100 protein-coding genes and 2 tRNA genes (2 of these 102 cut by a window edge) are annotated in these 111,945 nt (G+C 73.9%); 50 read left to right on the top strand and 52 right to left on the bottom strand.

What is annotated here, in order from left to right:
• The 5 genes from GNZ18_RS27490 to GNZ18_RS27470 form a co-directional block, all read right to left on the bottom strand.
• Positions 1-112, bottom strand: partial view of an ABC transporter ATP-binding protein gene (locus GNZ18_RS27490; protein ID WP_156219420.1) — the beginning only. Its footprint begins 650 nt before the window's first position; only the first 112 of its 762 coding nucleotides appear in the window; the start codon lies at positions 110-112; its stop codon lies beyond the left edge, outside the window.
• Entirely contained in the window at positions 112-990 is an 879-nt protein-coding gene (locus GNZ18_RS27485) for an ABC transporter permease (protein WP_156219419.1), read from the bottom strand. The genes GNZ18_RS27490 and GNZ18_RS27485 overlap by 1 nt, the downstream gene beginning before the upstream one ends.
• A complete protein-coding gene (locus GNZ18_RS27480; RefSeq protein ID WP_156219418.1) occupies positions 987-2,408 on the bottom strand; it encodes an ABC transporter substrate-binding protein in 1,422 nt (473 codons plus the stop codon). Before GNZ18_RS27480 ends, GNZ18_RS27485 begins: the two co-directional genes overlap by 4 nt.
• Before the next feature lie 12 nt (positions 2,409-2,420).
• The gene (locus GNZ18_RS27475; protein ID WP_156219417.1) at positions 2,421-2,648 is read right to left on the bottom strand and encodes a 4Fe-4S dicluster domain-containing protein; all 228 of its coding nucleotides are present in this window, start codon (positions 2,646-2,648) and stop codon (positions 2,421-2,423) included.
• Positions 2,649-2,736: 88 nt separating this feature from the next.
• Complete coding sequence (locus tag GNZ18_RS27470; protein ID WP_308166030.1) at positions 2,737-3,513, bottom strand: GntR family transcriptional regulator; 777 nt, start codon at positions 3,511-3,513, stop codon at positions 2,737-2,739.
• A gap of 288 nt (positions 3,514-3,801) precedes the next feature.
• Here GNZ18_RS27470 and GNZ18_RS27465 point away from each other — a divergent pair, with 288 nt between their 5' ends.
• From GNZ18_RS27465 to lipB, 6 genes are all read left to right on the top strand, one after another.
• Entirely contained in the window at positions 3,802-5,310 is a 1,509-nt protein-coding gene (locus GNZ18_RS27465) for a leucyl aminopeptidase (protein ID WP_312874777.1), read from the top strand.
• 132 nt (positions 5,311-5,442) lie between these two features.
• Positions 5,443-6,837 carry a dihydrolipoyl dehydrogenase gene (gene lpdA, locus GNZ18_RS27460; protein WP_214617711.1) on the top strand — a complete coding sequence of 465 codons (1,395 nt, stop codon included), beginning with the start codon at positions 5,443-5,445 and terminating at the stop codon, positions 6,835-6,837.
• Positions 6,838-6,874: 37 nt separating this feature from the next.
• Positions 6,875-8,392 carry a 2-oxoglutarate dehydrogenase, E2 component, dihydrolipoamide succinyltransferase gene (gene sucB, locus GNZ18_RS27455; RefSeq protein ID WP_156219416.1) on the top strand — a complete coding sequence of 506 codons (1,518 nt, stop codon included), beginning with the start codon at positions 6,875-6,877 and terminating at the stop codon, positions 8,390-8,392.
• A 157-nt stretch (positions 8,393-8,549) separates the two neighbouring features.
• On the top strand, positions 8,550-9,437 hold the full coding sequence (locus GNZ18_RS27450; protein WP_156219415.1) for a TIGR01777 family oxidoreductase: 888 nt from the start codon (positions 8,550-8,552) through the stop codon (positions 9,435-9,437).
• Positions 9,438-9,677: 240 nt separating this feature from the next.
• Positions 9,678-10,415: a Type 1 glutamine amidotransferase-like domain-containing protein gene (locus GNZ18_RS27445; RefSeq protein ID WP_156219414.1), complete on the top strand. Its 738-nt coding sequence runs from the start codon at positions 9,678-9,680 to the stop codon at positions 10,413-10,415.
• Between the two features lie 93 nt (positions 10,416-10,508).
• Entirely contained in the window at positions 10,509-11,183 is a 675-nt protein-coding gene (lipB, locus tag GNZ18_RS27440; protein WP_156219492.1) for a lipoyl(octanoyl) transferase LipB, read from the top strand.
• A 214-nt stretch (positions 11,184-11,397) separates the two neighbouring features.
• On the opposite strand, the gene GNZ18_RS27435 is transcribed toward lipB, so the two are convergent.
• Positions 11,398-11,895: a YfbM family protein gene (locus tag GNZ18_RS27435; RefSeq protein WP_156219413.1), complete on the bottom strand. Its 498-nt coding sequence runs from the start codon at positions 11,893-11,895 to the stop codon at positions 11,398-11,400.
• Between the two features lie 208 nt (positions 11,896-12,103).
• On the opposite strand from GNZ18_RS27435, the gene lipA reads away from it, so the two are divergent.
• Both lipA and GNZ18_RS27425 read left to right on the top strand, forming a co-directional pair.
• Complete coding sequence (lipA, locus tag GNZ18_RS27430) at positions 12,104-13,033, top strand: lipoyl synthase (protein WP_242889978.1); 930 nt, start codon at positions 12,104-12,106, stop codon at positions 13,031-13,033.
• A gap of 63 nt (positions 13,034-13,096) precedes the next feature.
• A complete protein-coding gene (locus GNZ18_RS27425) occupies positions 13,097-13,792 on the top strand; it encodes a DUF4191 domain-containing protein (protein WP_156219412.1) in 696 nt (231 codons plus the stop codon).
• Positions 13,793-13,884: 92 nt separating this feature from the next.
• Here GNZ18_RS27425 and GNZ18_RS27420 read toward each other — a convergent pair whose 3' ends face one another.
• Positions 13,885-14,379 carry an RDD family protein gene (locus GNZ18_RS27420; RefSeq protein ID WP_156219411.1) on the bottom strand — a complete coding sequence of 165 codons (495 nt, stop codon included), beginning with the start codon at positions 14,377-14,379 and terminating at the stop codon, positions 13,885-13,887.
• Positions 14,380-14,545: 166 nt separating this feature from the next.
• Here GNZ18_RS27420 and glnA point away from each other — a divergent pair, with 166 nt between their 5' ends.
• From glnA to GNZ18_RS27405, 3 genes are all read left to right on the top strand, one after another.
• Positions 14,546-15,970, top strand: a complete 1,425-nt coding sequence (glnA, locus tag GNZ18_RS27415) for a type I glutamate--ammonia ligase (protein WP_156219410.1) — start codon at positions 14,546-14,548, stop codon at positions 15,968-15,970.
• Between the two features lie 112 nt (positions 15,971-16,082).
• Entirely contained in the window at positions 16,083-16,229 is a 147-nt protein-coding gene (locus GNZ18_RS27410) for a hypothetical protein (RefSeq protein WP_156219409.1), read from the top strand.
• A 56-nt stretch (positions 16,230-16,285) separates the two neighbouring features.
• Positions 16,286-16,573 carry a hypothetical protein gene (locus GNZ18_RS27405; protein WP_156219408.1) on the top strand — a complete coding sequence of 96 codons (288 nt, stop codon included), beginning with the start codon at positions 16,286-16,288 and terminating at the stop codon, positions 16,571-16,573.
• Positions 16,574-16,808: 235 nt separating this feature from the next.
• Here GNZ18_RS27405 and GNZ18_RS27400 read toward each other — a convergent pair whose 3' ends face one another.
• Complete coding sequence (locus GNZ18_RS27400) at positions 16,809-17,231, bottom strand: hypothetical protein (protein ID WP_156219407.1); 423 nt, start codon at positions 17,229-17,231, stop codon at positions 16,809-16,811.
• 177 nt (positions 17,232-17,408) lie between these two features.
• On the opposite strand from GNZ18_RS27400, the gene GNZ18_RS27395 reads away from it, so the two are divergent.
• Positions 17,409-18,845 carry a hypothetical protein gene (locus GNZ18_RS27395; RefSeq protein WP_156219406.1) on the top strand — a complete coding sequence of 479 codons (1,437 nt, stop codon included), beginning with the start codon at positions 17,409-17,411 and terminating at the stop codon, positions 18,843-18,845.
• Between the two features lie 51 nt (positions 18,846-18,896).
• Here the strand turns inward: GNZ18_RS27395 and GNZ18_RS27390 are convergent, their stop codons facing one another.
• Entirely contained in the window at positions 18,897-20,495 is a 1,599-nt protein-coding gene (locus tag GNZ18_RS27390) for a TROVE domain-containing protein (RefSeq protein WP_156219405.1), read from the bottom strand.
• A 396-nt stretch (positions 20,496-20,891) separates the two neighbouring features.
• Positions 20,892-20,962, bottom strand: a tRNA-Ser gene (locus GNZ18_RS27385).
• Between the two features lie 218 nt (positions 20,963-21,180).
• Between GNZ18_RS27385 and GNZ18_RS27380 the strand changes: the two genes are divergently transcribed.
• Positions 21,181-23,346 (top strand): DEAD/DEAH box helicase, encoded by a 2,166-nt coding sequence (locus GNZ18_RS27380; RefSeq protein WP_156219404.1) that lies wholly within the window; start codon positions 21,181-21,183, stop codon positions 23,344-23,346.
• A 77-nt stretch (positions 23,347-23,423) separates the two neighbouring features.
• Positions 23,424-23,819: an OsmC family protein gene (locus tag GNZ18_RS27375; RefSeq protein WP_156219403.1), complete on the top strand. Its 396-nt coding sequence runs from the start codon at positions 23,424-23,426 to the stop codon at positions 23,817-23,819.
• Here the strand turns inward: GNZ18_RS27375 and GNZ18_RS27370 are convergent.
• Positions 23,782-25,410, bottom strand: coding sequence for an alpha/beta hydrolase (locus GNZ18_RS27370; RefSeq protein WP_312874776.1), 1,629 nt, complete (start codon positions 25,408-25,410; stop codon positions 23,782-23,784). The genes GNZ18_RS27375 and GNZ18_RS27370 overlap by 38 nt on opposite strands.
• A gap of 379 nt (positions 25,411-25,789) precedes the next feature.
• On the opposite strand from GNZ18_RS27370, the gene GNZ18_RS27365 reads away from it, so the two are divergent.
• The gene (locus GNZ18_RS27365) at positions 25,790-26,791 is read left to right on the top strand and encodes a phosphatase PAP2 family protein (protein ID WP_312874775.1); all 1,002 of its coding nucleotides are present in this window, start codon (positions 25,790-25,792) and stop codon (positions 26,789-26,791) included.
• A 64-nt stretch (positions 26,792-26,855) separates the two neighbouring features.
• Positions 26,856-27,671 carry a phosphatase PAP2 family protein gene (locus GNZ18_RS27360; RefSeq protein ID WP_214618081.1) on the top strand — a complete coding sequence of 272 codons (816 nt, stop codon included), beginning with the start codon at positions 26,856-26,858 and terminating at the stop codon, positions 27,669-27,671.
• Positions 27,672-27,721: 50 nt separating this feature from the next.
• Here the strand turns inward: GNZ18_RS27360 and GNZ18_RS27355 are convergent, their stop codons facing one another.
• The 5 genes from GNZ18_RS27355 to GNZ18_RS27335 all read right to left on the bottom strand — a co-directional run bounded on the left by GNZ18_RS27355 (position 27,722) and on the right by GNZ18_RS27335 (position 34,755).
• Complete coding sequence (locus GNZ18_RS27355) at positions 27,722-30,745, bottom strand: bifunctional [glutamine synthetase] adenylyltransferase/[glutamine synthetase]-adenylyl-L-tyrosine phosphorylase (protein ID WP_312874774.1); 3,024 nt, start codon at positions 30,743-30,745, stop codon at positions 27,722-27,724.
• A 15-nt stretch (positions 30,746-30,760) separates the two neighbouring features.
• The gene (glnA2, locus tag GNZ18_RS27350; protein ID WP_156219401.1) at positions 30,761-32,122 is read right to left on the bottom strand and encodes a gamma-glutamylpolyamine synthetase GlnA2; all 1,362 of its coding nucleotides are present in this window, start codon (positions 32,120-32,122) and stop codon (positions 30,761-30,763) included.
• 169 nt (positions 32,123-32,291) lie between these two features.
• Complete coding sequence (locus GNZ18_RS27345; protein ID WP_156219400.1) at positions 32,292-33,089, bottom strand: amino acid ABC transporter ATP-binding protein; 798 nt, start codon at positions 33,087-33,089, stop codon at positions 32,292-32,294.
• Complete coding sequence (locus GNZ18_RS27340) at positions 33,086-33,940, bottom strand: amino acid ABC transporter permease (RefSeq protein ID WP_312874773.1); 855 nt, start codon at positions 33,938-33,940, stop codon at positions 33,086-33,088. The genes GNZ18_RS27345 and GNZ18_RS27340 overlap by 4 nt, the downstream gene beginning before the upstream one ends.
• Positions 33,937-34,755, bottom strand: a complete 819-nt coding sequence (locus GNZ18_RS27335; protein ID WP_312874772.1) for an ABC transporter substrate-binding protein — start codon at positions 34,753-34,755, stop codon at positions 33,937-33,939. Before GNZ18_RS27335 ends, GNZ18_RS27340 begins: the two co-directional genes overlap by 4 nt.
• 186 nt (positions 34,756-34,941) lie before the next feature.
• On the opposite strand from GNZ18_RS27335, the gene GNZ18_RS27330 reads away from it, so the two are divergent.
• A complete protein-coding gene (locus tag GNZ18_RS27330; protein ID WP_312874771.1) occupies positions 34,942-35,988 on the top strand; it encodes a terpene synthase family protein in 1,047 nt (348 codons plus the stop codon).
• Here GNZ18_RS27330 and GNZ18_RS27325 read toward each other — a convergent pair.
• Positions 35,928-36,965 carry an ArsR/SmtB family transcription factor gene (locus tag GNZ18_RS27325; RefSeq protein ID WP_156219398.1) on the bottom strand — a complete coding sequence of 346 codons (1,038 nt, stop codon included), beginning with the start codon at positions 36,963-36,965 and terminating at the stop codon, positions 35,928-35,930. The two genes, GNZ18_RS27330 and GNZ18_RS27325, sit on opposite strands and share 61 nt — an antisense overlap.
• Before the next feature lie 55 nt (positions 36,966-37,020).
• On the opposite strand from GNZ18_RS27325, the gene GNZ18_RS27320 reads away from it, so the two are divergent.
• From GNZ18_RS27320 to GNZ18_RS27310, 3 genes are read left to right on the top strand one after another with little or no spacing between them, the layout of a single operon-like run.
• Positions 37,021-38,274 carry an MDR family MFS transporter gene (locus GNZ18_RS27320; protein ID WP_312874770.1) on the top strand — a complete coding sequence of 418 codons (1,254 nt, stop codon included), beginning with the start codon at positions 37,021-37,023 and terminating at the stop codon, positions 38,272-38,274.
• A 46-nt stretch (positions 38,275-38,320) separates the two neighbouring features.
• Complete coding sequence (locus GNZ18_RS27315) at positions 38,321-40,129, top strand: NAD+ synthase (protein ID WP_312874769.1); 1,809 nt, start codon at positions 38,321-38,323, stop codon at positions 40,127-40,129.
• A 10-nt stretch (positions 40,130-40,139) separates the two neighbouring features.
• Positions 40,140-41,063 (top strand): MinD/ParA family ATP-binding protein, encoded by a 924-nt coding sequence (locus tag GNZ18_RS27310; RefSeq protein WP_156219397.1) that lies wholly within the window; start codon positions 40,140-40,142, stop codon positions 41,061-41,063.
• Between the two features lie 40 nt (positions 41,064-41,103).
• Here the strand turns inward: GNZ18_RS27310 and GNZ18_RS27305 are convergent, their stop codons facing one another.
• The 3 genes from GNZ18_RS27305 to GNZ18_RS27295 form a co-directional block, all read right to left on the bottom strand.
• On the bottom strand, positions 41,104-43,203 hold the full coding sequence (locus GNZ18_RS27305; RefSeq protein ID WP_156219396.1) for a SpoIIE family protein phosphatase: 2,100 nt from the start codon (positions 43,201-43,203) through the stop codon (positions 41,104-41,106).
• A gap of 123 nt (positions 43,204-43,326) precedes the next feature.
• A complete protein-coding gene (locus GNZ18_RS27300; protein ID WP_156219395.1) occupies positions 43,327-43,920 on the bottom strand; it encodes a TetR/AcrR family transcriptional regulator in 594 nt (197 codons plus the stop codon).
• A gap of 14 nt (positions 43,921-43,934) precedes the next feature.
• Positions 43,935-45,494, bottom strand: a complete 1,560-nt coding sequence (locus GNZ18_RS27295; protein ID WP_156219394.1) for an MFS transporter — start codon at positions 45,492-45,494, stop codon at positions 43,935-43,937.
• A 192-nt stretch (positions 45,495-45,686) separates the two neighbouring features.
• On the opposite strand from GNZ18_RS27295, the gene panB reads away from it, so the two are divergent.
• Positions 45,687-46,529, top strand: a complete 843-nt coding sequence (gene panB / locus GNZ18_RS27290) for a 3-methyl-2-oxobutanoate hydroxymethyltransferase (protein WP_376766287.1) — start codon at positions 45,687-45,689, stop codon at positions 46,527-46,529.
• 61 nt (positions 46,530-46,590) lie between these two features.
• Here the strand turns inward: panB and GNZ18_RS27285 are convergent, their stop codons facing one another.
• From GNZ18_RS27285 to npdG, 3 genes are all read right to left on the bottom strand, one after another.
• The gene (locus tag GNZ18_RS27285; RefSeq protein WP_246250467.1) at positions 46,591-47,325 is read right to left on the bottom strand and encodes a hypothetical protein; all 735 of its coding nucleotides are present in this window, start codon (positions 47,323-47,325) and stop codon (positions 46,591-46,593) included.
• 65 nt (positions 47,326-47,390) lie between these two features.
• On the bottom strand, positions 47,391-47,747 hold the full coding sequence (locus GNZ18_RS27280) for a hypothetical protein (RefSeq protein WP_156219392.1): 357 nt from the start codon (positions 47,745-47,747) through the stop codon (positions 47,391-47,393).
• Positions 47,748-47,964: 217 nt separating this feature from the next.
• Positions 47,965-48,657 (bottom strand): NADPH-dependent F420 reductase, encoded by a 693-nt coding sequence (gene npdG / locus GNZ18_RS27275; protein ID WP_156219391.1) that lies wholly within the window; start codon positions 48,655-48,657, stop codon positions 47,965-47,967.
• A gap of 123 nt (positions 48,658-48,780) precedes the next feature.
• On the opposite strand from npdG, the gene GNZ18_RS27270 reads away from it, so the two are divergent.
• Entirely contained in the window at positions 48,781-49,386 is a 606-nt protein-coding gene (locus GNZ18_RS27270; RefSeq protein ID WP_214617691.1) for a hypothetical protein, read from the top strand.
• 9 nt (positions 49,387-49,395) lie between these two features.
• Here the strand turns inward: GNZ18_RS27270 and GNZ18_RS40910 are convergent, their stop codons facing one another.
• On the bottom strand, positions 49,396-49,572 hold the full coding sequence (locus GNZ18_RS40910; RefSeq protein WP_173390895.1) for a hypothetical protein: 177 nt from the start codon (positions 49,570-49,572) through the stop codon (positions 49,396-49,398).
• Positions 49,573-49,641: 69 nt separating this feature from the next.
• Here GNZ18_RS40910 and map point away from each other — a divergent pair, with 69 nt between their 5' ends.
• The 3 genes from map to GNZ18_RS27255 are packed head-to-tail and all read left to right on the top strand — an operon-like array spanning position 49,642 to position 52,311.
• Complete coding sequence (gene map / locus GNZ18_RS27265) at positions 49,642-50,493, top strand: type I methionyl aminopeptidase (protein WP_156219390.1); 852 nt, start codon at positions 49,642-49,644, stop codon at positions 50,491-50,493.
• Between the two features lie 57 nt (positions 50,494-50,550).
• The gene (locus GNZ18_RS27260) at positions 50,551-51,240 is read left to right on the top strand and encodes a ComEA family DNA-binding protein (protein ID WP_156219389.1); all 690 of its coding nucleotides are present in this window, start codon (positions 50,551-50,553) and stop codon (positions 51,238-51,240) included.
• Positions 51,241-51,273: 33 nt separating this feature from the next.
• Positions 51,274-52,311, top strand: coding sequence for a DNA polymerase ligase N-terminal domain-containing protein (locus GNZ18_RS27255; RefSeq protein ID WP_312874768.1), 1,038 nt, complete (start codon positions 51,274-51,276; stop codon positions 52,309-52,311).
• Positions 52,312-52,328: 17 nt separating this feature from the next.
• Here the strand turns inward: GNZ18_RS27255 and GNZ18_RS27250 are convergent, their stop codons facing one another.
• A complete protein-coding gene (locus tag GNZ18_RS27250; RefSeq protein ID WP_156219388.1) occupies positions 52,329-52,952 on the bottom strand; it encodes an NAD(P)-dependent oxidoreductase in 624 nt (207 codons plus the stop codon).
• Positions 52,953-53,058: 106 nt separating this feature from the next.
• Here GNZ18_RS27250 and GNZ18_RS27245 point away from each other — a divergent pair, with 106 nt between their 5' ends.
• A complete protein-coding gene (locus GNZ18_RS27245; RefSeq protein ID WP_156219387.1) occupies positions 53,059-53,460 on the top strand; it encodes a winged helix-turn-helix transcriptional regulator in 402 nt (133 codons plus the stop codon).
• Positions 53,461-53,638: 178 nt separating this feature from the next.
• Positions 53,639-54,355 (top strand): metal-dependent hydrolase, encoded by a 717-nt coding sequence (locus GNZ18_RS27240; protein ID WP_173390894.1) that lies wholly within the window; start codon positions 53,639-53,641, stop codon positions 54,353-54,355.
• A 27-nt stretch (positions 54,356-54,382) separates the two neighbouring features.
• Here the strand turns inward: GNZ18_RS27240 and GNZ18_RS27235 are convergent, their stop codons facing one another.
• Genes GNZ18_RS27235 through GNZ18_RS27225 form a run of 3 tightly spaced genes read right to left on the bottom strand, consistent with a single transcriptional unit; the run spans position 54,383 to position 57,125 of the window.
• Positions 54,383-54,904: a hypothetical protein gene (locus tag GNZ18_RS27235; protein WP_156219386.1), complete on the bottom strand. Its 522-nt coding sequence runs from the start codon at positions 54,902-54,904 to the stop codon at positions 54,383-54,385.
• Complete coding sequence (locus tag GNZ18_RS27230) at positions 54,901-56,436, bottom strand: ATP-binding protein (protein ID WP_156219385.1); 1,536 nt, start codon at positions 56,434-56,436, stop codon at positions 54,901-54,903. Before GNZ18_RS27230 ends, GNZ18_RS27235 begins: the two co-directional genes overlap by 4 nt.
• Positions 56,433-57,125 (bottom strand): winged helix-turn-helix domain-containing protein, encoded by a 693-nt coding sequence (locus GNZ18_RS27225; protein ID WP_156219384.1) that lies wholly within the window; start codon positions 57,123-57,125, stop codon positions 56,433-56,435. The genes GNZ18_RS27230 and GNZ18_RS27225 overlap by 4 nt, the downstream gene beginning before the upstream one ends.
• A 101-nt stretch (positions 57,126-57,226) precedes the next feature.
• Here GNZ18_RS27225 and GNZ18_RS27220 point away from each other — a divergent pair, with 101 nt between their 5' ends.
• Positions 57,227-59,032 (top strand): hypothetical protein, encoded by a 1,806-nt coding sequence (locus GNZ18_RS27220; protein ID WP_156219383.1) that lies wholly within the window; start codon positions 57,227-57,229, stop codon positions 59,030-59,032.
• A 39-nt stretch (positions 59,033-59,071) separates the two neighbouring features.
• Here GNZ18_RS27220 and GNZ18_RS27215 read toward each other — a convergent pair whose 3' ends face one another.
• Positions 59,072-60,175 (bottom strand): baeRF3 domain-containing protein, encoded by a 1,104-nt coding sequence (locus tag GNZ18_RS27215; RefSeq protein WP_156219382.1) that lies wholly within the window; start codon positions 60,173-60,175, stop codon positions 59,072-59,074.
• A gap of 119 nt (positions 60,176-60,294) precedes the next feature.
• Positions 60,295-60,816 carry a TetR/AcrR family transcriptional regulator gene (locus GNZ18_RS27210; protein WP_312874767.1) on the bottom strand — a complete coding sequence of 174 codons (522 nt, stop codon included), beginning with the start codon at positions 60,814-60,816 and terminating at the stop codon, positions 60,295-60,297.
• A gap of 97 nt (positions 60,817-60,913) precedes the next feature.
• Here GNZ18_RS27210 and GNZ18_RS27205 point away from each other — a divergent pair, with 97 nt between their 5' ends.
• Complete coding sequence (locus tag GNZ18_RS27205) at positions 60,914-61,840, top strand: TIGR03564 family F420-dependent LLM class oxidoreductase (protein ID WP_156219381.1); 927 nt, start codon at positions 60,914-60,916, stop codon at positions 61,838-61,840.
• Here GNZ18_RS27205 and GNZ18_RS27200 read toward each other — a convergent pair.
• From GNZ18_RS27200 to GNZ18_RS27170, 7 genes are all read right to left on the bottom strand, one after another.
• On the bottom strand, positions 61,827-62,483 hold the full coding sequence (locus tag GNZ18_RS27200) for a response regulator (protein WP_156219380.1): 657 nt from the start codon (positions 62,481-62,483) through the stop codon (positions 61,827-61,829). The genes GNZ18_RS27205 and GNZ18_RS27200 overlap by 14 nt on opposite strands.
• Positions 62,480-63,712, bottom strand: coding sequence for a sensor histidine kinase (locus tag GNZ18_RS43805; protein ID WP_312874766.1), 1,233 nt, complete (start codon positions 63,710-63,712; stop codon positions 62,480-62,482). Before GNZ18_RS43805 ends, GNZ18_RS27200 begins: the two co-directional genes overlap by 4 nt.
• A 64-nt stretch (positions 63,713-63,776) precedes the next feature.
• Complete coding sequence (locus GNZ18_RS27190; RefSeq protein ID WP_312874765.1) at positions 63,777-66,002, bottom strand: bifunctional copper resistance protein CopD/cytochrome c oxidase assembly protein; 2,226 nt, start codon at positions 66,000-66,002, stop codon at positions 63,777-63,779.
• An 8-nt stretch (positions 66,003-66,010) separates the two neighbouring features.
• Entirely contained in the window at positions 66,011-66,682 is a 672-nt protein-coding gene (locus tag GNZ18_RS27185; RefSeq protein ID WP_156219379.1) for a copper resistance protein CopC, read from the bottom strand.
• A 168-nt stretch (positions 66,683-66,850) separates the two neighbouring features.
• The gene (locus GNZ18_RS27180) at positions 66,851-68,104 is read right to left on the bottom strand and encodes a DUF5685 family protein (protein ID WP_156219378.1); all 1,254 of its coding nucleotides are present in this window, start codon (positions 68,102-68,104) and stop codon (positions 66,851-66,853) included.
• A gap of 102 nt (positions 68,105-68,206) precedes the next feature.
• On the bottom strand, positions 68,207-69,505 hold the full coding sequence (locus GNZ18_RS27175; protein ID WP_156219377.1) for a helix-turn-helix domain-containing protein: 1,299 nt from the start codon (positions 69,503-69,505) through the stop codon (positions 68,207-68,209).
• 14 nt (positions 69,506-69,519) lie between these two features.
• Positions 69,520-69,717, bottom strand: a complete 198-nt coding sequence (locus GNZ18_RS27170; protein WP_156219376.1) for a helix-turn-helix domain-containing protein — start codon at positions 69,715-69,717, stop codon at positions 69,520-69,522.
• A gap of 154 nt (positions 69,718-69,871) precedes the next feature.
• On the opposite strand from GNZ18_RS27170, the gene GNZ18_RS27165 reads away from it, so the two are divergent.
• The 5 genes from GNZ18_RS27165 (at position 69,872) to GNZ18_RS27145 (ending at position 75,005) form a co-directional block, all read left to right on the top strand.
• Entirely contained in the window at positions 69,872-71,305 is a 1,434-nt protein-coding gene (locus GNZ18_RS27165; protein WP_156219375.1) for an NCS2 family permease, read from the top strand.
• 117 nt (positions 71,306-71,422) lie between these two features.
• A complete protein-coding gene (locus tag GNZ18_RS27160) occupies positions 71,423-72,643 on the top strand; it encodes a glycerate kinase (RefSeq protein WP_156219374.1) in 1,221 nt (406 codons plus the stop codon).
• Between the two features lie 192 nt (positions 72,644-72,835).
• The gene (ald, locus tag GNZ18_RS27155; protein WP_214617677.1) at positions 72,836-73,951 is read left to right on the top strand and encodes an alanine dehydrogenase; all 1,116 of its coding nucleotides are present in this window, start codon (positions 72,836-72,838) and stop codon (positions 73,949-73,951) included.
• A gap of 35 nt (positions 73,952-73,986) precedes the next feature.
• Positions 73,987-74,577 carry a histidine phosphatase family protein gene (locus GNZ18_RS27150; protein ID WP_156219372.1) on the top strand — a complete coding sequence of 197 codons (591 nt, stop codon included), beginning with the start codon at positions 73,987-73,989 and terminating at the stop codon, positions 74,575-74,577.
• Positions 74,578-74,705: 128 nt separating this feature from the next.
• On the top strand, positions 74,706-75,005 hold the full coding sequence (locus GNZ18_RS27145; RefSeq protein ID WP_156219371.1) for a metal-sensitive transcriptional regulator: 300 nt from the start codon (positions 74,706-74,708) through the stop codon (positions 75,003-75,005).
• 170 nt (positions 75,006-75,175) lie between these two features.
• Here GNZ18_RS27145 and GNZ18_RS27140 read toward each other — a convergent pair whose 3' ends face one another.
• The gene (locus tag GNZ18_RS27140; protein ID WP_156219370.1) at positions 75,176-75,775 is read right to left on the bottom strand and encodes a MarR family winged helix-turn-helix transcriptional regulator; all 600 of its coding nucleotides are present in this window, start codon (positions 75,773-75,775) and stop codon (positions 75,176-75,178) included.
• A 93-nt stretch (positions 75,776-75,868) separates the two neighbouring features.
• On the opposite strand from GNZ18_RS27140, the gene GNZ18_RS27135 reads away from it, so the two are divergent.
• Positions 75,869-77,416, top strand: a complete 1,548-nt coding sequence (locus GNZ18_RS27135) for a DHA2 family efflux MFS transporter permease subunit (protein WP_156219369.1) — start codon at positions 75,869-75,871, stop codon at positions 77,414-77,416.
• A 158-nt stretch (positions 77,417-77,574) separates the two neighbouring features.
• On the opposite strand, the gene cutA is transcribed toward GNZ18_RS27135, so the two are convergent.
• Both cutA and ggt read right to left on the bottom strand, forming a co-directional pair.
• The gene (gene cutA, locus GNZ18_RS27130; RefSeq protein WP_156219368.1) at positions 77,575-77,943 is read right to left on the bottom strand and encodes a divalent-cation tolerance protein CutA; all 369 of its coding nucleotides are present in this window, start codon (positions 77,941-77,943) and stop codon (positions 77,575-77,577) included.
• 51 nt (positions 77,944-77,994) lie between these two features.
• The gene (gene ggt, locus GNZ18_RS27125) at positions 77,995-79,857 is read right to left on the bottom strand and encodes a gamma-glutamyltransferase (RefSeq protein WP_312874764.1); all 1,863 of its coding nucleotides are present in this window, start codon (positions 79,855-79,857) and stop codon (positions 77,995-77,997) included.
• A 402-nt stretch (positions 79,858-80,259) separates the two neighbouring features.
• Between ggt and GNZ18_RS27120 the strand changes: the two genes are divergently transcribed.
• From GNZ18_RS27120 to GNZ18_RS27090, 7 genes are all read left to right on the top strand, one after another.
• A complete protein-coding gene (locus GNZ18_RS27120; RefSeq protein ID WP_246250465.1) occupies positions 80,260-82,422 on the top strand; it encodes an APC family permease in 2,163 nt (720 codons plus the stop codon).
• A gap of 177 nt (positions 82,423-82,599) precedes the next feature.
• Entirely contained in the window at positions 82,600-83,433 is an 834-nt protein-coding gene (locus GNZ18_RS27115; RefSeq protein WP_156219366.1) for an NUDIX hydrolase, read from the top strand.
• A complete protein-coding gene (locus GNZ18_RS27110) occupies positions 83,430-84,461 on the top strand; it encodes a molecular chaperone DnaJ (protein WP_156219365.1) in 1,032 nt (343 codons plus the stop codon). The genes GNZ18_RS27115 and GNZ18_RS27110 overlap by 4 nt, the downstream gene beginning before the upstream one ends.
• Positions 84,462-84,472: 11 nt before the next feature.
• On the top strand, positions 84,473-85,444 hold the full coding sequence (locus GNZ18_RS27105; RefSeq protein ID WP_156219364.1) for a hypothetical protein: 972 nt from the start codon (positions 84,473-84,475) through the stop codon (positions 85,442-85,444).
• Between the two features lie 11 nt (positions 85,445-85,455).
• Positions 85,456-86,733 carry an adenylosuccinate synthetase gene (locus GNZ18_RS27100; protein ID WP_156219363.1) on the top strand — a complete coding sequence of 426 codons (1,278 nt, stop codon included), beginning with the start codon at positions 85,456-85,458 and terminating at the stop codon, positions 86,731-86,733.
• A 60-nt stretch (positions 86,734-86,793) separates the two neighbouring features.
• A complete protein-coding gene (locus GNZ18_RS27095) occupies positions 86,794-88,755 on the top strand; it encodes a hypothetical protein (RefSeq protein WP_156219362.1) in 1,962 nt (653 codons plus the stop codon).
• A gap of 24 nt (positions 88,756-88,779) precedes the next feature.
• Positions 88,780-89,499, top strand: coding sequence for a 3-keto-5-aminohexanoate cleavage protein (locus tag GNZ18_RS27090; protein WP_156219361.1), 720 nt, complete (start codon positions 88,780-88,782; stop codon positions 89,497-89,499).
• A 35-nt stretch (positions 89,500-89,534) separates the two neighbouring features.
• Here GNZ18_RS27090 and GNZ18_RS27085 read toward each other — a convergent pair whose 3' ends face one another.
• Together GNZ18_RS27085 and GNZ18_RS27080 are read right to left on the bottom strand one after the other, a co-directional pair.
• Positions 89,535-89,831, bottom strand: a complete 297-nt coding sequence (locus tag GNZ18_RS27085; protein WP_214617670.1) for an MTH1187 family thiamine-binding protein — start codon at positions 89,829-89,831, stop codon at positions 89,535-89,537.
• 21 nt (positions 89,832-89,852) lie between these two features.
• Positions 89,853-90,233, bottom strand: coding sequence for a DUF7715 family protein (locus GNZ18_RS27080; RefSeq protein WP_156219360.1), 381 nt, complete (start codon positions 90,231-90,233; stop codon positions 89,853-89,855).
• A 148-nt stretch (positions 90,234-90,381) separates the two neighbouring features.
• Between GNZ18_RS27080 and GNZ18_RS27075 the strand changes: the two genes are divergently transcribed.
• The gene (locus GNZ18_RS27075; protein ID WP_156219359.1) at positions 90,382-91,167 is read left to right on the top strand and encodes an enoyl-CoA hydratase-related protein; all 786 of its coding nucleotides are present in this window, start codon (positions 90,382-90,384) and stop codon (positions 91,165-91,167) included.
• Positions 91,168-91,225: 58 nt separating this feature from the next.
• Here GNZ18_RS27075 and GNZ18_RS27070 read toward each other — a convergent pair whose 3' ends face one another.
• From GNZ18_RS27070 to GNZ18_RS27055, 4 genes are all read right to left on the bottom strand, one after another.
• Positions 91,226-92,077, bottom strand: coding sequence for a S1 family peptidase (locus GNZ18_RS27070; RefSeq protein ID WP_156219358.1), 852 nt, complete (start codon positions 92,075-92,077; stop codon positions 91,226-91,228).
• Positions 92,078-92,253: 176 nt separating this feature from the next.
• The gene (locus GNZ18_RS27065; protein ID WP_156219357.1) at positions 92,254-93,072 is read right to left on the bottom strand and encodes a class I SAM-dependent methyltransferase; all 819 of its coding nucleotides are present in this window, start codon (positions 93,070-93,072) and stop codon (positions 92,254-92,256) included.
• A 9-nt stretch (positions 93,073-93,081) separates the two neighbouring features.
• Positions 93,082-94,800 (bottom strand): helix-turn-helix domain-containing protein, encoded by a 1,719-nt coding sequence (locus tag GNZ18_RS43800; RefSeq protein WP_156219356.1) that lies wholly within the window; start codon positions 94,798-94,800, stop codon positions 93,082-93,084.
• Positions 94,801-95,154: 354 nt separating this feature from the next.
• Positions 95,155-95,228 (bottom strand) — tRNA-Ile (locus tag GNZ18_RS27055).
• A gap of 191 nt (positions 95,229-95,419) precedes the next feature.
• Between GNZ18_RS27055 and GNZ18_RS27050 the strand changes: the two genes are divergently transcribed.
• From GNZ18_RS27050 to GNZ18_RS27040, 3 genes are all read left to right on the top strand, one after another.
• A complete protein-coding gene (locus GNZ18_RS27050) occupies positions 95,420-96,103 on the top strand; it encodes an LppX_LprAFG lipoprotein (protein ID WP_156219355.1) in 684 nt (227 codons plus the stop codon).
• Between the two features lie 7 nt (positions 96,104-96,110).
• Positions 96,111-97,637, top strand: coding sequence for an MFS transporter (locus GNZ18_RS27045; RefSeq protein WP_312874763.1), 1,527 nt, complete (start codon positions 96,111-96,113; stop codon positions 97,635-97,637).
• A 287-nt stretch (positions 97,638-97,924) separates the two neighbouring features.
• Positions 97,925-98,539 carry an Rv1733c family protein gene (locus GNZ18_RS27040; protein WP_156219354.1) on the top strand — a complete coding sequence of 205 codons (615 nt, stop codon included), beginning with the start codon at positions 97,925-97,927 and terminating at the stop codon, positions 98,537-98,539.
• 14 nt (positions 98,540-98,553) lie between these two features.
• On the opposite strand, the gene GNZ18_RS27035 is transcribed toward GNZ18_RS27040, so the two are convergent.
• The 5 genes from GNZ18_RS27035 to GNZ18_RS27015 are packed head-to-tail and all read right to left on the bottom strand — an operon-like array spanning position 98,554 to position 103,469.
• Complete coding sequence (locus GNZ18_RS27035; protein WP_156219353.1) at positions 98,554-99,018, bottom strand: MarR family winged helix-turn-helix transcriptional regulator; 465 nt, start codon at positions 99,016-99,018, stop codon at positions 98,554-98,556.
• Positions 99,015-100,481 (bottom strand): MFS transporter, encoded by a 1,467-nt coding sequence (locus tag GNZ18_RS27030; protein WP_312874762.1) that lies wholly within the window; start codon positions 100,479-100,481, stop codon positions 99,015-99,017. Before GNZ18_RS27030 ends, GNZ18_RS27035 begins: the two co-directional genes overlap by 4 nt.
• 47 nt (positions 100,482-100,528) lie before the next feature.
• Positions 100,529-101,359, bottom strand: coding sequence for an ABC transporter ATP-binding protein (locus tag GNZ18_RS27025; protein ID WP_156219352.1), 831 nt, complete (start codon positions 101,357-101,359; stop codon positions 100,529-100,531).
• A complete protein-coding gene (locus GNZ18_RS27020) occupies positions 101,359-102,408 on the bottom strand; it encodes a FecCD family ABC transporter permease (protein ID WP_156219351.1) in 1,050 nt (349 codons plus the stop codon). The genes GNZ18_RS27025 and GNZ18_RS27020 overlap by 1 nt, the downstream gene beginning before the upstream one ends.
• Positions 102,405-103,469: a FecCD family ABC transporter permease gene (locus GNZ18_RS27015; protein ID WP_156219350.1), complete on the bottom strand. Its 1,065-nt coding sequence runs from the start codon at positions 103,467-103,469 to the stop codon at positions 102,405-102,407. The genes GNZ18_RS27020 and GNZ18_RS27015 overlap by 4 nt, the downstream gene beginning before the upstream one ends.
• A 186-nt stretch (positions 103,470-103,655) precedes the next feature.
• Between GNZ18_RS27015 and GNZ18_RS27010 the strand changes: the two genes are divergently transcribed.
• Together GNZ18_RS27010 and GNZ18_RS27005 are read left to right on the top strand one after the other, a co-directional pair.
• Positions 103,656-104,684, top strand: coding sequence for an ABC transporter substrate-binding protein (locus tag GNZ18_RS27010; protein ID WP_156219349.1), 1,029 nt, complete (start codon positions 103,656-103,658; stop codon positions 104,682-104,684).
• Between the two features lie 11 nt (positions 104,685-104,695).
• Positions 104,696-105,547: a siderophore-interacting protein gene (locus tag GNZ18_RS27005; RefSeq protein ID WP_156219348.1), complete on the top strand. Its 852-nt coding sequence runs from the start codon at positions 104,696-104,698 to the stop codon at positions 105,545-105,547.
• A gap of 9 nt (positions 105,548-105,556) precedes the next feature.
• On the opposite strand, the gene GNZ18_RS27000 is transcribed toward GNZ18_RS27005, so the two are convergent.
• Entirely contained in the window at positions 105,557-107,767 is a 2,211-nt protein-coding gene (locus GNZ18_RS27000; RefSeq protein ID WP_156219347.1) for an MMPL family transporter, read from the bottom strand.
• Positions 107,768-108,082: 315 nt separating this feature from the next.
• On the opposite strand from GNZ18_RS27000, the gene GNZ18_RS26995 reads away from it, so the two are divergent.
• Positions 108,083-111,034: a glycosyl hydrolase family 18 protein gene (locus tag GNZ18_RS26995; protein ID WP_156219346.1), complete on the top strand. Its 2,952-nt coding sequence runs from the start codon at positions 108,083-108,085 to the stop codon at positions 111,032-111,034.
• A gap of 397 nt (positions 111,035-111,431) precedes the next feature.
• On the top strand, positions 111,432-111,945 hold the 5' portion of the coding sequence (locus GNZ18_RS26990; protein WP_156219345.1) for a hypothetical protein. 26 nt of this gene lie beyond the right edge of the window; the window shows 514 of its 540 coding nt (coding positions 1-514); it begins with the start codon at positions 111,432-111,434; its stop codon lies off the right edge, out of view.

Raw genomic sequence — 111,945 nt, 5'->3', positions numbered from 1 at the left:
CGAGGATCTCCCCCGCCGCGACCGCCAGGTTCAGCCCCGACACGACGGGCCGCCCGGCGTAGCCGAGCGTCACCCCCTCGGCCCGCAGGGACAGCGCCCCGTTCCCGCCCATCAGCGTTCCTCCCTCGGCAGCCAGCGGGTCAGCCTGCGGCCGGCCACCTCCACGGCGGCGGAGGTGAGCCAGCCGAGCAGCCCGATGGTGGCCATCCCGACGAGCACGCCGGGGTAGTCGACGATCGTGTACGCCTGCCAGGTGCGGTAGCCGACGCCGAAGTCGCCGGAGATCATCTCGGCGGAGATCACGCAGATCCACGCCACGCCCATCCCGATCGACAGGCCCCCGAACACCCCCGGCAGCACCCCGGGCAGGACGACGCGGAGCAGCACCCGCCGCCGGCCCGCGCCGAGCGTCCGCACCGCGTCCTCCCAGACGACCGGGAGCGCCTTCACCGCGTGCCGGGTGCTGACCAGGACGGGGAAGAACGCGGCGGCGAACGTGATGAAGACGATCCCCTGCTCGTTCGCCGGGAACAGCAGGATCGCCACGGGCACCAGCGCGATCGCGGGGATCGGCCGCGCCACCTCGAACAGCGGCTGGAGCAGGTCGCCCGCCCAGCGCGACCGGGCGGTCGCGACGCCGAGGACGACGCCGAGCACGGCCGCCAGCGCGAACCCGGTGAGGATCCGGACGAGGCTCTGCGCGATGTCCTGCCAGAACTGGGCCTCCTCGACCTGGCGCCCGAACTCGCGCAGCACGTCCATCGGGCCGGGGAAGCGGTCGAAGCGCACCCAGAACCGGACGTTCGCGGCGGTGAGGATCTGCCAGGCCAGCAGCGCGGTCGCGAGCGACGCCGCCCGCACCGGCCACCGCAGGAGCCCGCTCACCCGCGCCCCGCCCGCGCGCCCCGCGCCGGTGCGCGTCACGTCCGTGCGCGTCGCGTCGGCGCGTGTCGCGTCGGCGCGCGGTCCCCTCGCCCGTGTCGCGGTCATGCGCGCTTCACCGCCTCGTCGTAGGCCACGACCCTGGCGCCGCCGTGCGCGGACACGTACTTCTGCGCGCCCTCCTGGGTGGCGAACGGCTTGAACCGCTTGGCGGCCCCGGCCGACGGGTCCTCGACCCAGACGTCCTTGTCGGCGAACCAGCGCGTCCCGGAGGCGGTGTCGGGGATGTAGGCGGCGCGGATCTGCTTGCCCTGGCCTTGCAGCGCCTTCACGTTCCGCAGCAGGCAGACGGGGTCGGCGACGGGACGCGTCCGCGGCTCGCCCTTCACCCACACCTCGCCCGCCGTGGCGGCGTCGCCCACCTTCGTCTTGCAGACCTCGTCCGTGCCGGTGATCGCGGCGGGGTTGGCGGTGGAGGCGGCCTGCCCGTCGTAGGACGGGCCGACGACCTTCCTGATGTAGGAGTCGTTGACGAAGGGGTCCACCTGGAGCGGCGTCTGGATGACCCCGATCGACTTCAGGAACGGGACGTCCTGGACGAACGCGTCCCGCAGCGGCTTCTTCACGGTCGGGTCGAACGTCGCCACCCCGCCCGCGCCGTTGTAGAGGTAGACGGTCTCCACCGGCAGCCCCGTGGCCGACGCCACCGACTCCGCCGCCTCCAGGGGGTGGGCGTGCAGGTAGTTGGTCGCGTCGATCTGCGCTTGCAGGAACGCCCGCAGGATCTTCTCGTTGTCCTTGGCGTACTGCTTGCGGACGACCACGCCGTGGAACGTCGGCACGCCCAGCTGGCCGCCGTCGTAGAGCAGCCTGGCCTCGCCCCGGTTCACCAGCAGCCCGGGCCAGGCCACGAACTGCGCGAACGCCGCCGCGTGCCCCGACTGGAGCGCCGACGCGCCGACCGTGGGCTGCTGGTTCTCGACCTTGACGTCCTTGGACGGGTCGAGCCCGTACCGGCGCGCCGCCTGGACGAACGTCCCGTGCCCGGCGGACCCGACGCTCGCCGACACCGTCTTGCCCTTCAGGTCGCGCAGCGTCTTCGCCTTGGAGTCGTTCGCGACGACCACGCCGTTCAGCGACCCGCGCAGGTTGTAGCCGGTCACCGACACCCACTCGGTGGCGGCGTCGCCGCCCTGCGCCTGCGAGCGCGAGCCGTTGATCAGCAGCGGGTAGTCGCCCATCGAGCCGATGTCGATCTTCCCGGCGAGCATCTGCGCGGTGATCGGCGCGCCCGTGTCGTAGTCGCGCCACACGACGGAGTGCTTGTCCCCGCCGAGCTCCTTGAGGCGCTTCTCGAAGTAGCCCTGCGAGCGCAGCAGCGTGCCCGCGGTGACCGTGTTGATGGTCTTGGACTGGTAACCCACGACGATCTCGCCCGAGCCGCCCCCGCCCGAGGCGTTCCCCGCCACGGTGCAGCCGGCCAGCAGTGGAACCAGGGCGGCACCGGCCGCCAGCACTCTCTTCATCGGATATGTCCCTCAGCGCAGCAGATATGGCATGTTCACGGTCACGGCCCCGGTCGGACATCTGTCGGCGCACGGGCCGCAGTACCAGCACTCGTCCACGTGCATGTACGCCTTGCCGGTCTCGGGGTGGACGGCCAGCGCGTCCAGGGGGCAGACGTCGATGCACAGCGTGCAGCCGTCGATGCAGAGCGCCTCGTCCACGGTCACGGGGACGTCGGCACGGTTCGCCACGAGGGACATGGGCTTCTCCAGGGGTCTGCGGGCATGCGGAGGACACCGCGCGGCGCCGCGCGGCAGCGGTGCGGGAAGGGTGCGGGAAGGGGTGGGGTCAGGAGCGGTGCATGGAGCCGCTCATCGTGATGCGGTCGCCGCGGAACCGGATGAACTCCAGGTCGACCGGGCGGCCGTCCGCGAGGTGGGTGAGGCGCTCGACCATGAGCAGGGCGGTGCCGCGCGGGGCGTCGAGGGTCGCGGCGGAGTGCGGATCGGCGTTGACCGCCTCCAGCGTGACCTCGGCCCGGCCGAGCGGCTGCCCGGCGATCCGTTCGAGCAGGACGAAGATGTCGTTGTGCGCCAGGTCCTCGCCGAGCAGCGGCTCGCCGAGGTCGCGGGCGAGGTAGGTCAGGTCGAGCGAGAGCGGCAGCCCGTTCAGCCGCCGGATCCGCTCGACGTAGACGACGGGCTCGCCCTCGGGCAGCCGCAGCCGCGACGAGATCTCCCGGGACGGCGCGATCAGCCCGGTCGTGCGGACCTCGTTGGTCACCTCCCCGTGCTCGCGCAGCGTCTCGGCCAGCCCGAGCAGCCGCTCCAGCCCGTGCGGGTACTTCTCGGCGACCGCGAGCGTGCCGACCCCCGGACAGCGCTCGACCAGGCCCTCGGCGCGCAGCAGGTCCAGCGCGTCCCGGACGGCGTTGCGGGACGTGCCGAACTCCCGGACGAGATCGGCCTCGGCGGGCAGCGCGCCGCTGCGGAACTCCCCGTACAGCACCTGGCGGCGCAGCACGTCGGCCACCTGCCGCGCCCGGTCGGCGCGCAGCCGCCGCGCGTCCGACAACGTCAGCGCCCCGGCCGCCTCGGCCCTGATCACGGCGTCTCTCCTGGTCACGCAGCTAAACCTACTAAAACAATCGGAATAGGTGAATAGAGGTTCCGCTACGCCACCCCGACACGCCGGGGAACCCCTTCTGACCTGCGGTTCGTCCCGTGACCAGCGGCGTTCCGCCACCCCGCCGCCGCCCCCGCGCACCCCCCGCACGCCCCCGGCCGCCGCGCGGCGCGCCCGCCGGGCGCCGGCGGGGGCCGGGTGGAGCGGTCCGGCGCGGCACGTTCCAGGAGGGTAAGGCTTGATCCAAAAGGGCGAAACCGGTCACCGGGAGGACTACCATCGGGCTACGTGACGAGCATCAGCCTTGACAGCGCGACCCCGGCCGATCTAGACGTCGACGCGATCGTGATCGGCGTCTCCCCAGCCGAGGCGGGAGCCGCCCCGGCCGCCGGTTCCGCGCCCTTCCTCCAGGACCTCGACCAGGCCCTCGGCGGACGGCTCGCGGACGCGCTGCGCGCACTCGGCGCCACCGGCAAGGCCGGAGAGGTCGTCAAACTCCCGACCCTCGGCGCCGTCCCCGCCCCGGTCATCCTGGCCGCGGGCCTGGGCGAGAGCCCCACCGTCGAAGACCTCCGCCGCGCGGCGGGCGCCGCCCTGCGCGCGCTCGCCGGCACCGCCCGGGTCGCCGTCGCCCTGCCCGCCGCCTCGGCCGGCGAGGTCGAGGGCGTCGCGCTCGGCGCGCTGCTCGGCGCCTACGCCTTCGACGCCTTCCGCACCGGCGACGGGCACAAGAGCCCGGTCGAGGACGTCCGCGTGGCCGGCCCCGCCGCCGGGCCGGGCGGCGAGGGCGCCGACGCGGCGCTGGAGCGCGCCCGCGTGCTCGCCTCCTCGATCAACCTCGTCCGCGACCTGGTCAACACGCCGCCCTCCCACCTGCCGCCCGAGGAGCTGGCCCACGAGGCCGAGCGGGTCGCCGCCGAGACCGGCCTCGCCATCGAGGTGCTCGACGAGAAGGCCCTGGTGGACGGCGGGTACGGCGGCATCGCGGGCGTCGGGCAGGGCTCGGTGAACCCGCCGCGCCTGGTCCGGCTCGCCTACTCCCACCCCGAGGCGTCCAAGACGCTCGCGCTGGTCGGCAAGGGCATCACGTTCGACTCGGGCGGCCTGTCGCTCAAGCCGTCGGAGTCCATGGACTGGATGAAGTCCGACATGGGCGGCGCGGGCGCGGTGCTCGGCGCGCTGGCCGCGATCGCCAAGCTCGGCCCGAAGGTGAACGTCGTCGGCTACCTCGCGATCGCCGAGAACATGCCGAGCGGCACCGCCCAGCGCCCCTCCGACGTGCTGCGCATCTACGGCGGCAAGACCGTCGAGGTCCTCAACACCGACGCCGAGGGCCGCCTCGTCCTCGCCGACGCGCTCGTGCGCTCCGGTGAGGACCGCCCCGACCTGATCGTGGACGTGGCGACGCTGACCGGCGCCCAACTGGTCGCGCTCGGCACCCGCACCGCCGGGGTCATGGCCAACGACGACGACGTCCGTGAGAAGGTTGTCGCGGCGGCCGGACGCGCCGGGGAGGCGGCCTGGGGCATGCCGCTGCCCGCCGACCTGCGCAAGGGCCTGGACTCCGCCGTCGCCGACATCGCCAACATCAGCGGCGAGCGCTGGGGCGGCATGCTGGTGGCCGGGGTCTTCCTCAAGGAGTTCGTGCCGGACGGCGTCAGGTGGGCCCACCTCGACATCGCCGGCCCGTCCTTCCACAAGGGCGAGCCCTACGGGTACACCCCGAAGGGCGGCACCGGCGCGGCGACCCGGACCCTCGTCCAGATCGCCGAGGACCTCGCCGACGGCACTCTGTAGGGGCCGCCCGAACCACCGGCGTGACAAGCTAATAGGTTTTTCTCGTGGCGGTGGGGGCCCGGACGCCCGAGCCCCCGCCCCGCCAGAGGCGCCGCGGCCCACGCGGCGTCAGATCGGGAAAGGGAGCGTCCAGTGGCCAACAGCGGCCCCTTCGACATCGTCGTCCTGGGTGCCGGCAGCGGCGGATACGCGTGCGCGCTGCGCGCCGCCGAGCTCGGCAAGTCCGTCGCCCTCGTCGAGCGGGACGACTCGCTCGGCGGCACCTGCCTCAACCGCGGCTGCATCCCCACCAAGGCGCTGCTGCACGCGGCCGAGATCGCCGACCAGTCCCGCGAGGCGGCGAAGTTCGGCGTGAAGGCGACGTTCGAGGGCATCGACGTCGCCGGAGTGAACGCCTACAAGGACAAGGTCGTCTCGACGACCGTCAAGGGCCTCACCGGGCTCATCAAGTCCAAGGGCATCGAGGTCGTGCACGGCACCGGCCGGCTGACCGGCGCGACCAGCGTCGAGGTCACGACGAACGACGGGCAGGTCAGGACGCTGGAGGGCGGCCACATCGTCCTCGGCACGGGGTCGGCCCCGAAGTCGCTGCCCGGCCTGGAGATCGACGGCGAGCGCGTCATCTCCAGCGACCACGCGCTGCGGCTCCAGCACGTCCCGGGCTCCGTCGTCATCCTCGGCGGCGGCGTGATCGGCGTCGAGTTCGCCAGCGTGTGGCGCTCGTTCGGCGCCGAGGTCACGATCGTCGAGGCGCTGCCGCACCTGCTGCCGCTGGAGGAGGAGTCCAGCTCCAAGCGGCTGGAGCGGGCCTTCCGCAAGCGCGGCATCAAGTACGAGCTCGGCACCCGCTTCGAGACCGCCAAGACCACCCAGGGCGGCGTGTCGGTCACCCTGGAGGGCGGCAAGACCATCGACGCCGAGATCCTGCTCGTCGCCGTCGGGCGCGGTCCCGTCTCCGACGGCATCGGGCTGGCCGAGGCGGGCGTGGAGACCGAGCGCGGGTTCGTCAAGGTCGACGAGCTGTGCCGGACGAGCGTCCCCACGATCTCGGCGGTCGGCGACCTGATCCCGACGCCGCAGCTGGCCCACGTCGGCTTCGCCGAGGGGATCCTCGTCGCCGAGCGGCTCGCCGGGCTCACCCCGCCGCCGATCGACTACGACGGCGTGCCGCGCATCACCTACTCCGATCCCGAGGTCGCGTCGGTGGGCATCACCACCGCCACCGCCCGGGAGCGCGGGTACGAGGTCAAGGAGGTCACCTACGACCTCGCCGGCAACCCCAAGAGCAAGATCCTGGGGACGCAGGGCGAGGTGAAGGTGATCGCCGCCGTGGACGGCCCCGTCCTCGGCCTGCACATGGTCGGCGCACGCGTCGGCGAGCTGATCGCGGAGGGTCAGCTCATCTACAACTGGGAGGCCCTGCCAGGCGAGGTCGCCCAGCTGATCCACCCCCACCCGACCCAGTCCGAGGCGGTCGGCGAGGCGCATCTGGCGCTCGCCGGCAAGCCATTGCACGTGCACGGCTGAACGCCGCGCGTATTTCTCGAAGGAGTCGCTGAGAGCCATGCCGGTCTCCGTCACTATGCCCCAGCTCGGCGAGAGCGTCACCGAGGGCACCGTCACCCGCTGGTTGAAGAAGGAGGGTGAGCGCGTCGAGACCGACGAGCCGCTTCTCGAAGTGTCGACCGACAAGGTCGACACCGAGATCCCTTCGCCCGCATCCGGCGTCCTGACCAGCATCACCGTCGCCGAGGACGAGACGGTGGAGGTCGGCGCCGAGCTCGCGATCATCGGGGACGAGGGCGCCGCGCCGGCCGGCGGCGACGCCCCCGCCGAGCAGGAGGCGCCCGCCCAGGAGGCTCCGGCGCAGGAGGCCCCCGCCCAGGAGGCCCCCGCCGCGGAGTCCGCGCCCGCGCCGCAGGCGCCGCCGCCCGCCGCGTGGCCGCCGCCCGCGCAGCAGCAGCCCACGGCCCCGCCCGCCCCGGCTCCGGCGGCCCAGGCCCCGTCGGCTCCCGCCCCGGCTCCGGCGTCCCAGCCCGCTCCGGCGGCGCCCGCGCCCTCGGCTCCCGCCCCGGCGGCGCCGTCGGGCGACGGCCCGTACGTGACGCCGCTCGTCCGCAAGCTCGCGGCCGAGCACGACGTCGACCTGTCCGCGCTGAAGGGCACCGGCGTCGGCGGGCGCATCCGCAAGCAGGACGTCCTGGAGGCCGCCCGCGCCGCCCAGGCCGCCCGGCAGGCCGCGCCCGCCCCGGCCCCGGCGGCTCCGGCCGCCGCCCCGGCCGCCCCCGCCGCGCCGGCCCCGGCCGGACGGCACGCCGCCCCGGCGCCCGCGGGCGCCCCCGCCGAGCAGCTCGCGCTGCGCGGCCGCACCGAGAAGATGACCCGGATCCGGCAGACGATCGCCCGCCGCATGGTGGAGTCGCTCCAGGTCTCGGCGCAGCTCACCACCGTGGTCGAGGTCGACATCACCAAGATCGCGCGGCTGCGGGAGCGGGCCAGGGCCGACTTCCAGGCCCGCGAGGGCGTGAAGCTGTCGTTCCTGCCGTTCTTCGCGCTGGCGGCCGTCGAGGCGCTCAAGGCGCACCCGAAGGTCAACGCCGTCATCGACAGCGAGACCAACGAGGTCACCTACCACGACGTCGAGAACCTCGGCATGGCCGTGGACGTGCCCGAGCGGGGCCTGATGGTCCCGGTCGTCCACAACGCGGGCCAGCTGAACCTCGGCGGCCTCGCGCAGCGCATCGCCGACCTCGCCGAGCGCACCCGCACCAACAAGGTGAGCCCGGACGAGCTGTCGGGCGGCACGTTCACGCTGACCAACACCGGCAGCCGGGGCGCGCTGTTCGACACCCCGATCCTCAACCAGCCGCAGGTCGGCATGCTCGGCACCGGCGCCGTCGTCAAGCGCCCCGCCGTCATCGACGACCCCGACCTGGGCGAGGTCATCGCGGTCCGCTCGATCGTCTACCTGGCCCTCACCTACGACCACCGCCTGATCGACGGCGCCGACGCCGCCCGCTTCCTCGGCACGATCAAGCACCGCCTGGAGGAGGGCAACTTCGAGGCCGACCTCGGCCTCTGACCCCTCTCCGGCACCGCTCGTCCCGGGACCCCCGCCGCTCCCCGCGGAGCCGCGGGGGTCCCGTGCGTCCGGCCCGCGGCCGGGCGGGGTCCGGGGAAACCCGGGACCGGGGGCGAGTCCCGGCGACGGACGGCGCCGCCCGCCTAGGCTGGGATCCATGAAGGTCACCGTGACGGGGTCGTCGGGACTGATCGGCGGCGCGCTCGTCCGGTCGCTGCGCGCGGACGGGCACGACGTCCTGCGGCTCGTGCGCCGCGAGCCCGCCGCCGACGACGAGGCGCGCTGGTCCCCCGCCGACGGCTGCGTCGACCGCGCGGCGGTCGAGGGCGCCGACGCCATCGTGCACCTCGCGGGCGCGGGCCTCGGCGACCGCCCCTGGACAAGCGCCTACAAACGGCGCATCCGCGACAGCCGGCTGGACGGCACCCGCTCCCTCGCCCAGGCGATCGCGGCGGCGGGGCGGCGGCCTCCCGTCCTGGTCAGCGGGTCGGCGATCGGCTACTACGGCGACACCGGCGGCCAGGAGGCCGACGAGAAGGCGGGCATGGGACGCGGGTTCCTCGCCGGGCTCGTCCGCGACTGGGAGGCCGCGGCGGAGCCCGCGCGGGAGGTCGGCGTCCGGGTCGTCCACCCCCGCACCGGGGTCGTGCTGGCCCGGTCGGGCGGGCTGCTCGGCCGGACGCTGCCGCTGTTCCGGCTCGGCCTCGGCGGCCGGCTCGGCGACGGCCGCCAGTGGACGAGCTGGATCTCGCTGGACGACCAGGTCGCGGCGCTGCGGTTCCTCATCGACCACGAGCTGTCGGGGCCCGTCAACCTCACCGCGCCGAACCCGGTGACCAACGCCGAGTACACGCGGGCGCTCGGCGCGGTGCTGCGGCGGCCGGCGCGGCTCGCCGTCCCCCGCTTCGCGCTGCGGGCGGTGCTCGGCGGGTTCGCCGACGAGGGGCCGCTGATCAGCCAGCGCGTCCTGCCCCGCCGCCTGGAGGAGGCCGGGTTCCGGTTCGCGCACACCGAGGTCGGCGCGGCCCTGGAGGCCGTCCTCTGAGGCGTCCGCCGGCCCAGGGGCGGCGGCCCGAGCGCACGCTCCAAGCCACGGTCGCGGGTCCGGACCGCCAGGCTAGGGGTGTGGCCGGGGTATAGGCAGAACTCCGAGCAGGGCGTTAGACAGGTCGGTGAACACTGCCTAGAGGCCGTCCCGTAGGGCTCAAGAAACGTCAAAGTCGGGTCCGGTTCCGATCAGCGGTCCTACGGTAGCGATCAAGTACCCCGGCCCCGAGGAGGGCGCATGAGCACCGACGGACAGCCGCACATTCTCGCGATCGGCGGCGGCAGCTTCGTCCCCGACGGCCGCGACGGGCTCGCCCCGAGCCCGCTGCTGCGGTACGCGCTGGACCTGACCGGCCAGGACCGCCCGCGCGTCTGCTTCCTGCGGACGGCGGTCGGCGACGGCGCCGAGCACATCGCCCAGTCCTACGCCGCGTTCTCCACGATGGACGTCGAGGTCAGCCACCTGGCGCTGTTCCCGATGCCGAACGTCCCCGACATGCGGGGGCACCTGCTCACGCAGGACCTCGTCTACGTGTCCGGCGGCAGCGTCGCGAACCTGCTGGCCCTGTGGCGCCTGCACGGCCTCGACGACATGATGCGCGAGGCGTGGACGGAGGGCGTCGTCCTGGCCGGGCAGAGCGCGGGCGCGCTGTGCTGGCACGTCGGCGGCAACACCGACTCCTACGGCCCGCAGCTGCGCCCGCTGACCGACGGGCTCGGGTTCCTGCCGTACTCGTGCGGCGTGCACTACGACAGCGACCCCCAGCGCCGCCCGCTGCTCCAGCAGCTCGTCGGGGAGGGCACCCTCCCGGGCGGGTACGCGGCGGACGAGGGCGTGGGCCTGCACTACGTCGGCACGGAGTTCGTCCAGGCGGTCTCCTACCGCCCGGACGCGGGCGCCTACCGGCTCGAACCGGACGCCCCCGGCACCGCCAAGGAGACCCGCCTGGAGCCCCGCCTGCTGGCCGCCCTCTGACGCCGATCGCGGGTAAGTAAGCTGGCCCGCGTGAGCGATGTAGACGTACGCGAGGCACCCCGTCCCCTCCAGGCGACTCCGGGCACGGGAGAGCTGGTGGTCGTCCACGCGGGCTTCGGGACCGCCGCCGTCCCCTACCTGGACGGCTGGGCCCTTCAGAAGCGCACCCACGCCCTGCGCGTGGACGACCGGATCCCCGACACCGTCCTGCTGATGGAGCACGAGCCCGTGTTCACGGCGGGCAAGCGCACCGCGGCGGTCGACCGCCCGCTCGGCGACCCCGGCGCCCCCGTCGTGGACGTCGACCGCGGCGGCAAGATCACCTGGCACGGCCCCGGGCAGCTCACCGGCTACCCGATCGTGAAGCTCCCGGACCCCGTGGACGTGGTCGCCTACGTGCGGCTGCTGGAGCACATGATGATGGACGTCTGCACGGAACTCGGCCTGGAGACCGCCACCGTCGAGGGACGCAGCGGCCTGTGGGTGCGCGGCGTGCCCGACCGCAAGATCGGCTCCATCGGCATCCGGGTGTCCCAGGGCGTCGCGATGCACGGCTTCCAGCTCAACTGCGACAACGACATGGGCTGGTTCGACGCGATCATCGCGTGCGGCATCCGGGACGCGGGCTCCACCAGCCTCAGCCGCGAACTCGGCCGCGAGGTCACGGTCGCCGAGATCACGCCGCTGGTCGAACGGCACCTGGCGGCCCGGCTCGGCGCCGCCGAGACCCTCCACCGGACCACCGCCCAACTGGGGGTCGTCGACTAGGTCGGGGCCCACCGCCCTCGCCCAGCGGCTCGGGCGGCGACCGCGCCTCGGCGGGCGCGGCACCGCTTCGCGATCTTCGCGGTGGGGCTCGCCTCCGGCTCCGCCCCACCGCTCGGTCACGCGCCCGCGTGACGGCTGAGGCCGCGCGTGCGGCCGGGCGCGAACCGCCGCGCCCGGCCGCACGCTCCCCGGCGGCGCCATACCGGGACGGCCGTCACCTCGTGGGTGTCATCACCTTGTAGACGGCCTGCCCCTCGGTCGCGGCCGCGCCGAAGAACGCCGTCAGGCCCTCGTAGGCGGGGCGCAGGAAGCGGTCCCGGGCACTGCCGTCCAGGCCGCGGGCGTCCTGGACCCCGGCCTTCGCCATCGCCGCCGGGTCGAAGCGCCCGGCGATCTCGGCGAACGGGGTCGCGGCCAGGTGGTCGGCGGCGGGCTTGACCCGCTCGGGCGCGAGGTAGATCACGTCCATGCCCAGCTCGTCGGCGCCGTCCTCGGTGAGGAGCCGCCCGCCGCACACGGCGTCCGCCTCGGGCTGGCGTCCCTCCCACGGGTCGCCGGTGACGAGGTAGTGCATCGCCTGCCAGGCGCCGCCGAGATCGAACCCCTGCGGAGCGGCGCGCCTGCGCCAGTCGGGCGTCCCGAAGATGTGGCGGGCGATCCGGCCGGGATCCTGCTCTCCCTCCAGCACCGGCGGCACCCTGAGGTACGACATTGCCAGACCCACTGCGGCCCTCCAGCCAACGCTGTTGCGTAACGACAGGGAGTCACCTTAGAGAGATCCACTGGCGGCGACGGTGAAAACACGCGAATCGGCAAGCTGAGAGAGGTTCTTGTCATGCGTTCGAGATCACACCGATACGGGACGGCGGCGAGACGGCCTGGATGTGCCGGTTCCGGTGGTCGGGACGTACGCTGAGGGGGTGACGACGGTGACACCTGAGGGGCGCAAGCTCCTGCGCGTTGAGGCCCGCAACAGCCAGACCCCGATCGAGCGCAAGCCCGAATGGATCAAAACCCGGCTGAAGATGGGCCCGCAGTACAGGGAACTCACCAACCTGGTGAAGTCCGAGGGCCTGCACACCGTGTGCCAGGAGGCCGGCTGCCCCAACATCTTCGAATGCTGGGAGGACCGCGAGGCCACCTTCCTCATCGGCGGCGACCAGTGCACCCGGCGCTGCGACTTCTGCCAGATCGACACCGGCAAGCCCGCCGCCCTCGACCGCGACGAGCCGCGCCGCGTCGCCGAGTCCGTCGCCTCGATGGGCCTGCGCTACGCCACCGTCACCGGCGTCGCCCGCGACGACCTTGAGGACGGCGGCGCCTGGCTGTACGCCGAGACCGTCCGGCAGATCCACGCGGCCGTCCCCGGCTGCGGCGTCGAGCTGCTGATCCCCGACTTCAACGCCGACGAGGGCCAGCTCGCCGAGGTGTTCTCCGCCCGTCCCGAGGTGCTGGCGCACAACGTGGAGACGGTCCCGCGGATCTTCAAGCGGATCCGTCCCGGGTTCCGCTACGAGCGCTCGCTGGAGGTCATCACCCGGGCGCGGCAGGACGGCCTGGTCACCAAGTCCAACCTCATCCTCGGCATGGGCGAGACCCGCGAGGAGGTCTCCGAGGCCCTGCGCGACCTGCACGAGGCCGGCTGCGAGCTGATCACGATCACCCAGTACCTGCGGCCGAGCCCCCGCCACCACCCGGTCGAGCGGTGGGTGAAGCCCGAGGAGTTCGTCGAGCTGTCCGCCGAGGCGGAGGAGATCGGCTTCGCGGGCGTCATGTCCGGCCCGCTGGTGCGCTCCAGCTACCGCGCCGGGCGCCTCTACAAGCAGGCGGTCGAGGCCCGCGAGGCGTAGCCCCGCGGAGATTCGGACAGACGGGGTCCGAACGGGGTTTGCGGCACGACTATCCTTGGTCATATGACGAACAAGCCCACGGACGGGGCCCAGGAGCGTCCGGGCCGCTTCAAGCAGATCCGCATGGTCGCGCAGGTGCTCCGGCAGGCCGATCCGAAGGCCCTCCCGATCGTCTTCGCCTCGGCGCTCGGCACGCTGGTCGTGGTCGTGCTGGTCGGGCTGTTCATCAACCAGCTCTGGTTCTTCATCCCGCTGGCGGTCCTCGCCGCGTTCGCGGTCGGCATGATCGTCTTCGGGCAGCTCGCGCAGCGCGCCCAGTACAAGGTGATCGCCGGGCAGCCGGGCGCCGCCGCCGCGATCCTGAAGAACATGCGCGGCGGCTGGAGCGTCACCGAGGCGGTCAGCGGCAACCGCAACCTCGACATGGTGCACCGCGCGGTGGGCCGTCCGGGCGTCGTCCTGGTGTCGGAGGGCCCGCGCAACCGGGTCGGGCCGCTGCTCGGCGCCGAGAAGAAGCGCATCTCCCGCGCGGCACAGCAGGTCCCGATCTACGACGTGCAGGTCGGCGACGACGAGGGCCAGATCCCGGTCGACAAGCTCCAGCGGCACCTGATGAAGCTCCCCCGCAACCTCACCAAGGCGCAGGTGTCGGAGCTGAACGACCGCCTCCAGGCGCTGCCCCGCTCGATGCAGATGCCCAAGGGCCCGATCCCCCGGGGCGCGAAGATGCCCAAGGGCCCCAAGCCCAAGATGCGCTGATCCTGAAATGTGCTGAGCCTGAAATGTGCTGAGCCCGAAATATGCTGAGCCCAGCGAGCACAGGGCCAGCAGGCACAGGGGCCGGCCGCCCGCTACAGGTGGACGACGACGGTGTTCGCGGCCCGGTCGTGGAGGCCGCGGTAGTCCCGGTCCCACACCAGGGCCGGGACGACCAGGAGCAGCAGCAGCGCGCGGGCCAGCGCCCAGACGGGGCCCACCGGCCCGCCGTCCGGCCGGACGACCCGCAGCCCGCACAGGCGCTTGCCGAGCGTCGTCCCCGCGAGGCCGGTCAGCAGCCACGCCTGCACGCCGAAGACGATCAGCGTGCACAGGCTCCGCTCCGAGGGCGTCCATTCGAACGCCCGCGTGAGCAGGCTCGCGACCAGCATCGACAGGCCCCAGTCGACGAACAGCGCCACCAGCCGCCGCCCGTACCCCGCCACGGACCCGCTGCCGCTCGCCGGCAGCCCGAACCGCTCCCCCGGCCGCCCGAGGTCGGCCCCCGCCGCGCGCGCGCCGCTGAGCCACGTCTGCGTCCAGCGCGGCCCGGCACCCTTGGTCCCGACGCCCTGGTCCTCACCGCTCATGCCTCTACGCTATCCCGTCCCCTCGCGAGGTTCTGACCGGCTATCCCCGGGCAGGGAGAAGAGGGGCACGACGTGTGACGCTTAACACAGTCGAAACATATGAGACATAGCGGGGAAACGGCACGTACGTAGCCTTCACAGCCCAAGAGCGCCCATAGGAGGTCGGATGTTCAGCAGCGCCGACGAGGTCCTCGGCTTCATCAGGAACGAAGGTGTCCGTTTCGTCGACTGCCGTTTCGTGGATCTGCCGGGGAAGATGCAGCACTTCACCTTCCCGGTCGAGAGCTTCGGCGAAAGCGTGTTCACCGACGGGCTGATGTTCGACGGCTCCTCGGTCCGCGGATTCCAGGAGATCCACGAGTCGGACATGCTGCTGCTGCCCGACCCGTCCACCGCCGTCGTCGACCCGTTCCGCCAGCACAAGACGCTGATCCTGAACTTCTTCGTCCACGACCCGCTGACGGGCGAGCCCTACAGCCGCGACCCCCGCAACGTCGCGCGCAAGGCGGAGGACTACCTGCGCGGCACCGGCATCGCCGACACCTGCTACTTCGGCCCCGAGGCCGAGTTCTACATCTTCGACGACGTCCGCTTCGAGACCCGCCAGAACGCGGGCTACTACTACCTGGACTCGATCGAGGGCGCCTGGAACACCGGGCGCGAGGAAACCGGCGGCAACCTCGGCGCCAAGCCGCCCTACAAGGGCGGCTACTTCCCCGTCCCGCCGATGGACCACTACACCGACCTGCGCTCGGAAATGGTCTCCCAGCTGCTCACGTCCGGCATCCACGTCGAGATGCAGCACCACGAGGTCGGCACCGCGGGCCAGGCCGAGATCGACTTCCGCTTCGACACGCTCCTGAAGACCGCCGACCAACTGCTCCTCTACAAGTACATCGTCAAGAACGTCGCGCGCGACGCGGGCAAGTCCGTCACGTTCATGCCGAAGCCGATCTTCGGCGACAACGGCTCCGGGATGCACTGCCACCAGTCCCTCTGGCGGGACGGCGCGCCCCTGTTCTACGACGAGGTCGGCTACGCGGGCCTGTCCGACAGCGCCCGCCACTACATCGGCGGCCTGCTCCGGCACGCCCCGTCCCTGCTGGCCTTCACGAACCCGACGGTCAACAGCTACCACCGCCTCGTCCCGGGGTTCGAGGCGCCGGTCAACCTCGTCTACTCCCAGCGCAACCGCTCGGCCTGCATCCGCGTCCCGATCACGGGCTCGAACCCGAAGGCCAAGCGCATCGAGTTCCGCGTCCCCGACCCGTCCTGCAACCCCTACCTGGCCTTCTCCGCCATGCTCATGGCCGGGCTGGACGGCATCAAGAACAAGATCGAGCCCGCGGAGCCCGTCGACAAGGACCTGTACGAACTCCCGCCCGAGGAGGCCCGCGCGATCCCCCAGGTCCCCGGCAGCCTGCCCGAGGTCCTGGACGCCCTGGAGGCCGACCACGAGTACCTCCTCGAAGGCGGCGTCTTCACCCCCGACCTCATCGAGACCTACATCACGATGAAGCACGAATTCGAGATCGACCCGATCCGCCTGCGCCCCCACCCCCACGAATTCGAGCTGTACTACGACATCTAGCCCACCGGGGCGCGCTGACCAGGCATCCCGTCAGCGCGCCCCGGCCCGGCTCCGCAAGAAGTAACGCGGACGGTAATTACTTCTTCACTCTCTGTCATGCCACCATCGGCCCGTGGCCAAGGACGAGGACGAGCCCGACCCCTGCGACACCTGCCGGGGACAGGCCGGATGGTGGGAGCACGGCAACGGGCAGAAGGACGTCGCCAAGCCGAAGCGCTGGATCAAGTGCACGGACTGCGACGGGAGAGGCCACAGGTGACCGCCCCTGACGATGCGCGGGCGTGCCCGGGGTGCCGGGGCAGGGGCGAGATCATCATGACGGGCCGGCGGGGTGGCAACTGGATCGGCGTCCGGTGCGAGGACTGCCGGGGGACCGGCCTGGACCGGCCGCCTGGGACGGCCCCCCGCTACGACGCGCGTGGATACAGGACCCCTGAGGACGGCGACGAGTACGACGAGGCCGTTCATGGACCGGTGGCGTCGTCCCCGCTCACGTCCGCGTCCGTCTGCGGGACCTGCTACGGCGCGGGGGTCATGCTGGCGCGGAACGGCAGCCGGTCGCCCTGCCCTGCCTGCTCGTCGGACCAGAAGCCCGGCGCCTGAAGGTCCGCCCGTCCGGGACGCGCTGTTCCTCGTCCCGGACGGGCGGCGGGCACGGATCTCGGGGGCGACGGATCCGTGCCCGGTCGTGCGGCCTCGCTCTCAGCGATCCCAGGCGCCGGGCGTCCGGCCGCACGTCGGAGCGGGCGCGACGGTCGCCGCCGCGCAGTCGAGCGACCGCCGCGCCCACGTCATGAAGGCCCCGCCATACCGAGGGGACTCTCCGACCGGATCGCCATCAGGGCCTCTCGGCCTGGGCGACCGGCACCAGTTCCCAGGAGGGCGGCGCGGCGGCCAGCAACCGCGCGGAGACTCCTTTGCGAGCCCTGACGTCGCCCGCCCCCAACGCCGCGAGCGTGTCCTGCCACAACTCCAGGGACAGCAGCATGGACGCGCGCGCCACAAGCGCGCCGCCGGGGAATTCACCCGCCTCGACCCGCCGCAGCCGCACCCGCAACCCCTCGGCCGTGTCGGCGTCCACCTCGCTGACCACCGGGCCCCGGCCCGTCCGGTCGCCGTCGCGGACCTGCCCGGCCGAACGCGTCGCCCACCACCGCCCGGTATCGGTGTGAATGATCGACCAGGCCGAGAATTCCCGACGCAGCGCCGCTTTCTGCGCCTCGGCATCTCCCACACCCGGGCGCTGCTGTGGCTTCTCCATGAACCGAACCTCACTCTTGATCGGACCGCGAACTCGGTGCTCCTCCCCGACAGAAGCCAGTAAACCCACGCCGCGCTTCGCATCGATAGTGGACAATGGGAGCCATCACAAGGGCGCCAATCCTCCGACCCCCTTGGCCCCTCGGCCAGAGCGCCGCGTTTCGAAAGGATGCGCGTTATGAGCGAGTCCGACCGCCCCATATGGGCGATACGCCTGGAATCCGAGCGGACTCAGCGCGGCTGGGGCAAATGGGACATGGCTCGCCGGCTGTTCTCGGCTTCGGGGATCACGAACCCGGCAACAAAGCAGGTCAAAGGACTAGCCAGGCAGATAACCCGCTGGGAGGCCGGTACGCACTGCCCGCAGGACTGGGCGGGCACCATTGCCGACTTGTTCGGCGTTGCGGCAGATGCGCTTTTTCCTCCGCCGCCGGAGGTGCCAGTACGATCTATCTCACAAGGCATTGGGCTGAACGATCTGCTTCGGGCAGACGAGATGCGCTTCGATCTCAGCCCCGAACCCCTGAAACACCGGCCGGCTTCCCAGGATCGCTTGGCGGCCGAGTGTATCGTGGCACTTGGCATCAATCCCGACGTTGGGGACAGCGTGAGACGCCGTGCAGTGATTCAACTCCTGGCCACTCTCGGTGCAAGCGCAGGCGCCGCCCCGCTGCACCGCATCGCTGATCTGATCCTGACCGCCGCGCCCCGTGATTTGGACGAATGGCACCTCGCGTGTGCCGACCACCTGCACGCATTGCGCACACGCCCTGCCGTCCAAGCCCGTGAAGACCTGGTGTCCGACCTACTGGCCCTCAACGGTCACCTGGCCGAAGCCAAGGACGGCTACCTCACCGAACTGCAACGGGTCGAGGCCGTCCTGGCGATGCTTCACGCGCACCTGTCAGCGCGGCTGGCCGAGCACGGGGAGGCCATTCGATGGTGGCGGACGGCACGCGCCGCCGCCGACAGCACCGGAGACCTCGACCTGCGGCTGATGATCCGATGCGAAGAGGCCGGTGTGGGGCTGTACGGTCAGCGAGATGTGGGAACGGTGCTGGCTCTCGTGCGGCAGGCAGAGCAGATCGCCGGGACCGCTCCGTCCTTCTGGAGGGCCGACCTCGCCGGCACCCGCGCCAAGGCGCTCTCCCTACTCGGCCAGCATGGGCAAGCAATAGAAGCTCTGAATGTCACCGTCGAATATGGCGGGCCCGATACACCCCCCAGCATCCTGCCTACCTTGTGGAGCGGCTCCCAGCCTCTCTTCGCCCAGAGCTGGGTACACGCGGGCGCGGGCAACGAGCGCGAGGCCGATCAAGCACGCGACCTGCTCCTGTCCCGTCCCAGCCACCGGGGCGGCGAAACGCCGTACGCGGCCAACGTGCGCCTTCATGAAGCCCTGTGCACGATCACCAATGGCGGTGTCGACCAAGGCGCGACCCAGGCCGCGCAAGTCCTGGACGCCGTTCCCCCTGGCTGTGTCACCCAATTCACCACGGCGACCGGAATGTTCATCCTCCGCGCCGTTCCACACGAACAGCAGCAACGCCCCGCCGTTCTCGAATTCCGTGAGGTGCTGGCCAGGACCGCTCCCAAACCGGGCTCTCCCGCGTGAGGGGTGGCGGCGCGTCGGCCGGGCGTCCTGAGGGGACGCCCGGCCGGCGGGCTACTTCCAGGGCCAGTCGGCGTTGTGGCCTGCTTCCAGGAGCGGGATCATCCTGAACGTGTGGTCGGTCATACCGCCCAGCTCATGGCGCAGTCCCGTGCCGGACGGGATCGCGCCGTGCTTGTACCCGGCCAGGTTGAAGCCGTACATCGGGACGTGCGCGGGCACCGCCTCGGTGACGCTGCCGCCCCAACTACTGAACGTCTGCATGTCCGACAGGATGATCACGCGGTCGTGGCCGCGGTAGGTCGCCCGCACCGAGTCGGCGATGCGGGTGCCGTGGCCCACCTCGCCGATCCGCTCCACGAAGCGCTCCACCTCGCGCAGCACGGACGCCCCGCGCGGCACCTCGTGGCGGAACACCCCGTCCGCGAAGCCGTGCAGGTCGACGTCGGCGCCGCGGGCGGCGAGGGTGACGCCGAACAGGGCGGCCATCTGCGCGTAGGTCATCTTCGACCGCGCCGAGACGCCCACGGACGTCATCGACCCGGAGGTGTCCACGAGGACGAGCGTGCGCCCCGGGAACTCCGGCACGTTCGCGGTGGCGGCGGTGAGCGCCTTGTCCAGGGCGCGGCCCCAGCGCAGCGACCGCGCCGCCAGGTGCGCGGAGAAGAACCGGAACGGGAACTGCCGCGACCGCGCGACCTGGTCGGGGTCGGCGAGCCGCGCCGCGACCTGGTCGGCGACCTCGTCGGGGACTCCCGCCTCGTCGAAGTTGCGCAGGTTGCGCAGCAGCGCCATGTAGCCCATGGACGGGATGACCGCGCTCCAGGCGGCGGCGTCCATCGGCCCCTGGAGCCAGCCCGCGAGCCGCTCCCAGGTGAACCCGGCGCCCGCCAGACCGCCCGGTGAGGTGGTCAGCGACGGGTCGAGCACGTGCGCGCGGCGGCGCTCGACGGGCAGGGCCGCGAGGGCCCGCGCCGAGGTGAGGACGCGCAGCCGCTCCGGGATCGGCTCGTCGCGGTCGTGGCGCCGGTCGAGGGCGTGCTTGAACAGCTCGCCCTGCCACGGCTTGTCGGCGGCCGGGGACGGGTGGACGAGGTCGATGACGTCGCCGAAGCGGAAGCCGCGCGCGGCGGTGTCGTACTTCAGCAGCGACCGCTCGCCGTAGAGCCGCTGGACGGCGTCGGCGACGCCGCGCTTGACCGGCTTCGGGATCGCGCGCCCGTAGGTGGACGTCCAGTACGCGAGGGCCTCGCCGGGCTCGTCGGCACGCTGGAGCACGCTCGCGACGAGCTGCCGGTTGCCGCCGTGCAGCCCGACGGTGAGCCGCGCCCGGACGGCCTCCAGCGCGGCGACCACGGGGGCCGAGCGCAGGTTCGCCTCGCCGCGCAGCCAGCGGACGAACGCGGCCGTCCACTCGATGTCGTCGATGGCCACGCGGTGGACGAGGTCGCGGAAGCGGGCGTCGCGGTCGGCGGCCTTCTCGTAGAAGGTGTCCTCACCGGCCATGTGGGAGACCGCCAGGAGGAACAGCTCGCCCTTGGCGTCGCGCGCGTAGCCGGGCGCGCCCTCGTGGGTGCGGCCGGACGGCCTCGTCCCGGAACGGACGGGACCGGAGGCGGCCGCGCGGACCTTGCCGTGGTTGAACTTCGCCATGGGGGGTTCCTTCCATGAGCGGTGGGAGCACGTTCGCGGGGGTGCCCGAGGTCAGAATCGGCTACGGTCCGCAGCCCATTGCTCTACTCATCTGAGCTACACCGCCTTTGGCGGTGGCGGGACTTGAACCCGCGACCCATGGATTAGAATGTGAAGTATCCGTTGCCTTCGCACCGGGCACCCCGCGAATATGGTGCTCCCCCCGAGATCGATGCGGTGTACGGAACCGCCCCGCCGAGGTGGGGCGTCAGGCCCGTGGGCGGGCCTGCGAGGAGTCGAACCCAGAAGTATCCGTGCACCTGCGCACCGGGAGGTGCGTGTTCAGTTGTGGAGGCGCCCGAGTTCAGGGTCGGCGAAGGTGACAAAGCGTTCTACCCATTGAACTACACGAGCCGGAGCCCGCGGCGGGACTCGAACCCGCAACCTCTCGATTCCAATTCGAAGTAACCCTCGCCTGCGCACCGGGCGCCTCTTCAGTTGTGCGTCCTTCCGAGTACACATGCGGCCTCAGGCGGCTCCAAGGAGAGAATCCTGGGTAAGAAGTAGCCTGTGGCCTTCGCACCGGAAGGGCGATGTCCTTAGAAAACCATTGTGCATCGCTTGCGCACAACCGAATTAAATGCGCTTCCCGCGACGCGGCGGAACGGTGGCATCATGTGCCCGGAGAGTGAGGGAGTACCGGTTGATGGCGCAGGATGCCCGGATCGACGGCCCGCGGCCGAGGAGCGTCCAGCCCAGGGAGCTGCTGCGGGGCGGGCGCGCCCTGCTCGGCGCCGCGCGCGGACTGCTGGAGGACCACCGGCGGGCGGTGGCGGAGGTGCACGCGGCGCTCGAACCGCTTCGGCTGGACGCGGCGCGCCGCCATCTGGCGTCGGTCCCCGTCGCCCGGCTCAAGGACGTGACCCACGGGCGCCTCCGCCTCGGCCCGCTGGAGCAGGCCGGGCTGAAGACCGTGCTCGACGTCCTCGACGCCACCCCGTACCGGCTCCAGCTCCTTCCCGGCATCGGCCCGCAGACCGCGAACCGGTTCCACGCCGCCGCCGGGCAGCTCGCGGACGCGGCGGCCGCCACGGCCGGCGTCCGGATCGACGCCGAGCGGCGCGACGAGCGGACCACCCCCCTGGTCGTCGCGCTGCACCGGATGGTGGACGCCGGGCCCGACCTGCCACGGGCGCGGGCCGCCGCCGCCCGGCTGGAGGCGGAGTTGGAGCCGCTCGTCCGGGAGGCGCGGCCCGAGGCGTCGTGGTGGCGGAGGGCGCTCTGCGGGAGGCGCAGGCGGGAGCGGGCGCGAAAGGCACTCGGCGAACTCCGGCGGGTCCTGGACGCGCCCGGTACCGGCCTCCTCATCTCGCAGGCGTCGGTCGACCTGCTGCGCCCGGCGGTCTCGGCGGACGAGGCGTGGATCGACTTCGAGCTGCGCGCGTCCGACTACCAGACGCTGCTGGCGGAGCTGGCCGCGCTGGATCCCGAGCGCGACGCGGCGGAGGGGTTCCTGCCCCGCGACATCGCGGCCAGGGTCAAGGCCCAGCCGCTCGACGACACCTACCGGCGGGTCTCGCTGCGCGGGTACCAGGCGTTCGGGGCGAGGTTCGCGCTCGTCCAGCGCAGGGTGATCCTCGGGGACGAGATGGGGCTCGGCAAGACCGTCCAGGCGATCGCCGCGATCGCGCACCTGCGGTCGGAGGGCGCCACGCACTTCCTGGTGGCGTGCCCGGCGAGCGTGCTGGTCAACTGGGTGCGGGAGATCGAGGCGCGCAGCACGCTGGCGGCGCGTCCGGTGCACGGGCCGGGGCGGGCGGCGGCGCTCGCGGACTGGGCCGGCGCGGGCGGCATCGCGGTCGCGACGCTGGACTCGCTGCACGCGCTCGACGTCCCCGGGGACCTGCCGCTCGGCATGTTCGTCGTGGACGAGGCGCACTACGCCAAGAACCACGAGACGCGGCGCGCGAGGGCCGTCGCGGCGTGGTGCGCGCGGACGGACCGCGTCCTGTTCCTCACCGGCACGCCGATGGAGAACCGCGTCGAGGAGTTCCGGAGCCTGGTGGCGCACCTGCGGCCCGAGGTGGCCGCGCGGGTCGCCCGGCGGGACGCGGTGGTCGGCGCGGCGGCGTTCCGCAAGGCCGTCGCGCCCGTCTACCTGCGCCGCAACCAGCGCGACGTGCTGCTGGAGCTGCCCGAGGTCGTGCACGTGGACGAGTGGGAGGAGTTCGGCCCGGCCGACGAGGCGGCCTACCGGAGCGCGGTCGCCGAGGGCAACTTCATGGCGATGCGCCGCGCCGCCTACGCCGTCCCGGCGGAGTCGGCGAAGCTCGCGCGGCTGAAGGAGCTGGTGGAGGAGGCCGCCGCGAACGAGCTGAAGGTCGTGGTGTTCTCCTATTTCCGGGACGTGCTCGCCGCCGTGCGGGACGCGGTCGGCGACGGCGCGCGGGGGCCGATCGACGGCGCGGCCACGGCGGAGCGGCGGCAGGCGCTGGTGGACGCGTTCACCGCCGAGCCCGGCCACGCGGTGCTGCTCGCGCAGATCCAGGCGGGCGGGGTCGGCCTCAACCTCCAGGCGGCGTCCGTGGTGATCATCTGTGAGCCGCAGGTGAAGCCGACCACCGAGACCCAGGCGGTCGCCCGCGCGCACCGGATGGGCCAGGCGCGCACCGTGCAGGTGCACCGGCTGCTCACGCCGGGCGGCGTGGACCAGCGGATGCTGGAGATCCTGGGGGCCAAGTCGCGGCTGTTCGACGCGTACGCGCGGCGCAGCCACCTGGCCGAGCGGGCGCCGGACGCGGTCGACGTCTCCGAGCAGTCCCTCGCCCGGCAGATCGTCGAGGAGGAGCGGGAACGCCTCGGCACGCCCTGAGCGGGACGCGTCCGAGCGGGGAAGAACCGGCGGGGCGGCCGTGTTGCGACGGACGAGCATCGAGCGGAGGAGACGTCATGGCCGAGGTCAGGGTGGAGCGCACCGAGGACGGGTTCCGGGCGGTCAACGACCGGGGCGCGAGCGTCGCGATCGGGGACGGCGACACCGACGGGGTCTTCACGCCGGTGGAGCTGCTGCTGGCGGCGCTCGGCGGCTGCGAGCTGGTCACCGTGGAGCCGCTGACGGCCCAGCGGGGGCACCGGCTGGCGCGGCTGGCCGCGACCGTCCAGGCCGACAAGATCGCCACCAGCGCGCTCGGCACGATCACGGTCACCTACGACGTGGAGCTGCCCGAGGGCGACGAGAAGGCGGCGGAGGTGCTGAAGGGCGTGGCCGCGCGCGTCCACGACAAGTACTGCACGGTCGGGAACGCGCTCAGGGAGCCGATGAAGGTCGATCAGATCGTCCCGTGAGGCCCTTGGGCTCCGCGGGTTCCTGGGTCCCCTTGTCCGGGGGGCAGACCGTCCCGGCCGGGGGGACGGTGCCCTGGAGGAGGTAGGCGTCCACGGTCCGGCGGACGCAGGCGTCGCCGGTGTCGTAGGCGCCGTGCCCCTCCCCCTTGAGGGTGAGGAGCGTCGCCTGCCCGCCGAGTGCCCTGGTCAGGGCGGGCGCCCACGCGTAGGGGGTGGCGGGGTCGCCGGTGTTGCCGACGACGAGGATCGGGGCGGCGGACGGCGCGGACACCTCGCGCGCCGCCGCGTCCCCCGCGACCGGCCAGCCGGTGCACTGGAGCAGGCCCCACGCCAGCGCCGGCCCGAACACCGGGGACGCGGCGCGGAAGCGCGGCAGCAGCCGCCGGACGTCGGCCGGGGCGTAGCGCGCGGTGGTGTCCGCGCAGGCGATCGCGGTGTTGGCGGCGGACAGGTTCGTGTAGGAGCCGTCGGGGCGGCGGCCGTTGCCCGCGTCGGCGAGGGCGCGCAGCAGGGTCCCGTCGCGGCGGGTGGCGGCGTCCACCAGGCCCTGCGCGAGGATCGGCCACGCCCGCCGGGAGTAGAGCGCGGCGGTGACGCCGCTGGTCGCGAGCCGCTCGGTCAGCCTCCGTCCGCCGCGCGCGGGCAGCGGCGCCCGGTCGAGCCGGGCGAGCAGCCGCCGGACGGACGCGGCGACGCCCGACCCGTCGGCGCCGAGCGGGCAGGCGCGCTCGCCGAGCGCGGCGCAGGCCGCCCCGAACGCACCGAGCGCCCGCTGGAACGCCTCGGCCTGCTGGAGCGCCTGCTCGGCCGGGTCCACGGCGGTGTCCACCGCCCCGTCGAGGACGGCGCGGCCGACGTTGCCGGGGTGCCGGTGGGCGTAGCTGCCGCCGAGCCAGGTGCCGTAGGAGATGCCGAAGTAGTGGAGCCGGGGGTCGCCGAGCGCGGCGCGGACCAGGTCCATGTCGCGGGCGGCGCTGACCGTCCCGACATGCGGGAGGAGCGCGCCCGACCGGGTCTGGCACCCCCGGTTGTAGGACGCCTCGTCCGCGGCGAACGCCCGCTCCTCGGCGGCGGTGTCGGGGGTGCCCTCCCGCGCGGTCAGGACGTCCATGCGGCGGTCGTCGACGCAGGTGACGGGGGCGCTGCGGCCGACGCCGCGCGGGTCGAAGCCGACCAGGTCGTAGCGGGTGTTCAGGCGCGCGTAGTCGCCGGCGGCCTGGGCGAGGGTGTCGACGCCCTCGCCGCCGGGGCCGCCGAAGTTGAACAGCAAGGACCCGATACGGTGCTCGGAGTCGGTGGCGGGGACGCGGATCAGCGCGACGCCGATCGCCTCCCCCGAGGGCCTGTCATGGTCCAACGGGACCCGCACCGTGGTGCAGCGGAACCCGGCGGGCGGCGGCTTCACCCCGGGGTCCGGCTCGGGCAGACCGGTGCAGCGCTTCCACACGAGCCGCTCGGGCGGCGCGTCTCCGGGCTCCTTGGACAGTGAGCGACCGGACCAATCGGACGGTGACCGCACCGACCGGATCGAGGGCGACGCGGCGTCCGGGACCAGACCGAAAGCGGTCAGGATCGCAGCGAATACCACCACTTTGCCGGGTATCGAGGTGATCCTGGCCATTCGTCCCCCCGTTCGGTTCACGGGGGGCGGCCTGGACCTACCCGGTGCCTCCTATGCTGATGCCTGATCAACTTCATAGGCTCCGCGCGGGGAGCCGTCTGAGGGGTGAGGTTCCCCTGAGACCCCTCCCCCGAAAGTCCGGATACCGCATCAGGGTCGTACTACTCAAGTCTGAGACGAAGACCATTCGGCGCGGTGATCTCAATCAGGGGGCCGCGAGGCAAAGATAGGTAGCATGGCCCAGACCGCCCCCCCAGCAGCCCACCGAGGCCAGGCCCGAACGGCCCGGCGAGGTGGGCCGCGCCAGCCCGCCGAGACGGCACGTCGCCGGGTGCTCAAGGCACCGCCGGTGTGGCGCGAGCTCCTGCTGATCGCGCTCTTCTACTCCGGCTACACGCTGACGCGCATCGTCCTCGTCCAGGACGGCACCGGTCCGGCGTTCGAGCACGCCAGACAGATCCTCCACGTCGAGCGGCTCCTGGGCATCGACGTGGAGCTGGGCCTGAACCAGACGCTGCTGGACGTGCCCTGGCTGGCGCGCACCGCGAACCTGTTCTACGCCACGATGCACTTCATCGTGACGGCCGGGATCGTCGTGTGGCTGTACCGGTACCGCCCGCGGGAGTACCGCTGGCTCCGGACGTCGATCATGGTGGCCACGGGCCTGGCGCTGATCGGCTTCTGGCTCTACCCGCTCGCGCCGCCGCGCTTCCTCGGCAGCGAGGGGTTCGTCGACCCGGTGACCGCGCTGCACTCCGTCGGCCTGTACGCCAGCGACGCCTCGGGCAGCCTCACCAACCAGTACGCCGCGATGCCGTCCATGCACGCGGGGTGGGCGCTGTGGTGCGGGTTCATCCTGGTCAAGATGGCCACCCAGCGCTGGGCCAAGATCGTCGGGGTGCTCTACCCCGCCACGACGGTGTTCGTGATCCTGTCCACCGCCAACCACTACCTCATGGACGCGATCGTCGGCATCGCGATCATCGCGGGCGCGCTCGGCCTGTCCTGGATGCTCTACATGCGCTGCCCCCAGCGGCTGCTGGACGCCCGGCACGCGGTGTCGGCGCGGCTGGGCCGCCCCTGGGACCGCGGCACGGCGCGCACCCTCGCGACGAGGGTCGGCGCGGCGTTCGGCGCGGGCGCCTCCGTGACGGCCACGCACGTCCCGGTGCGGGCCACCGCCGGGACCTCGGCCGGTTCCGCGGCGCGGAGCACGGCGCGGGCCACCGCCGGCGCCGCCGCGACGAGCGCGGCCAAGAGCGCGGCCCGCACGGCCGCCCGGGTCGCCGAGTCCGGGCGGACCCGCGCGGACTCGGCCACGGCCGGGGGTGCGTCCGGCTCCGCCATTTGACACGATAGGAAGAGTGGCCAGGTCAGGGCACCCTTCCGGGTCCGGCCGCGGCGCCGGGGGCGACGTGGCGGGGGGTCGGCTCACGGCCGCCTTCGCGATCCGCGTCCGGCCTCGGCTCTGGTCGGAGCTGCTCCTGCTGGTGGTCTGCTACGGCGCGTACCAACTGGTGCGGAACCTCGTCCCGGTCGATCCGGCGACGGCGGCGCACCGGGCCCGCGAGATCCTCGAAGTGGAGTACTCGCTCCACCTGGACGTCGAGTACGACGTGAACCGGGTGTTCGCGGGGCACGGATGGCTGGCGACCGCCGGGAACTACTTCTACGCCACGATGCACTTCGCCGCGACCGTCGCCGTGATGGTGTGGCTGTACGTCCGCAGACCCGCCCGGTACGCGGTGTACCGGACGCTCCTGTTCGCCACGACGCTGCTGGGCCTCCTCGGCTTCTGGCTGTTCCCGCTGGCCCCGCCGCGGATGCTGCCCGGCTTCACCGACACCGTGGCCGTCTTCGGGACCTGGGGCTTCTACGGCTCCGGGCCCACCGCGTCGGTCACCAACCAGTTCGCGGCGATGCCGTCCATGCACACCGCCTGGTCGCTGTGGTGCGCGGCGGCGGTGATCGGCGTCGTCCGGCGGCGGTGGGCGTGGCTGGCCCTGCTCTATCCCGCGCTCACGATCGTCGTGATCGTGGGGACGGCCAACCACTTCCTCCTGGACGCGGCGGGCGGCGTGGGCGCCCTCGCCGGCGGCGCGCTGATCGCGATCCCGGCCCGGGAGCTCGCCTGGCGCCTCGTCCCGGCCCGCCCCTGCGCGACGGCCGCACCGCTCCGTGATCATCCTGCGGGCGGATCCCCTCCGCCATCTCCGCCCACGGGCTGGTAGAGCGCTCACGCGGCCCAGGCCCCCGGTCATGCGCGCCCGCCCGAGCGCCGCTACTCGTCGGCGCCATAGAACACACGTTCGACCACACCGCGGGCGCGGCGGGTGCGGCGGCGGTAGTCCTCCAGCAGGTCGCCCGGCCCGGGGTAGCCGAGCACGCTGGCGACGGCGGTGCGCTCGCGGTGGTGCTCGCTCGGCAGCAGGTCCGACGCCCGGCCCCGGACCAGCATGAGCGAGCCGCGGATGCGGGTGGCCAGGCACCACGCCTCGGCCAGGACGGACGCGTCCTCCTCCTCCAGCAGGCCCGCGCCGACCGCCGCGTCCAGCGCGGCGAGGGTCCGGGTCGTGCGCAGCGCGGGGACGGCGTGGGCGTGCCGGAGCTGGAGGAGCTGCGCGACCCACTCGACGTCGGCGAGGCCGCCGGGGCCGAGCTTGGTGTGCAGGGAGCGGTCGACCCCGCGCGGCAGCCGCTCGGACTCCATCCGCGCCTTGAGCCGCCGGATCTGCCGGACCGCCGCCTCGTCGACGCCGCCCTCGGGGAAGCGGATCGGGTCGATCAGCGCGCGGAAGCCCTCGCACAGCCCCGGGTCGCCGATGAGGGGGTCGGCGCGCAGCAGCGCCTGCGCCTCCCACGGCTGCGACCAGCGGGCGTAGTAGGCGGCGTAGGAGGCGAGCGTCCGCACGAGCGGGCCCTGGCGGCCCTCGGGACGCAGGTTCGGGTCGATGTCCAGCGGCGGGTCGGGGGCGGGCAGCGACAGCAGCCGCCGCAGCTCCTCGGCGACGCCGTGCGCGGCGCGGCCCGCGGCCCGCTCGTCGGCGCCGGGGAGCGGGTCGTGGACGAACATCACGTCGGCGTCGCTGCCGTAGCCGAGTTCGTGACCGCCGAACCGGCCCATCGCGACCACCGCGATCCGGGTCGGCAGCGCCTCCCCGGTGGCCCGCTCGACCTTGCTGACGGCGGCGCGCAGCGCGGCCTCGATCGTCACGGCGGCGATGTCGGTGAGCGCGAGCCCCACCGCCTCGACCTCGGCCAGGCCGAGCAGGTCGGCGACCGCGACCCGGAACAGCTCGCGGCGGCGCAGCGCGCGCACGACCCCGACCGCGTCCTCGGCGGCCGACGCCGACGGGGCGCCCGCGTCCGGCTGGGTGTGCCGGCGGACGGCCGCGAACGCCTCGGCGCGCAGCGAGGCCCGCGGCCGGGGCGCGAGGTCGGCGGCGCTGCCGAGCGTCGCGACCGCCTCGGGCGCGCGCAGCAGCAGGTCGGTGGCATAGCGGCTGGAGCCGAGCAGCCACGCCATCCGCTCGGCGACGACCACCTCGTCGCGCAGCAGCCGCAGGTACCAGGGGGTGGTGCCGAGCGCGTCGCTGACCTTCCGGAACCCGAGCAGGCCCTCGTCGGGGTCGGGGGCGTCGGCGAACCAGCCGAGCATGACCGGCAGCAGCGTCCGCTGGATCGCCGCGCGCCGCGACACCCCGGCGGTGAGCGCCTCGATGTGCCGGAGGGCGCCCGCCGGGTCGGCGTAGCCGAGCGCCTCCAGCCGGGCGCGCGCGGCCTCGGGCGTGAGCCGCGCCTCCTCCCCCGGCAGCCGGGCGACCGCCGGGAGCAGCGGGCGGTAGAACAGCTTCTCGTGGATCCGGCGGACCTTCCGCGCCTGCCGCCGCCACTCCCCCGTGAACTCCCGGACCGGGTCGGGGCGCAGGCCGAGGGCCCGGCCGAGGCGCCGCAGCCCGGCCTCGTCGTCGGGGACGAGGTGGGTGCGGCGCAGCCGGTGCAGCTGCACCAGGTGCTCGACGCGCCGCAGGAACCGGTACGCGGTCGCGAGGGACGCGGCGTCGTCGCGCCCGACGTAGCCGCCGCGCGACAGCTCCGACAGCGCGTCCAGCGTGGTGGGGCTGCGCAGCGTCTCGTCGGCCCGGCCGTGGACGAGCTGGAGGAGCTGCACCGCGAACTCCACGTCGCGCAGCCCGCCGGGGCCGAGCTTGAGCTGCCGCTCGGCCTCGCCGGTGCGCCGGTCGAGGTCGGCCTCCACCCGGCGCCGCATGGCCTGGACGTCGGCGACGAAGCTCTCGCCCTCGGCGGCCCGCCACACGATCGGGGTGATCGCCTCCATGTAGCGGGCGCCGAGGCCGGGGTCCCCCGCGACCGGCCGCGCCTTGAGCAGCGCCTGGAACTCCCAGGTCTTGGCCCAGCGCTCGTAGTAGGCGCGGTGGCTGGCGAGGGTCCGCACGAGCGGCCCGGACCTCCCCTCGGGGCGCAGCGCCGCGTCCACCTCCCACAGCGACCCCTCCGGGGTGCTGGCCGAGCAGGCCCGCATGGTCGCCGAGGCGAGCCGGGTCGCGACGCGCAGCGCGGCGTCCTCGCCGTGCCCCTCCCGGGCCTCCGCCACGAAGACCACATCGACGTCGGAGACGTAGTTCAGCTCCCGGCCGCCGCACTTGCCCATCCCGATCACCGCGAGGCGGCAGGCGTCGTGCCCGGGGACCTCCGCGCGGGCGATCGCGAGCCCGGCCTCCAGCGCGGCGGCGGCGAGGTCGGCGAGCGCGGCGGCGACGTCCGCGACGTCCAGGTCGCCGCACAGGTCGCGGCCGGCGAGCGCGAGCAGCCGCCGCCGGTAGGCGACCCGCAGCGCCGCGAGGACGCCGGGACCCTGCGCGACGGGGTCGGCGGCGGAGGCGTCGGCGCCCACGGCCTCCAGCAGCCCGGCGCGCGGGTCCCCCAGCGGCGCGCCGCCGTCGCGCAGGACGCGCCAGTCCCCGGCGTGCCGGACGAGGTGGTCGGCGAGCGCGGCGCTGACCCCGAGCACCCTGGTCAGCCGGGCCCGGGTCTCGGGCTCGGCGTCGAGCGCCGCCCGCAGCTCGGGGCCGGGCGCGGCGTCCAGGAGCCGGAGCAGGCCGTCCAGCGCCAGGTCGGGGTCGGCGGTGCCGCCGAGCGCCTCCAGCAGGCCGTCGCCGAGGGGGGCGGTCCCGGCGCGCTCGGCCTCGGCGATGAGCCGCCCGGCCCGGCCCGTGTCGGTGAACCCGAGCCGCGCCAGCCGTCCCACGAGCGAGGGACGGCGGTCGCTCCACGGATCGCCCACGACGCGGCCGGGCCGCTACAGGACGGCCATGAGCCGCTTGCGTTCGAACACCGTCACCTCGCGCCGGTACTCCTCCCACTCCTGGCGCTTGTTGCGCAGGAAGAAGTCGAAGACGTGCTCGCCGAGGACGTCGGCGACCAGCTCGCTGCGCTCCATCGCGTGGATCGCCTCGTCGAGGTTCTGCGGCAGCGGCTCGATGCCGAGCGCGCGCCGCTCGGCGGGGGTCAGCGCCCACACGTCGTCCTCGGCGCCCGGCGGCAGCTCGTAGCCCTCCTCGATGCCGCGCAGCCCGGCGCCGAGGATCGCCGCGAACGCGAGGTAGGGGTTGGCGGCGGTGTCCAGCGAGCGGAACTCGATGCGGGTCGAGTGGCCCTTGTGCGGCTTGTACATCGGCACGCGGACGAGCGCGGACCGGTTGTTGTGCCCCCAGCAGATGTAGGACGGCGCCTCTCCCCCGGCGCCCGCCGCCGAGCCGACGCCGCCCCACAGCCGCTTGTAGGAGTTCACCCACTGGTTGCAGACGGCGGTGATCTCGGCGGAGTGCCGCAGCAGCCCCGCGATGAACGCGCGCCCGACCTTGGACAGCTTGTACTCGGCGCCGGGCTCGTAGAAGGCGTTGCGGTCGCCCTCGAACAGCGACATGTGGGTGTGCATGCCCGAGCCGGGGTGCTCGGTGAAGGGCTTCGGCATGAACGAGGCGAACACGCCCTGCTCCAGCGCGACCTCCTTCATCACCAGCCGGAACGTCATGATGTTGTCGGCGGTGGTGAGCGCGTCGGCGTAGCGGAGGTCGATCTCCTGCTGGCCGGGGGCGCCCTCGTGGTGGCTGAACTCCACCGAGATGCCCATGGCCTCCAGCATCGTGATCGCGTTGCGCCGGAAGTCGTGCGCGGCGCTGTGCGGGGTGTGGTCGAAGTAGCCGCCCGCGTCCGCCGGCTCGGGCTCGCGGCCGTCCTCGGGACGGTCGTTGAGCAGGAAGAACTCGATCTCGGGATGGGTGTAGAAGGTGAACCCGAGGTCGGCGGCGCGGGCGAGGGCCCGTTTGAGGACGTAGCGGGGGTCGGCGAAGCTCGGCGTGCCGTCGGGCATGAGGATGTCGCAGAACATCCGGCCGACGCCCGGCGACTCCGAGCGCCACGGCAGCACCTGGAAGGTGGACGGGTCGGGCTTGGCGATCATGTCGGCCTCGTACACGCGGGCGAAGCCCTCGATCGCCGAGCCGTCGAAGCCGATGCCCTCGCCGAAGGCGCCCTCCAGTTCGGCGGGGGCGACCGCCACCGACTTCAGGAACCCGAGCACGTCGGTGAACCACAGCCGGATGAAGCGGATGTCGCGCTCCTCCAGCGTGCGGAGCACGAACTCCTGCTGTCGCTCCAAAGCCTTCTCCCTCGATGGTGCCTGCCGGGTTCGTCGGCAGGGTGTGCCAGCTGGGCGTGCCCCGCAGGTCAGGGGCTACGCGCCGACCCCCGGCTACTTCGCAGTATGCCCGTCCGCTGTTACCGCGACGTTACGCGGCCGACGTCCTGACCGGAACATATCCGACCCTTCACCTCTCACCCCCCTGCACACGCGCGGCGGCCGGATCAAGGACGCGGGACAGGAACTCCCGCGTCCGCTCGTGGTCGGGGTCGGTGACCATCCGGGCCGCCTCCCCCTGCTCGACGATCACGCCGCCGTCCATGAACGCGACCCGGTCGGCGACCTCGCGGGCGAAGCTCATCTCGTGGGTGACGACGAGCATGGTCATGCCCGCCTCCGCGAGCCCGCGCATGACGCCGAGGACGTCGCCGACGAGTTCGGGGTCCAGCGCGGACGTCGGCTCGTCGAACAGCATCACCTCGGGCCCCATCGCGAGCGCGCGGGCGATCGCGACGCGCTGCTGCTGCCCGCCCGACAGCTGCGCCGGGTAGGCGCCGACCTTGTCCGCCAGCCCGACCCGCTCCAGGTTCTCCCGCGCGATCCGCTCGGCGTCCCGCTTCCCGCGCCGCAGCACCTTGCGCTGCGCGACCGCCACGTTCCCGAGCGCGGTGAGGTGCGGGAACAGGTTGAACGACTGGAACACCATGCCGATCCGGCGGCGGACGGCGTCGATGTCGACGTCGGGGTCGGTGACCTCCGCGCCCGCGACCCGGACCGTTCCGGCGGACGGCTCCTCCAGCAGGTTCACGCAGCGCAGCAGCGTCGACTTCCCCGAGCCGGACGGCCCGATGACGCACACCACCTCGCCCGCGTCCACGCGGAAGTCGATGCCGCGCAGCACCTCGTTCGCCCCGAACGACTTGTGCAGCCCGCTGATCTCGATCGCGCCCGCGTCCGCTCCGGCGGGTTCACCGGTACGGGTCATCGCTGCCCCCTGCGCTGCCGCGCCTCCAGCCGTCTGGCCAGCAGGCTCAGCGGGATGGTGATGATCAGATAGCAGATCCCGGCCACGATGATCGGGGTGGTGTTGCCCTTCTGCCCGGCGAGGTCGCGGCCGAACTTGGTGAGCTCGCGCTGCTCCAGCGTGATGCCGAGGAACAGCACGAGCGAGGAGTCCTTGCACAGCAGCACGACCTGGTTGGTCAGCGGGGGGATCACGATCCGGAACGCCTGCGGGAGGATGATCGTCCACATCGCCCGGCCCTGCGACATGCCGAGCGAGCGCGCGGCCTCCACCTGCCCGCGCGGGACGGCCTCGATGCCCGCGCGGATCGTCTCGGCGATGTAGGCGGTGGCGGCCAGGCCGAGCGCGAGCCCCGCCTGCCCGACGGCGCCGCCGGGGATCTCCGTGCCGGGGAAGGCCAGCGGCACGCCGACCGCCACGAAGATGAAGATCAGCAGCAGCGGCAGGCCGCGGAAGACCTCGATGTAGGCGGTGGCGAGCCACCGGTAGGGGGCCGCGGTCGACAGCCGCATCAGCGCGACCACCAGCCCGCCCGCCAGGCCGAGGCCGAACCCGACCGCCGTGTAGACGGCGGTGTTGCGCAGCCCGACCGTGATGATGTCGGGGAAGAGCTGCTCGGCGACCTCCTGTTTGGCGAAGTTCTCCCGCAGCGTGGGCCAGTCGGCCAGCAGCGCGACGACCACGACCGCGGCGGCGAACAGCGTGTACTGCGCGCCCAGGGACAGCCGCCGGCGGCGGCGCCGCGGCATGCCCGCGAAGAGGCCGCGGGCCGGGCCGCGCGAGGCGGCGGCGTCCACCGGCTCGACCGTCACGACGGGCCTCCCGCCGGCGGCATCGCGCCGATCCACCTCTCGTAGATCCGCTTGTAGGTGCCGTCGGCCTTGGCCTGCGCGAGGACCTGGTTCACCAGCTCGACGAGCTTCGGGTTGTGGCCCTTGCGGATCCAGAACCCGTACTGCTCGCCGGTGTTGAGGTTCGCGACGATCTCCAGGCCCGCGTTCGCCGGGTCCTTGAGCCAGCCCTTGACGACCGGGTCGTCCTGGACGATGACCTTGACCTGGCCGGTGCGCAGGCCGTCCAGCTCGGCGCCGGAGTTGTCGAAGGAGACCGGGTCGAAGCCCTTGCCCTTGACGTAGTCCTCGCCGGTCGTCCCGGCCTGCGCGCCGAGCTTGAGGTCCTTGGCCTTGACGGCGTCCAGCGAGGTGACGCCGCTGCCCTTCTTCGCCAGCAGCGACTGCGTGGCGTCGAAGTAGGGCTTGGTCACGTCCATGAACTCGACCCGGTCGGGTTTGATCGTCATGCCGCCCATGACGATGTCGCATTTCCCGGCGTTCAGCGCGGCGCCGGTCCGCATCGTCTCGAACTGCGTGTCGACGATCTTCTGCGTCACGCCGAGGCGCTTCGCGACGAGGTCGACCAGGTCGACGTCGAAGCCGACGACCTTTCCTCCCTGTTCCACCTGGAACGGCGGGTACGGCAGGTGGGTGCAGGAGGTCAGCGCGTCCTTCTTGATGAGCTTCACCCCCTGCACGGTGGCGCCCTCGTCGCCGTTTCCGCAGGACGTCGCGGTCAGCGCCAGGGCGGCCAGTCCGGTTCCGAGCGCCCAACGTGCGGTCCATCTGGTCACATGTCCTCCTGTGTCGGTGTTTCGTCGTCGGTCTTCGTCGTCGGTCCGTTCGGCTGTCCCATTCGTCTCCGCTCGCGTGATCATCGGAGAACACCGCGGCCCGCCGCACGATCGGCGGGCCCGTCCGTGACCGTCCCCTCAATCCCGTTTCCCCAAAAATTGACGTGGCGATCATGGTTCTGACCGGTGGTGGTCATTAGCGTGGGCCGGGTCGTGGACATCTCACTTCTTCTCTCGACGTCGGACCGGGTGGCCCCGCTGGCCGCCCCGTCGGCCATGCACCCGGAGTCCTGGCAGCTGTGCGCGCAGGTCGAGTCCTGGGCGCGCGGCCGGGGCCTGGTGCTCGGCGACCCCGACACCTCGCCGCTCGGCCGGGCCAGGTGCGAGCGGCTGGCGGCGCGGGTCTTCCCCGGCGCCGACCTCGTCGCCGTGGACCTGTTCGCCCGCTGGCTGACCTGGGCGCTCGCGCTGGACGACACGCTCGACCACCCGCCGCTCGCCGACAGCGGCAGCGCCGTCCACGCCCTGTACGACGACCTGCTGCGCGCGATGCGGCGCGGGCACGCCCGGCCGGGCGCCCGCCCGCTGGAGGCGGCGCTGGTGGAGCTGTGGGGCGCCACGTCCCGCTCCATGAGCCGCGACTGGCGCCGCCGGTTCATGCTGCAACTGGAGGCGCACCGGGACGGCTGCGCCGAGGAGGCCGTCAACCGCCGCATCGGGCACGTCCCGGCGCCCGCCGCGTACACGGCGCTGCGGCGGCGCGCGTGCCCGCCGTTCCTGTACGACCTGATCGAGCCGGTGCTCGGCGTGGAGCTGGCGCCGCGGCTGCTGCGCACGCCCGGCTGGAAGACGCTCGCGCACAGCGTCGCCGACGTCGTCGCGTGGACGAACGACCTCGCCTCGCACGACCTGGAGTCGGCGCGCGGCGACGTCCACAACTACCCGGCCGTGCTCGCCGCCGCGCACGGCGTGGACGCGGCGCGCGCGGGCGACATGGTCGTCGAGCGGGTCGCCGAGCGGATCGAGGACGCGTGGAAGGCGGCCCGGGGGCTGCCCGACATGCTCGAACGGCTGCACCTGAACGCCGCGCAGCGCGCCGCCGCCGCGCAGGTCGTCAAGGTGCTGCTGGACACGCCCCGCGCGCACCTGGACTGGCTCGCCGAGTCGGGCCGCTACGAGTCCGGCGGCTCGGTGACGTCCCTGCGCCTGGACGCCCTGGCCTCGCTGCGCTGAGCGCTGTTGGCGGTCAGCGCGTCGCCCTCGGGGGTGCGGACGTACAGGACGCTGCGCCCCATCCGGTGCCCGGACACCAGGCCGCAGGCGCGCAGCACGCCGAGGTGCTGGCTGACCGCGCCCGCCGTGACGTCCATCCGCGCGGCCAGCTCCGTCGTGGACGCGGGGGCGGCGAGCGCGATGAGCAGCTCGGCGCGGCGGCGGCCGACCAGCGCGGCGAGCGCGTCCGGCACGCGGGACCCGGCGCCGCGCCCGCCCGACTCCCACAGCGTCGCGACGCCGGTCGGCGGGTAGCTGAGCATCGCCTGGTAGGGCGGCAGCATCACCGACACGCTCGGCCACACGAACACGCTCGGGACCAGGAGCAGCCCGCTCCCGGCCAGCTCGCCGTGGTGGTGCCAGCGCCGGTCGATGAACAGCCGCCCGGCGCGCCAGGCGACCGCCTCGTGGAGGTCGGCGAACACGCCCTCGGCGCCCCGCGCGGCCAGCGCGCGGGTGCGGCGCAGGACGTCGCCCTCCAGCAGGTCGCGGACGCGCGGCCAGAACGGCTCCACGGCGGCGGCCCAGTAGCGTTCGAGGGCGTCGGCGATGTCCGCCAGGGCGCGCTCCGGGTCGTCGGCGAGCGCCAGCCGCTCCGGTCCGGCGCTGCCGCCGCGCTCCGTCCAGCGCAGCTCGGCGGCGACCACCTCCGGGGGCGTCGCGCGGACGACGTCCAGCTCGGCCCGCAGGTCGGGCAGCGGGGTCACCGGCGGCGGGGTGAGGAAGTCGGGGATGTAGCCCCAGGGCTTGACGAGCACGTGCAGCAGACCCAGGTCGAGGCCGTCCAGGCCGGGACGGACGGCGCGCACCCACGGCAGGTGCAGCGCGTGCCCCGACGGGTCGCCGAGGACCCGCAGGCTGCGCACCATCTCCCACAGCGGGGAGAACGCGAACCGGACGCGCGCGACGTCGTCCGGGGCGAACACCAGCTCGATCATTTAGCACAGGCTAAATCATTGTCGCCGCCGCCGGGGTGGACCGCACCATCGGTGGGTGGCCACCCTGGAAGACGCTCCCGTCGGCATGCCGCCGTCCACCGGCCGGCTCGCCGCGTTCCTGCACCCCCGCGTCGGCGGGTTCCCCCGCACGTTCTGGTTCCTGTGGGCGGGCACCCTGCTCAACCGCCTCGGGACGATGGTCGAGCCGTTCATGGGGCTCTACCTGACGACGATGCGGGGGCTGTCGCTCGCCGAGGCCGGCGCGGTCATGGCGGTGATCGGCGCGGGCTCCTTCGCCGGGCAGCTCGCGGGCGGCGCGCTCGCCGACCGGCTCGGCCGCCGCGCGACGCTGACGTTCGCGACCGTCGGCACCGGCGTCGCGATGCTCGCGCTCGGCTACGCGCAGGGCCTGCCCGCGATCATTGTGTCCGCGCTGGTGTTCGGGCTGCTGCTGGACATGTACCGGCCCGCCTCGCAGGCGATGGTGGCCGACCTCGTCTCCCCCGCCGACCGCCCGCGCGCGTTCGGGCTGCTGTTCTGGGCGGTCAACCTCGGCTGGGCGGTCGCGATGGTGCTCGGCGGGACGCTCGCGCAGCAGGGGTTCCTGTGGCTGTTCTGGATCGACGCGCTGACCTGCGCGGCGTTCGGGCTCCTGGTCTGGCGCGCCGTCCCCGAGACGCGGACCCGCGCGGCCGCGGACGCGCCGCCCGGCGGGTTCGGCCGGGTGCTGCGCGACCGGGTCATGGTCGCCTACGCGCTGGTCGCGCTGGTCTACACGTTCGTGCTGATGCAGTGCCTGACCACGATGCCGCTCGCGATGAAGGAGGAGGGCCTCGGCCCGCGCGACTACGGCGTGGCGTTCGCGGCCAACGGCGTCCTGATCATCATCGTGCAGCCGCTGGTCAACGCGTGGCTAGCGCGGCGCGACCACAGCCTCGTGATGGCCGCCGGGTTCTGCCTGGTCGGCCTCGGGTTCGGGTCGATGGCGTTCGCCTCGACGCTCGCCGGGTACATCGCGGCGATCCTGGTGTGGACGATCGGGGAGATCATGGCCGCGTCGGTCCTGCAGGCCGTCGTCGCCGACCTCGCCCCGCCCCACCTGCGCGGACGCTACAGCGGCCTGTACGGGATGGCGTGGTCGGGCGGGTTCCTGCTGGCGCCGCTCGGCGGCACCCTGCTGCTGGACGCCGGGGGCGGCCCCGCGCTGTGGCTGACCTGCCTGGCACTCGGCCTCGCGGCGGCCGCGGCGCAGCTCGCGCTCGGCCCCGCGATCCGGCGCCGCCACGTCCTCGCCTTTTCGTCACAGTGACGAAACTCGCCCGGCGAATCGGGCCGGGACGAATTAGGCTGTGATCGTGGCACAGCTCAGGATCGCGCTCGCGCAGGTGAACCCGACCGTCGGCGACCTCGGCGGCAACGCCGACCTGATCGTGGAGTGGGCCCGGCGCGCCGCCGCCGCGGGCGCGCACCTGGTCGCCTTCCCCGAGATGATGCTGACCGGCTACCCGGTGGAGGACCTCGCGCTGCGCGGCTCCTTCGTCGAGGCGTCCCAGCGGGCGCTGGCGGGCGTCGCCCGCCGCCTCGCCGCCGAGGGCCTCGGCGACCTCGCGGTCGTCACCGGCTACCTCGACCGCCAGGTGGTGGGGCTCGCCCGCGACCCGAGCCGTCCCGGCCGCCCCGCCGGGTCGCCGCTCAACGCCGCCGCGTGGCTGCACGGCGGCGAGGTGCTCGTCCGGTCCGCCAAGCACCACCTGCCGAACTACGGCGTGTTCGACGAGTACCGGATCTTCGTGCGCGGCGACCGGCTGCCCGTCGTCCGGCTGCACGGCGTGGACGTCGCCACCGTCATCTGCGAGGACCTCTGGCAGGACGGCGGCCCCGTCGGCGTCACCGCCACCGCGGGCGCCGGGCTGCTGCTCGCCCTCAACGCCTCCCCCTACGAGCGCGACAAGGACGACGTCCGCCTCGACCTGTGCGCCGAGCGCGCCCGCGAGGCCGGCTGCGCGCTCGCCTACGTCAACATGGTCGGCGGCCAGGACGAGCTCGTCTTCGACGGCGACTCCGTCATCGTCGGCGCCGACGGAACGCTCCTCGCCCGCGGCCCGCAGTTCACCGAGCACCTGCTCGTCGCCGACCTCGCGCTGCCCGCGGCCGACCCGTCCGCCCGTCCGGGCCGCACCCCCGTGGACGCGGGCGACGGCACCACCATCACCGTCGACCGGCGCACGCTCTCCGACACGACGCTGCCCGCCTACCCCGTCGAGCCGCAGTCCGTCGCCGAACCCCTGGACGACCTCGCCGAGGTGTACGCGGCGCTCGTGCTCGGCACCCGCGACTACGTCCGCAAGAACGGCTTCCGCTCGGTGCTGCTCGGCCTGTCCGGCGGCATCGACTCCGCGCTCGTCGCGACCATCGCCGCGGACGCGATCGGCCCCGAGAACGTGCACGCCGTCCTGCTGCCGAGCCGCTACTCCTCCGAAGGATCGGTCACCGACGCCGAGGACCTCGTCAAGCGGCAGGGGATCAACTCGCGGATCGTCCCGATCGGCGGCATGGTCGAGGCGTTCGAGGCCGAACTCGACCTGCACGGCCTCGCCGCCGAGAACCTCCAGGCCCGCATCCGCGCGAACGTGTGGATGGGGCTGTCGAACGAGCACGGCCACCTCGTGCTGACCGGCGGCAACAAGAGCGAGCTGGCCACCGGCTACTCCACCCTCTACGGCGACTCCGCGGGCGGCTTCGGCCCCATCAAGGACCTCACCAAGACGATGGTGTGGGCCCTCGCCCGCTGGCGCGACACCGTCCCGGACGGCGGCGGCCTGCCGTTCCTGCACCCGTTCGCGCAGGAGCCGATCCCCGAGGCGATCATCGTCAAGGAGCCGTCGGCGGAGCTGCGCCCCGACCAGCGCGACCGCGACTCGCTGCCCGACTACGCCGTCCTGGACCCGCTCATCGTCGACTACGTCGAGCGCGACCTCGGCCGCGACGCCCTCGTCGCCGCCGGCCACGACCCGGCGCTGGTCGAGCGCGTGATCCGCCTGGTCGACCTCGCCGAGTACAAGCGCCGCCAGTACCCGCCCGGCCCGAAGACCACCCCCAAGAACTTCGGCCGCGACCGGCGCCTGCCGATCACCAACCGCTGGCGCGAACCGTCCGCCGGCTGAGAGGCCGCGCGTGGCTGACCGACGGGACGCCGAACCCTCGGCGGACGACCTGCTCAAGCACGACGTGCACGGCGACCCGCTCCTGCGCAGGATCGGCAGGGGCGCCGCCCGGCCGTTCCGCACGTCCCCGGACGTCCAGGCGCTGGCCGAGCACGGCCGCTGGGTCCAGCACCCGGTCACCACCGGGCGCCGGATCGCCGTGACGGGCATCCGCGGCGGATCGGGCAAGAGCACGGTCTCCGCGCTGATCTCCTCGGTCTTCGCCCGCTACCGGCAGGACCGCGTGCTCGCGCTGGACGTCGACCCGGAACTCGGCTCGCTGCCGCTCCGGCTCGGCGTCCCCGCCGGACGCCCGCTCGCCGACCTGGCCCGCGCCGACCTCCGCACGGCCTCCTTCGCCGAGGTCGAGCCCTATCTGACCCGCCTCGGCGAGCACTTCTGGGCCCTCCCCGGCTCCCAGGGCGCGGTCGCGGGCGCCGGTCTGGACGCCGCCGTCTACCAGGCGGCCGGCCTGCCGCTGAGCCGCTTCTTCGGGGTGACGGTGGCCGACTGCGGCGTCGGCGTCCACACCCCTCTGCACCACGCCGTCCTGGCGGGCGCGCACGCGCAGGTCATGGTCACCCCGGCCACCCCGGAGGGCGCCGCGAGCGCGGGCCGGGCCCTGGACTTCCTCTCGGCCGGCCCCCTGGCCCGCGTCGTCCCCCGGACGATCGTGGTGTTCACCGCCCACCACCCCCAGGGCCGCCGCCGCACGATCGACGTGGCGAAGGCCCGCGAGATCCTCCACGACGTCGGAGCGGAGGCCCTCTTCCTGGACCACGACCGCCACCTGGCGGCGGGCACCCGCATGGACCCCGCCCGCCTCGCCTACGCCACCCGCGTCACCGCGATAGCGATAGCCGCGGCCTCCCTCCACCGCGCCCTCTCCGCCTGACCTCCGCGGCCGGGCGCCGAGGGCGCGCGGCCGCCCCGGGTCATTCGCGGTGGTGGCTTTCGCCGGGCCAGGAGGAGACCTGGTCGGCGGGGTCGGGGTCGACGCCGGGGACGATCTGCTCGCACCAGACGACCTTGCCGGACGCGGTGCGGCGGGTGCCCCAGCGGTGGGCCAGCTGGCTGACGACGAGGAGGCCGCGGCCGTTCTCGTCGTCGTCCTCGGCGCGGCGGAGGCGGGGCAGGGCGGCAGAACGGTCCAGCACCTCGCACACGAGGGTGCGCTCCAGCAGCAGGCGCAGCTCGATGGGGCCGTGCGCGTAGCGCATGGCGTTGGTGATGAGTTCGGACGCCAGCAGCTGCGTGGTGTAGTCGAGGTCCTCCAGGCCCCACTCCTCCAGGCGGGTGCGGACGTGGCCCCGCGCGCGGCGGACCGCGGCCGGGTCGGCCGGAAGGGACCAGGAGGCGCAGCGGTCCTCGGGGAGGCGGCGCAGCCGGGCGATGAGGACGGCGATGTCGTCGCGGTGCTGGTCGGCGTAGACGCCGTCGAGCGTGGCCTTGGCGAGGTCCTCCATGGGACGCTCCACCGAGCCGGGGCCGAAGATGCCGCGCAGCCGCGCGAGGCCGTCGTCGATGTCGCGGCCGCGGTTCTCGACGAGGCCGTCGGTGTAGATGACGAAGAGGCTGCCGTCCTCGACGGTGAACTCACGGCTCTCGATGGCCTGGCCGCCCGCGACGCCGAGCGGCGGCGCGGGCGGGACCTGGAGGTACTCGTTGTCTCCGGCGGGGCCGGCGAGCAGCGGCGGCAGGTGCCCGGCGGAGGCGATCTCGATCGTGCCGCTCGTCGCGTCGTAGACCGCGTACACGCAGGTCGCGAAGTGGGGTTCCTGCTCGCCCAGCTCGATCATCAGCTCGTGCATGACGTGCAGGGCGTCGGCGGGCGGGAGTTCGAGGTTCGCGAGCGTGTGCAGCGCGGTGCGGAGCCGTCCCATCGTGACGGCGGCGCGGACGCCGTGCCCGGCGACGTCGCCGACGATCAGCGCGACGCGGGCGCCGGGCAGCGCGATCGACTCATACCAGTCGCCGCCGACCTCGACGAGCTTGCTGCCGGGCAGGTAGCGGTGCCGGACCTCGACCGAGGACGGCGCCGACAGCCGGTTCGGCAGCAGGCTGCGCTGGAGCGCGAGCGCGGTGGCGCGCTCGCGGCTGAACAGCCGCGCGTTGTCGATGACGATCGCGGCGCGGGCGGCGAACTCCATGCCGATCTCGACGTCGTAGGCGTCGAACTTGCGGAAGCCGGGGACGCGGGTGCAGGCGATGAAGCCGAGCAGGGTGTCGCGCGCGATCATCGGCAGCAGCACCATCGACACACCCTTGAGCAGGTCGCCCGCGGGGCCGCGGCGCCACTTGGTGCCGATGGAGCCCGCGGCGTCCTCGTCGATGTGGGGCAGGTGGACGGGGCGGGCGGTGTCCATCACCTCGCGGTAGGGGGTGCCCTCGGGGAACACCAGCACCTCGCCGACGGGGAACGCCGACGTCCACGCCGGGTTGCCGTCGTCGGAGGTCACCGCGATGCGGCGCAGCACCGCCGAGCCGGACTCGCTGTGCACCTCGTCGGCCGCGACGAGGCTCTCCAGCACCAGGACGGACGCGGCCGTGCAGAAGTGCGGGACGACCGCGTCCACGAGCCCGCGCGCGGACTGGTCGAGGTCGAGCGAGGCGCCGAACCGGGTGACCTGGTCGTCCATCAGCGCGCGGCGCATGAGCGCCGGGTCCTGGTAGCGCTCGCTGGGCGGCAGCGCCACCCGGACGAACAGCAGCCCGGCCGCGGCGCCGGCCTCGTCGCCCACCATCGGCTGCGCGGTGACGACCGCGTCGGTGACGGTCCGGTCGCCGCGCAGCACCGGCAGGACGGCGGTGCGCTCCTGCCCCGCGCCGATCGCCTCCAGCAGGGTTTCGAGTTCGGCCTTGCCCTCGTCGCCCACCAGATCGGCGGCGGGACGGCCGATCAGGTCCCCCGTCGTGCGGCCGATGACGGTTCCCACGTTCGGCCCGCACTGCACGACCCGCCGGACCCCGTCGATACCGAGGACCAGGGTCCGGGACGCGGAATCGGCGGCGGGTGCATCGCCTCGCGGCGCCATGACGGATCTCACCTGACGCGCTCCAGAAAGCCGTTCGTCTTAGCACTACCCAGCGACAGTATGGGGCATGACTAGGGATCAGGGGAGAAGATCACGGTTACCGTTGGAAAACTGATTCCGTTTTCAACTGCCGGGGGCGCCGATGCCGCGGATCAGGGTGTCGACGACGGTCTCGGCGTAGCCGTCGGGCAGCGCCTCGCCCGGCACCCGGGTCGACAGCGATCCGACGAGCATCGTGACCCCCACCTCCAGGTCGAGGTCGGCGCGCAGCTCGCCCCCGCGCACGCCCCGGGCCAGCACCGCGCGGATGACGTCGCGGCGCGGTTCGATGACGTCCTGCCGGTAGCGGGCGTACAGGGTGGGGTGCTTCTCCGCGCTGCCGACCACGTTCCAGAAGCACTTGGCGTACTTCCGCTTGCGTTCGGCGCCCATCGCGAGCGCGAGCTCCAGGAGGTCCTCGCGGACGGACCCGCCGGACGGCTCGGGCAGCGGCGCCTTCACCGTCGCGAGCGCGTGCACGATCAGCGCCTCCTTGTTGGGCCAGCGCCGGTAGATCGTGGCCTTGCCGACGCCGGCGCGGGAGGCGACCGCCTCGATGGTCACGCCCGCGACCCCCGACTCCGCGGCGAGCAGGTCGAGCGTGGCCTCGACGATGGCCCGCTCGGCCCGTTCGCTGCGCGGCCGTCCCGCCCGCCGCTCGGTCGTGGTCTCAGTCATCGGTGCTCACGCTCTCACACTCCGGCCGTCTCCTGCTCGGACGTCCGCCGGCTCGCCTCCGCGGGCGGCGCGGCCTGGCGTCCGGGCATCCACTTGAGCACCACCAGCGCGCCGAGGAAGGCGATGACGGCGGCGGCCGCGGACGCGGTGTGCATGGCGTGGACGAACGCCGCGTCGGCGTGGTCGACCAGCGTCTGCCCGCCGACGCCGTGGGCGCCCGCGATGGACTCCCCGGCCGCGTCCCGCGCGCCCGCCGGGAGCGCGGCGAGGTCGTCGCCGAGGTCGCCCCGGTAGACGGACGCGACGACGGAGCCGAGCACGGCCACGCCCATCGCGACGGCGACCTGCCGGGCGACGTTGTTGATGGCCGACCCGGCGCCCGCCTTCTCGCGGGGCAGCGCCGACATGACCGACTCGGTCGCGGGCGGCATCACGTTGGCCATCCCGGCACCCTGGAAGAAGAACACGGCGGCGAGGATCCACAGCGGCGTGTCGGTGCCGACGAAGTGGTAGCCGACCAGCGCCGCCGCGACCAGCAGCAGCCCGGAGGTGCAGACCGCCTTCGCGCCGAACCGGCGCACCATCGCGGCGCTGCGGGTGGAGAACAGCAGCTGCGCCACGGCGAACGGCAGCACCATCGCGCCGGACTCCAGCGGCGACAGCCCGCGGACCGACTGCATGTAGAAGTTGGCGAAGAAGAACACGCCCGCCGCGGCGAAGAAGCACAGCGCGATGGAGGCGACGGCCGCCGACATCCGGGGGTCCTTGAACAGCGCCACGTCGAAGGCGGGCGAGGGGGTGCGGGCCTCGTGCCAGACGAACAGCGCGAGCACGGCCGCTCCGGCGAGGATCGGGCCGAGCACGGCGGGCTCCAGCCAGGCGCCCTTCTCGCCGCCCTGGATGATCCCGTAGGACAGGACGACCAGCCCGATCACCGAGAGCACGACGCCCAGCGGGTCGAGCCGTCCGGGGCTCGGGTTGCGCGACTCGGGGACGAGGACCGCCATCAGCGCGACGCCCACGACGATGACGGGCACGTTGATCAGGAAGACCGAGCCCCACCAGAAGTGGGCGAGCAGCAGGCCGCCGGTGAGCGGGCCGATCGCCACGCCCATCCCGACCGCGCCGGCCCAGATGCCGATCGCGCGGGGCCGCTCGTGCGGCTCGAACACGTTGGTGATGATCGACAGCGTCTGCGGCATCACCGCGGCGCCGCCGAGGCCCATCAGGGCGCGGGCGTAGATCAGCTGGTCGGGCGACTGCGCGTACGCCGAGGCGAGCGAGGCGACGGCGAACACCGCCATGCCGCCGATCAGCACCTTCTTGCGGCCGAGCCGGTCGCCGAGCACCCCGAAGGTGAACAGCAGCCCGGCGAAGACCAGGGTGTAGGAGTTGATCGACCACTCAAGCTGGCTCTGGGTCGCCCCCAGGCCCTTGTCGGGGTCGGCGATGGTCTTGAGCGCCACGTTCAGGATGGTGTTGTCGAGCACCACCACGAGCAGGCTCACGGTCAGCACGCCGAGGATGGCCCAGCGTCGCCGTTGGATGGTCTCCGAGTCCAAAGCAGTCCTCATCGATACTTCTGCGTCCGGTCATGGGCGCGGGCACGCCCACACCGATACGGAACCGTATCGTTTCGCAATTCATTCCCCGTCGGGCGGGGGAATGCGGCGGGGTTCCCGAATCGTTTCGAAGGTGGCACGATCGGACCGTCCGGGTACGCCACCGTGGCGCCTCGAGACCGGAGGTACACCATGTCTTCTGCCATGCCCGCATCCCCCGCGAACCCGACCGCACTGTACGGCGGTACGAGTGGACGGCGGGTCACCGTGCGCGACATCGCGGCCGCCAAGCAGCGCCACGAGAAGTGGCCCATGCTCACCGCCTACGACGCCCTCACCGCGCGGATCTTCGACGAGGCGGGCATCCCCGTCCTGCTCGTCGGCGACTCCGCCGCCATGGTCGTCTACGGCCACGACTCCACGATCCCCGTCACCGTGGACGACCTGATCCCGCTCACCGCCGCCGTCGTGCGCGGGTCCAAGCGGGCGATGGTCGTCGCCGACCTCCCGTTCGGCTCCTACCAGACCGGCGTCGCCGACGCGCTGGCCGCCGCCACCCGCTTCCTCAAGGAGACCGGCGCGCACGCCGTCAAGCTGGAGGGCGGCCGCCGGATCCTGCCGCAGGTCGAGTCGATGGTCGCGGCCGGGATCCCGGTCATGGGCCACCTCGGCCTCACCCCGCAGTCGGTGAACGCCTTCGGCGGATACCGCGTCCAGGGGCGCGGCCAGTCCGGCGAGGAGCTGATGGCCGACGCCAAGGCGCTGGAGGCGGCCGGGGCGTTCGCGGTCGTGCTCGAATGCGTCCCCGAGGACCTCGCCGCGCGCGTCACCGCGTCGCTGTCGGTGCCGACGATCGGCATCGGCGGCGGCAACCAGACCGACGCGCAGGTCCTCGTCTGGCAGGACATGGCGGGCCTCACCCCGCACACCGCGAAGTTCGTCAAGCGCTTCGCCGAGGTCGGCGCGCTGCTCGGCGACGCCGCCCGCGCCTACGCCGACGAGGTCGTGAGCGGCGTCTACCCGGCGCCGGAGCACTCCTACCGGTAGGTCTCCGCCTCGGCCCGGGCGGACCCGCCCGGGCCGAGGCCCCGCCTCCCGCCCGGGGCGGTCAGCGGTCGGGGTTGGCCCGCGCCGGTTCCAGGGGCCGCCCGCCCTCGTGGGTCCCGCCGTCGCGCGGCGGCGGGACGCGGCCCGCCTCGCCCTCGTCGGCCGTGATCTCGGCGCGCAGCGTGTCGACCGCCGCGCGCAGGACGTCGGGGCCCGCCACGTTCATCAGCAGCAGCCCGAGGTTGAGGGCCATCTGCCCGTCGGTCATCTCGCTGCCCGCGAGGGCGTCCACGGCGGTGCGCAGGTCGGCCTGGTCCTCGGCGGAGACGTTCTGCAGGAGGCCGAGGCAGTAGGTCGGGAGCGCGAGCTTCGACTTGCGGAACGACACCCCCCGCATGATCTCGCCCGCCTCCTGCGCGCGGGTCTTGGCCTGCATCCGGTCGACCCCCCGGTCGGCGGCGGCCAGCAGCGAGGTCAGCAGCGTGCTCGGGCCGACCGCGACGTCCTCGTCGCCGACCCGGACGGTGAACACCGCGCTGCGGAACACCATCATCGAGCCGAGGCTGGCGACCAGCACCTGCGTCGCGGCGACCACGTGCGGGGACTGGACGCCGAACCTCCAGTCGAAGGTGTGCAGGAGGAGCAGGGACCCGGCCCCCGCTCCCCCGTTGATCAGCACGTACGCCCAGGTGCTCGGCACCCGGACGAGCGTGGTGGGGCGGTCGCGGTACCGGCTGACCAGCTCGGCGACGCCGACCAGGCAGCTCAGCGACACCGCGACGACGTACCCGATCATCGTGCCCCGCTCGTCTCCGGGCGCCGCGCGCCCGCGCTCATCCCTCGCTCATCGCTCGGCCGGCCTCACGACTCGGTCAGCCTGACGACCTCGTCGATCTCGCGGTCGACCGCGACGAGGCCGCGCTCGCGCAGCGTGTCGACGGCGTCCGCGACCTCCAGCAGGCCGAGCCGCGTGGCGTGGTGGATCTGCTCCAGCGACAGCGGCGCGCTCGCCGCCCGGAGCTGGCCCAGCACGCGGCGGCACGCGTCCTCCTGGCCGGGCTCGGCGGCGGGCTCGGCGGCGGGGCCGTGCGCGGGGCCGGGCTCCCCCGGCGGCCTGCGCTCCCCGGCGGGCGCCGCGCCGGGCGGCGCCACCCCCGCCGCCCGCCCCGGAGGGGCGAGGAAGGCGCTCCACGGGTCGGCCGACCGGTTCTGCCTCATCTCCACCTGCCCTGTCGAACACCGATCATAGACGGCGCGGGGGCCGCCGCGGCGGCGTCGCCGGGGTCGTCCGCGCTCCGGTGCCGGCTCCGGCACCAGCATCTTGGACGCGCGTCCGGCGGCTACCGCTCCCGCCAGTCTTCCCTTCTGCTGTGGGCTTCGCCACGTGGCCCGGGGTCACGGTGCCCTGACCGGTCCCCGCACGGTCGCACGCGGGTCACACGTCGGTGACGCGGAGCCCCGCGTGCGCCTTGTAGCGGCGGTTGATGGAGATGAGGTTCGCGGTGAACGCCTCGACCTGGTGGGCGTTGTGCAGCCGTCCGCCGTAGACGCCGCGCATGCCGGGGATGCGGCCCGCGAGCGCCTGGACGAGGTCGGTCGCCTCCCGGTCGTCGCCGAGCACGAGGACGTCCAGCGCCATCTCCTCCACCTCGGGGTCGAGCAGCAGCTTGGCCGAGACGTGGTGGAACGCGGCGACGACGCGGCTGTCGGGCAGGACGGACGCGGCCTGCTGCGCCGCGCTGCCCTCCTCGACCGGCAGCGCGAACGCGCCCTTGCCCTTCTCGAAGCCGAGCGGGTTCACACAGTCCACGACGATCTTCCCGGCCAGCTCGGCGCGCAGCGACTCCAGCGTCGCGCGGTGGCCGTCCCAGGGCACCGCGACGATCACCACGTCGGCCCCGCCCGCGGCGGCGGGGTTCTCCGCGCCCGAGACCGGCAGGTCGGCGCCGAGGTCGGCGGCGGCCTCGCGGGCGCGCTCGGCCCTGCGCGACCCGATGACCACCCGGTGCCCGGCGAGCGCGAACCGGCGCGCGAGCCCCTTGCCCTGGTCGCCGGTGCCGCCGAGGATGCCGATCGTGAGGCCGCTGGCGTCCGGAAGGTCGTGGGGGGTGCTCTGCTGCTCAGTCATGCCGCCGAGTCTGCCAGGCGGCCTTCGGGCGGGGAGCGCGGACCCGGGCGCAGGGGTCCGGCGGCGGCGGACGCCTTCCGGAAACGGCCTGTGGGCGGGCGTCCGGTGCGGCACCATGGTCCCGTGGACGCCGAGCAGGTCACGATGTTGCGCGAGGTGCTGTCGAGCACGGGCTGGCTGGAGCGGACGCGGGAGTTCGGGCGCGCTCTGCGGGTCACCTCCCGGACCCCGGGCGGGCTGCTGCTGGTCGGCACCCCCGGCGAGGACCCCTGGCACATGGCGGCGCACCTGGACGACGAGAGCCGCTTCGGCGACGCGCCCGGCCTCGCCCCCACGCTGGTGCGCTGGTCGCCGCCGCGGGACGCGCCCGCGCACCTGCGGATCGGGATGGAGCGGCTGGAGGCGGCCGAGCGCGGCGAGACGCTGCTCGTCGTCGCCGAGGAGGGCGCCCCCGTCCCGCTGCTGGAGCGGGTCGACGACGCCCGCCGCACCGGCGCGCGGGTCCTCGCGCTGGAGGGCGGCGACCGCGAGCTGCGCGGCCTCGCGCACGAGGCGCTGACCGTCCCGCCGGCGGAGGCGCTGCTGTCCTTCGACGGCGCGCAGCACCTGGTCAGCAGCGCCGCGGGCGAGGACCCCGGCCGCGCCCGGCGCGGCGCCCCCGACCCGCGCGGCCTGCGCGGACGCCTCGCCCGGCTCCTCGACGCCGTCAGCGGCCCCGTCGTCGACTGACCCGCGGGGTCAGTCCTCGTTCCGCTCGCGCCACTGCTCGTTGCGCTCGCGGGCCCGCTCCATGGCGTGCGACGCCGCGTCCTGCGAGGCGTAGGGGCCCATCCGGTCCTTGTCCGGGCAGCCCGGCCCGTGCTCGGCCTTCATGTGCTTCAGGCAGAACCACCAGTCACCCTCGTCACCGGCCATCGGCACTCCCTTCGATCTGGCGTCGGCACGTGATTCGTGCCCCGGACGCGCTGACTACACTCCATGACTATGACGACCCAACTGCTCCGGCCCGGCACCGTCTCGCCGATGCGGAAGGTCCCCGCGCACATCCCGCGCCCGGAGTACGTCGGCAAGAAGAAGCCGAAGACCGGCGAGCCGGACGTGAAGACACCGGAGATCATCGAGCGGATGCGGGTGGCGGGCAAGGTCGCCGCGCAGGCCCTCGACGAGGTCGGCAAGCACGTCCGGCCCGGGATCACCACCGACGAGCTGGACGTCATCGGGCACGAGTTCATGCTGGACCACGGCGCCTACCCCTCCACGCTCGGCTACCGGGGCTTCCCCAAGTCGCTGTGCACCTCGCTGAACGAGGTGATCTGCCACGGCATCCCCGACGACACCGTCCTGCGCGACGGCGACATCATCAACATCGACATCACCGCGTTCGTGGACGGCGTGCACGGCGACACCGACGCGACGTTCCTGTGCGGCGAGGTCGACGAGGAGTCGAGGCTGCTGGTGGAGCGCACCCGCGAGGCGACCATGCGGGGCATCCGCGCGGTCCGCCCGGGGCGGGCGCTGAACGTGATCGGGCGGGTCATCGAGTCCTACGCCAAGCGGTTCGGGTACGGGGTCGTCCGCGACTTCACCGGGCACGGGATCGGCACGACGTTCCACTCCGGGCTCGCCGTCCCGCACTACGACGACCCGGGCGCCACGACGATCATCGAGCCGGGCATGACGTTCACGATCGAGCCGATGCTGACGCTCGGCACCTACGACTACGACATCTGGGCCGACGGCTGGACCGTCGTCACCAAGGACCGCAGGCGCACCGCGCAGTTCGAGCACACGATCCTGGTGACCGAGGACGGGCACGAGATCCTCACCCTGCCGTGACGGTCCGATGATCTAGAGTCCGAACCACGCCACCTCCGGTCCGGGAGGCACCGCCAGATGAACGCGCCAGCGCCCTACGAGCCGAGGGTCCCGACCGACGACATGCCGCCCGGCCGCGCCGCGCTGAGCGTGACGTGGGCGGCGCTGCCGTTCCTGACGCTCGGCTACGCGACGGCGTTCACGTTCGCGGCGGCGGCCCTGTGGCGGCGGACCACGCACCTGGTGGTCGCCTCCGCCGTCTACATCTCCCTGTTCGCGCTGATGCTGTTCCTGGCGCCGCAGATGGGCGGCGAGGACGGCACGCAGCGCGCGGTCGGGGTGCTGCTGTTCCTGCTCGCGGTCGTGGGGTGCGGGCACGCGTTCCTGATCCGCCGCCGCGTGTTCGACCCGGACGGGCTGGCGGGCATGGGCAACGACGCGGTCGTGGAGCGCGTGCGGCGGCAGCGGCTGCTGCGCGAGAAGGCCCGCGCGCTGGCCGCCTCCGACCCCGGCCTCGCCAAGGAGCTGCGCATCGGCCGCCCCGACCTGCCGCACCAGTTCCAGGACGGCGGGCTCGTCGACGTCAACCACGCGCCCGTGCGGGCGCTGACGCTGCTGCCCGGCGTCACCACGGAGCTGGCGGAGCGGATCGAGCGGGTGCGCACCGAGACGGGCGGGTTCGTGTCCGCGGAGGAGCTGTCGGCGGTGGCGGGCCTGCCGCCGGACCTGACCGCCGACCTCGCCGACTACGCCGTCTTCATCCGCTGACTCCCCGCCGAAGGGGTGGGTACGTAGCCGGGTGTGACCCCGAAGAAGCCGAAGAGGACGCCGGCGAAGAGGAAGGGCGACCGGCTCGCCGAGTACCGGGGCAAACGCGACGCCTCGCGAACGCCCGAGCCCGTCCCGGACGAGAAGGCGCTGCCGCACGGCGACGACGACACGTTCGTCGTGCAGGAGCACCACGCCCGCAGCCTGCACTGGGACCTGCGGTTCGAGCGCGACGGGGTGCTGGTGTCGTGGGCCGTCCCCAAGGGCCTGCCGTGGTCGCCCGAGACCAACCACCTCGCCGTCCACACCGAGGACCATCCGCTGGAGTACGCGACGTTCGAGGGCGACATCCCGCGCGGCGAGTACGGCGGCGGCGAGGTCGTCATCTGGGACCGCGGGACCTACGAGACGGAGAAGTGGTCCGAGCGCGAGGTGAAGGTGGTCATCCACGGCTCGCGCGTGTCCGGCCGGTACGTGCTGTTCCGGACGCGGGGGAAGAACTGGATGATCCACCGCATGGACCCGCCCGCCGACCCCGGGGCCGAGCCGCTGCCCGAGCGGCTGCGCCCGATGCGTCCGGTGCGGCGGGCCCGGCTCCCCCGCGACCGGGAGGCGTGGGGGTTCGAGTTCGCCTTCGGCGGCCGGCGGCTGCTGGCCTACGTCGAGGGCGGCCGGACGCGGTTCACCGACGGCCGGGGCCGCGCGGTGGACGGCCCCGGCCGCCTCGGCTCCCGGCTCGGCGCCGCGCTCGGCGCCCGTCCCGCGCTGCTGGACGGGGAGCTGGCCGTCCTGGAGGGCCGCGAGACCTACATGGTCTTCGACGTGCCGCACCTGGACGGCCGCCCGCTGCTGGACGTCCCCTACGGGGAGCGCCGGGAGACGCTCGACGGGCTGGAGCTGTCGGGTCCGCTGTGGCGGACCGCTCCCTGGTATCCGGGCGACGGCGACCCCGTGCGGGAGGCCGCCCGCGCGCAGGACCTGCCGGGGGTGGTCGCCAAGCGCCTGGACTCCCCCTACCGGCCGGGCGAGGAGTCGGACGCCTGGCGCCTCATCCCGGTCGGCTCCCGGTAACCGGCGGCCCCGGTGGCTCAGTACGCCACGGTGATGCGGCGGCCCACGGCCTCGCTCTTCTCCAGCTCGTCCACCAGGGCGATCGCGTAGTCCTCGGCGCTGATGGCGCTGTTGCCGTCGGCGTCGGAGAGCAGTTGGTCGCCGCCCAGGCGGAACGTGCCGGTGCGCTCGCCGGGCTCGATCAGCGCGGCGGGCGAGATGTAGGTCCAGTCGAGGTCGCCGGCCTCGGCCCTGATCACGTCGAGCAGCGCGCCGTGCGCGAGCGCCTCGGCCTTGTAGGCGTCGGGGAACCCGGGGGTGTCCACGAGCCGGACGCCCGGCGCCGCCTCCAGGCTGCCCGCGCCGCCCACGACGACCAGGCGGCGCACGCCGGCGGCGCGCAGCCCGGCGAGGACGCCGCGCCCGGCCGCGAGCAGCGGCCCCTCCGCCTCCGAGCCGTCGCGGGGCGGCGCGATCGCGAGCACGACGGCGTCGTGGCCCTTTGCGAGCGCGGCCACGGCGGCGGCGTCGCCCGCCTCGGCCTTCGCGGTGCCCTCCGCCCCGCTCCGGGTCACGCCGGTGACCTCGTGGCCCCGGCCGCGCGCTTCCGCGGCCACCCGCGAGCCGACCATCCCGGTCGCGCCGATCAGCAGAATCCTCATTGAGACCTCCCTCGACAGCCTTACCCGGCCGAAGGTATCCATCGGATACCGCTTACTTCAAAGTTCCGCGCTTACCCCGGGGTTCCGTTGGTACCCTTTGGAAACCATGAGAGGCGACCCTTTTGACCCGAACTGCCCCACCCGGCTGATCCTCGACCGCATCGGCGACAAATGGTCGGTGCTCGTCGTCCTGACCCTGTCGGACGGCCCGCGCCGCTTCTCCCGGCTGCGCGACACGATCGGCGGCGTCACCCCCAAGGTGCTCACCCAGACGCTGCGCGCGATGGAGCGCGACGGCCTGCTCACCCGGCAGGTCTTCGCCGAGGTCCCGCCGCGCGTGGAGTACGCCCTCACCCCGCTCGGCCACTCGCTGCGGCGCCCGATCGAGGCGGTCGCCGAGTGGGCGCAGGAGAACGTCGGGGCCGTCATCGCCGCCCGCGAACGGGCCCTCCTAGGCGAGGCCCCGGCGGACGCGCGGCACGCGCCCGCCCACCCCGCCGCCCGCTGACGGCACGGAACCCCCGGCCGCCGCCCGGCATCAAACGGACGTGGTGGCCGGTTCCGGCGCGTCGCCACCGAAAACGATCAATAGCGGGCTAGAGTCCGGCCGTGCGGGCGGGTTTCTCGCGGGGGCGACCCCGACCCCCCGGACGGGTGGGACCGGTGGGAAGGCGGGGGATCCGGGCATGATGGGGAAGACGCACGCGCTGAGCGGCGCGCTCGCGTGGCTGGCGGCCGTGCCCCTGATCGCGCAGGAGCGGCTGATCGGCGACCACGCCGTCGCCCTGACGGCCGAGCAGGTCGCGGCGGGCGCGGTGGTGTGCGCGGGCGCGGCGATCCTGCCCGACATCGACCACCACAACGGGCGCATCGCCAACACGTTCGGCCCCATCACCCACGGGATGTGCAAGGGGATCGGGAAGATCTCCGGCGGGCACCGGCAGGCCACCCACTCGATCCTGTTCGCGGTCGGCGTCGGCTGGGCGATGGACGCGCTCGCCACCCACTACGTCTACGCGTGGTGGGCCTGCCTGTTCATGATCGTCGGACTGGGGCTGCGGGGCGTCGGGTTCGACTTCGAGGGCAAGGAGCCGCAGTCCGCGCTGGCCGACTGCGCGCTCGCCGCGTTCGCCGTCTGGCTCATGCACGACCTCGACATGAGCTTCGTCGGCTTCGCGGTCACGCTGGGCTGCCTCGCGCACGTCGCCGGGGACTGCCTGACCCCGCGCGGCTGCCCGGTGTTCTGGCCGCTGCGATGGCGGATCGACATCCCGATCGTCCCGCGCACGGACGGCAAGGTGGAGCGCTTCGTGGTCGCGCCCGCGCTCACGCTCGGCATCGCGATCCTCGCGGTGCGGTCGGTGCTCGGCGACGTGACCACCGAGTGGCTGACCAAGGGCTGACCCGGCGCGGGCCGGTGCCGGAGGCGCTCAGTCCAGCAGGTCCTGGAACTGCGCGCAGCTGATCCTCCCCCATCCGTGCTGGTCGGGTGCGGGCCCGTTCCAGAGCTGGACGCGCTCGACGCCGCTGATGGCCTGGGCGGTGCAGGCGATCTGGGCGAGCGCCAGGCGGGACCAGCGCCAGCGGCGGCGCTCGTCCGTGGGCACCTGGTCGACGATCAGCACCGAGGGGTCGCCCACCACCCGGGCCACGAGGGTGTGGGCGACCTCGGTGTGCAGCCCGAGGGCGAGGTCCGAGGCGGTGGGCGGCACCGACAGCTGGCCGATGGACAGGTAGGGCTGCCCCGGCAGCCCCGGGCGGACGACCGGCACCAGCCGGTCGCCGCGCACCAGGTAGACGGTGATCGCGGCGGCCTGGCTGCCGGCCGCGACCGGGCGGTCGCCCGCGCTGAGGACGCCGGTCGGCCGCACCCCGCACCCCGACGCGAGGACGCCGCCGAGCAGCACGGCGGCGAGCGCGGCCGCGAGCACGGCGGCACCGTGGCGCCTCATCCGTCCTCCCGGTCCGGGATCCACAGCGTGAACACCGCCCCCTCCGCGACAGGCCGGTCCTCTTCGGGGGCACCGTCTCCCGCGCCCGCCGGAGCCCCCTTGTTCGCGGCCTCCAGCACGCCCCCGTGCAGCATGGCGTTCTCCTTCGCGATCGACAGGCCGAGGCCGCTGCCCTCGCTGCGCGTCCGGGCGGCCTCGGCCTTGACGAAGCGGTCGAAGACCACGGCGACGAGGTCGCCGGGCAGGCCGGGGCCGTGGTCCTCGACGACCAGCGAGAGCCCGCGGACGCCCGCCCGCCCGGCGCGGCCGAAGCGCAGCGTCACCGGCGGGCGGCCGTGCCGGAGCGCGTTGCCGACGAGGTTGGCGACGATGACGTCGAACCGGCGGGGGTCGAGGCGGGCGACCAGGTCGGCGGGGCCGGTCACCGTCAGCTCGCCGGTCCAGCCGCGCGCGTGCAGGGTCGCCGCGACGGCGTCGGCCACGTTCACCTCGTCCAGGACGAGCGCGGCGGCCCCCGCGTCGAACCTGCTGATCTCGATCAGGTGCTCGACGAGCGTGCCGAGGCGGCGGGTCTCGCGGGCGACGAGCCCGGCCGCGCTGTCCTCGCCCTCGCCGCCGGCGTCGGCGGCGAGCACGTCGGTCGCCGCGACCATCGAGGTCAGCGGGGTGCGCAGCTCGTGGGAGACGTCGGCGACGAACCGGCGGGACGCCCGCTCCATCGCGCGCAGCTCGGTCACCGTCCGCTCCAGCGCCTCGGCGGTGCGGTTGAAGGTGCGGGCGAGATCGGCCAGCTCGTCGCGGCCCCGCACCGCCACCCGCGTCTCCAGCTCGCCCTCGCCGAGCGCGCGGGCCGCCGCGCCGAGCCGCCGCACCGGTTGCAGCACGCCGCGGGTGGCCAGCACCGCGAGCGCGAGCGCGAGCACCAGCGCCAGCGCGTTCTCGATCATCAGGACGCGGGTCAGCGACGCGAGGTCCCGCACCTCCTGGCGCAGGCTGGCGGTGACGTAGACGGTCGGCGGCGTCGTCCGCTCGCCTCCCCCCTCGCCCCTGCGGAAGCCGGTGACGTGCGTGCCGACCAGCAGGTAGGGGGTGCCGTTCCGCACGACGCGCTGAAATGCCAGCTGCTGCTGGGCCCGCCGCGCGAACTCCGCGCTGACCGGCACGTCCAGCAGGCCGGAGGCGGGGATGGCCAGGTCGCCCTCGTTGCGGGTCGGCACGGCCACCGCCTTGCGCCCGGGAGGCGCGGAGAGGGCGTCCACGAGCTGGGCGCCGAGGAACCCGCTGACGTCGGGCGGCAGCTCAGGCGGCACCTGCCGGGTCAGCGTCTGCCGGACGTCGGTGAGCACCGCGTCCTGGGCGCGCTGGAGCGTCGCGCGGCGCAGCAGCACGTAGGCGACGCCGGAGGCGAACATCGAGGCCAGCAGCGCGACCGCGGTGAAGGCCGCCGCGAGCCGCACCCGCAGCCCGGTGAACCAGCGGGTGCGGACCCGCTCACCGCGCCGCCGCGCCCGGCGCCGCAGCCCGGCGATCATGTGGCCGCGAACCGGTAGCCGAACCCCCGGACGGTCTCGATCAGCCGGGGCTCGGCCGGCTCGTCCTCGATCTTGGCGCGGACGCGCTGCACGCAGGCGTCGACCAGCCGCGAGTCGCCGGGGTACTCGTGCTCCCACACCGCCGACAGCAGGTGCTGGCGGGTCAGCGCCTGGCCCGGCCGCCGGGACAGCTCCAGCAGCAGCCGCAGCTCGGTCGGGGTGAGCCTGATGTCGGCGCCCGCCTTGGTCACCTTCAGCGAGGCCCGGTCGATGACGAGGTCGCCGTGGCTGGAGCGGTCGAGCGAGGTCTGGTCCGCCCGGCGCAGGACGGCGCGGATGCGGGCGTCCAGGACGCGCGGCTCGACGGGCTTGACCACGTAGTCGTCGGCGCCCGCCTCCAGCCCGAGCACCACGTCCAGGTCGTCGCCGCGCGCGGTCAGCAGGATGACCGGGAGCCCCCCGCCACCGCCGCCGAGGTCGTCGCGGCGGATGCGGCGGCAGACCTCGATCCCGTCGATGCCGGGCAGCATCACGTCCAGGATCGCGATCTCGGGCGGACGGGCGCGCAGCGCCTCCAGCCCGTCCTCGCCGGTCGCCCGGGACGTCACGCTGTGCCCGAGCCGGGAGAGCGCCAGCTCCAGCGCGACCCGGGCGGAGGGATCGTCCTCGACGAAGAGAATGCTGGCCATCCGGACATTATTGGACATCGGCGCCACCACCTCCGGCCATGTCACAAGATCCAGACAATTCCCGGACAAGATCATGACAGCCGGCGGGGACCGTGGTGTCCATGACGCTCGCCAAGGTCCCGCCGCGGCGGGTCGTCCCACCATCGCCCCCGCGGCCGGCGCCGCGCAGGCTGGCTGCCCTACCGTGGCTGCTGGTCGCGGGGGTCGTCGCCCAGGTGTGCGTCCGGCTCTGGTTCGCCCGCGCCCGGACGGGCCCGGTCGCCGACCCCGACGAGACGGGCTACCTGCTCGTGGCCCGGTGGCTGGCCGGCGGGCACGGGGCCGACTACTCGGGCCACACCTTCTACCAGGGCGGGTACCCGCTGCTGCTCGTCCCGGCGAACTGGCTGAGCGACGACCTGATGACGGTCTACACGCTCGCCATGGCGACCAACGCGCTGATCGGCGCGGCGCTGTTCCCGCTCGGGTACCTGGCGCTGCGCCGGCTCGGGCTCGCGCGGCGCCCGGCGCTGCCGCTGGCGTGGGCGGCGGCGCTGCTCCCGGAGACCACGTTCTTCGGCGCGTTCACGCTGACCGACGCGGTGCTGCCGACGCTGGTCCTCGCGTGGCTGCTGGCGCTGGACCGCTTCGTGCGGGACGGGCGGACCGGCTCGGCCGTCCTCGCGAGCGCCGCCGCGTCCTACCTGGCGTCGGTCCACATGCGCGGGACGATGCTGCTGGCCGTCCACGGCGCGGTCCTGGGCCTGCTCCTCCTCGCGGTGGTCCTCGTGCGGTGGCGGCGCGTGGCGGCCGCCGTCGGAGCCGACCGCACGGCGGCGATCACCCGCCGGGCGCGCGGCACGGCCGCCGGGCTCGCCGTCGCCGCCGCCGGGTACGCGGCGGGGGCGGCGCTGAACGCGCGCGTCAAGGCGGAGATGTACCCGGACGGCGCCAAGGACCACCTGGGCATCATGACGTCCCGGCTCACGTCGGTGTCCGGGCAGGAGTGGGCGCTGTCGGGCTCGGCCGGGCAGGTCTGGTACATGATCGTCGCGACCTGGGGGCTGGCCGGGATCGGGCTCGCCGCCGTCCTCGCGACGCCGCTGCGCCGCCGGGCCCCGGCCGCGGACCGCGTGATGGCCGCCGTGCTGCTGGTCGCCACCGCCGGCGTCGCCTACTCCTCCTCCGCCGCGCTGCCCGACGAGCACCGCATCGGCAACTACGCCTACGGGCGCTACCTGTCGTGCATCGTGCTGGTGTACGCGCTGGTCGGAGCGGTGGCGCTGCTGCGGTCGAGGACGCGGCGCGCCGCCCAGCTCACGGCGGCGGGGGCGCTCCTGCTCTCCGGATCGGCCGCGTGGGTCACCGCCTACGCGGGCGACAGGCTGGAGACCTTCGGCTTCATCGCGTTCGACTTCCCCGAGCCCATGTTCCTGACCGGGGACCGCACCGCGCTGCACATGCCGGAGGTCACGCTCGCGGGCGCGGGGCTGCTGTGCTGCGCGCTGCTGCTGACGCGGGCGCGCGTCCCCCGGGTCGCGGCCCTGCTGCTGGCGGGCGGCCTGGTCGGGATCAACCTCGCCGCGATGACGTTCGCGATGGGCCCGAAGCAGGACCGCGTCCGCCCCGCCTCGCCGCTGGCCGGGCCGCAGGCGGGCGGCGTCGTCGTGGACCAGTCGGTCTACTGGGTCCTCAGGGTCAAGTTCCAGTACCCGGTGGACTGGACGCGCGTCGAGCGCCCCTACGGCCAGCGGAACCGGCCGCCCGCGCCCGGCGTGTGCACCGTCGTGCTGCCGCTGCCGAACGGCACGGCCCCCGAGGCGTCCTGGCCCGCGCACCCGCCCGCCTGGCGGTTCCGCGCGGGGCGCGCCTACTCCACCGGATGGGTGACCTGGTGGGATCCGGCGTGCCCGGCCGCCCGCCGGTGACGCTCCGGCGCCGGGACACCCGCCGGGTCACCCGTCGTGTCAGTAGCGGGTGACGAGCGCGATGCGGTCGTGGTCGACCAGGAAGCCGTCGGAGACGAACGTCACCTGGCCGCCGTACTCCAGCGCGGTCTCGATGACGTCGTCGACGGCGTCGTCCACCACGTCCGCGCCGCGCAGCACGCCCGGCATGCCCTCGACCGGGACGAGGTCGTTCTCGGTCCGCACGGCGGGCGCGTAGTAGCCGCGCTCGACGACCAGGTGCTCGCCGCGCCCCTCCTCGACCAGCCGCGCGACCTCGCACAGCCCGCCCGCGTAGCGCTGGGCGCCGCGGGCGCCCTCCAGCTCGGTGAGCACGGCGACCTCGCGGCGGTCCTCGTAGGCGGCCAGCGCCGGGCGGGCCGCCTCGACCAGCGCGCTCGGCGCCGCGCCCTCGTGGCTGCCGTCGACGCGTCCGGCCACCCGGATGTGCGGGCCCGCGACCTCGTCGAAGAACGCCTGGTGGCGCGTCACGCCCGCGACGACCAGCGGGCGGCGGTCCCGGGCGAGGACCCGGTCGAGCGCGGCCACGACGTCGCGCATCATCCGGCGGTGGCGCTCGTCGCCGTTCTGCGCGCCGCGCGGGGACTGGCGGCCCGAGCCCTCCTCGTCCAGCCGGTCCGGCCCGACGGGGAAACCGTCGCGGACGTGCTCGGTGAGGTCGGCGCCCTCGCCGCCGTCGCCGTCCCAGAGCCGGGACGCCTGGTCGGACAGGGACAGCAGCCAGTAGCGGAGGGTGCGGGTGTGGTCGGCGACGAGGTCGCGGGTGGCGAACCCGGCGTCGACGACGACCCGCTCGTCCACCGGCTGGCCGACCGTGAACGCGTGGTGCTCGCCGCCGGGCGCGGCGAACAGCACCAGCCCGTCGGCGGGGTGGCGCGGGTCGAGGTCGCCGGCCGCCCGCTCCAGCCCGCGCAGGACGTGGTCGGCGGCGTCGGGCGTGACGCGGACGTCGGCGTCGAGGCGGCGGCGCACCTCGGCGAGGAGGTTGCGGAGGCGGATCGGGTCCTGGCGGTTGGCCGGGGCGGCGCGGTGGGTCGGCATCAGCACCGAGACGGCGGGATAGGCCCTCGGTTTGCGCAGGTCGGCAAGGGTGGCAGCGTCCATGATCCCCCGATCGGTAGCGTGCTCCACTGCTGTCTCTTTTCTACCCACACCTACGTAAACGAGGGGTAAGTGCCGTTTGAGGATCGTGCCCGGGCCGCCCGCTTGCCGCCCCCTGGCGGTCAGGCGCGCAGGCCGTCCAGCGCCACCCTCGTGAGGGCGTCGTCCGCGCGGGCGCCGGGGCGGCAGACCACGACGCTGAGCAGCTCGACGACCTCGCGGGGGCTGATGTCGCCGCGGACCGTCCCCTCCTCCTGGGCCTGCCGGGCGAGCGCTTCGAGCAGGCCGTTGAGCTCGTCCTGCAACTCCAGCCGCTCCTCCGGCGCCTCGTTCTCCTCGGCGAGCGCCTTGATGAGCGCGAGCGGCTGGCCCGCGCAGTAGCCGACGTAGCGCGCGATCACGTCCCGGCGCGGGACGTCCTGCTCCGCCAGCGACCGCAGCCCCGTGCGCAGGCAGCGCAGCGACCGCCCGGCGATCTCCTCCACCAGCGCCCGCCGGTCGGGGAAGTGCCGGTAGAGCGTGCCCACGCCGAGGCCCGCGGCCCGCGCGATCTCCTCCATGGACGCGGCGGGCCCGCTCACCGCGAACCGGTCGAGGGCCGCCTCGACGATCAGCTCGCGGTTGCGCCGCGCGTCGGCTCGCACCGTCCCGCCCCCTCTCCGGCCCGGTCGCCGTCACCGGAATCCGGAATTCAGTTTATCCTGGCGGAACCTGAAGCTCCGATTCATGTTGGAGGACGCCATGCGCATCGGACTGTTCGCCCCCGCCGGAGGCGCACCCCTGGAGGACGCCGTCGGGTGGACCCGCGCCGCCGCGGCCGCCGGCCTCGACAGCGTGTTCTACGGCCACGTCAACGGCTGGGACGCGCTGATGGTCGCCGCGCTCGCCGGACGCGAGGCCCCCGGGATCGAGGTCGGCACCGCCGTCATGCCGACCTACCCCCGGCACCCGCTCGCGCTCGCGAGCCAGGCGCTGACCGCGCAGGCGATGAGCGGAGGCCGGTTCACGCTCGGCGTCGGGCCGAGCCACCGGGCGGTGATCGAGGACGCGCACGGCCTCCTCTACGGGCGGCCGGTGCGGCACGTCCGGGAGTACCTGGCGGCGCTGCGGCCGCTGCTGCGCGGCGAGGACGTCCGCTACGAGGGCGAGACGGTGAAGGTCGCGGCGCGGGTCGACGCCCCGGGCGCCGAGCCGCCCCAGGTGATCGTCTCCGCGCTGGGCCCGCTGATGCTCAAGGCCGCCGGAGAGCTGGCCGACGGCGTGACGACCACCTGGACGGGGGCGGACGCGATCGCCGACCACATCGTGCCGTCGGTCACCGCCGCGGCGGAGGGGGCGGGGCGTCCGGCGCCGCGCGTCCTCGCGGGCGTCCTCGTCGCGCTCACGGCCGACCCGGACGGCGTGCGCGCCGCCATCGCCGACCGGTACGGCTTCGCCTCGGACTTCCCCGGGTACCGCGCGGTCCTCGACCGGCAGGGCCTCGCGGGCGTCCACGAGACCGTCGTCGCGGGCGACGAGCGGACCGTCGAGCGTGAGCTGCGCCGGTTCGCCGACGCGGGCGCGACCGACCTGCTGATCAGCCCGTTCGGCGACGCGGCGGCCCGGGAGCGCGTCATCGCCTTCGCCGCCGCGCTCCGGCGGCCCGACCCGGCCGTCAGCCGGGGGTGATGAAGCCCGTCTCGTAGGCGAGGATGACCGCCTGCGTCCGGTCGCGGGCCTGGAGCTTGCCGAGGACGTTGCCGACGTGCGTCTTCACCGTCTGCGGGCTGACGAACAGCTCCTGGGCGATCTCGGCGTTGGAGTGGCCCTTGGCCACCAGCCGCAGCACGTCCGCCTCGCGCTCGGTGAGCCGCCCGTGCCAGGGCGCCGAGCCCGGGGCGTCCCCGGCGGGGCCGTGCGAGGCGGCCAGCGCGCGGATCGCGGCGGGGAACAGCAGGGTGTCGCCGTGCGCGACCATCCGGACCGCCTGGAGGATCTCCTCCGGGCGCGTCCGCTTGAGCAGGAAGCCGTTCGCGCCCGCCTTCAGCGCGTCGTAGACGTACTCGTCGTTCTCGAACGTGGTGACGACGATGATCCGGGGCGGCTCGGGGACGGTGTCGAGGATGCGCCGGGTGGCCTGGATGCCGTCCAGCCTCGGCATCCGCACGTCCATCAGGATGACGTCGGGGCGCAGCCGCGACACCGCCCCCGGCACCTCGGCGCCGTCGGAGGCCTCGCCGACCACGGCCAGGTCGTCCTCGGCGTTGATGATCGCCGCGAGTCCCGCCCGGATCAGCCGCTCGTCGTCGACCAGCAGCACCTTGATCGTCATGTCCCGGACCTTAGCGGCAGCGACACGTGGATCCGCCACCCGCCCTCCTCCGGACCGGCGGACATCTCGCCGCGCAGCACGGTCACGCGCTCGCGGATCCCGTCCAGGCCGCGCCCGCCGCCGTGCCGGGACGCCTCGCCGCCGGGCGCGCCGAGCGGATTGCTCATCTCCATCTCCAACCGCTCCCCCACCACGCCGAGGCGGAGCCGCACCGGGACCTTCCCGGCGTGCCGCAGCGCGTTCGTCAGCCCCTCCTGCACGATCCGGTACGCCTCCCGGGACACGGCGGCGGGCACCTGCCCGACCTCCGCGCCCACCTCCGAGTCGAGCTTCACGCCGGCGATCCGCGTCTGCTCCAGCAGCCGTCCGAGGTCGGCGAGCGTCGGCTGCGGCGCCGTGCGGGACGGGTCCTCGCGCAGCAGCCCGAGGACGTGGTCGAGGTCCTCCAGCGCGGCCCGCGCCGACTCCTCGATCGCGCCGAGCGCCTCCCGCGCGAACGCCGGGTCGCTGTCGAGGACGCGCCCGGCGGCGCCCGCCTGGAGCGTCACGACGCTGAGCGCGTGCCCGACCGAGTCGTGCAGCTCGCGGGCCAGCCGGTTGCGCTCGGCGAGCTTGACCGCCCGCGCCTGCACGGCGGCGAGCCGCTCGGCGGCCGACGGGCCGAGGAAGCGCGGCGCGAGCCGGGACAGCAGCGCGCCCGCCCCCACGATCACCGCGAGCAGCGCCGCGAGCGCCACGAGGCCCGCGAACGGCGACGGCCACTGGGGCCAGTAGTCCCGCCAGCCCCACGCCTCCATGAACCGCGTGTCCCAGCCGACGGCGGGCGCGAGGAGCAGCACGAGCGCGAACGGCGGCACGGCCAGGCTCAGGCCGCTGACCACCACGCCCGCGAACAGGTGCAGCGTGAACCACGCGCCCGCGCGGACGCGGCTCTCCCACGTCCGCGCCGACCCGGGCACGAGCGCGGCGGCGGGCCCGGCGAGCAGCTCCTTGGCGAGCGAGCCCTCCAGCAGCCGCACGGTCGGGACGAGCCCGGTCACGAACGTCGCCGCGCCCGGCATCACCAGCAGCATCAGCACGCTCTCGACGAAGTTGCTGCCGATCGGAAGAACGGGGATGAGGCTGATCGCGAGGAACCAGTACGGCATGAGCAGCGCGCCGCCCACGACGAGATGCGACCAGCGCCGCCAGGTCGTGCGCCGGGCGAGCGGGCCGAGTACGAGCGTCACGCCCCCGATCCTCGCAGATCACGGCGCCGCGCCCCTCCCCCGCGAGGGGGAGGGGCCGGGGCGCTCAGGAGGGGGCCTTGCCCGCGTCGTCGTCGTGCCCGTCCCCCTCGACCGCCTCCGCCAACTCGGGCTCGGGCTCGGGCCCGGCGGTGGGCTCGTCCTTCTCCCCGCCGCCCTTGGCGGCGCGGTCGCGCTCGGCGAGCTTGGCGAGGCGGGCGTTGTAGGCGGCCAGCTCGTCGTCGCGGGGGTCGCCGCCGGGCGCCCCGGCGCGGTCGGCCCTGCGGTCCAGCCGCCGGGCCTGCCGCTGGTCGTCGAAGTACCACTGGAACGCCAGGAAGATCAGGACGATGAACGTCGGGATCTCGCCGAAGCCCCACGCGATCGCGCCGCCGTTGTGCTGGTCGTTCAGGACGGTGCCGCCCCACGGCGGGTCGACGGCCTGGTACCAGCCGCGCGCCAGCGGCTGGCTGAGGTTCATCAGCGCGATGCCGAAGAACGCGTGGAACGGCATCGTGACGAACAGCAGCATCAGCCGCCCCGGGTAGGGCAGCTTCTTCGGCGCCGGGTCGACGCCGAGCAGCACCCAGAAGAACAGCGACCCGGCGAGCAGGAAGTGCAGCGTCATCGCGATGTGCCCGAGATGGTTGCGCATCGCGGACTCGAACAGCGAGGTGAAGTACAGGACGAACGTCCCCGCCACGAAGATCACCGTGGCGACCGCCGGGTGCGCGATGATCGCGGTGAACCGGCTGTGCAGCGCCGCCGTCAGCCACTCGCGCGGCCCCCGGTCGCCGCGGATCGCGGCGGGTTTCAGCGCGCGCAGCGCGAGCGTCACCGGGGCGCCGACGACCAGGAAGATCGGCGTCAGCATGTTCAGCACCATGTGCTGCACCATGTGGACGCTGAACAGGATCTGCGAGTACTTCGCGACGCCCGTCTCGGTCACGAGCAGGATCGTGAGCAGCCCGACGAACCAGGAGACGGTGCGTCCCATCGGCCAGGAGTCGCCGCGCCGCCGCAGCCGGACGACACCGGCGAGGTAGACCCCGCCGAGCACGGCGACCAGCGCGGCGAACGTGAAGTCGAACTGGCCGAGCTGCGCGAGCCGTCCGGCGGTGAGCTCGGGCGGCATGTCGAAGCCGACCAGCGCCTTGACCGGCGTCTCCTCGCCGGTCGGCGGGGGCGGCGCGGTGCGCGCCAGCGCCACGGCGAGGCCCACCGTCGAGGCCATCACCACGACCTCGGCGCTCGCCAGCCGCGTGAACGCCCACGGCCTGCGGTCGGCGAGGGCGGGCAGCGTCCGGTTCCGGTGCCACCAGCCGACGTAGCCGAGGACGGCGAACGCCGCGATCTTGCCGAGCGCGAGCCGTCCGTAGTCGGTGTCGACCATCTCGGCGGGATCGGGCAGCCGGGAGATCACGTTGACGAAGCCGCTGACGCCGACGGTGACGTAGCACCACAGCGCCATGCGGCTGAACCGCTCGGCCATCACCGGCAGCCTGTCGCGGCCCAGCAGCGCGTGCGCGGCGACCACGATCAGGCCGCCGACCCAGGGCGCGATCGCGGCGACGTGCAGGGCGACGCCGGTCACGGCGACCGAGTGGTTCGCGGCGGAGGCCGAGTGCCCGGTCAGCGGCGGCGGCAGCAGCGCCGCGCCCGCCAGCGCCAGCAGCCCGAACGTCGCGGCCGGGGTGGTGGTCGTGCGGGCCAGCAGCGCCACGACGACGGCGAGCAGCACCACGAGCATCAGAGCGGTGCCCTGCGGCAGCGACCCGACGTAGCTGCTCAGCTCGCTACCGGTGACGACCTCGCCGACCGGCTGGCCGAGCACGTCCGCGACCGTGAACACGAGGTTGGCCGCGGCGGCCGCGGCCCAGGCGGCGGCGGTCCAGGACGCGGCGCGCAGGTAGCCGACGGCGTCCGCCGACAGCGTGCCGGTGCCCTGCCGGGCGCCCGCGGCCTGCCGTCCGCCGCGCGCGGTCTCCAGCGGGAGCAGCACGGCGGCGGCCAGCAGCGTGCCGATGGTCAGCGTGGCCGCGAGGTCCATCACCATCCGGGAGCCGGGCAGCCCCCAGCGGGTGACGACGCCCGCGTCGCCGAGGCCCGGGATGACCTTCTCGGTGACCGAGCCGCCGAGGATCAGCCCCGCCACCAGGACCACGACGGCCGCGACCGAGGCGGCGGCGGCGGTGCGGGCGACCGCGAGGACGCCGCTCCTGCCCACCGCGCCCGCGCCCCGGCCCGCCGCGTCCCTGCCCGCCGCGTCCCTGCCCGCCGCGCCCTTACTCACCGCTGCCCCTACTCACCGCTGTCGGCCGCCGGGTGCTTGCGCCTGGCCCGGAGCACGATGACCACGCCGATCAGGATGCCGACGAGCACGCCGCCGCCGATCAGCACCCACATGACCGTGCCGGAGCCGCCGTCGTCCTTCTCGGCCTGCTCCTGGTCGATCTTGAGGGGCTGCTCGTTGGTCGTGGCGGCGGCGCCCGTCTGCTCCTGGGCGCCGACACCGCCGGCGCTCGGGGACGCCGCGGGCTTGTCGCCGGTCCCGCCGCCGCCCTCGGTGCCCGCGCCGGCGCCCGCGCCGTCGGCGGTCGCGGTGAACTTCAGGTCGTCGCCCTCGATCGGGTGGCCGTCCTCGCCGACCACCCGGTAGGCGACCGTGTAGGACCCGGCGGGCAGGGCGCCCGTCAGCTTCTGCGTGACGGTCGTCCCCGACCGCTCGGCCTCGCCCGCCTGGAACGTCTTGTTCGCCTTGTCCCGGACGATCACCTTGGCGACGCTGATCTTGTCGCTGAAGACGAGCTTGACCTCGGTGACCGGGCCCGCCGACGCGCCCTTGCCGGGCGTGCTGCTGACCAGCTTGGTGTGGGCGAGCGCCGGGGTCGCGGTGACGGTGCCGAGGGCGAGGGCGACGGCGGCGGCGAGGCCGAACCGGCGCAGCGGCCGGCGGGGCGTGTGGATCTTCATGGGCGGCCGGGTTCTCCAGTGGTGGATGGGGTGGGCCCCCAGCCTACTGACGCCCCGGCGTTACCAGACCCTGGCCCGGCAGCACATATGGAGCAGCGAGACGGTCCAGATCGTCCGCGAATGCCGCGGGGAGAGGGATTCCCATGGTCAGGCCGGGGCCGGCCCAGGTCAGCAGTCGCATCCGCAGCAGTCGCAGTCCCCGCAGCAGTCGCAGCAGTCGCAGCACCCGTCGCAGTGCCGGGTGCACCAGCAGCGGTCGCCGCAGCTCTTCGCGTGGTACTCGCTCCACTCGGGCTGGAAGACGCCGCAGGTGAAGCAGACGGCCGCGCCGGTCAGGCACGGCACCGGCCAGCCGGGGCGCCGGTCCGGGGGCCGGTGGCCGTGCCCTCCGCCACCGCCCCAGCCGCCACCGCCGCCACCGCCGCCCCAGCCGTCCCCGCCGCCGTTGCCCCAGTCCTGCGGCTCGCCGGCGCGCCGGGGCGGCGGGTACTGGCCGGGCGAGTAGCCGGGAGGCGGCGGGTACTGACCGGGCGGGTACTGCCCGTGCGGCGGCTGCCCGGGGGCGGGCGGGTAGGCGGCGAACACCCGGTCGACGGTGCGGCGCACCTCGCGGCCCAGCAGCGCCCGGACGAGGCGCGGGTTCTCCATCTCCACCTCCGCCAGCGCGAGCCGCAGCCCGTGCAGCGCGTCCTCGACGTGGCGGCGCGCCTGCGCGGGGGTGGTGCCGGTGGCCAGGAGCGGGTTGTAGGCGCCGGACGCCCGGTCGGCGGCGACGTCCTCGACGGCGTCGACCAGGTGCGCGACGCGGCCGAAGAACCGGCCCGCCTCGGCGAGCGGCTCGGCGTTGCCCTCCCGTCCCGCGAGGACGGCGGTGTGCGCGAACACGGCCGCGACGGCGGTCTCGGTCGGCTCGGTCAGCTCCAGCAGGCCGAGTCCGGGCGCCGCCTCCAGCAGCGGCTGCCGCGCCACCGCGTCCCGCAGGACGGACGGGTCGAAGCCGACCGCCGCGCCGGTGCGGGCGCCCGCCGCGTCCCACCGTCCGGCCACCCGGCCCGCGGCGGCAGCGACGAGGCGGCGGGCGTAGGGGCCGTCGCCGTCGGCCACGTGGTCGCGGGTCTTGCCCGCCGCGAGCAGCAGGGACGCGGCGGCGGCGAGCTGCGCGCCGCGCGCCTTCGCGGTCACGACCTCGGCGGTCTTCAGCCCGCGCAGCGCGCACGGCCCGGCCTTGCGGCGCGGCGACAGCTCCGGCGCCTGCGCCTCGGCGAGCACCGACACCAGCAGCCCGTCATAGTTGGTGACGAGCCGCGCGGCGTGGCCGTGCTCGGCCCGCAGCGTCAGGCACAGCCCGCACAGGTGGGCCATCCAGTCCTTGAAGAGCGACCCGCACAGGACATGCCTGCACGGGCGTACGACACCGAACATTCCCGAAGAACTCCCCACCTGAGGCGACTCGCTGCATTACCGCTTTCATGATCACGTAGATGATCATTTCCGGCGGACCGGCCCCCCCGGTACGTCCCCGGGTCAGACGCCCACGCAGGTCAGCGCGCGGCGGTAGGCGGCCATCTGCGGCTCGTCGGCCGGGCCCGTCGCCGCCAGCACCTCGGCGAGGTCGAACCACGCCTGCGCGGCCTCGCGGGAGGACTCCATCTCCTCCAGGCAGGTCGCGGCGCGGGTGAGCACCTCGGCGGCGCGCTCGCGGCGGCCCAGCCGCACGCACGCCTCGCCGAGCACGGTCAGCGCCCCGGCGGTCGCCCGGCGCGGCGCGTCCCCGAGCAGGTCGATGGCCTCCTCGGCGAGCCGCACCGACTCGGCGGGGCGGCCGAGCACGGTCTCGGCGCGGGCCAGCTCGGTCAGGCACCAGGCGACGTCGATCTCCCCGGCGGAGCTGGCGGTGATCTCGCCGCGCACCCGGTTCAGCATCTCGCGGGCGCGGGCGGCCTGGTCGGGACGGGCGCGCAGCAGCAGCCCGGCGTGGATGACGCGGAGCCGGTTGAGGTTGCGCGGGTCCTCGCCGTCCCCGGCGAGCATCAGCGCCCGCTCGGCGAGCGCGACGCCCTCCTCGTACTCGCCGCGGATCTCGGCGACGTAGGCGGCCTCCCAGTAGGCGACCATGCGGGCGCGCGGCGTACCGATCCGCTCGGCGCGCTCGACGAGCTGGGCGGCCAGGTGCCGGGCCCGGACGAGGTCGCCGCGCTCGATGAACGCCGACAGCAGCGCGGCGCCGAGGTGGACGGCCGCGTCGGTGGAGTCGGCGCCGGTGGAGATCAGGTGCCGCAGCGCGCCCTCGGCGGCCTGCACGCCCGCGCTGATGTCGCCGCGCTCGCGCAGGCAGCGGCTGAGCGCGACATGGACCTTCGCCCAGTGGTCGAGGTCGGCCTCGGCGGAGGCCTCCTCGGTCAGCTCCAGCAGCCCGGTGATCGCCTCCTCCAGGTCGCCGGACGCCTCCAGCGCCAGCGCGTAGCCCCACCGCGCCTGGTGCAGCATCTCCGGCAGCGCGACCGCGTCGGAGTTGGCGAGCACCTCGGCGAACCGGGCCCGCGCCTCGGCGGCGGCGCCGTTCTGCAGCGCGATCTCGGCGTAGTCGAGCGTGACGCGCAGCTCGTCCACCACGTCCTCGCTGACGCCGCTGACCAGGTAGGTGGCCGAGCAGTTCAGCTTCGCGGCGAGCAGGTCGACCACGCTCGGGGCGGGCACCCGCTTGTCGCTCTCGATCAGCGAGATGTAGCTGTCGGACAGCTCGGGGAAGGCGAGCTGCGCCTGGCTCACGCCCTGCCGGATCCGCAGGGCGCGGATGCGCTGCCCCAGTGTCTCCCGGTCCATCGTTTGACCACCGCCTACAAGGTGCTCGCCCAGCGCGTGGCGCGCGGGGCGAGGAAGAAGTCGACTCGATCCTCTAGTGTGCCGAGGTCACGGCCCGTCAGGTCCGCTATTCGCCGGATACGGTACCGAAGCGTGTTCAGTTGGACGCGCAGCCGTGTCGCCGGCACGCCGGGAGCGGCTCGCCCGCCCGCCGCGTTCGCCGATTCTGGCATTTCACACCTGGGCAGGCTATAGCGGACGCCGCTCGTCACGCAGCACGGGACCGAAATCACCGCCGCGCGCCACCTCGCTCCACGGTTCCGAGCGGCCTGCGGCTAACCTGACCTCGCCGTTTTCCGAGACCCCGCGCCGAACCGGAGCGTCCGCATGTCCCTGTCCAAGAACGCCCAGGCCGACCCGCCCCCGTCCGGGCCGCTGGACCGGTGGTTCGACCTGACCGGACGGGGGACGAGCGTCGCGCGGGAGCTGCGCGGCGGGGTCACGACGTTCTTCGCGATGGCCTACATCATCCTGCTGAACCCGATCATCCTCGGCAAGGCGCGCGACGTCACCGGCGCGGCGCTGTCGGTCCCGCAGCTCACCACCATGACCGCGCTGTCGGCGGCGGTCACCACGGTGATCATGGGGCTGGTCGGCAACGCGCCGCTCGCGCTGGCCGCCGGGCTCGGCATCAACGCGGTCGTGGCGTTCCAGGCGGCGCCCGTGATGACCTGGCCGCAGGCGATGGGCCTGGTGGTGATCGAGGGCGTGATCATCGTCGTGCTGGCGCTGACCGGCATCCGCGAGCGGATCATGAACTCGATCCCGCTGGCGCTCAAGCACGCGATCGCGGTCGGCATCGGCGCGTTCCTCGCGCTGGTCGGCCTGGTCGACGCCGGGTTCGTCACCTCCAGCGCCACGAGCCCGCCGCTGGCGCTCGGCACCGGCGGCCACCTGGAGACCTGGCCGACGCTGGTGTTCGCGGGCACGCTGCTGCTGATGATCGCCCTGTACGCGCGGCGGATGCCGGGCGCGATCCTGCTCAGCATCATCGTCGGGACGGTCGCGGCCGTGGTCATCGAGGCGAACGCCTCGATCCCCAAGGGCGGCTGGGGCGTGGTCACCCCCGACATGCCCGACAAGCTGTTCGCCGCGCCCGACTTCGGGCTGTTCGGCGAGGTCGACCTGTTCGGCGGGTTCGGCCGCGCCGGGGTCATCACCGCGCTGGTCGTGCTGTTCACCCTCGTCCTGTCCGGGTTCTTCGACGCGATGGGCACGATCCTCGGGATCAGCGACGAGGCGGGGCTCGTCGGCGAGCGCGGCGAGGTGCCGAGGCTCGGCCGCATCCTGTCGGTGGACGGGCTGTCGGCCGCGTTCGGCGGCCTCACCAGCTCCTCGGCGAACACGGTGTTCGTCGAGTCGGCCGCCGGCGTCGGCGAGGGCGCCCGCACCGGCCTGGCCAACCTCGCCACCGGCGCGCTGTTCGCGGCGACGCTGCTGCTCACCCCGCTGGCCGCGGTCGTCCCCGCGCAGGCCGCCGCGCCCGCGCTGGTCGTGGTCGGCGCGCTGATGATGACCCAGGTCGCCAAGGTCGACTGGAGCGACCTGGAGATCACGATCCCGGCCTTCCTGACCATCGTGCTGATGCCGTTCACCTACTCGATCACGATCGGGATCGGCGGCGGGATGGTCGGCTACGCGGTCATCAAGATCGCGGTCGGCAGGTGGCGCGAGGTGTCGGTGTGGCTGTGGCCGGTGGTGGCCTTGTTCCTCGTCTTCTTCGCGATTCACCCCATTGAGGAGTGGCTGAACGTCAAGTAATCGCCTCCAGCGCCGTCCTCTCCGCCGGTTTCGATGTCCCGGACCCCGTTCCGGGTGTCAAATAGTGCCGTCATGGCGTAAGCAGAAGGTAGAGGCTTACCTCCCGGCGTGAAAGGCATGGCTGTGGCGTCCGCGGACTCTCCCCCCCACCCGTCCCCGCGCGGCCACGTCCTGCTGGCCCCGGGCCGGTTCCGCGGGGCGCTGAGCGCCGCCGAGGTCGCCGCGCACCTGGCGGCCGGGCTGCGCCGCGTCCGGCCGGACGTCCCGCTGGTCGAGCTGCCCGTCGCCGACGGCGGCGACGGCACCGTCGACGCGGCGGTCGCGGCCGGGTGGCGGCGGGTCGAGGTCGAGGTGTGCGGGCCCACCGGGCGCCCCGTCACCGCGCGGCTGGCGCTGCGCGGGCAGAGCGCGGTGGTGGAGCTGGCCGAGGCGTCCGGGCTGCGGCGGCTCCCGGGCGGGCGGCCCCGCCCGCTCGTCGCCTCCAGCGTCGGAACGGGCCAGCTCCTCGGCCACGCGGTGCGGCTCGGCGCCCGCCGCATCGTGCTCGGGCTCGGCGGCGGCGCCTGCACCGACGGCGGCGCGGGGCTCGTCCAGGGGCTCGGCGGGCGGCTGCTGGACGCGCTCGGCAAGGACCTGCCGCCCGGCGGCGCCGCGCTGCGCTCGCTGCACGCGCTCGACCTGCGCGGCCTGCCCGACCTGTCCTCCGTCGAGGTGGTCGTCGCGGGCGAGGCCGCCGGGCCGCTGCTCGGCCGCGGCGGCGCGGCGGCGGTGGGCGGGCCGCGCCGGGGCGCGAGCCGCGACGAGGTCGCGCTGCTGGACGCGGGGCTGCGCCGCTGGGCCGACCTCGCGGAGGCGGCGTCCCGGCGCGCCTCCCGCGACCTGCCGGGCGCGGGAGCCAGCGGCGGCGTCGGGTTCGCGGCGCTCGCCTTCCTCGGCGCGCGGATCGAGCCCGGCGCCTCCCTGATGCTCGACCTGCTCGGCTTCGCCGAGAAGGCCCGCGGCGCGTACCTGGTCGTCACCGGCGAGGGCTCGCTCGACAGCCGCTCCCTGCGCGGCGCCGCGCCGATGGGCGTCGCGCGGGCGGCGGCGCGGGCGGGCGCCCCGGTCGTCGCGGTCGCCGGGCAGCGCGCCCTCACCGGCGAGCGGCTCCGCCGGGCCCGGATCCAGGCGGTGTACGCGCTCGCCGACATCGAGCCCGACGAGGAGCGCCGCGTCCGGCGGTCGGGGGCGCTGCTGGAGCAGCTCACGGTCGCGATCGCCGACGAGTGGCTGCCCCCCTCGGGGCTGCCGCCGGTACGGCCGTCCGTGCCGCCGCCCGCGCCGCCGTCCGAGCCGTGAGCGGATCGCTCCATTCCGGGCCCGGCGCGGTCGCCGGCGGCGGGTTCTGGGCCCCTGTATTGCTTTACACAGTGTTATCGAAATCGCCGATGCGTTTGCATCCTGCTCATGGCGGGGTGCGCGCGCGGGCCCCCACGCTGGAGGCGTAGCCCCTGCCAGCAGGTCCTGGTCAGCGTTGACGGAGGAGCGGCCGTGAAGATCGGCGTCCCGCAAGAGATAAAGAACCACGAGTACCGGGTGGCCATCACCCCGGCGGGCGTGCACGAGCTCAGCCGGCACGGCCACGAGGTGTTCGTCGAGCGCGGCGCCGGGCTCGGCTCGGCGATCCCCGACGAGGACTTCACCGCCGCCGGCGCCAAGATCCTGGACGGCCCCGACGAGGTGTGGGCCGAGGGCGACCTGATCCTCAAGGTCAAGGAGCCGATCGCGGCGGAGTACCACCGGATGCGCTCGGGCCAGACGCTGTTCACCTACCTGCACCTCGCCGCGTCCCGCGAGTGCACCGACGCCCTGCTGGCGTCCGGGGTGACGGCGGTCGCCTACGAGACCGTCCAGCTGCCCGACCGCTCGCTGCCGCTGCTGGCGCCGATGTCGGAGGTCGCCGGTCGGCTCGCCCCGCAGGTCGGCGCCTACAACCTGATGGCCTTCAACGGCGGGCGCGGCGTGCTGCCCGGCGGGGTGCCCGGGGTGGCGCCCGCGAAGGTCGTGGTGATCGGCGGCGGCGTGTCCGGGCTGAACGCGGCGCAGATCGCGGTCGGCATGGGCGCCGACGTGACGATCCTCGACGTCAACGTCGACCGGCTCCGCCACATCGACGCGATCTACCAGGGCCGGCTGCGGACGCTGGTGTCCAACTCGCTGACGATCGAGCAGCAGGTGCGCGCCGCCGACCTCGTCATCGGCGCCGTGCTGATCCCCGGTGCCAAGGCGCCGACGCTGGTGTCCAACGACCTCGTCGCCGGGATGAAGTCGGGCTCGGTGCTCGTCGACATCGCGATCGACCAGGGCGGCTGCTTCGAGGACTCCCGTCCCACCACGCACGCCGACCCCACCTACCGCGTGCACGACTCGATCTTCTACTGCGTCGCGAACATGCCCGGCTCGGTGCCGAACACCTCCACCTACGCCCTCACGAACGTGACGCTGCCCTACGCGGTCGCGATCGCCGACAAGGGCTGGCGGCAGGCCCTGCGCGACAACACCGCGCTCGCCCTCGGCCTCAACACCCACGCGGGCGAACTCGTCTACGACCACGTCGCCGAGGCCCACGGGCTCCCCCACACCACCCTGGCCTCCGTCCTCGCCTGATCGAACCCGCCCCCGTGGGCCCTACAGTGGGGCCCATGGGGGAACTGATCGTCCTGCGGCACGGCGAGACCGAGTGGAGCCGCGCCGGACGCCACACCGGGCGCACCGACCTTCCGCTGACCGAGCACGGCGAGCGGCAGGCGCGGGCGCTCGCCGCGCCGCTGGAGGCGCGCCGGATCGTCCGCACCGTGTGCAGCCCGGCCGAGCGCGCCCGCCGCACCGCCGAGCTGGCCGGGCTCGCGGTGGACGACGTGGACCCCGACCTGTGGGAGTGGGACTACGGCGGCTACGAGGGCATCACGTCGGCGGAGATCCGCGAGCACCGCCCCGACTGGTACCTGTGGGACGACGGGGTGGTCCCGGGCGACGCCGAGCACCCCGGGGAGAGCGTCGAGAGCGTCGGCGCCCGCGTGGACGCGGTGCTGGCGCGCGTGCGGCCGCTTCTGGACGACGGCGACGTCGCGCTGGTCGCGCACGGGCATGTGCTGCGCGTCCTCACCGCCCGCCACCTCGGCCTGGAACCCGCGCTCGGACGCCTGTTCGCGCTGGGCAACGGCACCGTCTCGACGCTCGGCGCCGAGCACGGGCGGCCGGTGGTCACGTCCTGGAACACCCCGGCGGGCTGACCGCGCGGTGCCCGCCGCCACGAGCGCGGGCGCGGAGCACACGTCACCTAGCGCATAGGATACCCCTAGGGGGATCATCCCCGAGGGGTACCCCCGGAGCCGCCCCGAGATCGATTGCGAGGACGGACATGGCGACCAGCGAGACCCCCACCCGCGGGTACACCGCGACCAAGGACCAGTTGCAGACCCGGCTCCGCCGGATCGAGGGCCAGGTGCGCGGCATCGACCGCATGGTCGAGGACGACCGCTACTGCATCGACGTGCTCACCCAGATCAGCGCCGTCCAGGCCGCGCTGGACAAGGTGGCCCTCGGCCTGCTGGACGGGCACGTGCGGCACTGCGTCGCCGAAGGCGCCGAGGAGGGCAAGGGCGAGGCGATGTCGACCGAGCTGATGGCCGCCGTCGGCCGCCTCATGCGCCGAGGGTGAATTCATCGAAGCCCCGGCCCAGGGCACTCGCCTGGCGGCTCGGGGCGTGACCGCGCCTTGGGCGGGCGCGGCATCGCTTCGCGATCTTCCCAATGGGGGCTCGCCGCCGGCGTCGCCCCCATCGCTCAGCCGCGCGCCCGCGTGACGGCCGAGGTCTCTCTGGGGCTTCGCTAGTCCTCGCGGTCCTGGGACGACGGCGCGATCGGGCAGACCACCTGGAAGCCCGGGGCCCCGGCGACGTCCTCGGGGGCGGGGGACTTGGTCTCGGGGTCCGGGTCGTCCAGGGCGGCGACCTCCATCATGTGGATCATCGTGCGCCAGCCCTCCAGGAAGTGGCGGCGTTCGACCGGGCCGAGCGCCTCCAGCGTCATCCGGAGCGGGCGCAGGCGCCGCCAGGCGAAGCGCTCGACGCGCTCGCGGTGGTTCTCGTGCAGGGTGACGATCATGCGGCGGCGGTCGCGGGGGTCCGGGCTGCGCTCGACGAAGCCGCCGCGCTGGAGTTCGCCGACGAGCTGGCTGACGGTGGCGGGGCTGAGCGCCATGTGCCGGGCGAGCACGCCGACGGACACCGGGCCGTTCAGCACGAGCGCGAACAGCACGGGCACGTGCCGGGGGCCGAGACCGGCCTCCTCGCAGAGCTTGAGCAGTTCCCGGGCCTCGGCGTGGCGGCCCGAGGACTTCATCGTCCGCACCATCCGGCCCATGAGCTGGATCACCGTCTCCAGGTCGGCGTCGACCGAATTTTCGGCGCTACCTGAATCGTCGGTCATGTCTTGAAGTTCAACATATTTCGTGGTGCACTGCCAACACGTTGAAGTTCAAGACGTTTACCTAGTCACGCGAACGACCAAGGGGACCCGACCATGACCGAGAGCCCTCCCGCCAAGCTCGCGCCGCCCGGCACGGGCGCGGCCGACCCCCCGTCGGACAGGCTGGACCGGCAGGTGATCGTGCTCGGCCTCGTCATCGTGGCGGGCACGATTATGGCGATCCTGGACACCACGATCGTCAACGTGGCGCTCCAGACGCTGGGCCACGACTTCGACGCGGGCCTGTCCACCATCCAGTGGGTGATCACCGGCTACATGCTCGCGCTCGGCACCGTCATCCCGCTCACCGGCTGGGCCATCGACCGCTTCGGCGGGCGGCGCGTGTGGATGTCCTCGATCGTGTTGTTCGTCCTCGGGTCGGCCCTGTCGGGCGCGGCCTGGAACATCGAGTCGCTCATCGCCTTCCGGGTGGTGCAGGGGCTCGGCGGCGGCATGCTGATGCCGACCGGCATGGCGATCTTGACGATGGCCGCCGGGCCGCGCCGGATCGGCCGGATCATGAGCATCGTCGGCGTGCCGATGCTGCTCGGGCCGGTACTCGGGCCGGTGCTCGGCGGCTGGCTCGTCCAGGACGTCGACTGGCGCTGGATCTTCTTCGTGAACCTTCCGGTCGGCGCGGCCGCGCTGGCGCTGGCGTGGTGGAAGGTGCCGCACGAGCACGGTGAGCGCGACGGCCGCGCCTCCACGGCGCTCGACCTGCGCGGGCTGTTCCTGCTGCCGCCCGGTTTCGTCCTGCTGATCTACGGGCTGTCGACCGCGAGCAGCAACGGGGGCTTCGGCGACGCGGCCACGATCGGCTGGCTGGTCGCCGGGTTGGTGCTGCTGGCGCTGTTCGTGCCGCACAGCCTGCAACGCAAGGAGAAGTCCCTGATCGACGTCCGGCTCTTCGCCGACCGGACGTTCGCGACCGCCTCGCTCGCGATCTTCCTCGTCGGCATCGCGCTGCTCGGGTCGATGCTGCTGATCCCGCTCTACTACCAGAGCGCGCGCGGCGAGGGCGCGCTCGCCGCCGGGCTGCTGCTCGTCCCGCAGGGCCTCGGCGCCGCGACCGCGATGCCGCTCGCGGGCGTGATCACCGACAAGTTCGGCGCCGGACGGATCGTCCCGGTCGGCATCGTGCTGCTGTGCGTCGGGACCGTCCCGTTCGCGCTGGTGGACGCGGACACCTCCTACTGGCTGCTCGGCTCCGCGCTGTTCGTGCGCGGCCTCGGGCTCGGCTCCACGATGATGCCGACGATGTCGGCCGCGCTGGTCACGCTGAACCGGGCGGCGATGTCGCGCGCGTCCAGCTCGCTCCAGATCCTCGTCCAGCTCGGCGGCTCGGTCGGGACGGCGCTGCTGGCGGTCATCCTGTCCCGCCAGATCAACGACCGGATCCCGCAGTCGGGCGGCGGCGGTGGCGCGGGCGGCATGGGCGAGATCCCCGACCGCGTGCGCGAGCAGATCGCGCCGAAGCTGGCGGACGCGTTCGGCAGCACGTTCTGGATCTCGCTCGCGCTGACGGCCGTGATGATCGTCCCGGCGCTGCTCCTCCCCCGCCAGGGCGTCCGCGCCAAGGACGCACCGCCGCCGGTGGGCTGAGGCCGCCCCCGGCGACCTCAGCCGTCGCGCGGGCGCGTGGCCGAGCGGTGGGGCCGACGACGCGGGCGCGGCCCCACCGCGAAGATCGCGAAGCGAGGGCCGCGCCCGCCGAGGCACGGTCAGGGCACGGGCCGCCAGGCGAGTGGCGTGGGCCGGACTCAGGTGGACACGGCGTCCTCGTCGGCGTCGGCCTCCTCGTCGGCGTCCGGCTCGGTCTGCTCGGCGACCCAGGCGAGGTAGTCCATGCTGCCCGCGACGACGGGCGTCGCGATGATCTCCGGGGTGTCGTAGGAGTGCCCGTCGGTGATCAGCGAGGCCAGCTCGTCGAAGCGGTCGGCGGTGGTCTTGAAGACCACCATCCACTCCTCGGCCGACTCGATCTCGCCCTCCCACCAGTAGGTGCTGGCGACCGGGCCGACGAGCTGGGCGCACGCCGCGAGCCGCTCGGCGACGGCGGACTTGGCCAGCTCGGCCGCCTCGGGACGGGAGTCGGTCGTGGTCGTCACCTGGACGTAAGACTGCGCCATGGCCCCACTCCTTCCCGTTCGCCGCCCGGACACGCCTTGACCGGCCACGACCTAGCGCGCCGGGGTGAGGACCATCGCGCTGCCGCCACCGCGCCTGACCGGCTCGGCGACCGCCTGGACCAGGCCCGGCCGCAGGAACTCCAGCGCGGTCGCGGCGCCGATCACCTCGCGCGGCGGGCCGGGGAAGGGCTCGATCCGGTGCCCCCGCGCGGCGAGCGCCCGGCCGTAGGCGGAGATGAACGCCGGCTCGGCGAACACCTGCGGGGTGTTGCGCTGCGTCGCGCGCGGCGCGGCGAGGGCCTGCGGCAGGTCCATGCCGAGGTCGATCCGGTTGACCAGGATCTGCAGGACGGTCGTGATGATCGTCGATCCGCCGGGGGTGCCGACCGCGAGTTTCGGCCGCCCGTCCTTCAGGGCGATCGTCGGGGCCATGCTGCTGCGCGGGCGCTTGTGCGGGCCGGGCAGGTTCGGGTCGGGCGGGGAGCCGGGCGCGGGCGGCTGCATGCTGAAGTCGGTCAGCTCGTTGTTGAGCAGGAACCCGCGTCCGGGGACGGTGATGCCGCTGCCGCCGAACTGTTCGAGGGTGACGTTGTAGGCGACGACGTTCCCCCACTTGTCGGCGACGACCAGGTGGGTGGTCTGCGGGCCCTCGTAGGCGAGCGCGCGGGTCTGGGTGCCGGGCGGGACGCACGGGTCGTAGCGCCCGTCGGGACTGCCGGGCGCGACGGGCGCGACCGCGGCCCGGTCGGGCCGGATGAGGCACGCGCGCTCGCGGGCGAACCCGGAGGAGAGCAGCTCGTCGAGCGGCACGTCCACCTGGGAGGGGTCGCCGACGTAGCGGCCCCGGTCGGCGTAGGCGAGCTTGGACGCCTCCAGGTAGTAGTGCAGCGCGGTGGCGGGGTCCTTCGCGTCCAGCCGGAAGTTGCCGAGGATGTTGAGCGCCTCGCCCACGGTGGACCCGCCGGACGAGGAGGGCGGCTCCCCGTAGACGTCCAGCCCCCGGTAGGCGACGTGGGTGGGCTCCCGGCGCTGCGCGCGGTAGGCCCGCAGGTCGCCCCGCCTCATCAGGCCGGGACGCACCTTGCGCCCGGCGGCGGGATCGACCGGCGGCCTGGCGGCCGTCCGCGCGACCTCGTCGCCGAGCCCGCCCCCGTACATCCAGCGCGGGCCACGCCTGCCCAGCTCGCGGTAGGTGCGCGCGAGGTCGGGGTTGCGGAACACCGAGCCGACCTCGGGGAGCCTCCCGCCGGGCAGGAACAGCTCGCGGGTCGGGACGATGTCGCGGAACCGCGCCTCGTTGGCGGCGGTCTGGTCGCGGAACTCCTGGTCGACGACGAAGCCGTGCTCGGCCGTGCGGATCGCGGGCTTGAGGAGCGTGCGCAGGTCGCGGGTGCCGAAGCGGCGGAGCGCGAGGTCCCACTGGGCGAGGGTGCCGGGGACGCCGACGCTGAGCCCGCTGGTCACGGCCTCGTCGAACGGGATCGCCTTGCCGGTGGCGGGGTCGAGGAAGGAGTCGGCCCGCATCGTCCTCGGCGCGGTCTCGCGGCCGTCGAAGGCGTGGACGCGGCGGGTCCTCGCGTCGTAGTAGGTGAGGTATCCGCCGCCGCCGATCGCGGCGACGTACGGCTCGGTGACGCCGAGGGTCGCGGACGCGGCGACCGCGGCGTCCATCGCGTTGCCGCCGCGGCGGAGCACCTCCAGGGCGGCGGCGCTGGCGTCCGGGTCGACGGTGGAGACGGCGCCGCCGTAGCCGGTGGCGACGGGCTGCTTGGCGGACTCGTCGGGCGGGGTGTGCGGGGGCGAGGCGGGCGCCGCGCCGGCGGTGGCGGGGACCACCAGGGACGCGGCCACGGCGAGCGCCGCCACGGCGGCCGAGCGGCGGAGGGCATTCGAGGACGACGGGCTGCGGGACACCGAACCTCCTGGGGAACGCGGCGCCCCTACCGTGCCACCGATCCCGGTGGCGCGCCAGCGCCCGCACCGTCCGGCCCCGGACGCGCTTCCCCCCTCTCCAGGACCCGCCGATGCGGCCTTGGAGAGCCGGCGAGTGGGGACGCGCAGGCGACACCCGCATTCGCGAAAGGGCGGTGAAAAGATCGACTACTCGCGACGAATCCGATTCGGTCTTCGCCCAGCGTGAGCGGCCGATTCCCCTTCGACACCGCACCCCGCCCGACCGGCGCCGGACGACATCAAGACGACATCAATCCGCCAGAAATCATTGCGATTATGCTCATACCTGGTGAATTCTTAGGGACCTTCGACCTGCCGACTTCTCGCGAACAGCGGCGCGGGTTCAGGCCAGGGGGGACACCTATGACCTGGGACATCCGCATGCGCAACAACATGTTCCGGCGCCTGCCGGTCGAGCAGGCCACCGGCCGGCTCTATGGCGGCCGGCACCGCCTCCGCGTGGTCTACCGGACGCGCGACCTCATCGTGCTCGGCCTCGGGGTAATGATCGGTTCCGGCATATTCAAGATCGCCGGAGAGCAGGCCACCGCGACCGCGGGGCCCGGGGTGCTCATCTCCTTCCTGATCGCCGGCGGCGTGTGCCTGCTGACCGCGCTCGCCTACGCCGAACTGTCGTCGATCATCCCGGTCGCGGGGAGCGCCTACTCCTTCAGCTACGTCGCGTTCGGGGAGGTGTGGGCCTGGGTCGTCGGCTGGTCGCTGGTGATGGAGCTGCTGCTGGCCTCCTCGGTGCTCGCGCGGGTCTGGTCGCTGTACGCGACGCAGGCGCTGCACGACTTCGGGGTGTCGGTCCCCTCGTGGCTCGGCGACCTGATCGGGCAGCAGAAGGGGCCCGACCTGTTCGCGTTCGGCATCCTGCTCCTGCTCATCATCATGCTCGCGACCGGCAGCCGGATGAGCCTGCGGACGCTCTGGTTCATGGTCATGGCGAAGGTCATCGTCATCGGGCTGGTCATCGCGACCGGGCTGAAGTTCTTCCACCCGGGCAACCTCACCCCGCTCACCCCGCCCTCCAAGCCCGCCCCGAACGGCGACCAGACGGTGCTGGACGCGGTGCTCGGCGCGTTCGGCAGCGGCACGCCGCACGTGTTCGGCGTCTGGGGCGTGTTCGCCGCCGCGCCCGCCATCGCCTTCGCCTACATCGGCTTCGACCTGATCGCGACCGCCTCGGAGGAGACCGACGACGCGCCCCGCAAGGTGCCGCGCGGCATCCTCATCACGCTGGTCACCGCCGTCGTGCTGTACGTGGCGGTCGCGCTCGCGCTCGTCGGCATGGTCGGCATGGACGGGTTCGCGAAGCTGAACTCCGACAAGCTGCTGCTCGCCGCCGCGTTCGACTCGGTCGGCGCGGGCGCGATGGGCAAGATCGTCGATGTCGGCGCGATGCTCGGGCTGACCACCGTGATGCTGGTGCTGCTGATCAGCCTGACGCGGGTGGTGTTCTCGATGTCGCGGGACGGGCTGCTGCCGCGCCCGCTCGCCGGGATGAGCCGCTACAAGGTGCCCTCCCGCGCGACGCTGCTGTCGGGCGGCGCCGCGCTGGTGACCTCGCAGACCATCGACGTGCTCACGCTGGAGCAGCTCGTCGTGCTCGGGACGCTGTTCGCGTTCCTGTTCGTCGCCGCCGCCGTGCTGGCGCTGCGCCGCGACCGGCCCGACCTGCACCGCCCGTTCAGGGTCCCGGCGGCGCCGGTCACCGCCGTGGTGACGATCGTCGCGGTCGGCTGGCTGATGCTGAACATCAAGGTCCAGACGTGGGGTTACTTCACGATCTGGATGGTCGCGGGCCTGCTGCTGTACCTCGCCTACGGGCGCCGCAAGAGCCAGATGAAGCTGCTGCTGGAGGAGCCGGCGCCCGAGCGCCCGGTCGCCGCGCCGATGGCCGCCGCCCCGCCGCCCGGCGCCGCCGTCTTCCCCGGCACGCGCGCCTCCGCGCCGCACGCCGCGCCCACCCCGCAGGGGACGGCCCCGCAGGGCGTCCAGCGGACCGGCGGGTACCTCAACCTCGGCCAGTCCACCGGGCAGCACCCGACGGGCGTGTACTCCTCCGGCGAGCACGGCCCGGGGCAGTACGGGTCCGGGACGTTCGGCTCGGGAGAGTACGGCTCGGGCGGGTACGGATCGGGCGAGTTCGGGTCCGGCGACTTCGGGTCCGGCGACTTCGGGTCGGGCGGGCACGCGTCCGGACGGCAGGGCTCGGGCGCCTACGGGCAGGGCCGGCGCGGGCCGGGGCCGTCCGCGTCCAGCCCGTCCGACTCCTACGGAGCCATCCCGTACGGGTCCAGCGGGTACGAGTCGGTGCCGCGTCCGACCGACCCGGGGCAGAGCCGGCCGGAGACGCCCTACTCCTCGGGGAACTTCCCGACCGGCCAGTATCCGGCCGGGGGGCAGCCGGGCGGCCGGCCCCCGAACGCCCCCTACACCTCCGACCGGCAGCGGCACGGCGGCTGGCACGACGACGAGCAGGAGGAACCGCCGAGCACCGGCGGACGCCACCGCCGCTGAGCGGATCCTCCCCCAGGCCATCGCACGACCCGAGAGCGCCGTCTCCCCTCCCCGGGAGGCGGCGCTCCCGCTTTGGGACTGGACACCCGGCCGCCCTGCGGGCTATGTTCTTCTCATATCGAGATGAACTCAATATGAGACTTACTCAGAACGAGTCTGACAGCGGGGAGCGGGCGCATGACCTCGGATCCGGGACGCGACGAGAGCGAGTTCCTGGCGAACTACGATCCGCGCGACTACGACCCGGTCTCGGTGACCGTGGACGTGGTGGCCCTGACGATCCGCGACGGCGCCCTGCACGTGCTGCTGGTGCGGCGCGGCGCCGCGCCGTTCGCGGGGATGTGGGCGCTGCCCGGCGGGTTCGTCCAGGCGGGCGGTCCGCTCCAGGGCACCGAGGCGGAGGACCTGTCCGAGGCGGCGGTCCGCGAGCTGGCCGAGGAGACCGGGCTCAGCGCCAAGGGCGGGGAGCTCGGACGCGTCCACCTGGAGCAGCTCGGCACCTACGGCGCGCCGGGCCGCGACCCGCGCATGCGCGTCATCTCCGTCGCCTACCTGGCGTTCGCGCCGGAGCTGCCCGACCCCGAGGCGGGCGGCGACGCGGCCGACGCGGCCTGGGTCGCGGTCGGCGCGCTCGGCCTGACCGAGGCGGGCGACCAGCGTCCCGGCACCACCCGGCGGCTGGCGTTCGACCACGCGCGGATCCTGTCGGACGGGCTGGAGCGCGCCCGCGCCAAGCTGGAGTACGCGCCGCTCGCGACCGCCTTCTGCGCCCCCGAGTTCACGATCCCCGAGCTGCGCGCCGTGTACGAGGCGGTGTGGGGCGAGGAGCTGCACGCCGGCAACTTCCACCGGAAGGTCCTGTCGGTGCCCGGGTTCGTGGAGAGCACGGGGGCGACGTCCGACAAGGGCGGGCGGCGCGGCGGCCCCCGGCCCCGGCTGTACCGGGCGGGCGACGCGCGGCTGCTGCACCCGGCGCTGCTGCGCCCGAGCCGCGAGGAGGAGATCCGATGACACCGCGCGCCGGCGAGCTGGACGAGGCGCTCGCCCTGCTCGACCGGGCCCGCGTCCCGGCGGACCTGTTCGGCGACGACGCCGCCGAGGCCGCGCGCCGCTACCGGCGGCTGGCGCGGCTCCTCCACCCGGACGCGACGCGGGGGCGGACGCGGGCGGCCTTCATCCGGCTGACCGCGCTGTGGCGCGCCCACACCGGGGCCGACGCGTCCGTGATCACCACCCGGCGGCACTCCTACCGGGTCACCGGGGACCCGGTCCGCGGCGACCTCGCGCAGCTCTACGCGGCGGAGCCGGACGGCGCGCGGGTGCTGCTGAAGATGCCGCGCGACCCGCGCGACGGCGACCTCCTCGAACGCGAGGCGGTGGCGCTGCGGCAGCTCCCCAAGGACGGCGACGGGCGGTTCCTGCCGTACGTGCCGCGCCTGGTCGAGTCGTTCCGCCACCGGGACGAGGCGTCCGGCGCGCAGCGCCAGGTCAACGCGCTCGCCGCGCTGGAGGGCTTCCACACCCTGGCCGAGGTGCGGCGGGCGTTCCCCGGCGGCCTCGACCCGCGCGACGCGGCCTGGATGTGGCGGCGGCTGCTGGTCGGCCTCGGGTTCGCCCATCGCGCGGGCGTCCTGCACGGCGCGGTGCTGCCCGACCACGTCATGATCCACCCGGCGGAGCACGGGCTGGTGCTCGTCGACTGGTGCTACTCGGTGCCCGGCTGCTACGCGGGCACCGACCCCTCGGGGCGCGTCCCCGCGATGGTCGACCGGTACGCCGACTGGTATCCGCCGGAGGTCCCGGCACGCGGGACCGCGTCCCCGGCCACCGACATCTTCATGGCCACCCGCTGCGTGACCGAGCTGATGGGCGACCGCGCGCCGAAGGCCATGCGGGCGTTCGCGCGGGGCTGCCTGCTGCCCGCGCAGCGGCGCCGCCCGTCCGACGCCTGGCGGCTGCTGGAGGAGCTGGACGAGCTGCTCGAACGGCTCTACGGCCCCCGCCGCTTCCGCCCCTTCCACCTGCCCGAACAGAACTGAGGGAGACGACCATGGGAAGCGGTAACTGGTCCACCGACGTCTACGCCGCGCGCCGCAGCTACCGGGCGGCCACCGGCGCGAGCGCGTTCGCCTACAGCGACGGCGGCGCGACCACCGTCCACCCCGACCTCGACCCGAGCGGCGTGACCGTCCGGGAGAGCCGGGACTCCGAGGACCACCCCGAGTCGCTGGCGATCGCGGTGCTGTTCGATGTGACGGGCTCGATGGGCGGCGTGCCGCGCACGCTCCAGACAAAGCTGCCCGACCTGCTCGGGCTGCTGCTGCGCAAGGGGTACGTCGAGCACCCGCACATCCTGTTCGGCGCGGTCGGCGACGCGACCTGCGACCGGGCGCCGCTCCAGATCGGCCAGTTCGAGGCCGACAACCGCATGGACGACGACCTCGGCAAGATCCTGCTGGAGGGCGGGGGCGGCGGCCAGATGCGCGAGTCCTACGAGCTGGCGATGTACTTCATGGCCCGGCACACCGCGATCGACTGCTTCGAGAAGCGGGGCAGGCGCGGCTACCTCTTCATGATCGGCGACGAGCTGGGCTACCCGAAGGTGCGGCGGAGCGAGATCGCGAAGATCATCGGGGACGAGGCCCGGCAGGACGTCCCGATCGCCGACATGGTCCGCGAGCTCCAGCGCATGTACGAGGTGTACTTCATCATCCCCGAGGGCGGCTACCACTCCGGCAAGCGCGAGCTGAAGGACTTCTGGCAGGGGCTCCTCGGCCAGCACGTCCTGTACCTGGACGACCCGGGTGCGGTCTGCGAGACGATCGCGCTGACCATCGGGCTCGGCGAGGACGCGATCGACCTCGGCGAGGGCCTGGAGCACCTGGAGGAGGCGGGATCGGACGCGGGGGCGTCGGTCTCGCGCGCGCTGGCCCGGCTGGACGCCTCGCGCGCGCCGGTCGCGGTGTCGGCCACCCCGCCGGGGCTGGACGCGTCCGGCCCGGCCGCGACGACGCGGCTCTAGGGGCCCCGGGCATGGGCGGCGTCAGGGGGAACGTCATCGTCGTCGACCTGGGATTCGGGGACGCGGGCAAGGGCACGGTCGTCGACCACCTGTGCGCCGCGTCCCCGGCGCCGCCGACGGTCGTCAGGTTCAACGGGGGCGCGCAGGCGGCCCACAACGTCGTCGCGGCGGACGGGCGGCACCACACGTTCGCGCAGTTCGGGTCGGGCACGTTCACGCCGGGCGTGCGGACGCACCTGTCGCGGTTCATGCTCGTGGACCCGCTGGCGCTCGCCGCCGAGGCCGACCACCTGCGCTCCCTCGGCGTGGGCGACGCGCTCGCCCGGCTGACCGTCGACCGCGACGCGCTGCTGACGACGCCCTACCACCGCGCCGCGAACCGGGCGCGGGAGGCGGCGCGCGGCGCGGCCCGGCACGGGTCCTGCGGGATGGGCGTGGGCGAGACGGCGTCCTACGCGCTCGACCACAACGACGCGCCCCGCGCGGGCGACTGCCTGTCCCCGGCCCGGCTGCGGCGCCGCCTCGCCGCGCTCCGCGACCGGTACCGCGACGAGTTCCCGCCCGGATCGGGTGAGGACGTCCCGGACGTGGAGGCGTGCGCGGACGCGTTCGCCGCGTTCGCCGAGCGCGTCCGGATGGTCGGCGGCGGGCACCTGCGCCGCGTCCTGCGGGAGGGCGGCGCGGTGTTCGAGGGCGCGCAGGGCGTCCTGCTGGACGAGTGGCACGGCTTCCACCCGTACACGACGTGGTCGACGACGACGTTCGCGAACGCCGAGGCCCTGCTCGGCGAGGCGGAGGCGAGCGCGGCCCGGCTCGGCGTGGTGCGCGCGTACGCGACGCGCCACGGCCCCGGGCCCTTCGTCACCGAGGACGCGGCGCTCACCGGCGCGCTGCCCGACCCGCACAACGGGACGGGCCGCTGGCAGGGGGCGTTCCGCGTCGGCCACCTCGACGCCGTGGCGCTCCGGTACGCGCTGGAGGTGTGCGGCGGCGTCGACGGTCTGGCGGTCACGCATCTGGACGTCGCAGGGGCACGTCCCGACCTGCGTGTCTGCCGGGCCTACGCGATGGACGGCGAACAGGTCGCCCGGCTCCCGGCGGGCCCGGCCGACCTGGACCGCCAGGCGGCGCTGACCCGGCGCCTGTTCGCCGCCCGTCCCGTCTACGAGCCGCTCGGCCGCCCGGAGGAGACGATCGAGGACGCGCTGGGGGCGCCGATCGTCCTCCGCTCGTACGGGCCGGCGGCCGCCGACAAGCGCGCGGCGGCGCCGCTCGGGGCCGCCCATTGACCCGCCGCCGGGGAGCGTCCATGATCGCGCTGTACGCCGCGGACCCCCCGGAGGTGGACGTTGCTCCCCCGCTCCCTGACCGCCGTCCTGACCGCCGCCGTGACGCTCGCGGCGCTGACCGCGCCGCCCTCGTCGCGGGCCGCGGCCGCGCCCGACGGCGACGGCTGCGACCCGATCGACCCGGCCGCCTGCCTGCTGCCGTTCCCGAACGACTGGTACACGGACCCGGACCCGGACACGCCGACCGGCCGCCGCGTCCACATGCGGACGACGCTCCGCAACGCCTCCGGCGCGCCCGTCGCGCCCGGCGAGTGGAACCGCGCGGACGGGTTCTCGCCCGGGTCGATGCTGCTCAGCCGCGTCCCGGGCGTCGACCTGGAGCGCAGCGGCGCGGCGCCGGTCACCGACATCGGCGCGTCACTGCGCCCGGACGCGCCGATCGTGGTCCTGGACACCGCGACCGGGGAGCGCTGGCCGTACTGGGCGGAGCTGGACGCGAACGCGCCGGACGCGCGCAAGGCGCTGATCGTCCGTCCGGCGCGCAACTTCCGGGAGGGGCACCGCTACGTCGTCGCCCTGCGGAACCTGCGCGACGCCTCCGGTGACCGGATCCGGCCGGGCGCGGCGTTCGCGCGGATCCTCGGCCCGACGCTGCCCGCCTCCGACCCGCTGAGCGCGCGGCAGCGGGACGAGCGGCGCGTCCTCGCCGACCTCGCCGCGCACGGCGTGCGCCGCGACGGCCTCTACCTGGCCTGGGACTTCACGGTCGCGAGCCGCGAGAGCCTGACCGGGCCGATGCTGCGCATCCGCGACGAGACCCTGCGCGACCTCGGCGGCCGGTCCCCGAGGTTCCAGGTCACGCGGGTGACCGACGACGTGGACGGGCTGATCGCCCGCGAGGTGAAGGGCGTCGTGTGGGCGCCGAGCTACCTCGACCGGCCGGGCGGGCCGCCCGGGTCGGCGTTCCACCGGGGCCCGGACGGGCTCCCGGCCCGGCTGCCGGGCAACGAGCAGGCCGTCCCGTTCCAGTGCGAGATCCCGAGGTCGGCGTTCTCGCGGCCCGCCCGTCCCGCCCTCTACGGGCACGGGCTGCTCGGCGCCGAGCGCGAGGTGGGCGCGGGGAGCGTCAAGGCGATGGCGGCCGAGCACGGCTTCGCGTTCTGCGCGACGAAGTGGATCGGCATGGCCGACGAGGACATCCCGAACGACCTCGCGGCGCTCGCCGACCTCACCCACTTCCGGACCGTCGCCGACCGCCTCCAGCAGGGCCTGCTCGGCTTCGTCGTCCTCGGCCGCGCCATGACCCGGGGCTTCGCCTCGGACCGGGCGTTCCAGGACGACTCCGGTGCCTCCCTCATCGACACGCGGGAGCCGCTGGCCTACGACGGCAACAGCCAGGGCGGGATCATGGGCGGGGCGCTGACCGCCGTGTCGCCCGACCTCCGGCGCGCCGTCCTCGGCGTCCCGGCGATGAACTACAGCACGCTGCTCAACCGCAGCGTCGACTTCGCCGCGTTCGGCAAGGCCCTCGACGCGTCCTACCCCGACAAGCTCGACCAGCAGATCGGGCTCGGGCTGCTCCAGATGCTGTGGGACCGGGGCGAGGCCGACGGCTACGCCTGGCACCTCACGCGGCGCCCGCTGCCGGGGACGCCGCGCCACCGGGTGCTCATGCACACCGCGTTCGGCGACCACCAGGTCGCGACCGTCGCCGCCGAGGTCGAGGCCCGGACGATCGGCGCCCGCGTGCACGCGCCGTTCCTCTCCCCCGGCCGCAGCCCGGACAAGGTCCCGTTCTGGGGCATCCCCAGGTTCGGCCCGTCCCACGACGGGTCCGCGATCGTCGTGTGGGACAGCGGCTCGCCCGCCCCGCCGACGACGAACACACCGCCGGCGCAGGGCCGCGACCCGCACAGCGACCCGCGCGACAGCGCGGACGCGCGCCGGCAGAAGGCGATCTTCCTCAAGACCGGCCGGGTCGTGGACGTGTGCGGAGGAGGCCCCTGCATGATCACACCGTGACCCGCCGGCTGAGATGATCGGTCCATGCTGCAGATCTGCCCGAACGGGACACGGAGCGGAAGCGACCACCCGGCCGTGCCGGTCACGCCCTCGGCGGTGGGCGCGGCGGTCCGCGCCGCCGCCGAGGTCGGCGCGCGGGACGCGCACGTCCACTGCAAGGACGGCGCGGGCGGCGACACCATCGAGCCCGCGCACGTCGCGGCCACCCTCACCGCCGTCCGCGAGGCCGCGCCCGGCGTCACCGTCGGCGTCACCACCGGCGCCTGGACGGCGCCCGACCCCGCCGAACGCGCCGCGCTCGTCCGCTCCTGGACGGTGCTGCCCGACCACGCCTCGGTGAACTTCCACGAGCCGGGCGCCGAACTCGTCGCCGGGACCCTGCTCGACCTGGGCGTCGGCGTCGAGGCGGGCATCTTCTCCGGCACCGACGCGGCCGAGCGGTTCCTCGCCTGGCCGCACGCGGGCCGCGTGCTGCGCGTCCTCGCCGAGGTCACCGACACCGACCCGGAGACCGCGAGGGAGACCGCCAAGGACCTCCTGCACGCCCTGCGCGCGGGCCACGAGCGCCCGATCCTGCTGCACGGCGAGGACGGCGGCGCCTGGCCCGTGCTCCGCTTCGCCGCCCGCCGCGGCCTGGACACCCGCATCGGCCTGGAGGACACGCTCACGCTGCCGGACGGCTCGCCCGCCGCCGACAACACCGCCCTCGTCCAGACCGCCCGCGCCCTCATCACCACGGTCTGACTCCGAGCGGTTCCGGACGGCGCGGGCCGGGGCGGTCAGGAGTCGGCCAGGTACCGCTCCACCGAGGCGACCTTGCCGTCGAGCGCGCCCGCCACCCCCGGGCGCACGTCGGCCTTCACCACCAGGCTCACCCGGGGCGCCCGCGCGGCGACGGCGTCGGTGGCCGCCTTCACCACCGCCATCACCTCGTCCCACTCCCCCTCGACGGTGGTGAACATCGCGTCGGTCCGGTTGGGCAGGCCGCTGGCCCGCACCACCCGTACCGCCTCCGCGACGAGTTCACCGACGTCCTCGCCGGTGCCGAGCGGGGTCACCGAGAACGCGACGAGCACAGCGCACCTCCTGGCCTGCGACTACACGACCTGCCGTACCACGATCTCATTCAGCCGCCGCTCCACGATCACCCCCACCGGCCAGTCGCGGACCAGGCAGCGCAGCAGCGCCGCCTCGTGCTCGGCGAACGAGGGGTCGCACCCCTGCTGCTCCAGGCTCGACCGGATCGCCTCGACGTAGTCGTCGCCGGTGAACCCGGGGATCTCCCGGACCATCGCGGTCGTGGTGGCGCGGTGGGAGTTCAGCCCGGCGAACGAGCGGCCGCAGCCGCAGCCGCCGTCGGGGTCGTCCCGGTCGCGGGCGCAGACGACCCCGATGTGCACCAGTTCTCCCTCGACGCACCAGTCGAAGTCGTTGTCGCGGTATCCCTGGCCGGTGTCGGTGGCGGTGAGCAGTTTCATGGCCATGCCTCCTCGGCAACCCCGTCGGCGCGTCCGTGGACCCGGCCACGGTACGCCGGACCTCCGACATTCGGCCCGTCCCCTTCCCATCCCGGCCTGGGATCCGGCCCCCGTGCGCCCGTCCCCTCCGTGACGTAACGTCGCGAATATGAGCGAAGCCAGCAGCGGAACCAGCGAGGTCCTCGTCCGGCGCGACGGCGCGTTCACCACGATCACGATGAACCGCCCGCGCCGCCGCAACGCCCTCTCCCGCGCCTTCCTGCTCCAGCTCACCGCCGCGTTCGAGGAGGCGGCGGCCACCGACGCGCGCGGGATCGTGCTCGCCGCGAACGGGCCGGTGTTCTCCGCCGGGCACGACTTCGCGGACATGGCGGGCGCGTCCCACGCCGACGTCCGCGCCCTGCTGCGGACCTGCACCGAGCTGATGCGGACGATCCAGTCCGTCCCGCAGGTCGTGGTCGCCCGCGTGCACGGGCTGGCGACCGCCGCGGGCTGCCAGCTCGCCGCGAGCTGCGACCTCGCGGTCGCGGCGCGGAGCGCGGGGTTCGCCGCGCCCGGCGGCAAGGGCGGCTGGTTCTGCCACACGCCGCTCGTCGCGATCTCCCACAACGTCGGCCGCAAGCGCGCCGCCGAGATGGCGCTGACCGGCGAGGTCGTGGACGCCGCGACCGCCGCCGAGTGGGGCCTGGTCAACTACACGGTCCCCGACGACGAGCTCGACAAGGCCGTCCAAGACCTGCTCCAGCGCGCCACGCAGGGCAGCCGCCGCAGCAAGGCGCTCGGCAAGCAGGCCATGTACGCGCAGTTCGACCGTCCCGAGGACGACGCCTACGCCTACGCGATCGAGGTCATGGCCGCGTCGAGCCAGACGCCCGAGGCGCAGGAGGGCATGCGCGCGTTCCTGGACAAGCGCCACCCCGACTGGCCCGCATAGCGAAACGGCCCGCCGCCCCCGGGAGCGGGGCGGCGGGCCGGAGATCAGGCCGCCGGGGCTAGCTGGTCCGGCGCGGAACGGTGCAGCCGGCCCGGTTCAGGTCGAGGACGCTGCCGGGCGCGATGCAGGAGGCGAGGATGTAGGTCTGCTGCGCGTAGCCGATGTTGGCGCGCACCGTCACCCGGCCGCTCTCGTCGACCTCGCACGGGTTGTTGAGCGTGCAGCGGCCGCCGCTCTCGTTGATGGTGTTGTTGGCGCCGACGACCTTGCCGGTCGCGGCGTCGATGACCGGCGAGCCCGACGTCCCGCCGATGACGTTGCACTCGGAGGTGTAGCGGAGCGAGTCCTTCCAGGTCCACGCGGCCTCGCGGACCCGGTAGGCGAAGCCGTCCAGGCGGCACGAGTAGATCCGCTTCCAGTACCCGGACACGACGCGCAGGCTCGCGCCCGCGGTCGGGTGGTCGAGCGACAGCTGCAGCGCCGGGGTGTTGTTGTAGCGCTGCTTGATGTCGGCGTAGGTGCTGCTGAGCTTGTACAGCGCCACGTCGGTGTCGGTCATGGTGGCGTACAGCAGCGTCGTCGCGCGCAGGGTGCCGAGCGAGCGGCTGCCGCTCGGGTCGAGCAGGCTGAACGTCCTGCTGGACGACCGGTTGGTGATGACCTGCCCGGCGCCGGGCTCGCCGCCCTCGTAGCAGTGGCCGTTGGTCAGCACCAGCGCCGGGTCGCTGTCGGCGGCGGTCGGCGTCCGCACCAGCGAGCCCGAGCAGTTGTTGAGCGCGACGATGCCGGTGAAGTCGATGGCCTTGACCGGCGCGGGAGCGGGCGCCGGGGCGGCGGAGGCGACGGATCCGGTCACGGACGCGGCGCCGAACACGGCGGCGGCGATCACGCCGAGGAGGCGTCTGGACATGGCGGGGGGTCCTCTCGATGGGATGGACGAGCGGGCAGACCGACGCGGGCGCGCACCGAAGCCGGATCGCGGCGCCGGCTTCGCCCACGTCGGCGCGATGGTAGCCGCGAACCCGCGGGCCGAGAAGCCTCCATTCCGCCGACCTGCGGCGACACCGCGGATCAGGCACGCATTGCCTAACCGTTCGGCCTGCCCTCCTTCACCACCACGGTCTCCAGGTAGGCGGCGTCGGCGACGAGCGTCCCGTCACCGGCGCGGTCGGCCGACCGCCACACCTCCGCCATGTCGTCCCGCAGGGCCGCCCGCCGCTCCTCGCCGAGCGCCGCGAGCGCGCCCCGCGCGGGCCCGTACCACTCGGCGAGGAACCCGACCGCGAACTCCACGCTCGGATAGCGGAACGGCTGCGTGCGGGTGGCCGTCCGGAGCGTCCCGTGCCCGCCGAACAGCTCCCGCACCCGCCGCGCGGTGCCCCACCCGAACGGCGACGGGACGCCCGGCGGCGGCGCGAGGTACCTCCCGATCACCTTCGCGTACGCGCCGACCACCCCGTCGGGGCGCCACGCCAGCAGGCCGATGCGCCCGCCCGGCCGGACGACGCGCAGCAGCTCGGCCGCCACCCGCTCCTGGTCGGGCGCGAACATGGCGCCGAACGTGGACATCACCACGTCGAAGGACCCGTCCGCGAACGGCAGGTCCTGCGCGTCCGCGACGCGGACGTCGAGCTCCAGGCCCTCGACCCCCGCCAGCCGCCGCGCGGCCTCCAGCGACTCGGGGACGAAGTCGCTCGCCACGACCTCGCAGAAGCGGCGGGCCGCCGCGATCGACGCCGTGCCCGTCCCGGCCGCCACGTCCAGGACGCGCTCCCGGGCGCGCAGGTCCAGTTCCTCGCACAGCCGCTCGGCGTACAGCGGCGGGGTGCGCGCGGCCAGCATGCTCAGGTCGCCGAGGCCCCAGGCCCGGCGCTGGGCCCGGGTGACGGCGGAGAAGTCGCTCATGCCCCGACGCTAGGAGCGGCGCGCCTCCCGCGGCTTCGCCCGGACGGCCCATCCCTCCGCGCCGTATGGCCCGTCCGGGCCATACGGCCGCGACGCGTACGCGGCCGCCGCCGCCCGCGACGGCAGGCCGAGGCGGGCGAGGATGTCGGCGACGTGCCGTTTCACCGTGTGCGGGCTGAGGACGAGCCGCTCGGCGATCCGGGCGTTGGTCAGGCCGTCCGCGACCAGTGCCAGGACCTCGGCCTGCCGCGCGGTGAGCCCGGCGGGCGGGCCCGGCTCCCCGGCGAGGGTCCGCGCCCGTCCGGCGTCGGCGGCGGCGCCCAACCGGACGAAGGCCCCCAGCGCCGCGCGTGCCTCGCGGGCCGCCGCCGCGTCCCGCCCGGCGGCGCGCAGCACGGCCGCGAGGTCGAGGCGGGCGCGGGCCGCGTCGTAGGAGCCGCGCGTCCGCTCGAACAGCGCGACCGCCCGCGCGAGCGGCGGCGTCGCCCCGGCCGGGTCGCCGAGCGCGCCGCACGCGACACCCCGCGCCCACAGCGCGGACGCGGCGAGCGCCCCGCCCCCGATCCCGGCCAGCTCCTCGACGGGACCGGCCAGCGCGTCCACGAGCCCGGCCGCCGCCGACGCGCGCACGAGGACCTCCAAGACCGGGACGCGCTCCAGCCGGTCGTCCGGCGCCATCCCGTCCAGGACCATCCGGGCGGTCTCCACGGCGGCCAGCGGATCGCCCCGGTCGACGAGCAGCTCGGCCCGCCCGACCCGGGCCGCGGGCACGGCGGGCTCCCGCGCGAACAGCGCGTCCGCCTCGTCCCACCGGCCCTGGCGCCGCCGCAGCTCGCCGAGCCGCGCCCACACCTGCGCCGCGACGAGCGGACGGTCCCCGACCCGGCCCGCCGCGCGCAGGAGCTGGTCCTCCGCCTCCGCCCAGTCGCCCCGCCACAGCAGGACGGCGCTGTAGTGCGTCCGGCACTGAGAGAACGGCGACCCGAGATCCAGGCGCCGGCAGAAGTCCATCACGCGTCCGCACCACTGCTCGGCCCGCTCCCAGTCGCGGGTCCACTCGCACCCCTGGACGAGGTAGCAGCTCGGGATCCACACCGACGCGGCCTCGCTGACCTCCCCGGCGAGCGCGGCGGCGGCCGCCTCGTCCAGCAGCGCCATCCCCTCCCCGGTCAGCCCCTGGGACACGCGCACCACCCCCGCGAGCGCCATCCCCTGGATCTCCAGGTCCGCGGAGCCGAGCCGCCGCCCGATCGCCGCCGCCCGCTCCGCGAGGTCGAGCGCCGGCACGAGCTCGCCCCCCGCCCGCGCGGCCATCCCCTCGAACAGCGCGAGCAGCCCGTGCTCCTCTCCCTCGGGCACCCCCGCGAGCAGCCGCCCGGCCCGCCGGAACCACCCCTGCGCGACCGCCGTCTCCCCCCGGAACTGAACGGCCCCGTTCCCCAGCCACACCGCGGCCCGCGCGGCGGACCGGTCGTCCCCCGAAGCCCGGTGGCACCGGTAGGCCTGCTCGTACCGCGCCGTCATCTCGGCGTCGTCGTCGAGCCACCACGAGGCCGCCGCGATCCCCTCGGCCGCCGCCCCCTCGGCCGCCCCGTCCGCCAGCGCCCGCTCGAACACCTCCCGCGCGGCCCCCCACGCCCCGCGCCGAAGCAGCCCCCGCCCCTCCCCCAACAGATCCCACGTCCCCATCACCAGGCCATCATCGCCGAACACGACGAACACGGACACGCCCCCAGAGGTGCAGCCAAAGCCCTACATCAAGAGCCCCCTCACGCGCTGCAAGAACAAGGAGACCCAAGCCCCGGGGGCGAAGGGCCCGGGCGAAGGGCCCGGGCGAGGGGCCCGGGCGAAGGACGCGGGCGAAGGACGCGGGCGAAGGACGCGGGCGAAGCCCGGGGGCAAGGGGCGAAGCCCGGGGGCAAGGGGCGAAGCCCGGGGGCAAGGGGCGAAGCCCCAAAAGCGCGCGCAGCGCGCGTCGGGGGCGTGGGGGCGAAGCCCCCACATCGGGGGTCTGGGGGTCGCCCCCCAGAGAGAAGCGAGGTGACGGCGAAGCCGCGCGAAGCGCGGCGAGCAACCACCACGTAGGGCGGGCGGGACTCGAACCCGCGACCGGAAGATTATGAGTCTTCTGCTCTGACCAGCTGAGCTACCGCCCCTGGGGCGTGCCCGCGGGTGCCGTGGCGGGCCGGGGGCGTGCCGCGTGCCATCTTAGCGGCGGGGTCTTCGACGGGGCCACCGGGAAAGTCCTTCTGACTTCCGGTGGGGGTCCGCATCACTCTGGAGGACGAGGCGAATCAGACCTCCTGCCGAGTGACGGGCGAGTGGGCGCGTCGATAGTGTCCGGCGTATGCCCAGACGCATCCTCGTCCTCGTCCATGCCCTGCTCGCGATGGTGGTGGTCACCGCCTGCGACGGCGGCGGGAAGGGCGGGTCGGAGAAGGCCGACTTCGACGCGGCGGGCACGCTGCGGCAGGCGTCCTCGACGATGGCGGGGACGCGGAGCGTCGCGCTGCGGATGGAGTCGGAGGGCAAGCCGCCGATCTCGGTGAAGGGCGGCGACATGAAGCTGCTGCGCAACGGGGACGGGCAGGGGACGCTGAAGGTGTCCCGGTCGGGGATGGACGTGGAGATGAAGGTCGTCGCGTCCGGGAACACGGTGTACATCGGCGGGGCGACGGGCGGCTGGCAGAAGGTCCCGAAGGTGCTGGCGGCGACGCAGTACGACACCTCGGCGGTGCTGGACCCGGAGCGGGGCATCGCGAAGCTGCTGGGCTCGTTGCAGGCGCCGAAGGCGGAGGCCGTCGAGAAGGTGGACGGCAAGGAGGCGTACCGGATCGCGGCGCGGCTGCCGAAGGACCGGGTGGCGGGGCTGCTGCCGGGGATCGACACCGACATCGACGGGAAGGTGTGGATCCGCGAGTCCGACCACCGGCTCGTGAAGGTGCGGGGGGTGTTCCCGGGCGGCAAGGACTCGGTGGAGATCACGTTCACCGAGTTCGACGCCGCCTACACGATCAGCCCGCCGAAGTGAGCGGGCGGTGACGGGGGCGCGGCGCCGGGTCGCGGTCGGGGCCGGGGGCGCGGTCGTCCTGCTGGCGGCGCTGGACGCCTATGTCGTCACGACGATCCTGGTCCCGGTGATCAAGGATCTGGGCATCCCGGTGAACCGGCTGGAGCGGCTGACGCCCGTCCTGACCGGGTTCCTGCTGGGGTACGTGGCGGCGATGCCGCTGCTCGGGCAGGTGTCGGACCGGTTCGGGCGGCGCGCGGTCCTCCAGGCGTGCCTGCTGTTCTTCGGTGCGGGCTCGGTCGTGACGGCGCTGGCGCAGGGGGTGCCGGTGCTGACGGCGGGGCGCGTCGTGCAGGGCGTGGCGGGCGGCGCGCTGCTGCCGGTGACGATGGCGCTGGCCGGCGACCTGTGGGACGGGCGGCAGCGTCCGGTGGTGCTGGGCGCGGTGGGCGCGGCGCAGGAGCTCGGCAGCGTGCTCGGCCCGCTGTACGGGGCGGGGGTCGCGGCGGCGCTGGACTGGCGGGCGATCTTCTGGATCAACGTGCCGCTGGTGGCGCTGGCGATGGCGGCGGTGCAGTACGCGGTGCCGGGCGGGAGGCCGCGCGGGCCGCGTCCCGGGGTGGACGTGGTGGGCGGGCTGCTGCTGGCGACGGGGCTGAGCCTGCTGGTCGCGGGGGTGTACAACCCCGAGCCCGAGGAGTCGGCGCTGCCGCCGTGGGGTCCGCCGCTGCTGGGCGGGGGCGTGCTGGCGCTGGTGGTGTTCGCGGTGTGGGAGGCGCGGTCCCGGACGCGGCTGCTGGATCTGAGCGGCGCGCGGCGCGGGCCGCTGCTGGCGACGCTCGGGGTGAGCCTGCTGTCGGGCGCGGCGCTGATGGTGACGCTGGTGGACGTGGTGCTGGTGGCCAAGACGCTGCTGGACAAGGACTCGGTCGACGGCGCGCTCGTGCTGACCCGGTTCCTGGTGGCGCTGCCGGTCGCGGCGGTCGCCGGGGGCGTGGCCGCGCGGCGGTTCGGGGAGCGGTGGCCGATGGCGGCGGGGATGGCGGTCGCGGCGGCCGGCTACCTGCTGGTCGCGGGCTGGCCCGCCGACCCGGCGGGCGCCTCCTACGGGCCGCTGCCCCGCATGGACGTCGATCTCGTCGTGACGGGGCTCGGGCTCGGGCTGGTGATCGCGCCGGTGTCGTCGGCGGTGCTCGGGTTCGTCCCGGCGGCGCGGCACGGCGTCGCGTCGGCGGCGGTGGTCGTCGCGCGGATGATGGGGATGCTGCTCGGGGTGGCGGCGCTGTCGGCGTGGGGCTTCTACCGCTTCCGCACGCTGACGGCGGACCTGCGGACGCCGCTGCCGTTCGGGATTTCGGACGCGGAGTTCGAGCGCCGCCTGAAGATCTACGATGCGGCGCTGCGCGCGGCGCTGCGCACCGAGTACCGGGAGATCTTCCTGATCACGGCGGGCCTGTGCGCGCTGGGGGCGGTGCTGGCGCTGGCGGTGGGCCCCCGGCGGGACGGCGCCGAACCGGTCGCGGAGGCCGAGGAGAGCCTGCTTCCGGCGGGCTGACCGAGCTCCGGCCGCCGCGGCCCGCCGTCCGGATGCGGCCGACCGTTCACGTCCCACCGTTCACAGCGGCCGCGTCCTTCCCGTCCCTCCCGCGGGGGCCCGTTAGCGTGTCGTGCCACCCGGAGGCCGTGCCGGCGAGGTTTCGGTCACCGGGCCGGCATACCGGGCGGTAAATGGGAAAGGTTTTGGCCACAGGCTATGTGCCGATCAACGAGCTCGGGAATATCCTGGAAAAAGAAGGCTAAAGGCCTCTTGCCGGGAGGGCACTCCCCGGGGAGGTGACACGGATGCGCAGGTTCGGCGTCGGCCGTGGAGGCGGACCGCTCACACGGCTGCGGCGGCGGCTCGGCCTGGAGCACAACGAGCTGCGCCGCCGGGTCGACCGTGTCCAGCGCACGGTCGCGCTCGTCCTGATGGTGCTGCTGCTCGCCGCGGCGCCACCGCTCGCCGCCTGGACCAGTGCCTGGTCCTACGACTCGGGCGTCCGCGCCGAACGCGCCGAACGCGCGACCCGCCACCAGGTGGTCGCGACCGTCACCTCGACCGGCGGCGTCGGCTCCGCCGGGGACCGCTACGTCCACGAGACCGTCCAGGCGACCTGGCCGGGCGCCGACGGCAAGCCCCGCGCGGGGACGCTCCCGAGCTGGAAGAACGCCAAGGTGGGCACGCACCGGACGATCTGGGTCGACCGGGCGGCCGAGCCGTCGGTCCGGCCCCGCCCGCACAGCCGCACGGTGACCGACGCCGTCTACGCCGCCGCCGCGACCGTCCTCGGCCTGTCGATGCCGCTGCTGCTGGCCTACGCGCTCGTCCGGCGGCGCTGCGACCGGTACCGCGACGAGCTGTGGGAGGCGGACTGGGCCCGCATGGACGCCGACGCGGGCCACAACCCCCGCTCCTGACGCCGGCCCTCCCGCTATTGCTCGGCGACGAGGCGCGCCGCGATCCGGTCGAGGGCGGCCAGGTCCTCCGGCGGCAGTTCGCGCAGTTCGGGCGGCGGGGTGCCGAGGATGCGCTGGGCTCGTGCGGCGACCTCGCGTCCCGCCTCGGTGATGGTCACGATCTTGGAGCGGCGGTCGGCGTGGTTGGTGGTGCGCTCGACGAGCCCGCGCTCGACCAGGTCGTCCACCAGGAGACTCGTGTAGGGGCGGTCGGTCAGCAGCACCTCGGCGAGTTCCCCGAGCGTCAGCGGCCCGGCCGCGAGGCGGCGCAGCGCCCTGGTGCGGGTGAAGCTCATCCCGGTCGCGGCGGCGACCTCCCGGCGCCGGTCGCCGCGCTCGTGCAGCAGGATCCGCAGGTTCTGCCAGGCGCGGGCCGCGAGGTCGGGCCCGGTCGGCGGGGACTCGGGCAGCGGGGACTCGGGCGGCGGGGACTCGGTCATCGGGTGCTCGCTCCGCTCACGGGACGCAGGTTCGGCTCGTGGTCGAACAGGTCGCGGACCCGGGCGGCCGAGCGCGCGGCGCGGCCTCCGGTGGTGACCGTGCCGAGCACGAGCACGGCGGCGGCGCACCCCGCGAGCACCCAGTATGCCGGGCGCGCGGCGGCGACGAACCCGGCCGCGGCGTCCGCCTCCCGCCCGGACCCGGCCCCGGCCGCGAGGACGGCGCCGATCACCGCGACGCCGAGCGCCTGCCCGACCTGGCGGCTGGTGGAGGCGACGGCCGCGGCGACGCCCGCCTGCGACCGCGGCATCCCGGACACGGCGGTGTTGGTGATCGGCGCGTTCACCATCCCGAACCCGATGCCGAACAGCACGTACGCGGCGAACAGCGTCACGTCGCGGGTCTCGGCGTCCAGCGCCGCGAACATCAGCCCGCTGGCGAGCATCGCGGCCCCGGCGATCTGGAGCGGGAGCCGGGGGCCGCGGGAGCCGACGAGCCGTCCCGACAGCGGGCCGCAGACGGCGGTCATGACCGCCATCGGCAGCAGGAACAGCCCCGCGTGCAGCGCCGACAGGCCCCGCACGTTCTGGAGGTAGAGCGCGTTCACGAACAGGAACCCGGCGAGGGCGGCGAACCCGGAGACGGCGATGACGGTGGCGCCGGAGAACGGCACGCTGCGGAAGAACCGCAGGTCGATGATCGGCTCGGCGGCGCGCCGGGTGTGCAGCACGAACCCGGCGAGCGCGAGGACGGCCACGAGCGCGCCGCCGGCGACGGCGGGCGAGAGCGGGCCCCGGCCCGGCGCCTCGATGATCGCGTACGACAGCGTCGCGAGCAGCACGACCATCAGGCCCTGGCCGACCGGGTCGAGGCGGCGCGGACGCGGCGCCCGCGACTCGGGGACGAACAGCGCCGTCAGCACGAGCGCCGCCGCCCCGATCGGCAGGTTGAGCCAGAAGATCGCCCGCCAGCCGACCGAGTCGACCAGGACGCCGCCGACGATCGGGCCCATCGCCATGCTGAGCCCGACGACGCCGCCCCACACGCCGATGGCGCGGGCGCGCTCGCGCGGCTCGGTGAACACGTTCGTGATGATCGACATGGCGACGGGGTTGAGCATCGAGCCGCCCACGGCCTGGACGACGCGCGCCGCGACGAGCCAGCCGAGCGTGGGCGCGAGGCTGCACAGCACCGATCCGAGGACGAACAGCGCGAGCCCGGTCTGGAAGACGCGGCGGCGGCCGATCCGGTCGGCGGTGGCGCCCGCCAGGATCAGCAGCGAGGCCAGCACGATCAGGTAGGCGTCGATCGTCCACTGGAGCCCGGACACCGACGCGCCGAAGTCGCGCTGGAGCGCGGGGAGGGCGACGTTCAGGATCGTGTTGTCCAGGCTGACGATCAGCAGGCTCAGGCAGCAGATGGCGAGCACCAGCATCCGCCGGCGGGGGGAGAGTTCGGGCACGGGGAACCTCCAATGGTTATAGCCCTAAAACCATTGGAGTTCTACAACTATTCCCGGGCGGCGGCGAGGGCGGCCGCACGCCGCCTGGCGGCCGGGACGACCAGCGGCGTCCCGGTCTCGGGGCACTCGATCACCCGGCAGGGCAGCCTGAAGACCTCCTCGACCAGCTCGGCGGTCACCACGGCGGACGGGTCGCCCTCCGCCACGACGCGTCCGTCGCGCATCGCGAGGAGGTGCGTGGCGTAGCGGGCGGCGTGGTTCAGGTCGTGCAGCACGGCGACGATCGTCCGGCCCTCCTCGTGGAGCCGCGCGCACAGGTCGAGGACCTCGATCTGGTGCGCGATGTCCAGGTAGGTCGTCGGCTCGTCCAGCAGCAGCAGCGGGGTCTGCTGGGCGAGGGCCATCGCGATCCACACGCGCTGGCGCTGGCCGCCCGACAGCTCGTCCACCGCCCGGTCGGCGAGCCCGTCCACGCCGGTGGCCTCCATCGACTCGGCGACGACCCGCTCGTCCTCGCGCGACCACTGCCGCAGCAGGCCCTGGTGCGGGTACCGGCCGCGCGCGACCAGGTCGGCGACCGCGATGCCCTCCGGCGCGATCGAGGACTGCGGCAGCAGCCCGAGCGTCCGCGCCAGCTTCTTGGCGGGCCAGCCCGCGATGGGGCGGCCGTCCAGCACGACCGACCCGGCCGACGGCTTGAGGATCCGGGCCAGCGCCCGCAGCAGCGTCGACTTCCCGCACGCGTTCGGGCCGACGATCACGGTGAACGAGCCGTCGGGGATGGCGACGTCCAGCCCCTCGGCGACGGTCCGCCGGTCGTAGGCGAGCGTCAGCCCGGTCCCGGTCAGGCGGGGGCCGGTCGCGTTCGTTGCCGTCATCAGATCCGTCCCGTCTTGCGTTCGGTCACGAGGAGCCAGACCAGGTACCCGCCGCCGAGCAGGCCGGTCACCACGCCGACCGGGAGCCGGCGCTCCGCGAAGGCGTGCTGCGCGATCCAGTCGGCGGCCACCAGCAGCACCGCGCCCATGCAGAGCGCGGGCAGCAGGTTCGGCCCGGTCGTGCGGGTGAGGCGCCGGGCGAGCTGCGGCGCGGTGAGCGCGACGAACGACACCGGGCCGGCCGCCGCCGCCGCGAGCGAGGTGAGCAGCACGGCCGCCAGCAGCATGATCGTCCGGACCCGCTCGATCGGGACGCCCAGGCCGTGCGCCGCGTCGTCGCCCATCTCCAGCATCCGCAGCGCCCGCCCGCATCCGGCGAGGACCAGCGGCCCGAGGACGGCGAGCGCGACGAGCAGCGGCGCGGAGTCCGACCAGTCGCGCCCGTCCAGGCTGCCGGTCAGCCACAGGACGGCGCGGGCCGCGTCGGTGATGTTCGCCTGGGTGAGCAGGTAGCCGTTCACGCCGGTGAGGATCGCGGCGACGCCGATGCCGACGAGGATGAGCCGCTGGCCGTGCGCGGCGCCGCGCCCGGCGACCGCGTACACCAGCAGCCCGGTCGCGAGCCCGCCCGCGGCGGCGCCCGAGGCGACCGCGACGCTGCCGCCGCCCGTCAGCACGACGACCGCGAGCACGCCGGACGCCGCGCCCTGGCTGAACCCCAGGATGTCGGGGCTGCCGAGCGGGTTGCGGACGAGCGACTGGAAGACGGCCCCGGACAGCCCGAGCGCGGCCCCGACCGCGAGCGCGGTGCCGACCCGGGGCAGCCGGATCTCGTTGACGATGAGCGAGTCGGCGGGCGAGCCGCGCCCGGCGAGCGTCGCCACGACGTCGGCCGGGCCCATCGGGAAGTCGCCGCTGCCGATCAGCAGGACGCCCAGCCCGAGCGCGGCCAGCAGGCAGGCACCGGACACGGCGAACGCGCGCGGCCGGAACCGGAACGACATGCCGCCGGGCGTCCGGACGGTCGCGAACCGCGGTGCCCGGCTCATGCCGCCGCCCCGCCGCGCGGCCGCCGGGCGAGGCGCGGCCGCCGCACGAAGTACAGGAACACCGGCCCGCCGAGCACGACCATGACGATCCCCACCTGGAGTTCGGACGGCCGGACGAGGACGCGTCCGAGCACGTCCGCGCCCAGCATCAGCGCGGGCGCCAGCACCGCGCAGTACGGCAGCAGCCAGCGCAGGTCGGGCCCGGTCAGCGCGCGGACCAGGTGCGGCACCATCAGCCCGACGAAGATGATCGGCCCGCACGCCGCCGTCGCCGCCCCGCTCAGCAGCGTCACCGCGGCGATGGCGGCGATCCGCGCGCGGGCGGGCCGGGCGCCGAGCGCGCGCGCCGCGTCCTCGCCCATCGCCATCGCGTTCAGCGGGCGCGCGAGCAGCAGCGCGAGCGCGAGGCCCGCGAGCACGAACGGCGCGACGCGCACGACCGTGGAGGGCTGCGCGGCGGCGAGGGAGCCGACCGTCCAGAACCGCATCCGGTCGAGGGAGGCGGTGTCGAGGAGCTGCACCGCGCTGACGTAGGAGTACAGCGCCGCGTTCAGCGCGGACCCGGCCAGCGCGAGCCGCGCCGGGGTCGCGCCGCGTCCGCCGCCGACCGCGTAGAGCAGGACGGCCACCACCCCGGCGCCCGCGAACGCGAACCACACGAACCCGGCGAACGAGGAGATGCCGAGGAAGGAGATCGCGGAGACGACGGCGGCGGACGCGCCCGCGTTGACGCCGAGCAGCCCCGGGTCGGCGAGCGGGTTGCGGGTGAGCGCCTGCATCACCGCGCCCGCGAGGCCGAGCGCGACACCGGCGAGGAGGCCGAGCAGCGTCCGGGGCAGCCGCATCTGGTGGACGACGGTGTAGCTCGCGGAGTCCTCGTGGAGGAGACCGTTCCACGCCTGCCCGACCGACAGCGGCCGGGCGCCGACCGCGAGGCTCAGCACGAGGACGGCGAGCAGCAGCGCCAGGGCGCCGAGCAGCCCGGCGGCGCGCATGCCGGAACGCGCGCGCACGGCGGTCCGCGGGACCGCGGCACCGGCCACGGCCTGCGGCGATTTCATCAAGGACACGGGCGAGGCTCCGGGGGGACGGGCCGGGGGGCCGCACCGCCCCCACCATCGAACATCGACTTAGGTTAGGTTAACCTAAGCGCCCATCGGGTCGGAATCCAACCCACACCGACCGCTTTCAACCCCTCATCACACCGATCCGCGCACCGTCGCACGACCGCAGGAGAAGCAACCGGAATGTCGAACATCGGGGCCCGTCACCTCACCCGCCGCGGCCTGCTGGGCGCGGGCGGCGCCGTCGCCCTCGCGGCCCTCACCGGCGCGTGCGGCGGCGACGACGGCGGGGACGCCGCCGCCTCGCCCGGCGGCGGAGCCTGGTCGTTCACCGACGACCGGGGCACCAGGGTGGAGCTGAAGGCCCGTCCGAAACGCGTCGTCGGCTACGTCGGCACGGCCGCCGCGCTCTACGACTTCGGCGTCGACGAGCAGCTCGTCGGCGTGTTCGGCCCGACGCGGCTGAAGGACGGCAAGCCCGACCCGCAGGCCGGGAACCTGCCCGTCGACCGGCTCACCTCCATCGGCAACGCGTTCGGCGAGTTCAACATCGAGAAGTACGCGGCGCTGCGCCCCGACCTGCTCGTCGACAACATGTTCGTGAAGGGCGAGCTGTTCTACGTTCCCGTGGAGAGCAAGGACAAGATCTACGCGCTGGCGAAGAGCGTCGCGCTGTCCACCGGCGCCGTCCCGCTGCCGAGGCCCATCGAGCGGACGGCCGCGCTGGCCGCCGCGCTCGGCGCCGACCTGAAGGCGCCCGAGGTCACGGCCGCGAAGGCCCGCTTCGACAAGGCGGCCGAGGCGCTGCGCGCCGCCGCCAAGGGCAACCCGGGGCTGAAGGTGCTGGCCGCGTCCGCGAGCCCGGACCTGTTCTACGCCTCCAGCCCGGCCAAGAACACCGACCTCATCTACTTCAAGGAGCTCGGCGTCGACCTGATCGTGCCGGCCAGGCTCGACACCAACGGCTACTTCGAGAACCTGAGCTGGGAGAACGCCGACCGCTACCGGGCCGACGTGATCATGCTCGACAGCCGCACGCAGGCGCTCCAGCCGAAGGACCTCGGCTCCAAGCCGTCCTGGGGCGACCTGCCCGCGGTGAGGGCCGGGCAGGTCATCCCCTGGCAGCCCGAGCCCCGCTTCTCCTACGAGGGCTGCGCGCCGATCCTTGAGGCCCTCGCGACGTCCATCAAGTCCGCCAAGAAGACCGGTTGAGGAGAGACCAGATGACGGCTCCGGCCGACCCGTACGGATTCTTCGAACTGCACGTCCTGCGGTGCGCGCCGCTCGGCCCGTCGATGGTGCGCGTCACCTTCGGCGGGGCGTGCCTGGACGCCTCCGCGAGCGGCACCGACGCGTTCGTGTCCAGTGGGCGCGACCAGCGTTTCAAGCTGTTCCTCCCCCACCCGCACCAGGACGCGCCGGTGATGCCCGCCGACTGGTCGCCCGACACCTGGTTCGCCGACTGGCGCGCCATGGACCCGGCCGAGCGCGGCATCATGCGCTCCTACACCGTCCGCGCCCAGCGCCCCGGCGAACTGGACGTGGACTTCGTCCTGCACCTGGACGGCGCGTCCGGCCCGGCGGCGCGGTGGGCGGCGGCGGCGCGGCCGGGCGACCGGGTCGTCGTGCTCGGGCCCACCGGCCCGGACAACGGCGGCTACGACTTCCGTCCGCCGCCCGGCGCGCCGGTGCTCATCGCGGGCGACCTGACCGCGCTGCCCGCCGTCGCGGGCAACCTCGCCTGGCTGCCCGCCGGGACCCCCGCGCGGGTGTGGGTCGAGGCGCCGGACGCCGCCGACCACCAGGACCTGCCGACCGAGGCCGACGCCGACGTCGCGTGGGTCTCCCCCGGCGGGCTGCTGGAGGCCGTCCGCGCCGCGACCGTCCCGGACGGGACCTACGCGTGGATCGCGGGCGAGTCCGCCACCGTCAAGGCGCTGCGGCGGCACCTGGTCAACGAGCGCGGCATGGACCGCCGCTCGGTCACCTTCACCGGCTACTGGCGGCGCGGCGCGACCGAGGAGGACCTGCTCGCCGAGGTCGTCGCGGGCGGCAGCCCCGCCACCGAGGAGTGACGCGGGGCCTCATCCACCGTCCGGGGGACGGCGCGCCGCGTCGCCCCCGGACGCCGCGTCGCCCCCGGACACCGTTTCGCCCCCGGACGCCGTTTCGCGTCCGGACACCGTTCCGGCCTCCGTCGCGGCCTCGGCGGGTGCCGGGGCGTCCTGGTGTCCCGGCCACCAGGCGGCGTGCCCGAGCAGCACCGTCACCGCCGGGACGAGGAACATCGACATCACGAACGCCGCGAGGATGACGCCGAGCGCCACCGTCGTCCCCATCTCCTGCATCGCGTCGGCCTCGGCGAGCAGGAACGTCGCGAAGCTGCCCGCCAGGATGAGCCCGGCGGAGGCGACGGTCGGCGCGGCCTGCTCGAACGCGTGCGCGACGCCCCGCCGGGGCGGGTGCCCGGCCCGCGCCTCCTCGCGCAGCCGCGCGATGACGAGGATGTTGTAGTCGGTGCCGAGCGCGGTCACGAACAGGTACACGATCAGCGGCAGGAAGAAGATCACGCCCGTGTGGCCCTCGCCCCACTGGAACAGCGCCACGCTCGCGCCGACGGTCCCGAGGAAGCTCAGCACCACGGCGATCATCAGGTAGACCGGCGCGACGACGCTGCGCAGCAGCAGCCCGAGGATGAGCGCGATCAGCAGCCCGGCGATGGGGAACACGACCGTGTAGTCGCGGTTCATCGCCTTCTGGAGGTCGACCATGACGGCGGTCTGCCCGCCCACGACCACCTCCGTGCCCGGCGGCGCCGCCGCGTGCGCGGCGTCGCGGACGGGCCCGGCGACGGCGTCCATCGCCTCCTTCGACAGCGGGTCGGTGCTGAGCTGCGCCTCGATCAGCGCGGTGCGCCCGTCGACGCCGGGCACCGGCGGGGTGACCGCCGCGACGCCGCTCGCCGTCCGCAGCCGCGCCGCGACCCGCTCCGGCACCCCGGGCGCGAGCGGCGCGGCGCCGTGCACGAACACCTGCGTGGCGTCCTCGGCCCCGGCGGGGAAGCCCTTCTCCAGGTCGTCCAGGCCCTTGGCCGCCTCCGTCCCGGGCGGCGCGGAGGCCATGTTGAAGTTCGCGCTGAACCCGAGCGCGCACACCGACAGCGCCACCAGGACGGCGCCCGACACCAGCGCCACCGGCCACGGGCTCCGCCCGATGAAGGCTCCGAGCCGCCCGGCCCTGCGGTGCGGCGGCTCCGCCCGCCACGACCGGCTCGGCCAGAACACCTTCGCGCCGAGCAGCGACACCACGGCCGGGATCAGCGTCAGCGCCGCGACCAGCGTCGTCGCGACCGCGATGCCCATCGCCGGGCCCATCGTCTTCAGCATCCCGAGCGAGGCCAGGATCAGCGCGCTGAACGCCACGATGACCGCGCAGGCCGCCGAGGCGATCACCTCGCCGACCCGCTCGACCGCCGCGACCATCGCGGTCTTCCCGTCCTCCCCGGCCCGCAGCCGCTCCCGGTAGCGGAACAGCAGGAACAGGATGTAGTCGGTCCCGACGCCGAACAGCACGATCGGCATCAGCGACTGCGTCAGGCTGTCGCCCTTGAGGTCGAACACCTTGTTGACGGTGCCGATCAGCGCCAGCGCCACCGTCATCACCAGGCCCACCGTGACCAGCGGCAGGAACGCCGCGACCACGCTGCGGAACGTGAAGATCAGCAGTACGAAGATCACCACGACCGTGGCGCCGAGCGTGATCGCGTCGCTGCGCTCGTAGGACTTCTGCGCGTCGGCGTTGATCGCCGCGTTCCCGGTGACGCGCGCGGTCACGCCGGTGCCGCGCGTCCCGTCCGCCAGCCGGTCGCGCATCCGGTCGATGGCCCGGGTGACGTCGGGGTCGTCGAAGCTCTCCGAGGTGAACCGCACATTGATCATCTCGACCAGGCGGTTGCGCGCGAGGGCCCCCACCGACACGCGCTGGACGCCCTGGAGCCGGTCGTCCTCCAGCATCCGGCTCAGCCGCACCGTGACCATCCGGTCGGCCTCGGTCAGCGGGCCGCCGTCCGCGCGCGTCACGGCGATGATCGCGAGCTGCCCCCGGGTCTGCGGGAACGCGTCCCGGGTGAGGTCGAGCGCCCGCACCGACTCATACGAGCCGGGCAGGAAGTCCGTCTGCTCGGTGCTGGCCTTGAAGCGCGGCGCGAAGCCGGCCAGCAGCACGGCCGCGACCACCCACGCCGCGATGACCCACCATCGGCGCCGCACCACGAACCGCGCCAGCCCACCGAACATAGAGGCCCCCCGAAGATCACTCCATCCCCGGACGACCTCCTACCCACCGCAACGAACCAGACACACCGGGCGACCACCCCCGTCCCGGACGGGGCACATGTGGTTCGAACGCGTTCCACTGTTGTCGATCCAATTTTCATTGGAGCGATCCATTGTGGATACGCAGTCGAAATTTCAGTTCTTGTCCACCGATTGAACTGCGGTTATGGTCCCAATAATTAGTATACTTTCCTAATAGAAAGGACCAGGTCCACCGTGGCCACCAGCCGCTCCCCCCTCCGGACGCTCCTCTCCGGATGTACAGCGCTCCTCCTGATGCTCGGCCTATCCCTGGCCGTGACAACCCCCGCCCATGCCGAGGGCCCCACCGCCGCCTGCCGCACCGTCCAGGAATGGGGCGGCGGAGCCCAGTACGCATGCACCATCACCAACGGCGGCGGCTCCTCCATGTCGAACTGGAAACTGGAGTTCGACCTGGGATCCAACGTGCAGATGGGTTCGTACTGGGACGCCGTGCTCACCAGTTCGGGCAGCCATCACACCTTCGCCGGACGTGACTACAACTCCACGATCGCCTCCGGAGGCTCGGCGACCTTCGGGTTCCTGGTGTCCTACAGCGGGACGCTCGCCGGGCCGCAGAACTGCCGGCTCGACGGCCGGCCCTGCGAGGGCGCGCCCACGGACGCGGCGCCGAGCGTCCCGGCCAACCTGCGCACCACCGAGGTGACCGCCGACTCGGTCTCGCTCGCGTGGGACGCCTCGACCGACGACCACGGCATCAAGAACTACGACGTGCTGAACGGCACGACCGTCGCCGCGACCGTCACCGGCACCAGCGCGAAGATCACCGGCCTCACCGCGGGCACCCGCTACTCCTTCAGCATCCGGGCCCGCGACACCGCCGACCAGCTCTCCGCCGCCACCGACGCGGTCACCGTCACCACCACCGGCACGGGCGAGGACACCCCGCCCTCCAAGCCGGCCGACCTGCGCGTCACCAAGACGACCGGCGACTCGGTCGCGCTCGCCTGGACCGCCGCCACCGACGACCACGGTGTGACCGGGTACGACGTCCTGCAGAACGGCTCGGTCGTCCAGTCGGTGACCGGCACGACCGCCACCGTCTCCGGCCTGACCGCGGGCAGCTACAAGTTCACGGTCCGCGCCAAGGACTCCGCCGGCCAGACCTCCGCCCTCAGCAACGAGGTCACCGCCACCGTCGGCCCCGGCACCGGGGGCTGCCGCCCCGACGGCCTCTACCAGACGCCGGGCGTCACCCCGAACTACTGCGAGACCTACGACAACGACGGCCGCGAGAAGATGGGCACCGGCCACCAGCGCCGCTCCATCGGCTACTTCACCGGCTGGCGCGACGGCAAGAACAACACCCCCCGCTACCTCGCCAGCGACATCCCGTGGGACAAGATCACCCACATCAACTACGCGTTCGCGCACATCGACAACCAGAACAAGGTCTCGGTCGGCGGGAGCAACGCCGACAACCCGGCCATCGGTGAGGAGTGGCCCGGCGTCAAGGGCGCGGAGATGGACCCCGCCTACTCCTACAAGGGCCACTTCAACCTTCTCAACAAGTTCAAGAAGCAGCACCCGAACGTGAAGACGCTCGTCTCGATCGGCGGCTGGGCGGAGAGCGGCGGCTACATCGACGACAGCGGCAAGCGCATCGCGTCCGGCGGCTTCTACACGCTGACCGACAGCCAGGCGAAGATCAACACCTTCGCCGACTCGGTCGTCTCGTTCGTCCGCCAGTACGGCTTCAACGGCGCGGACATCGACTACGAGTACGCCACCTCGATGAAGTACGCCGGCCACCCCGACGACTTCACCTTCTCCAACGCGCGCCGCGACAAGCTGATGGCCGGCTACGTGGCCCTCATGAAGACGCTGCGCGAGAAGCTGGACGCGGCCAGCGCCGCCGACGGCAAGTACTACATGCTGACCGCCGCCGTCTCGGCCTCCGGCTGGATCCTGCGCGGCCACGACACCTACCAGGTCACCCCGTACCTGGACTACGCCAACATCATGACCTACGACCTGCACGGGTCGTGGAACCACTTCGTCGGCCCGAACGCCGCCCTCTACGACGACGGCAAGGACAACGAGCAGGTCGACGGCGGCGTGTACAACGCCTACGGGATGGGCTATCTGAACACGGACTGGGCCTACCACTACTTCCACGGCGCGATGCAGGCCGGACGCATCAACATCGGCCTGCCCTTCTACACCCGCGGCTGGCGCGACGTCACCGGCGGGACGAACGGGCTGTGGGGCAAGGCCGCGCTCCCCAACCAGAAGGAGTGCCCGCCGGGCACCGGCGGCACCGTCGGGTCCACGACCCCCTGCGGCAACGGCGCCATCGGCCTCGACAACCTCTGGCACGACCTGGACGACAAGGGCAAGGAGCAGGCCTCGGGCAGCAACCCGATGTGGCACGCCAAGAACCTGGAGAAGGGCATCCAGGGCAGCTACATCGGCGCCTACGGCCTCGACCCCGCCAAGGACCCCGACGACCGCCTCACCGGCACCTACACCCGCCAGTACGACAACACGATGCGCTCGCCGTGGCTGTGGAACAGCACCAAGAAGGTCTTCCTGTCCACCGAGGACGACCAGTCGGTGGCCGCCAAGGCCCAGTACGTGATCGACAAGGGCATCGGCGGCGTCATGTTCTGGGAGCTCGCCGGTGACTACGCCTGGGACCCGTCCCGCAACGACGGCAAGGGCGAGTACTTCATCGGCAACACGCTCACGACCCTGATCGACGACAAGCTCAAGACGGCCGGGCCGTACCAGAACCTCAAGTCCGACCACGCCATGCCCACCGACCTCCTCAATGTGAAGGTCGACCTCGTCAACTTCCCCGTGGGCGACGCCAACTACCCCATCAGCCCGAAGTTCCAGATCACCAACAACTCGGGCCAGACCATCCCGGGCGGCGCCGTGCTGAAGTTCGACTACGGCACCTCGGCCCCGGCCTCGATGACCCAGCAGTCCGGCTGGACCCTCTCCGTCCAGGCGGGCCACAACGGCAACAACACCGGCGGCCTGAAGGGCGACTTCCACCGGGCCACGATGACCATCCCGAGCTACACGAGCATCCCCAACGGCAGCAGCGCCACGGTGGCCCTCAGCTACCAGCTGCCGATCGCCACACCGTCCAACTTCGTCCTCACCTTCGGAGGCAAGTCCTACGCCCTGTCCCAGGACAACCCCAGAACCGCCTCGGTAGGCGGCCTGCGCCGCTGACCCCGACCCTCTGACGCAGGGCGCATGCCACCGGGCATGCGCCCTGCTCCATTTGGGAGCCCATCGAAATCGGTCGCACTGCGCGAACCATCACAACCCGACCGGATCTACGTTGTAGGGTACGGTCGACCAGCGGTCGACCCGTCCCCGTGCCCGTATGCCCGCCGAGACGTGCCGCCCGAAGAAGGTCGGCTCCCCTCGAAGGCGACGAGACGAAGTTGAGGACCCCCGGCGAATGTGCCATCGCAAACGCGCGGTTCCCCCGCACCGGACGAATTCCTCAGGCCCACCCCCGCCCTTCGGCGACCCGACGCGGTCGCACCCCGCATCGCGACGTCCCCACTCCTAACACCGCCGATATCCCAGGAGGGCGATTGCCCATGAAAGCGGCGACGCCGTGAACGCGACGGCCCCCAAGACCTTCAAGGCGACCGCCACGCGTCCGCTGCCGGGCGCCCTGATCGCCGTCGGCGTCTGCGTCGCGGCCCTGGCGGCCGCGGTGGCCGTGCTCGCCGTCCAGGGCTCACCGGTCATCGTCGTGCCGGCCCTGTTCATCTCCGCGGCGGCCCTGTGGCCGGCCATCTCGTTGTCCAAACAGGTGCGGGCATTTCCAAAAGTGCACGTCGATTCGGGCGGGATGACGGTATCCGCGCAGAGCCACGAATGGCGCATCCTCTGGGAGCATGCCACGCAGGTGGCGGTGGTCCCGATGCACGGCCTCTCGAACCACGGATGGCTGGTCGTCTGGCCGCGGGAGGGAATCGCCAAACCGGCCCCCCGGCCGCACTTCCCCGAATGGCGGCCCGAACTGTCGGCGATAAAGTTCTGCGACCTGGACCTCCTCGGGGACTCCCGCCCCGAGGCGATCGAGACGATCAAGAAGGCGGCCGGGCCGCTGTGGACCGACACGC

Source organism: Actinomadura litoris (genome assembly GCF_009733595.1).
In the GTDB taxonomy this organism is placed as follows: domain Bacteria; phylum Actinomycetota; class Actinomycetes; order Streptosporangiales; family Streptosporangiaceae; genus Spirillospora; species Spirillospora litoris.
This window is presented reverse-complemented; position numbering and strand designations above follow the sequence as displayed.

Bases quoted from the DNA above. Each gene is read 5' to 3' on its own strand.
- GNZ18_RS26995 (WP_156219346.1), top strand. From the start codon at position 108,083: ATGCTCGGCCTATCCCTGGCCGTGACAACCCCCGCCCATGCCGAGGGC.
- GNZ18_RS27180 (WP_156219378.1), bottom strand. From the start codon at position 68,104: ATGTTCGGTGTCGTACGCCCGTGCAGGCATGTCCTGTGCGGGTCGCTC.
- GNZ18_RS27170 (WP_156219376.1), bottom strand. From the start codon at position 69,717: ATGCCAGAATCGGCGAACGCGGCGGGCGGGCGAGCCGCTCCCGGCGTG.
- GNZ18_RS27065 (WP_156219357.1), bottom strand. From the start codon at position 93,072: ATGAGCGACTTCTCCGCCGTCACCCGGGCCCAGCGCCGGGCCTGGGGC.
- GNZ18_RS27285 (WP_246250467.1), bottom strand. From the start codon at position 47,325: ATGATCGGGTACGTCGTCGCGGTGTCGCTGAGCTGCCTGGTCGGCGTC.
- GNZ18_RS27150 (WP_156219372.1), top strand. From the start codon at position 73,987: ATGGGGGAACTGATCGTCCTGCGGCACGGCGAGACCGAGTGGAGCCGC.
- GNZ18_RS40910 (WP_173390895.1), bottom strand. From the start codon at position 49,572: ATGGCCGGTGACGAGGGTGACTGGTGGTTCTGCCTGAAGCACATGAAG.
- GNZ18_RS27105 (WP_156219364.1), top strand. From the start codon at position 84,473: ATGGGAAGCGGTAACTGGTCCACCGACGTCTACGCCGCGCGCCGCAGC.
- GNZ18_RS27450 (WP_156219415.1), top strand. From the start codon at position 8,550: ATGAAGGTCACCGTGACGGGGTCGTCGGGACTGATCGGCGGCGCGCTC.
- GNZ18_RS27405 (WP_156219408.1), top strand. From the start codon at position 16,286: ATGACGGGCCGGCGGGGTGGCAACTGGATCGGCGTCCGGTGCGAGGAC.
- GNZ18_RS27425 (WP_156219412.1), top strand. From the start codon at position 13,097: ATGACGAACAAGCCCACGGACGGGGCCCAGGAGCGTCCGGGCCGCTTC.
- GNZ18_RS27165 (WP_156219375.1), top strand. From the start codon at position 69,872: ATGTCCCTGTCCAAGAACGCCCAGGCCGACCCGCCCCCGTCCGGGCCG.
- GNZ18_RS27015 (WP_156219350.1), bottom strand. From the start codon at position 103,469: ATGAAATCGCCGCAGGCCGTGGCCGGTGCCGCGGTCCCGCGGACCGCC.
- GNZ18_RS27110 (WP_156219365.1), top strand. From the start codon at position 83,430: ATGACACCGCGCGCCGGCGAGCTGGACGAGGCGCTCGCCCTGCTCGAC.
- GNZ18_RS27050 (WP_156219355.1), top strand. From the start codon at position 95,420: ATGCCCAGACGCATCCTCGTCCTCGTCCATGCCCTGCTCGCGATGGTG.
- GNZ18_RS27390 (WP_156219405.1), bottom strand. From the start codon at position 20,495: ATGGCGAAGTTCAACCACGGCAAGGTCCGCGCGGCCGCCTCCGGTCCC.
- GNZ18_RS27025 (WP_156219352.1), bottom strand. From the start codon at position 101,359: ATGACGGCAACGAACGCGACCGGCCCCCGCCTGACCGGGACCGGGCTG.
- panB (WP_376766287.1), top strand. From the start codon at position 45,687: ATGCCCGCATCCCCCGCGAACCCGACCGCACTGTACGGCGGTACGAGT.
- GNZ18_RS27375 (WP_156219403.1), top strand. From the start codon at position 23,424: ATGGCCGAGGTCAGGGTGGAGCGCACCGAGGACGGGTTCCGGGCGGTC.
- GNZ18_RS27345 (WP_156219400.1), bottom strand. From the start codon at position 33,089: ATGACCCGTACCGGTGAACCCGCCGGAGCGGACGCGGGCGCGATCGAG.
- GNZ18_RS27185 (WP_156219379.1), bottom strand. From the start codon at position 66,682: ATGAAGATCCACACGCCCCGCCGGCCGCTGCGCCGGTTCGGCCTCGCC.
- GNZ18_RS27070 (WP_156219358.1), bottom strand. From the start codon at position 92,077: ATGTCCAGACGCCTCCTCGGCGTGATCGCCGCCGCCGTGTTCGGCGCC.
- GNZ18_RS27080 (WP_156219360.1), bottom strand. From the start codon at position 90,233: ATGAAACTGCTCACCGCCACCGACACCGGCCAGGGATACCGCGACAAC.
- GNZ18_RS27395 (WP_156219406.1), top strand. From the start codon at position 17,409: ATGAGCGAGTCCGACCGCCCCATATGGGCGATACGCCTGGAATCCGAG.
- map (WP_156219390.1), top strand. From the start codon at position 49,642: ATGACGACCCAACTGCTCCGGCCCGGCACCGTCTCGCCGATGCGGAAG.
- GNZ18_RS27035 (WP_156219353.1), bottom strand. From the start codon at position 99,018: ATGACCGAGTCCCCGCCGCCCGAGTCCCCGCTGCCCGAGTCCCCGCCG.
- GNZ18_RS27160 (WP_156219374.1), top strand. From the start codon at position 71,423: ATGGCTGTGGCGTCCGCGGACTCTCCCCCCCACCCGTCCCCGCGCGGC.
- GNZ18_RS27250 (WP_156219388.1), bottom strand. From the start codon at position 52,952: ATGAGGATTCTGCTGATCGGCGCGACCGGGATGGTCGGCTCGCGGGTG.
- GNZ18_RS27400 (WP_156219407.1), bottom strand. From the start codon at position 17,231: ATGGAGAAGCCACAGCAGCGCCCGGGTGTGGGAGATGCCGAGGCGCAG.
- GNZ18_RS27240 (WP_173390894.1), top strand. From the start codon at position 53,639: ATGATGGGGAAGACGCACGCGCTGAGCGGCGCGCTCGCGTGGCTGGCG.
- GNZ18_RS27100 (WP_156219363.1), top strand. From the start codon at position 85,456: ATGGGCGGCGTCAGGGGGAACGTCATCGTCGTCGACCTGGGATTCGGG.
- GNZ18_RS27215 (WP_156219382.1), bottom strand. From the start codon at position 60,175: ATGGACGCTGCCACCCTTGCCGACCTGCGCAAACCGAGGGCCTATCCC.
- GNZ18_RS27205 (WP_156219381.1), top strand. From the start codon at position 60,914: ATGCGCATCGGACTGTTCGCCCCCGCCGGAGGCGCACCCCTGGAGGAC.
- GNZ18_RS27040 (WP_156219354.1), top strand. From the start codon at position 97,925: ATGCGCAGGTTCGGCGTCGGCCGTGGAGGCGGACCGCTCACACGGCTG.
- GNZ18_RS27480 (WP_156219418.1), bottom strand. From the start codon at position 2,408: ATGAAGAGAGTGCTGGCGGCCGGTGCCGCCCTGGTTCCACTGCTGGCC.
- GNZ18_RS27220 (WP_156219383.1), top strand. From the start codon at position 57,227: ATGACGCTCGCCAAGGTCCCGCCGCGGCGGGTCGTCCCACCATCGCCC.
- GNZ18_RS27235 (WP_156219386.1), bottom strand. From the start codon at position 54,904: ATGAGGCGCCACGGTGCCGCCGTGCTCGCGGCCGCGCTCGCCGCCGTG.
- GNZ18_RS27075 (WP_156219359.1), top strand. From the start codon at position 90,382: ATGAGCGAAGCCAGCAGCGGAACCAGCGAGGTCCTCGTCCGGCGCGAC.
- GNZ18_RS27295 (WP_156219394.1), bottom strand. From the start codon at position 45,494: ATGAGGACTGCTTTGGACTCGGAGACCATCCAACGGCGACGCTGGGCC.
- GNZ18_RS27120 (WP_246250465.1), top strand. From the start codon at position 80,260: ATGACCTGGGACATCCGCATGCGCAACAACATGTTCCGGCGCCTGCCG.
- GNZ18_RS27140 (WP_156219370.1), bottom strand. From the start codon at position 75,775: ATGACCGACGATTCAGGTAGCGCCGAAAATTCGGTCGACGCCGACCTG.
- GNZ18_RS27380 (WP_156219404.1), top strand. From the start codon at position 21,181: ATGGCGCAGGATGCCCGGATCGACGGCCCGCGGCCGAGGAGCGTCCAG.
- GNZ18_RS27020 (WP_156219351.1), bottom strand. From the start codon at position 102,408: ATGAGCCGGGCACCGCGGTTCGCGACCGTCCGGACGCCCGGCGGCATG.
- GNZ18_RS27420 (WP_156219411.1), bottom strand. From the start codon at position 14,379: ATGAGCGGTGAGGACCAGGGCGTCGGGACCAAGGGTGCCGGGCCGCGC.
- GNZ18_RS27445 (WP_156219414.1), top strand. From the start codon at position 9,678: ATGAGCACCGACGGACAGCCGCACATTCTCGCGATCGGCGGCGGCAGC.
- GNZ18_RS27010 (WP_156219349.1), top strand. From the start codon at position 103,656: ATGTCGAACATCGGGGCCCGTCACCTCACCCGCCGCGGCCTGCTGGGC.
- GNZ18_RS27280 (WP_156219392.1), bottom strand. From the start codon at position 47,747: ATGAGGCAGAACCGGTCGGCCGACCCGTGGAGCGCCTTCCTCGCCCCT.
- GNZ18_RS27475 (WP_156219417.1), bottom strand. From the start codon at position 2,648: ATGTCCCTCGTGGCGAACCGTGCCGACGTCCCCGTGACCGTGGACGAG.
- GNZ18_RS27230 (WP_156219385.1), bottom strand. From the start codon at position 56,436: ATGATCGCCGGGCTGCGGCGCCGGGCGCGGCGGCGCGGTGAGCGGGTC.
- GNZ18_RS27200 (WP_156219380.1), bottom strand. From the start codon at position 62,483: ATGACGATCAAGGTGCTGCTGGTCGACGACGAGCGGCTGATCCGGGCG.
- GNZ18_RS27175 (WP_156219377.1), bottom strand. From the start codon at position 69,505: ATGGACCGGGAGACACTGGGGCAGCGCATCCGCGCCCTGCGGATCCGG.
- GNZ18_RS27090 (WP_156219361.1), top strand. From the start codon at position 88,780: ATGCTGCAGATCTGCCCGAACGGGACACGGAGCGGAAGCGACCACCCG.
- GNZ18_RS27225 (WP_156219384.1), bottom strand. From the start codon at position 57,125: ATGGCCAGCATTCTCTTCGTCGAGGACGATCCCTCCGCCCGGGTCGCG.
- GNZ18_RS27000 (WP_156219347.1), bottom strand. From the start codon at position 107,767: ATGTTCGGTGGGCTGGCGCGGTTCGTGGTGCGGCGCCGATGGTGGGTC.
- GNZ18_RS27325 (WP_156219398.1), bottom strand. From the start codon at position 36,965: ATGATCGAGCTGGTGTTCGCCCCGGACGACGTCGCGCGCGTCCGGTTC.
- GNZ18_RS27485 (WP_156219419.1), bottom strand. From the start codon at position 990: ATGACCGCGACACGGGCGAGGGGACCGCGCGCCGACGCGACACGCGCC.
- GNZ18_RS27260 (WP_156219389.1), top strand. From the start codon at position 50,551: ATGAACGCGCCAGCGCCCTACGAGCCGAGGGTCCCGACCGACGACATG.
- GNZ18_RS27435 (WP_156219413.1), bottom strand. From the start codon at position 11,895: ATGTCGTACCTCAGGGTGCCGCCGGTGCTGGAGGGAGAGCAGGATCCC.
- GNZ18_RS27145 (WP_156219371.1), top strand. From the start codon at position 74,706: ATGGCGACCAGCGAGACCCCCACCCGCGGGTACACCGCGACCAAGGAC.
- GNZ18_RS27005 (WP_156219348.1), top strand. From the start codon at position 104,696: ATGACGGCTCCGGCCGACCCGTACGGATTCTTCGAACTGCACGTCCTG.
- GNZ18_RS27305 (WP_156219396.1), bottom strand. From the start codon at position 43,203: ATGGCGCCGCGAGGCGATGCACCCGCCGCCGATTCCGCGTCCCGGACC.
- GNZ18_RS27115 (WP_156219366.1), top strand. From the start codon at position 82,600: ATGACCTCGGATCCGGGACGCGACGAGAGCGAGTTCCTGGCGAACTAC.
- npdG (WP_156219391.1), bottom strand. From the start codon at position 48,657: ATGACTGAGCAGCAGAGCACCCCCCACGACCTTCCGGACGCCAGCGGC.
- GNZ18_RS27300 (WP_156219395.1), bottom strand. From the start codon at position 43,920: ATGACTGAGACCACGACCGAGCGGCGGGCGGGACGGCCGCGCAGCGAA.
- sucB (WP_156219416.1), top strand. From the start codon at position 6,875: ATGCCGGTCTCCGTCACTATGCCCCAGCTCGGCGAGAGCGTCACCGAG.
- cutA (WP_156219368.1), bottom strand. From the start codon at position 77,943: ATGGCGCAGTCTTACGTCCAGGTGACGACCACGACCGACTCCCGTCCC.
- GNZ18_RS27245 (WP_156219387.1), top strand. From the start codon at position 53,059: ATGAGAGGCGACCCTTTTGACCCGAACTGCCCCACCCGGCTGATCCTC.
- glnA (WP_156219410.1), top strand. From the start codon at position 14,546: ATGTTCAGCAGCGCCGACGAGGTCCTCGGCTTCATCAGGAACGAAGGT.
- GNZ18_RS27135 (WP_156219369.1), top strand. From the start codon at position 75,869: ATGACCGAGAGCCCTCCCGCCAAGCTCGCGCCGCCCGGCACGGGCGCG.